Annotated in this window: 91 protein-coding genes, 2 tRNA genes and 1 pseudogene (2 of these 94 only partly in view); 53 read left to right on the top strand and 41 right to left on the bottom strand. The window is 61.3% G+C overall.

Going from position 1 to position 115,343, the window contains the following annotated elements; translation table 11 throughout:
• Positions 1-1,330 carry the 5' portion of an alpha-amylase family glycosyl hydrolase gene (locus AC0L7I_RS10915; RefSeq protein WP_473396455.1) on the bottom strand. The gene continues 305 nt to the left of window position 1, outside the view, so 1,330 of the gene's 1,635 nt are visible here — the first part of the coding sequence; its start codon is at positions 1,328-1,330; the stop codon falls past the left edge of the window.
• A 129-nt stretch (positions 1,331-1,459) separates the two neighbouring features.
• Here AC0L7I_RS10915 and AC0L7I_RS10910 point away from each other — a divergent pair, with 129 nt between their 5' ends.
• Both AC0L7I_RS10910 and AC0L7I_RS10905 read left to right on the top strand, forming a co-directional pair.
• The gene (locus AC0L7I_RS10910; protein ID WP_473396454.1) at positions 1,460-1,951 is read left to right on the top strand and encodes a flavin reductase family protein; all 492 of its coding nucleotides are present in this window, start codon (positions 1,460-1,462) and stop codon (positions 1,949-1,951) included.
• Positions 1,952-2,055: 104 nt separating this feature from the next.
• On the top strand, positions 2,056-2,586 hold the full coding sequence (locus tag AC0L7I_RS10905; protein WP_473396453.1) for a hotdog family protein: 531 nt from the start codon (positions 2,056-2,058) through the stop codon (positions 2,584-2,586).
• A gap of 7 nt (positions 2,587-2,593) precedes the next feature.
• Here the strand turns inward: AC0L7I_RS10905 and AC0L7I_RS10900 are convergent, their stop codons facing one another.
• A complete protein-coding gene (locus tag AC0L7I_RS10900) occupies positions 2,594-4,330 on the bottom strand; it encodes a sensor histidine kinase (protein WP_473399145.1) in 1,737 nt (578 codons plus the stop codon).
• A gap of 51 nt (positions 4,331-4,381) precedes the next feature.
• Between AC0L7I_RS10900 and AC0L7I_RS10895 the strand changes: the two genes are divergently transcribed.
• Together AC0L7I_RS10895 and AC0L7I_RS10890 are read left to right on the top strand one after the other, a co-directional pair.
• Positions 4,382-4,738 (top strand): FAD-dependent oxidoreductase, encoded by a 357-nt coding sequence (locus AC0L7I_RS10895; RefSeq protein ID WP_473396452.1) that lies wholly within the window; start codon positions 4,382-4,384, stop codon positions 4,736-4,738.
• Positions 4,707-5,678, top strand: a complete 972-nt coding sequence (locus AC0L7I_RS10890) for an FAD-dependent oxidoreductase (RefSeq protein ID WP_473399144.1) — start codon at positions 4,707-4,709, stop codon at positions 5,676-5,678. Before AC0L7I_RS10895 ends, AC0L7I_RS10890 begins: the two co-directional genes overlap by 32 nt.
• 51 nt (positions 5,679-5,729) lie before the next feature.
• Here AC0L7I_RS10890 and AC0L7I_RS10885 read toward each other — a convergent pair.
• From AC0L7I_RS10885 to tuf, 3 genes are all read right to left on the bottom strand, one after another.
• Positions 5,730-5,805 (bottom strand) — tRNA-Trp (locus AC0L7I_RS10885).
• 111 nt (positions 5,806-5,916) lie between these two features.
• Positions 5,917-6,462 carry a DUF2059 domain-containing protein gene (locus AC0L7I_RS10880; protein WP_473396451.1) on the bottom strand — a complete coding sequence of 182 codons (546 nt, stop codon included), beginning with the start codon at positions 6,460-6,462 and terminating at the stop codon, positions 5,917-5,919.
• 114 nt (positions 6,463-6,576) lie between these two features.
• The gene (gene tuf, locus AC0L7I_RS10875; RefSeq protein WP_473396042.1) at positions 6,577-7,767 is read right to left on the bottom strand and encodes an elongation factor Tu; all 1,191 of its coding nucleotides are present in this window, start codon (positions 7,765-7,767) and stop codon (positions 6,577-6,579) included.
• Between the two features lie 246 nt (positions 7,768-8,013).
• Between tuf and AC0L7I_RS10870 the strand changes: the two genes are divergently transcribed.
• From AC0L7I_RS10870 to AC0L7I_RS10840, 7 genes are all read left to right on the top strand, one after another.
• Complete coding sequence (locus AC0L7I_RS10870) at positions 8,014-9,531, top strand: glucose-6-phosphate isomerase (RefSeq protein ID WP_473396450.1); 1,518 nt, start codon at positions 8,014-8,016, stop codon at positions 9,529-9,531.
• Positions 9,532-9,534: 3 nt separating this feature from the next.
• The gene (locus AC0L7I_RS10865; RefSeq protein WP_473396449.1) at positions 9,535-10,584 is read left to right on the top strand and encodes a ribonuclease E/G; all 1,050 of its coding nucleotides are present in this window, start codon (positions 9,535-9,537) and stop codon (positions 10,582-10,584) included.
• Positions 10,581-10,802 (top strand): DNA gyrase inhibitor YacG, encoded by a 222-nt coding sequence (locus tag AC0L7I_RS10860; RefSeq protein ID WP_473396448.1) that lies wholly within the window; start codon positions 10,581-10,583, stop codon positions 10,800-10,802. The genes AC0L7I_RS10865 and AC0L7I_RS10860 overlap by 4 nt, the downstream gene beginning before the upstream one ends.
• 56 nt (positions 10,803-10,858) lie before the next feature.
• A tRNA-Phe gene (locus AC0L7I_RS10855) sits at positions 10,859-10,933 on the top strand.
• 168 nt (positions 10,934-11,101) lie between these two features.
• Positions 11,102-12,499, top strand: a complete 1,398-nt coding sequence (locus tag AC0L7I_RS10850) for an alpha,alpha-trehalose-phosphate synthase (UDP-forming) (protein ID WP_473396447.1) — start codon at positions 11,102-11,104, stop codon at positions 12,497-12,499.
• Between the two features lie 38 nt (positions 12,500-12,537).
• The gene (otsB, locus tag AC0L7I_RS10845; protein ID WP_473396446.1) at positions 12,538-13,239 is read left to right on the top strand and encodes a trehalose-phosphatase; all 702 of its coding nucleotides are present in this window, start codon (positions 12,538-12,540) and stop codon (positions 13,237-13,239) included.
• Positions 13,236-15,005, top strand: coding sequence for a glycoside hydrolase family 15 protein (locus AC0L7I_RS10840; RefSeq protein WP_473396445.1), 1,770 nt, complete (start codon positions 13,236-13,238; stop codon positions 15,003-15,005). Before otsB ends, AC0L7I_RS10840 begins: the two co-directional genes overlap by 4 nt.
• A 2-nt stretch (positions 15,006-15,007) precedes the next feature.
• On the opposite strand, the gene AC0L7I_RS10835 is transcribed toward AC0L7I_RS10840, so the two are convergent.
• Positions 15,008-15,637: a GNAT family N-acetyltransferase gene (locus AC0L7I_RS10835; protein WP_473396444.1), complete on the bottom strand. Its 630-nt coding sequence runs from the start codon at positions 15,635-15,637 to the stop codon at positions 15,008-15,010.
• Positions 15,634-16,119: a hypothetical protein gene (locus AC0L7I_RS10830; RefSeq protein WP_473396443.1), complete on the bottom strand. Its 486-nt coding sequence runs from the start codon at positions 16,117-16,119 to the stop codon at positions 15,634-15,636. Before AC0L7I_RS10830 ends, AC0L7I_RS10835 begins: the two co-directional genes overlap by 4 nt.
• Positions 16,120-16,314: 195 nt before the next feature.
• Between AC0L7I_RS10830 and AC0L7I_RS10825 the strand changes: the two genes are divergently transcribed.
• Both AC0L7I_RS10825 and AC0L7I_RS10820 read left to right on the top strand, forming a co-directional pair.
• Positions 16,315-17,256, top strand: a complete 942-nt coding sequence (locus AC0L7I_RS10825) for a LysR family transcriptional regulator (RefSeq protein ID WP_473396442.1) — start codon at positions 16,315-16,317, stop codon at positions 17,254-17,256.
• Between the two features lie 122 nt (positions 17,257-17,378).
• A complete protein-coding gene (locus AC0L7I_RS10820) occupies positions 17,379-19,751 on the top strand; it encodes a transketolase (RefSeq protein ID WP_473396441.1) in 2,373 nt (790 codons plus the stop codon).
• Here the strand turns inward: AC0L7I_RS10820 and AC0L7I_RS10815 are convergent, their stop codons facing one another.
• From AC0L7I_RS10815 to AC0L7I_RS10805, 3 genes are read right to left on the bottom strand one after another with little or no spacing between them, the layout of a single operon-like run.
• Positions 19,752-19,961, bottom strand: a complete 210-nt coding sequence (locus AC0L7I_RS10815; protein WP_473396440.1) for an acyl-CoA dehydrogenase family protein — start codon at positions 19,959-19,961, stop codon at positions 19,752-19,754.
• Positions 19,930-20,802, bottom strand: coding sequence for an acyl-CoA dehydrogenase family protein (locus AC0L7I_RS10810; RefSeq protein WP_473396439.1), 873 nt, complete (start codon positions 20,800-20,802; stop codon positions 19,930-19,932). The genes AC0L7I_RS10815 and AC0L7I_RS10810 overlap by 32 nt, the downstream gene beginning before the upstream one ends.
• A 13-nt stretch (positions 20,803-20,815) precedes the next feature.
• Entirely contained in the window at positions 20,816-22,009 is a 1,194-nt protein-coding gene (locus tag AC0L7I_RS10805; RefSeq protein WP_473396438.1) for an acyl-CoA dehydrogenase family protein, read from the bottom strand.
• 159 nt (positions 22,010-22,168) lie between these two features.
• On the opposite strand from AC0L7I_RS10805, the gene AC0L7I_RS10800 reads away from it, so the two are divergent.
• Positions 22,169-22,933 carry a crotonase/enoyl-CoA hydratase family protein gene (locus tag AC0L7I_RS10800; protein ID WP_473396437.1) on the top strand — a complete coding sequence of 255 codons (765 nt, stop codon included), beginning with the start codon at positions 22,169-22,171 and terminating at the stop codon, positions 22,931-22,933.
• 2 nt (positions 22,934-22,935) lie between these two features.
• On the opposite strand, the gene AC0L7I_RS10795 is transcribed toward AC0L7I_RS10800, so the two are convergent.
• Entirely contained in the window at positions 22,936-23,721 is a 786-nt protein-coding gene (locus AC0L7I_RS10795) for an RNA methyltransferase (RefSeq protein ID WP_473396436.1), read from the bottom strand.
• A 77-nt stretch (positions 23,722-23,798) separates the two neighbouring features.
• Between AC0L7I_RS10795 and AC0L7I_RS10790 the strand changes: the two genes are divergently transcribed.
• Positions 23,799-25,016, top strand: a complete 1,218-nt coding sequence (locus AC0L7I_RS10790; RefSeq protein ID WP_473396435.1) for an NADP-dependent isocitrate dehydrogenase — start codon at positions 23,799-23,801, stop codon at positions 25,014-25,016.
• A 79-nt stretch (positions 25,017-25,095) separates the two neighbouring features.
• On the opposite strand, the gene AC0L7I_RS10785 is transcribed toward AC0L7I_RS10790, so the two are convergent.
• Positions 25,096-25,797 carry a VIT1/CCC1 transporter family protein gene (locus AC0L7I_RS10785; RefSeq protein WP_473396434.1) on the bottom strand — a complete coding sequence of 234 codons (702 nt, stop codon included), beginning with the start codon at positions 25,795-25,797 and terminating at the stop codon, positions 25,096-25,098.
• A gap of 56 nt (positions 25,798-25,853) precedes the next feature.
• Positions 25,854-26,819 carry a peptidoglycan-binding domain-containing protein gene (locus tag AC0L7I_RS10780; protein WP_473396433.1) on the bottom strand — a complete coding sequence of 322 codons (966 nt, stop codon included), beginning with the start codon at positions 26,817-26,819 and terminating at the stop codon, positions 25,854-25,856.
• A 185-nt stretch (positions 26,820-27,004) separates the two neighbouring features.
• On the opposite strand from AC0L7I_RS10780, the gene purB reads away from it, so the two are divergent.
• The gene (purB, locus tag AC0L7I_RS10775) at positions 27,005-28,303 is read left to right on the top strand and encodes an adenylosuccinate lyase (protein ID WP_473396432.1); all 1,299 of its coding nucleotides are present in this window, start codon (positions 27,005-27,007) and stop codon (positions 28,301-28,303) included.
• An 82-nt stretch (positions 28,304-28,385) separates the two neighbouring features.
• Here purB and AC0L7I_RS10770 read toward each other — a convergent pair whose 3' ends face one another.
• Together AC0L7I_RS10770 and AC0L7I_RS10765 are read right to left on the bottom strand one after the other, a co-directional pair.
• Positions 28,386-30,992 (bottom strand): TonB-dependent receptor domain-containing protein, encoded by a 2,607-nt coding sequence (locus tag AC0L7I_RS10770; RefSeq protein WP_473396431.1) that lies wholly within the window; start codon positions 30,990-30,992, stop codon positions 28,386-28,388.
• Between the two features lie 119 nt (positions 30,993-31,111).
• A complete protein-coding gene (locus AC0L7I_RS10765; RefSeq protein WP_473396430.1) occupies positions 31,112-33,595 on the bottom strand; it encodes a hypothetical protein in 2,484 nt (827 codons plus the stop codon).
• Positions 33,596-34,152: 557 nt separating this feature from the next.
• Here AC0L7I_RS10765 and AC0L7I_RS10760 point away from each other — a divergent pair.
• From AC0L7I_RS10760 to AC0L7I_RS10650, 23 genes and pseudogenes are all read left to right on the top strand, one after another.
• Positions 34,153-34,467, top strand: coding sequence for a helix-turn-helix transcriptional regulator (locus AC0L7I_RS10760; protein WP_473399143.1), 315 nt, complete (start codon positions 34,153-34,155; stop codon positions 34,465-34,467).
• Between the two features lie 223 nt (positions 34,468-34,690).
• Positions 34,691-35,578, top strand: a complete 888-nt coding sequence (locus AC0L7I_RS10755; RefSeq protein WP_473396429.1) for a type II secretion system protein N — start codon at positions 34,691-34,693, stop codon at positions 35,576-35,578.
• A gap of 1 nt (position 35,579) precedes the next feature.
• On the top strand, positions 35,580-37,523 hold the full coding sequence (gspD, locus tag AC0L7I_RS10750) for a type II secretion system secretin GspD (protein ID WP_473396428.1): 1,944 nt from the start codon (positions 35,580-35,582) through the stop codon (positions 37,521-37,523).
• A gap of 4 nt (positions 37,524-37,527) precedes the next feature.
• A complete protein-coding gene (locus tag AC0L7I_RS10745; RefSeq protein WP_473396427.1) occupies positions 37,528-39,030 on the top strand; it encodes a GspE/PulE family protein in 1,503 nt (500 codons plus the stop codon).
• On the top strand, positions 39,017-40,225 hold the full coding sequence (gene gspF, locus AC0L7I_RS10740; protein ID WP_473396426.1) for a type II secretion system inner membrane protein GspF: 1,209 nt from the start codon (positions 39,017-39,019) through the stop codon (positions 40,223-40,225). Before AC0L7I_RS10745 ends, gspF begins: the two co-directional genes overlap by 14 nt.
• 26 nt (positions 40,226-40,251) lie before the next feature.
• Positions 40,252-40,701 (top strand): type II secretion system major pseudopilin GspG, encoded by a 450-nt coding sequence (gene gspG, locus AC0L7I_RS10735; protein ID WP_473396425.1) that lies wholly within the window; start codon positions 40,252-40,254, stop codon positions 40,699-40,701.
• A gap of 8 nt (positions 40,702-40,709) precedes the next feature.
• The gene (locus AC0L7I_RS10730) at positions 40,710-41,204 is read left to right on the top strand and encodes a prepilin-type N-terminal cleavage/methylation domain-containing protein (RefSeq protein ID WP_473396424.1); all 495 of its coding nucleotides are present in this window, start codon (positions 40,710-40,712) and stop codon (positions 41,202-41,204) included.
• On the top strand, positions 41,197-41,568 hold the full coding sequence (gspI, locus tag AC0L7I_RS10725; RefSeq protein ID WP_473396423.1) for a type II secretion system minor pseudopilin GspI: 372 nt from the start codon (positions 41,197-41,199) through the stop codon (positions 41,566-41,568). The genes AC0L7I_RS10730 and gspI overlap by 8 nt, the downstream gene beginning before the upstream one ends.
• Entirely contained in the window at positions 41,565-42,170 is a 606-nt protein-coding gene (gene gspJ, locus AC0L7I_RS10720; protein WP_473396422.1) for a type II secretion system minor pseudopilin GspJ, read from the top strand. Before gspI ends, gspJ begins: the two co-directional genes overlap by 4 nt.
• A complete protein-coding gene (gene gspK, locus AC0L7I_RS10715) occupies positions 42,167-43,132 on the top strand; it encodes a type II secretion system minor pseudopilin GspK (protein ID WP_473396421.1) in 966 nt (321 codons plus the stop codon). Before gspJ ends, gspK begins: the two co-directional genes overlap by 4 nt.
• Entirely contained in the window at positions 43,132-44,205 is a 1,074-nt protein-coding gene (gene gspL / locus AC0L7I_RS10710) for a type II secretion system protein GspL (protein ID WP_473396420.1), read from the top strand. The genes gspK and gspL overlap by 1 nt, the downstream gene beginning before the upstream one ends.
• 78 nt (positions 44,206-44,283) lie before the next feature.
• Positions 44,284-44,763 carry a type II secretion system protein GspM gene (gene gspM, locus AC0L7I_RS10705; RefSeq protein WP_473396419.1) on the top strand — a complete coding sequence of 160 codons (480 nt, stop codon included), beginning with the start codon at positions 44,284-44,286 and terminating at the stop codon, positions 44,761-44,763.
• Positions 44,760-45,512: a type II secretion system protein N gene (gspN, locus tag AC0L7I_RS10700; RefSeq protein ID WP_473396418.1), complete on the top strand. Its 753-nt coding sequence runs from the start codon at positions 44,760-44,762 to the stop codon at positions 45,510-45,512. Before gspM ends, gspN begins: the two co-directional genes overlap by 4 nt.
• A gap of 1 nt (position 45,513) precedes the next feature.
• Positions 45,514-46,002 carry a hypothetical protein gene (locus AC0L7I_RS10695; RefSeq protein WP_473396417.1) on the top strand — a complete coding sequence of 163 codons (489 nt, stop codon included), beginning with the start codon at positions 45,514-45,516 and terminating at the stop codon, positions 46,000-46,002.
• A gap of 252 nt (positions 46,003-46,254) precedes the next feature.
• Entirely contained in the window at positions 46,255-47,505 is a 1,251-nt protein-coding gene (locus tag AC0L7I_RS10690) for an efflux RND transporter periplasmic adaptor subunit (RefSeq protein WP_473396416.1), read from the top strand.
• A gap of 14 nt (positions 47,506-47,519) precedes the next feature.
• The gene (locus tag AC0L7I_RS10685; protein WP_473396415.1) at positions 47,520-50,675 is read left to right on the top strand and encodes an efflux RND transporter permease subunit; all 3,156 of its coding nucleotides are present in this window, start codon (positions 47,520-47,522) and stop codon (positions 50,673-50,675) included.
• An 80-nt stretch (positions 50,676-50,755) separates the two neighbouring features.
• On the top strand, positions 50,756-52,663 hold the full coding sequence (locus tag AC0L7I_RS10680; protein ID WP_473396414.1) for an ABC-F family ATP-binding cassette domain-containing protein: 1,908 nt from the start codon (positions 50,756-50,758) through the stop codon (positions 52,661-52,663).
• Between the two features lie 220 nt (positions 52,664-52,883).
• Positions 52,884-53,603, top strand: a complete 720-nt coding sequence (locus AC0L7I_RS10675; RefSeq protein ID WP_473396413.1) for a beta/alpha barrel domain-containing protein — start codon at positions 52,884-52,886, stop codon at positions 53,601-53,603.
• Between the two features lie 34 nt (positions 53,604-53,637).
• Positions 53,638-54,438 (top strand): beta/alpha barrel domain-containing protein, encoded by an 801-nt coding sequence (locus tag AC0L7I_RS10670; RefSeq protein ID WP_473396412.1) that lies wholly within the window; start codon positions 53,638-53,640, stop codon positions 54,436-54,438.
• Positions 54,439-54,446: 8 nt separating this feature from the next.
• Positions 54,447-58,412 (top strand): beta-ketoacyl synthase N-terminal-like domain-containing protein, encoded by a 3,966-nt coding sequence (locus AC0L7I_RS10665; protein ID WP_473396411.1) that lies wholly within the window; start codon positions 54,447-54,449, stop codon positions 58,410-58,412.
• Between the two features lie 41 nt (positions 58,413-58,453).
• Positions 58,454-59,866: an SDR family NAD(P)-dependent oxidoreductase gene (locus AC0L7I_RS10660; protein WP_473396410.1), complete on the top strand. Its 1,413-nt coding sequence runs from the start codon at positions 58,454-58,456 to the stop codon at positions 59,864-59,866.
• Positions 59,863-60,948 (top strand): annotated as a pseudogene (locus AC0L7I_RS10655) (beta-ketoacyl [acyl carrier protein] synthase domain-containing protein); the annotation flags it as partial. The gene AC0L7I_RS10660 and the pseudogene AC0L7I_RS10655, both read left to right, overlap by 4 nt.
• 514 nt (positions 60,949-61,462) lie before the next feature.
• Complete coding sequence (locus AC0L7I_RS10650) at positions 61,463-65,956, top strand: beta-ketoacyl synthase N-terminal-like domain-containing protein (RefSeq protein ID WP_473396409.1); 4,494 nt, start codon at positions 61,463-61,465, stop codon at positions 65,954-65,956.
• On the opposite strand, the gene AC0L7I_RS10645 is transcribed toward AC0L7I_RS10650, so the two are convergent.
• Positions 65,953-66,564: a 4'-phosphopantetheinyl transferase family protein gene (locus AC0L7I_RS10645; RefSeq protein WP_473396408.1), complete on the bottom strand. Its 612-nt coding sequence runs from the start codon at positions 66,562-66,564 to the stop codon at positions 65,953-65,955. The two genes, AC0L7I_RS10650 and AC0L7I_RS10645, sit on opposite strands and share 4 nt — an antisense overlap.
• A gap of 510 nt (positions 66,565-67,074) precedes the next feature.
• Between AC0L7I_RS10645 and AC0L7I_RS10640 the strand changes: the two genes are divergently transcribed.
• Entirely contained in the window at positions 67,075-68,802 is a 1,728-nt protein-coding gene (locus tag AC0L7I_RS10640; protein WP_473396407.1) for a glucan biosynthesis protein G, read from the top strand.
• The gene (gene mdoH / locus AC0L7I_RS10635) at positions 68,799-70,925 is read left to right on the top strand and encodes a glucans biosynthesis glucosyltransferase MdoH (RefSeq protein WP_473396406.1); all 2,127 of its coding nucleotides are present in this window, start codon (positions 68,799-68,801) and stop codon (positions 70,923-70,925) included. The genes AC0L7I_RS10640 and mdoH overlap by 4 nt, the downstream gene beginning before the upstream one ends.
• Positions 70,926-70,937: 12 nt before the next feature.
• Here mdoH and putP read toward each other — a convergent pair whose 3' ends face one another.
• Both putP and proC read right to left on the bottom strand, forming a co-directional pair.
• Positions 70,938-72,446, bottom strand: coding sequence for a sodium/proline symporter PutP (gene putP, locus AC0L7I_RS10630; protein ID WP_473396405.1), 1,509 nt, complete (start codon positions 72,444-72,446; stop codon positions 70,938-70,940).
• Between the two features lie 74 nt (positions 72,447-72,520).
• Positions 72,521-73,300 (bottom strand): pyrroline-5-carboxylate reductase, encoded by a 780-nt coding sequence (gene proC, locus AC0L7I_RS10625; RefSeq protein ID WP_473396404.1) that lies wholly within the window; start codon positions 73,298-73,300, stop codon positions 72,521-72,523.
• A gap of 284 nt (positions 73,301-73,584) precedes the next feature.
• On the opposite strand from proC, the gene proB reads away from it, so the two are divergent.
• Both proB and AC0L7I_RS10615 read left to right on the top strand, forming a co-directional pair.
• Positions 73,585-74,745 carry a glutamate 5-kinase gene (proB, locus tag AC0L7I_RS10620; RefSeq protein ID WP_473396403.1) on the top strand — a complete coding sequence of 387 codons (1,161 nt, stop codon included), beginning with the start codon at positions 73,585-73,587 and terminating at the stop codon, positions 74,743-74,745.
• A 301-nt stretch (positions 74,746-75,046) separates the two neighbouring features.
• Positions 75,047-77,392, top strand: coding sequence for a TonB-dependent receptor (locus tag AC0L7I_RS10615; protein WP_473396402.1), 2,346 nt, complete (start codon positions 75,047-75,049; stop codon positions 77,390-77,392).
• A 65-nt stretch (positions 77,393-77,457) separates the two neighbouring features.
• On the opposite strand, the gene AC0L7I_RS10610 is transcribed toward AC0L7I_RS10615, so the two are convergent.
• Positions 77,458-78,114, bottom strand: coding sequence for a TetR/AcrR family transcriptional regulator (locus AC0L7I_RS10610; RefSeq protein ID WP_473396401.1), 657 nt, complete (start codon positions 78,112-78,114; stop codon positions 77,458-77,460).
• 244 nt (positions 78,115-78,358) lie between these two features.
• On the opposite strand from AC0L7I_RS10610, the gene AC0L7I_RS10605 reads away from it, so the two are divergent.
• The 3 genes from AC0L7I_RS10605 (at position 78,359) to AC0L7I_RS10595 (ending at position 81,271) form a co-directional block, all read left to right on the top strand.
• Positions 78,359-79,651, top strand: coding sequence for a spinster family MFS transporter (locus AC0L7I_RS10605; protein WP_473396400.1), 1,293 nt, complete (start codon positions 78,359-78,361; stop codon positions 79,649-79,651).
• Between the two features lie 84 nt (positions 79,652-79,735).
• The gene (locus tag AC0L7I_RS10600; protein ID WP_473396399.1) at positions 79,736-80,608 is read left to right on the top strand and encodes an alpha/beta fold hydrolase; all 873 of its coding nucleotides are present in this window, start codon (positions 79,736-79,738) and stop codon (positions 80,606-80,608) included.
• A 66-nt stretch (positions 80,609-80,674) separates the two neighbouring features.
• On the top strand, positions 80,675-81,271 hold the full coding sequence (locus tag AC0L7I_RS10595; protein ID WP_473396398.1) for a hypothetical protein: 597 nt from the start codon (positions 80,675-80,677) through the stop codon (positions 81,269-81,271).
• Between the two features lie 114 nt (positions 81,272-81,385).
• Here AC0L7I_RS10595 and AC0L7I_RS10590 read toward each other — a convergent pair whose 3' ends face one another.
• The 17 genes from AC0L7I_RS10590 to AC0L7I_RS10510 form a co-directional block, all read right to left on the bottom strand.
• A complete protein-coding gene (locus AC0L7I_RS10590; RefSeq protein WP_473396397.1) occupies positions 81,386-82,177 on the bottom strand; it encodes an SDR family NAD(P)-dependent oxidoreductase in 792 nt (263 codons plus the stop codon).
• An 18-nt stretch (positions 82,178-82,195) separates the two neighbouring features.
• Entirely contained in the window at positions 82,196-83,008 is an 813-nt protein-coding gene (locus tag AC0L7I_RS10585; protein WP_473396396.1) for a crotonase/enoyl-CoA hydratase family protein, read from the bottom strand.
• Between the two features lie 67 nt (positions 83,009-83,075).
• Positions 83,076-84,239: an acyl-CoA dehydrogenase family protein gene (locus tag AC0L7I_RS10580; RefSeq protein ID WP_473396395.1), complete on the bottom strand. Its 1,164-nt coding sequence runs from the start codon at positions 84,237-84,239 to the stop codon at positions 83,076-83,078.
• Positions 84,240-84,280: 41 nt separating this feature from the next.
• Positions 84,281-86,086, bottom strand: a complete 1,806-nt coding sequence (locus AC0L7I_RS10575) for a flavin-containing monooxygenase (RefSeq protein ID WP_473396394.1) — start codon at positions 86,084-86,086, stop codon at positions 84,281-84,283.
• 171 nt (positions 86,087-86,257) lie between these two features.
• Positions 86,258-87,058: an LOG family protein gene (locus AC0L7I_RS10570; RefSeq protein WP_473396393.1), complete on the bottom strand. Its 801-nt coding sequence runs from the start codon at positions 87,056-87,058 to the stop codon at positions 86,258-86,260.
• 31 nt (positions 87,059-87,089) lie between these two features.
• Entirely contained in the window at positions 87,090-88,877 is a 1,788-nt protein-coding gene (locus AC0L7I_RS10565; protein WP_473396392.1) for a sodium:solute symporter family protein, read from the bottom strand.
• Positions 88,878-88,882: 5 nt separating this feature from the next.
• A complete protein-coding gene (locus AC0L7I_RS10560; protein ID WP_473396391.1) occupies positions 88,883-89,149 on the bottom strand; it encodes a DUF4212 domain-containing protein in 267 nt (88 codons plus the stop codon).
• An 83-nt stretch (positions 89,150-89,232) separates the two neighbouring features.
• Positions 89,233-89,460 (bottom strand): hypothetical protein, encoded by a 228-nt coding sequence (locus AC0L7I_RS10555; protein ID WP_473396390.1) that lies wholly within the window; start codon positions 89,458-89,460, stop codon positions 89,233-89,235.
• An 89-nt stretch (positions 89,461-89,549) separates the two neighbouring features.
• A complete protein-coding gene (locus tag AC0L7I_RS10550) occupies positions 89,550-91,226 on the bottom strand; it encodes an alkaline phosphatase D family protein (protein ID WP_473396389.1) in 1,677 nt (558 codons plus the stop codon).
• Positions 91,227-91,327: 101 nt separating this feature from the next.
• The gene (locus AC0L7I_RS10545; RefSeq protein ID WP_473396388.1) at positions 91,328-93,688 is read right to left on the bottom strand and encodes a TonB-dependent receptor domain-containing protein; all 2,361 of its coding nucleotides are present in this window, start codon (positions 93,686-93,688) and stop codon (positions 91,328-91,330) included.
• 343 nt (positions 93,689-94,031) lie between these two features.
• Positions 94,032-94,745: a TetR/AcrR family transcriptional regulator gene (locus AC0L7I_RS10540; protein ID WP_473396387.1), complete on the bottom strand. Its 714-nt coding sequence runs from the start codon at positions 94,743-94,745 to the stop codon at positions 94,032-94,034.
• Between the two features lie 24 nt (positions 94,746-94,769).
• Positions 94,770-96,278 (bottom strand): NAD(P)/FAD-dependent oxidoreductase, encoded by a 1,509-nt coding sequence (locus tag AC0L7I_RS10535; RefSeq protein ID WP_473396386.1) that lies wholly within the window; start codon positions 96,276-96,278, stop codon positions 94,770-94,772.
• Positions 96,275-97,237 (bottom strand): alpha/beta fold hydrolase, encoded by a 963-nt coding sequence (locus AC0L7I_RS10530; RefSeq protein WP_473396385.1) that lies wholly within the window; start codon positions 97,235-97,237, stop codon positions 96,275-96,277. The genes AC0L7I_RS10535 and AC0L7I_RS10530 overlap by 4 nt, the downstream gene beginning before the upstream one ends.
• The gene (locus AC0L7I_RS10525) at positions 97,234-98,919 is read right to left on the bottom strand and encodes an N-acyl-D-amino-acid deacylase family protein (RefSeq protein ID WP_473396384.1); all 1,686 of its coding nucleotides are present in this window, start codon (positions 98,917-98,919) and stop codon (positions 97,234-97,236) included. Before AC0L7I_RS10525 ends, AC0L7I_RS10530 begins: the two co-directional genes overlap by 4 nt.
• Positions 98,920-98,934: 15 nt before the next feature.
• Entirely contained in the window at positions 98,935-99,189 is a 255-nt protein-coding gene (locus tag AC0L7I_RS10520) for a hypothetical protein (protein ID WP_473396383.1), read from the bottom strand.
• Positions 99,189-99,428: a hypothetical protein gene (locus tag AC0L7I_RS10515; protein WP_473396382.1), complete on the bottom strand. Its 240-nt coding sequence runs from the start codon at positions 99,426-99,428 to the stop codon at positions 99,189-99,191. Before AC0L7I_RS10515 ends, AC0L7I_RS10520 begins: the two co-directional genes overlap by 1 nt.
• Before the next feature lie 145 nt (positions 99,429-99,573).
• Positions 99,574-101,304, bottom strand: coding sequence for an adenosylcobalamin-dependent ribonucleoside-diphosphate reductase (locus AC0L7I_RS10510; protein WP_473396381.1), 1,731 nt, complete (start codon positions 101,302-101,304; stop codon positions 99,574-99,576).
• Between the two features lie 182 nt (positions 101,305-101,486).
• On the opposite strand from AC0L7I_RS10510, the gene AC0L7I_RS10505 reads away from it, so the two are divergent.
• Both AC0L7I_RS10505 and AC0L7I_RS10500 read left to right on the top strand, forming a co-directional pair.
• Positions 101,487-102,800, top strand: a complete 1,314-nt coding sequence (locus AC0L7I_RS10505) for a phosphoribosyltransferase family protein (protein ID WP_473396380.1) — start codon at positions 101,487-101,489, stop codon at positions 102,798-102,800.
• A complete protein-coding gene (locus AC0L7I_RS10500; RefSeq protein ID WP_473396379.1) occupies positions 102,800-104,113 on the top strand; it encodes an erythromycin esterase family protein in 1,314 nt (437 codons plus the stop codon). The genes AC0L7I_RS10505 and AC0L7I_RS10500 overlap by 1 nt, the downstream gene beginning before the upstream one ends.
• 77 nt (positions 104,114-104,190) lie before the next feature.
• Here the strand turns inward: AC0L7I_RS10500 and AC0L7I_RS10495 are convergent, their stop codons facing one another.
• The 3 genes from AC0L7I_RS10495 to AC0L7I_RS10485 are packed head-to-tail and all read right to left on the bottom strand — an operon-like array spanning position 104,191 to position 108,606.
• Positions 104,191-105,525, bottom strand: a complete 1,335-nt coding sequence (locus AC0L7I_RS10495; RefSeq protein ID WP_473396378.1) for an efflux RND transporter periplasmic adaptor subunit — start codon at positions 105,523-105,525, stop codon at positions 104,191-104,193.
• Positions 105,526-105,529: 4 nt separating this feature from the next.
• Positions 105,530-107,902, bottom strand: coding sequence for an ABC transporter permease (locus AC0L7I_RS10490; protein ID WP_473396377.1), 2,373 nt, complete (start codon positions 107,900-107,902; stop codon positions 105,530-105,532).
• Positions 107,899-108,606 carry an ABC transporter ATP-binding protein gene (locus AC0L7I_RS10485; protein ID WP_473396376.1) on the bottom strand — a complete coding sequence of 236 codons (708 nt, stop codon included), beginning with the start codon at positions 108,604-108,606 and terminating at the stop codon, positions 107,899-107,901. The genes AC0L7I_RS10490 and AC0L7I_RS10485 overlap by 4 nt, the downstream gene beginning before the upstream one ends.
• Positions 108,607-108,944: 338 nt before the next feature.
• Between AC0L7I_RS10485 and AC0L7I_RS10480 the strand changes: the two genes are divergently transcribed.
• The 5 genes from AC0L7I_RS10480 to AC0L7I_RS10460 all read left to right on the top strand — a co-directional run bounded on the left by AC0L7I_RS10480 (position 108,945) and on the right by AC0L7I_RS10460 (position 113,857).
• Complete coding sequence (locus tag AC0L7I_RS10480; protein ID WP_473396375.1) at positions 108,945-109,448, top strand: Hsp20/alpha crystallin family protein; 504 nt, start codon at positions 108,945-108,947, stop codon at positions 109,446-109,448.
• A gap of 31 nt (positions 109,449-109,479) precedes the next feature.
• Entirely contained in the window at positions 109,480-109,938 is a 459-nt protein-coding gene (locus AC0L7I_RS10475) for a DUF2267 domain-containing protein (RefSeq protein WP_473396374.1), read from the top strand.
• A 132-nt stretch (positions 109,939-110,070) separates the two neighbouring features.
• The gene (locus AC0L7I_RS10470; RefSeq protein ID WP_473396373.1) at positions 110,071-111,435 is read left to right on the top strand and encodes an MBL fold metallo-hydrolase RNA specificity domain-containing protein; all 1,365 of its coding nucleotides are present in this window, start codon (positions 110,071-110,073) and stop codon (positions 111,433-111,435) included.
• Positions 111,435-112,955, top strand: a complete 1,521-nt coding sequence (locus AC0L7I_RS10465; RefSeq protein ID WP_473396372.1) for a thymidine phosphorylase family protein — start codon at positions 111,435-111,437, stop codon at positions 112,953-112,955. Before AC0L7I_RS10470 ends, AC0L7I_RS10465 begins: the two co-directional genes overlap by 1 nt.
• Positions 112,952-113,857 (top strand): ribose-phosphate diphosphokinase, encoded by a 906-nt coding sequence (locus AC0L7I_RS10460; RefSeq protein ID WP_473396371.1) that lies wholly within the window; start codon positions 112,952-112,954, stop codon positions 113,855-113,857. Before AC0L7I_RS10465 ends, AC0L7I_RS10460 begins: the two co-directional genes overlap by 4 nt.
• Before the next feature lie 39 nt (positions 113,858-113,896).
• Here AC0L7I_RS10460 and AC0L7I_RS10455 read toward each other — a convergent pair whose 3' ends face one another.
• Positions 113,897-114,334 (bottom strand): baeRF12 domain-containing protein, encoded by a 438-nt coding sequence (locus AC0L7I_RS10455; protein WP_473396370.1) that lies wholly within the window; start codon positions 114,332-114,334, stop codon positions 113,897-113,899.
• 528 nt (positions 114,335-114,862) lie between these two features.
• Positions 114,863-115,343, bottom strand: the 3' portion of a protein-coding gene (gene lon / locus AC0L7I_RS10450; RefSeq protein WP_473396369.1) for an endopeptidase La. 1,916 nt of this gene lie beyond the right edge of the window; 481 of the gene's 2,397 nt are visible here — the last part of the coding sequence; its start codon lies off the right edge, out of view; its stop codon occupies positions 114,863-114,865.

The following is a 115,343-nucleotide window of genomic DNA, read 5'->3' as shown; positions in this document are numbered from 1 at the left end:
CCGCCAAAGGCGCGTGCCCCTGCCCCATTGGAAGCCAGGGTGCGCCCGCTGTAAAACCTGCTTCGTGGGCATCACGGATCCACGGCATAGGCGTGCGGGCCCCGTCGCGGCCAAGGGTGCGGGGCCAATTCGCGATTGCCTCAGGATCCTGCAGGCGTTCAAACGGAACCTCCGCCTGCGGCAAGCCCAGCTCTTCTCCCTGATACAGGATCGGATTGCCGCGCAGGCTGAGCAGCAGCGCATTTGTCAGTTTTGCGAACCGGTTCCGGTCCGGTCCATCATACCATCGGCTGACGCAGCGCGGCGCGTCATGGTTGGAAAAGGCCCAGGACGGCCAGCCCTCGTCAACAGGGCCCATCCAGTTCGATTGCGCACGCTGCACGCGCCCGGGCGTCAATGTGGAGGCGTACAGGAAGTCGAAATTGTAGGCTGAGTTCAATCGCCTGTCGCCCGCCGTGAATGCTTTCATCTCAGGCAGGGGGTCTTCCCCTGCGACCTCCGCCACGGTAAACACCGCACCGAATTCATCTGTTAGCGCCCGGACGCGCTCCAGAAACTTGGGGATCCCGGGGTGCGACTGGTTATGCACATGGCGCTGGAAGTCATGCGGGCGCGTTATCGTGCGGTTGCCAGTATCCCAAGCGGGATTGTCGCGAAAAGCCGGATCGAACATCGAAAAGTTGATGGCATCGAGCCTGAACCCGTCAACGTCGCGTTCAAGCCAAAAACGCGCCACGGCGAGCAGTGCGTCCTGGACCTCCCGATTGTGCAGGTTCAATTGCGGCTGGCTCGCCAGGAAATTGTGCATGTAATACTGCTGCCGTCGCGCATCCCAAGTCCAGGCGGCACCGCCGAATACGGCCTGCCAGTTATTGGGCGGCGTTCCGTCCGGCTTTGCGTCCTGCCACACGTACCAGTCGGCTTTCGCATTCGTCCTGTCAGCGCGGCTTTGGCTGAACCAGGCGTGCGCATCCGACGTATGTGACATGACCTGATCAATGATGACCCGTAGTCCTGCCGCATGCGCGGTCTCGACCAGCCGGTCGAAATCATCCAGCGTCCCGAAAATCGGATCGACATCACAATAGTCCGACACGTCGTAACCGAAATCTTTCATCGGTGACGTGAAAAATGGCGATATCCAGATTCCCGCCACGCCAAGTGACGCGATGTAACCGAGCTTCTCGGTGATCCCTGGCAAGTCGCCGATCCCGTCACCATCCGTGTCGAGATAGCTCCTCGGATAGATTTGATAGATAACAGCGCCGCGCCACCAGGGGCACGGCGCGCCATTTGGCAGCTCCATTTCGCCTTGCACGTGGTCAGCCATTTGCTGAATACCTTTTTCCGAAACTCGCTCATTCGCACATTCAAAGGCATTCCCAGCAAGGGTCAACGCGAATTGACAAGCGGGAAAATCGGCTTTGCCATGCCGCGAAACCGACTTAGACGGTGGTATATGGAATTTGACACCCGGACATTTCGCGATGCGCTTGGCCTGTTTGTGACCGGAGTCACCGTCATTACGGCGCGAAACGAAGACGGCATGCCTTTCGGCGTCACAGCCAACAGCTTCAATTCCGTATCCATGAACCCACCGCTGATCCTCTGGTCTTTGAGCCGGGAATCGCGAAACCTCGCCGCCTTTCAGAAAGCCAGGCACTTTTGCGTTCACATACTTCGTGAGGACCAATCGACCCTGTCACGCAGGTTCGCCACGAGCGATGTAGACAAGTTCGAGGGCATAGAATTCGAACCTGGCGAAGGCGGCGTGCCCATCCTGCCCGGAAGCGCCGCACGGCTGGAATGCCGGACTTATGCCCAGCATGATGGCGGCGACCATGTAATTTTTCTGGGTGAAGTCATTCGCATCGCCGCCGATCATGATGCCCGCCCGCTATTATTTCATGGTGGGCGCTACGCGGTATTGTCTGATACTGTCGAAAGCTAGGACATGCTTCCGAATGGTCTGACCTCCGGAAGACACGGGTACAATCCCAGACCCACGGTCCAGCCAATCCAGAGGGCACCCTATTGAATCTGTTCGCGCGATTCATGTTTATCTTGTTCGCCGCTTTGCGAGGCCAGTCGGCCCGTGACCCGCTCGAACCGACCCGTATCGGGCTTCGCGTCTGGGTAACCGATCACGCATTCGCGCAGAGTGTTCCCTTGCATCGCATCCGGTCGTACACGGACCTTGCGACGATCAATTCCGTCATCCGGATTGGCCTCGGACGTCTCATTCGCCGAAACGGCTGGCTTCCCATCATTCAAGCGGAATCCATTCGCCAGACGGGCGCGCTTCGGTTCCCGCAAAAAATCGAAGTCGTCACATCAATCGTCGGGTGGCAGGACAATTATGTCTGCTATGTCCATGAAGTGTTTGCTGGCGAAGAAAGGGTAGCTGTCAGCAGCATGCTGGCGCGCATCATCGGGCGGAAAGGCAGCGCAGTTGCGATTAGCGGCATCGCTGAAGAGCTCGGCGCGCCCGAGCAGAGCCCGGACATCACCCCGCAATTTCAGTCCATGATTGCCGAATCTGAATTCGGGCGTTCGCAGTCCATTGAATCGTATCGCCCCGCCTGATGCTGGATCAGGAGTTCTCGCGAACCACCGGATTGGCCTGACGGTCAGCGGCTGAAACACATCGGCTCGGAGGGATCACCAGGAATGCGCTGGTTCCCCGGCCTTCCTGGCTGTCGAGCAGGACATCGCCGTCGTGCTGACGCGCCAGCTTGCGACTGACTGACAGGCCAAGGCCGACGCCGCGGCCATTCTTCAATTCATTTGTACGTGCGCCCTGGAAGAATGGCTCGAAAGCCTTCTCGAGATCTTCCTTGCCCATGCCTGCGCCACGATCCCTGACCATCATCAATATACCTCGGCCCACAATCCGGGAAACCTTGACGGAGATAGGTGACGCTGCCCCATGCTCAAATGCATTGGTCACCAGGTTCTGGACAATTCGTTCCAGCGCCGTGCGGTCGTAATAGACTTGAGGCAGTCCTGGTTCGATATTCACCTGCAGCGGCACGTCGGAATAGCCCGGTGATGCGAGCCTCACGCGCCCCACGGCACTGTTGATGATCTCCGACAGTTCAACCACTTCCTCATCCGCCGTCACGGTCTCGCGGTTCAGCTTCGAGAAGCTGATGATCTGGTCGATGATTCCCCCGAGATAGGACGCATGCTTGCGGATCTGATCGGCATAGCCTCGGAACTCGCGCTCATCGAATGGAATGTTCGAATCGCTGCCCATCAGGCCCGAACATCCGACAATCACGTCGAGTGGCACTTTGAGCTCCCGGCTCATCGAGTTCAGGAACCGGGTCTTGGCCGCATCTGCGGTCTCTGCCTCTTCCTTGGCCACTTCGATGTCCCGCTTACTCTGCTCCAGATTGGTCACATCGGTATGGAGAATAACATGCCCACCATTCGGCACCTTCTCAACCGACTTTTGCCAGTATCTTTCGCCCGCTTTGGGAAGGCGGCGCGAACCCGTTGTCAGGTCGCTTTCCGTGCCGGAGAAATACGCCTTGTGGAGATCGTTTTGAACCAGAACCTTCCCCTCGGCATCGAGATAGGCAAAGGCCTGACCGCTGGCATTCAGCGCGCCAATAAGGATTTCGTGCGATTCAGTCGCCAGGATTCGCGACTCGACGTTGGAAACGAAGGTCAGATAGGTCCGTTTCATGCCAAAATAGACGGCGAACATGAAAACGAGGACCATAAGGGAAATCGTCATGCCCGAATTTGCGGCCGACAGCCCCGCAAAGAGAAGCAGCGCAATTACCGCTGTCGCTGAATATCGCAGCGCAACCCTGGGTACGGCGGGCAACAGTGCCGACATGCCGGCGATCATCGGTAGAATCAAAAGCGCCCCGTAAAGGACCGCCGAACGGGGGTCGGTACTACTGATAAAAAACGGCAGAGATCCCCATGCCGCACCGAACACATAGGCCAGCCATTCTGACCGTCGCAGGTAGCGGCCGCTCACGGCAGTCGGGCGTGAAAGGCCACGCTTGAGCAGCGAATCGATGACCAGAACGGCGGCCAGCGCCCAGTTCAGGAACAGCCAATAGCGCATTGATGTATTGGCGATACTTTGTGAAATCATCATCGTGGTTGCGGTGGAGTTCACAATCATCACACCTGCCATGGTGGCGGTGTGGCTCGCGAAGGCCAGATGCTGCTCCAGCAGCACGACGCGATCCACCGCGGTCGCGTTTGGGTGCCTGCGCTGTAGCAGATACTTCAGAAAAGAAATTTGTGACCCAGTTGTCGGCATGAAGTCTGAATACCGCGATAAGATGAAAATGTGCCTTGTCACCAAGGACTAACTTTATGAGAGTGCCGATACTTTCGTTAATAATTAGGGTTCATGGAACACAACTTGGCCACCGAGAACGAATACAAAATCGCGATCATCGGTGGCGGGCCTGCCGGCCTCAGCGCAGCGCATTTCCTGCAGGAACGGGGGATTCGCCCGATTGTCTACGAAGCGGACAGCCGGATCGGCGGCAAGTCGTTTTCAATTCTTAACGGCGACAACATGAACGAAATGGGCACGTGTTATACGACTCGGTCCCACACGATGATCAAAGGCTGGATGAAGGCCAATGATATCAGCCTGAAACGACTAGGAGAGGCCAGAATTCGACGGCCAATCGGTCTTCGATTACGTCAAGCAGGGACCAGGCGGCCCGCTGCCTCTGCAAGTCGTCAAATTCATCCGTAAGGCAGGCGCACTGCGCAAGGCGATCCGGGCTCGGCCTGACGACCCGAAAGTCATGCAGGAAGCCTCGCTTTCGACGATCGAATGGGTTCGCGCCCTGAAAATTCCCAAAATCGAGCTTGCGATGCATCGCATCCAGACAACTCAGGGATACGGCTATGTCGACGAAGCCACGATTGGCCAGACTGTGCAATGGTGCGATCTCCAATACCTCCTGTCCGGTGTGCTGAACGACCTGCATATGCCAGAACAGGGCTGGACGACGTTCTGGGAGCGGTTCGCCAGGCCGCTGGATGTACAACTCGCCACGCCAGTGATCGGGATCGACCGGTCAGGTCCGAAACCGGTGGTCCACACGCGCGACTCCGAGGAAGTGTTCGATGCAATCGTATCCACGATCCCGATGCAGTTGTTCACGACAATTGCCAAAGCCAGTTCGCTCGAACAACGCGTTGCCGACAGTATTGACTGGAAGAACTATACCACCACGCTGATTGCCTCGAATGACTGGTTCACCGGGCACCAGGTGATCGGATATTCCCGGGCCTCGAAGACCAGCGCCTTGCGCGGCGCGATCCTCGGCGGGCGCGCGGAAGGCGAAAGTTCGGATCTGGGTGGGCGTCTCTACGTCACGGGCCAGTTCTCCGACGGGCTCAGCTCGGACGAATTGCGCGAAATCCTCTTTGCCGATGCGGCCTTGCACGGATTCACGATCAACAACGTCGTCTTCCAGAAGACTTGGCAATACTTCCCGCAATACAAGGCAGAGGCCGTCGGGTCCGGACTTTTCGGGGATTTGCGGCGCGTCCAGGGCCACAGCAATACCTGGTTCAGCGGCTCGACCTTTTCCCACGAACTTGTGTCCAGCGTGGTCTCGCGTAGCGAAGCGGTCGTTCACGACATGCTGGTCGCCCTCAAGCAGGACTCTCCGACGCGCACCTGACCCTGAAGGGCTAAAGTGCCGGACTACGCGATTTTTCCGATGATTGACGCCTGGCAGGGGCAGTAGGACTCGAACCTACGACACCCGGTTTTGGAGACCGGTACTCTACCAACTGAGCTATACCCCTACAGGCGAAGCGGTGGTTTGCCCCAAATGCACGCAGGCTGCAAGACGTTAGCGTCATACTTTGCCACTTGCAGTTCGTCGCCCGTTTCCCGAACCGCTTCACCAGCGCAAATTATTCGGCGAACAGCCCGGATATCTCGAGCTTGGTTGAACTCAACGTCCCTGCGGGCCAGCGGTCAGCTTCTATATCATCGTTGATGCTCTCAACCGCCAGTATGCCTAATTCTGCGCCAATTTCTTCGCCGATCTTTCCAGCTTCGGCGATAATAACCCCTTGTTTACTGGCTATTTCTCTCCCCGCAGCCGTTTCGAGAAACGCGCGATAAGCTGCAAGAGTTTCGGGCGTGAAATTCATTACATAGGCTTCTGCCATGGCCTCGGTCATGCCTGCTTGCATCCCTTCGAGCAACGCTTCGAGCATCATGTTTGTAAGCACTTCGGTTGCATTCTTTGACAACTCGTCACCCTGCTCACGGAGTTCGTTTTGCATGAAACCGACGAGCAGTCCTGAAATCTGGTCCAGGCTCTCCTCGAAGTATTCACGCGTCATGGTGGATTCGACAATAATCCGGGCGTCGTCAATCGGCTCAGCGGAAGCTGCTGAAAACGTAGAGCTGAAAATCGCCAGCAGCAAAATAACCTTGTTGATACGAAGCATGTCTGTCCCTTCCCCAGTGTCTTTCCAGACTAACCTGCTTTTCAACAACGGGAAGAACGAAAAAGGCCGCTTCCTTGCGGAAGCGGCCTTTGCCGTCAGAACGGGATCCCGTTCTTATTTCTTGATGGCGGAGACGACGCCGGCGCCGACGGTACGGCCGCCTTCACGGATGGCGAAGCGCAGGCCCTGGTCCATGGCGATCGGCTGGATCAGCTCGACATCCATTTTCACATTGTCGCCCGGAAGCACCATTTCCTTGTCGGCCGGCAGCGTCACCACGCCCGTCACGTCGGTCGTGCGGAAGTAGAACTGCGGACGGTAATTGGTGAAGAACGGCGTGTGACGGCCACCCTCTTCCTTCGTCAGGATGTAGGCTTCGGCTTCGAACGTCGTGTGCGGCGTGATCGAACCGGGCTTGCAGAGAACCTGGCCGCGCTCGACGCCTTCACGGTCGACGCCGCGAAGCAGCGCGCCAATGTTGTCGCCGGCCTGGCCCTGGTCGAGCAGCTTGCGGAACATTTCAACGCCGGTACAGGTCGTCTTGACGGTCGGGCGGATGCCGACAATCTCGATTTCCTCGCCAACCTTGATGATGCCCTGCTCAACCCGGCCGGTCACAACCGTACCGCGGCCCGAGATCGAGAACACGTCTTCGACCGGCATCAGGAACGGCTTGTCCAGCGGACGCTCCGGTGTCGGGATATAGTCGTCCACAGCCTGCATCAGCTCGAGAACCTTGTCCCGGCCGATTTCAGGATTGCGGCCTTCGACAGCGGCCAGCGCGGAGCCCGCGATGATCGGAATGTCGTCGCCCGGGAAGTCGTACGAGGAGAGAAGTTCACGCACTTCCATCTCGACCAGTTCCAGAAGCTCGGCATCGTCGACCTGGTCGACCTTGTTCAGGAAGACAACCATGGCCGGCACGCCGACCTGCTTGGCCAGCAGGATGTGCTCGCGCGTCTGCGGCATCGGGCCGTCAGCCGCGTTCACAACCAGGATCGCGCCGTCCATCTGCGCGGCGCCCGTGATCATGTTCTTCACATAGTCAGCGTGGCCGGGGCAGTCGACGTGGGCATAGTGACGGTTGGCCGTCTCATACTCGACGTGCGCCGTGTTGATCGTGATGCCGCGCGCCTTTTCTTCGGGCGCAGAGTCAATGTCGGCATACGACTTGGCTTCGCCGCCGGATGCTTCCGCAAGAACCATCGAAATCGCCGCCGTCAGCGTCGTCTTGCCATGGTCAACGTGTCCAATCGTGCCGATGTTCACGTGCGGCTTGTTGCGTTCAAACTTTGCCTTGCCCATCGGGCCTCTCCTTAGCGTGTCTGTTGTCCGGCCCGCCGGACGAGGTTTCAGGTAAATTTGGCAGGCGGAATGCCCGTTAAACGCGCCTCATACCCATGTGTGGCGCGGGTTTCAAGCAGGCATTTGTATGCGGGCTGTGCATTGGGGCGCGACTTGCCTTCAGGGCCCAATGCCGGATATGCCACGGGGCAACTCCGTCACTGAGGCCATGACATGGATACAGACCTGTCCACACACGCACGGCGAGTGCGTCAAACCCCTCTTGGCGAGGTCGCGTCCGTCCGTGCTGGACAGTCCGTGCTGGCTGCGGCCGGATGGCGTATCGATACGGCCCGGCAGTACCTGGACGCAGAATCCGAAAACGCCCTGCTCGCTTTCGGGCGCGCACGTACGCTTGAAGCCGCATCTGCGGACCTGTTCGGGGCCGCCATCGTGAACCCGTCGGAAGGCCGTCCGGCCCTGCATTGGGCGCTCCGGGCCAGAATGCCGCTGACAGGCGAATCCGAGACCGTGCGGCAAAGCGTGCTGCCTGCCCTCCAGTTCGCCCGGGATGTCCGGTCCGGACACATCACCACCGCTGGCGGAACACAATTCACGTCCATCGTCCATATCGGAATTGGCGGGTCCGATTTCGGGCCGCGGCTGATTGCGGACGCATTCGAAGACCTGGCTCCCGCCGGCATCGACCTCCGTTTCTGCGCCAATGTCGACCCGCTCGACCTTGATCGCTCCCTGGCCAGCCTCGATCCGGCCACGACGCTCGTTATCGGCGTTTCGAAGTCATTCGGGACGGAGGAGACCCTCTACAATCTCGCACGGGCGCGAAAATGGCTCGAGCGTGCCCTCGGTGAGGCCTCGGCCCAACACCTCGCCCTCGTCACCGCCGCGCCCGAAAAGGCCAGGGCCTGGCTTGGCGGCCGCGACGCTCACCTGTTTGACATGCCGCTATCCGTCGGCGGGCGGTTCTCGCTCTGGTCGGCTGCCTCGCTCGCCTGCATGATCTATCTCGGCGCCGACGTCTTCGACCGCATCCTGGCAGGTGCCAGCGACATGGACGCCCATACACGCGACACGCCGCTTGCTGCCAATGTCCCAATGCGTCTCGCCCTGCTCGACTATTGGAACACGTCCATCCTCGGCGACACGATGCGCGTACTGCTCGCCTACGCCAACCGGTTGCGCCTGCTGCCGACCTATCTACAGCAGCTGGAAATGGAATCGAACGGCAAGAGCGTCGGTCCCGACGGTGTTTCAATTTCCGTCGCCACTGCGCCTGCCCTGTGGGGCGGCGAAGGCTCGGTCGGCCAGCATTCCTACCATCAATGGCTGCATCAGGGCTCGCAGGCCGTCCCGTGCGAGTTCATCCTCGCGCCCGACACCGGTCGGGACTCCACCGGCCTCTCGGCGCTTGCAGCGCACGCGCTGGCCCAGGCCGAAGTGCTCGCCAACGGTCGCAGCCTCGACGAAGTGATGACCGAAGAACCCGGACTGGACGAAGCGGTTGCACGGCAAAAGGTCCACGCAGGTGGCCGCGCATCGACCTTCATGACGCACCCGGCTTTCGGCCCCGAAGCCTTCGGCGCGCTCGTCGCGATGTACGAGCATCGCACCTATTTCGCAGGCAAGCTCTGGGGCCTGAATCCGTTCGATCAATGGGGAGTCGAGCGCGGCAAAACCATGGCCGCCCGGTTGAAGCCTGCGCTGGCGGCTGAAGAAGTTGCCGACGATCCGGTAACCGCTTCTCTGATCGCCGCGCTTCGCTGATCCATGTCGGTCGCCCGCATCCTGAAGGAAGTCGCGGTCGGCGAAACACGCTGGGCCGCATTCGATAGCTCAGGCCGTGCGATTGCCGTGCGAACGGACAGGTGGAGCGACGCAGCAACCCGGCCACATATCGGCGATGTGCTCGAAGCCCGTGTCCGCGCTATCCATCCGCGGCAAGGGGGCGGATTTGTCGAACTTCCCGGCGGCGCAGAAGCCTTCGTTCGGCTCGGTGAAGGGCATGGCATCACCGAGGGCCAAGCGGTATCGGTGTGCGTCGTTTCGGAGAGCCGACACGGCAAACTCGCGCGGGTCCAGCCTTCCGCCTCTGAACCTGCCGCCCGGTCTCCTGCCGAGCGATGGCTGGCCGCTTTGCCCGGTGCGGCCGGCCTGACACCGGAAGATGTCCCTCCCGGCCATCCGGACATCGAACTGGCCTTCGATGAAGCAATGTCGGAAACTGTCACTTTGCCCGGCGGTGGCACGCTGCGCATCCAGCCTACGGCCGCGCTCGTTGCGGTCGATCTCGACACAACCGGCCGCAATGACACCGGCCGGGCCGCGGCCCGCGCCCTGCGCATCAACATGGATGCTGCCCGCGAACTCGCCCGCCAGATCAGCCTGCGCAACCTTGGCGGCGCAATCGTGCTCGACTGCGTGTCGCCCATCAACCGCGAGGCCGGACTCAAGCTGCGTGACGGATTGCTCTCGGCGTTTGCCGGCGTGTCCCAAAGAAAGGCAAAGGCCCTGGCGCCGTCCACATTCGGGCTCCTGGAAGCCTCGGTCGCCTGGGGCGAAACACCGATCGCCGACCGACTCCTCTCGCCGAACGGCGAACCGACCGATGAAACCCTGTGTCTCGAAGGCCTGCGCCATCTGCAGCGGGAAGCCCGGGCCCAGCCCATGGCCCGGCTGACGCTCTCGCTGCCCTTGCGCGCCTTCAATTGGCTGTCTGCAAGCAGTCTTGACCTGCAGGAGCGCCTTGACGAGGCTTTCGGTGCCCGATTGACGATTTTGTCCAGCGAAAAAACCAAACCTGAAGTATTCCAGACATGAGCAAGCCCATTTCACCGCAGAACAGCACGCCCAAATGCGCCCAGTGCCGCAAGAAACCGGTATCTCCGGAATACCGGCCATTTTGCTCGAAGCGCTGCGCCGATGTCGATCTCGGTCAATGGCTGAAGGGCGGATATGCGATCCCCGGCGCGCCCGCAGAACTGGACGAAAACGCCGATAGCGGACGCCCGCTCGACGACTTGTCAGAAGATGACTGAAAACGCGATAGACAAGCGTGCCTGCCTTGGTTAGAACCCGCCTTCCCTGCTGGCCTGCCCGGGTAGCTCAGGGGTAGAGCAGCGGATTGAAAATCCGCGTGTCGGTGGTTCGATTCCGCCCCCGGGCACCATTCCATTTCAGATTTGGTCGCCAGCGCCTTATGTGAAGCGCTGCGTCCGTTGACCGAATCTGGTCAGCCACTGCCTCCGATACGTGCACTTGGGGGAAATTTCGCGGTTTGCTGCGTGCGTGTGGGAACCGGGTACATCTGGAATGGGTACCGTCTGAGTCTACCCTTATGACCAATTACAACTCCGAATCGTCTTCGCGCCTCGTCGTCGTTTCCAACCGGACCGCTTATGGCAGTCCCGGCGCAGGCGGACTTGCCGTCGCACTCTCGGACACGCTTGCCGAAACGGGCGGCTTGTGGATCGGATGGAGCGGAAAAATTTTCGACGTGCCTCGCCGCCGCGTTCTCAACACCGATGAGAACGGGGTCGCGTTCGCCCTGATCGACATGTCGAAGGCAGAGTACGAAGGATTCTACCTGGGTTATGCCAACAGCGTTCTCTGGCCGGTCATGCACAATCGGCTCGACCTGGCCGTGTTCGACAGCAATTATTTTGCCGCCTACGCTGCGATAAACCGGCAGTTTGCCGACGTGGTCGCCGCCCAGACTACGCCCGATGACCTCATCTGGGTCCAGGACTACCATTTCTTCCTGTTGGCGAAACTCCTGAAGGACGCTGGCTGTGACCGCCGGACAGGCTTTTTTCTTCACATTCCGTTTCCGGCGCCTGAAGTTTTCAAGTCGATCCCTGACCATCTCACGCTCGCGGCCGGTCTGTGCGCCTATGACGTCGTAGGACTCCAAAGCTCGCACGATTGCGCCAATTTCGCGCGCTATATTCAGGAAGAAATGGGCGCTGAGAAATGCGATGATGAGCACTTCAAGATCGGTGACCATGTCCTCACGCTTCGCCTCTGCCCTATCGGTATCGACGCGGCAGGATTCAGCTTCAGCGCCATCACCCCCGCTGCCAATGACGCATCCCGGAAACTCGCGCGGTTTCTCGGTGACCGCGACCTGGTCATCGGTGTCGACCGGATGGACTATTCCAAGGGCCTGCCGCAGCGTTTTGAGGGCATGGCGGTTCTGTTCGACAAAAATCCCGACCTTCACGGCAAAATATCCTTTACCCAGATTGCACCGCCGTCGCGGTCCGTCGTCGAGGAATACGCCCAGCTGCGCCAGCAACTTGATGAACTGTCGGGCCGAATAAATGGTGACTATGGCGACCTTGACTGGATCCCGATCCGCTATCTGGCTCGCGGCTATGAACGCGACGAACTGGCCGGTCTCTACCGGCTCGCCCGCGTGGGTCTGGTCACGCCACTGCAGGACGGTATGAACCTTGTGGCCAAGGAATATGTCGCAGCCCAGGACCCGGACGATCCCGGTGTACTCGTGCTTTCCCAGTTCGCAGGCGCCGCCGATCAAATGACCGATGCCCTCATTATCAACCCTCATGACCGTGATGCCGTCGCCGATGCCGTGCGAACGGCCCTGAATATGCCTCTCGACGAACGTCAGAAACGCTGGCGTTCGCTCTTTGACGGCATCTGCCGACAGGACATCAACTGGTGGCGCGAGCACTTCTTGGCGGCGTTTGACACAGTTGGGGCGCGACACTAGTGCGAATCATGCCCGTTGCCTCCGACAGACGCTTTTCTTTGTCGCAAGACGATGCAGTCTTTCTCGATTTTGACGGCACGCTCGCAGGCATTCAGGACGACGCCGATACTGTCTTTCTGGCGCCCGGTATGAACAGCGTGCTGCGCGACTGCGCGAACCGGCTGGACGGCGCATTGGCGGTGATGTCCGGCCGCGACCTGGATGACCTCGCAAAACGGGTCCCCGGCAGTCTATGGCGTTTCGGCAATCACGGCCTCCGCGCCGCTGCGCCCGGCATGCCGGCAACAGAGTGTTCGGCGACTGCTCCGACCGGCCTGATCGCCACCTTGTCGGAGATTTCAGGCCGGCATGCCGGTGTTCGCCTCGAACCGAAAGGACCTGTGCTCGCGGTACACTACCGCGCCGCGCCAGACGCGAAAGCCGAACTGGAGTCCGCGCTGGCCCAGGCCATTGCGCCGTTTGCTGACTATATTCTGCAGCATGGAAAGATGGTCTTTGAGGCCAAGCCAGCCGCAGCAAACAAGGGCGCCTGCCTGTTGCGTGCCATGCAGGACAAGCCTTTTCGGGGGCGGCGTCCTGTGATGATCGGTGACGATACAACCGATGAAGACGCCTTCGCCTCGGCGCAATCGGCAGGTGGCATCGCCGTCAAGGTCGGTGACGGCGCAACAGTCGCGCTACATCATTTGGACTCCGTGCAGGACGTGCACGCATTGCTGAAGGAATTTGCATCCACATGAGCGGACTGAACATGGGCATTGTCGGCAACGGCACCATTGCGGGCCTCATCAATTCCGGGGGTGATTACCAGTGGCTTTGCTTGCCGCGTTTCGACGGCGAGCCTGTGCTAAACCAGTTGCTGGGTGGCGGCGGCCAGTTCAGCATCTGGATGGATGGCCTGACATCGCGGTCACAATCCTATGACAGCAATACGTCCATTCTTCGAACACGGCTTGAAGCGGAAGACGGCGCTATCCTGGAAATCGTCGACTTCGCTCCGCGCTTCGAGAACCGAGGCCGCGTTTTCCGCCCGGCATCCATCGTCCGGCGGTTTCACATTGTCTCGGGTACCCCGCGCGTACGCATCACCCTGACTCCGCAAACCGACTGGGGCGCGCGCCAACTCCCATCCGTCCGGGGCGTCAACCATATCCGCTTCACCGATGGCGAGCTGGCCTTCCGAGTGACCACCGACGCGCCCGTCTCCTACATCATGTCAGCCACCAGCTTCCTCCTTGAACAGGACGTGTCCTTTGTCCTCGGAGCTGACGAGTCTCTTACAGACACGGTCGACGTCATCACGCTCGACTGGGAGGAGCGGACCCGCAAATACTGGATGAAATGGTCGCGCAGCCTGGCGGTGCCGTTTGAATGGCAGGAAGCCACCATCCGCGCGGCGATCACATTGAAACTTTGCGTGTTTGAGGAAACCGGCGGTATTGTCGCTGCCCTGACAACCTCCATTCCAGAACATGAAGGGTCTGAGCGAAACTGGGACTACAGGTTCTGCTGGATCCGGGACGCCTATTTCACGGTCTCGGCCCTCAACCGCCTGTCCGCCATGGGCACACTGGAACATTATATGCGCTGGGTCCGTAACATTGTTGCCCAGTCCAAAGGCGGTCACATCCAGCCCGTGTACGGCATCGGTCTAGAATCCGACCTCACCGAGGAACACGAAGCCCATCTGCCAGGCTTCCGCAAGACAGGCCCGGTCCGCCGCGGAAACCAGGCCGCCGAACACATTCAGCACGACGTGTACGGGCAAGTCGTGCTCGGAGTCGTCCAATCCTTTTTCGATTGCCGCCTGATCTCGCGCCCGGGGATCGCGGAGTTCCATCAGCTTGAGCCGGTAGGCGAACGCGCTTTTGCGGTACACGACACGCCGGATGCTGGCATCTGGGAATTTCGCACCATTGCCGAAGTCCACACATCCTCGGCAATCATGTGTTGGGCGGCTTGTGATCGCCTGTCAAAAATCGCGTCGCATCTTGGCCTTCAGGATCGCGCGACCTATTGGGCCGAACGCGCCGGAATCATTCACAAGACCGTCCTGGATAATGCCTGGAGCGCCAAGGTCGGGGCCTTCACGGCGGCTTTTGGTGGAGAGACTCTCGACGCATCGGTCCTGTTGATGGCCGAGATCGGGTTCCTCCCCGCCAGTGACGAACGCTACATTGCGACAGTCGAAGCCGTCGACAACACGTTGCGCGAAGGCAATCACGTCTATCGCTACAAGACCGAAGACGATTTCGGGCGACCGAAAACCGCATTCACCGCATGCACGTTCTGGCACATTGATGCGCTGTTCCGGATAGGCCGCGTCGAAGAAGCCCGCGAGATGTTCGAGTCCGTCCTCGCCAGCCGCAACCATGTCGGGCTGCTGTCGGAGGATGTCGATCCAACGACGGGCGAGTTGTGGGGAAACTTTCCACAGACTTATTGCATGGTCGGCATCATCAATTCTGCCGCGCTGCTCAGCAAGTCATGGACGTCGGTTATCTAAGCCTAGGCAGCGACATCTGATTGTTCGGAACGCGCAACGGATGCGTCCAGAACACCCGGTTTGTCCCATTCCCCCTCGGGGCGAATCATGACCATCGGATCGCTTTCCGGCTTCAGCGCACGCGGATGCTCCGGCAAGGGAATCTCGATTTCGATATACTCAAAATCCGAAAACCAGAAGCGCGGCCGGCCCGCAGCGAGCCTGCACCGGAACGTGCGCGACCAGACGGGCCAAAGGCGCGCCTGTATCTGCGCGATCATCATCCGGTAGCCTTTTCGCGTCGCGTATTCGAAGGCTTCGGCGAGCATCACCTGCAGCGCAGGCCGCCCACGCTGCTCGCGCAACAAGACCACCCGCTCCAGCTTGGCGAACCCGGCAAACCAGCGCATGCGCAGGGTGCCCACGGCATGTGCTCCTTCAAACACGAGGAAATGCGTCGCACACAGGTCGTTGCCGTCGAACTCCTCGTCGTCCGGACAGTCCTGTTCAGCCATGAACACGGCAGCGCGTATGGCCACCATCTTCTGGTAATCGTCCAGCGACCGTACCGGCCGCGCCGTGTACCGCTCGAACGCTCCGGCAGGAACAGGCCGGCAGAGCACCTGCTCGCCTGTATGTGGTCGCCTGTTCATGCCACCTTCCTGTGAGGCTGGGTCAGCGCTTCCTGCACATAGAGATCAGGCAGCCCGCCTGGATAGGGCGTGAACCCCAAGCTTTCCATGGACCGTTTTCCGTCATCCGTCGCGCCGCGGGCAAAGCAGGGATAGGCGCTGAACAGTTCAACACGCATCACGGCCGCCGCCGTCATCACGCGCTTGCGCGCGTCCCGTGTGGCGCCTGCATACACGCCGATATAGAAAGCCGCACAGCCTCTACCGTCAACGCAGAGGTGCACCGGATCGGGGCTTGCAGGATTGTAGGATCCGTCCCGAACAGCCGATTCGCCAGCCGCCGACAATGGCAATGTCAGGAAGATTCCATCCACAGGATCGCCTGTTACCCACGCCGTCATTCCCGTGATACGATCCATTTCAGCAACCGAATCAGGGGTAGCGATCTTGGACGACATGAGCAGCTCTGCCATCGCGATACCCTGCTCAAGTTCAGAATACATTGCGCGCCTAAACCCCAACTCTGCGCCTCTCGACGCAACCTTGGCGAGATTTATGAATCCATCCACCGGTACACCATTTATGATTGTTTTTGTCATTCACCACAACTGAGGCTTATAGAATTGGTGCCACAGGCATTGCTGCGTGGCTTTACCGAAAACTGAAACGGGGACTTACACTCGTGAAAGGGGAGGCAAATGCTCGTAGATTCGTTCGATTGGGACCGTATACGGATCTTCCGGGCCGTAGCCGAACTCGGGAGCATGTCCGCCGCAGCCGAGAAACTGGGTGGATCGGTGCCCACGATCAGCCGGCGCATCAGCGAACTCGAAACCGCCCTGAGGACTGAACTGGTCACACGCTCGTCACGCGGAATCGACCTCACGGATGCAGGCCGCATGCTGTTGCGTCACGCCAACCTGATGGCCGACATCGTCTCGGCGGCCCATGATGATGTGTCTGACGTGAATACGGCTGAGGAAGGCCCGGTCCATCTCGTCACCGGCGACGGCCTGGGGCCCTACTGGCTGGCGCCGCGAATACCGCAATTCCTCTCGAACTATCCCGGGATCGAGCTGACACTTTCAATATCCGATCACCCGCCCGACCTCCTGAACAATGAAGCAGATATCGCCATTCAGTTCGAACCGCCGAGCCGAAGCGAATTGATCGGCCGCCGAATGGGCGTCGTCCACTATCTGTGCTTCGCCTCCAAAGACTATCTCGACCTTTATGGCAGCCCGGAAAGCCTGACAGATTTTCACCATCACCGGTGCCTGTTGCATGAAGGCTATGTGAATCAGTCCGAGCGCTGGGCTGACGGCGCCTTCCTTGCGCGGCAATTGATCCCCTTCTCGCTGATAACCAATTCCTCTGCGGCCCTGATAGCCTGCTGCCTGTCAGGCGGCGGCATCGCGATCCTGCCATCCTATATCGGCGCGGCTTACCCGGAGCTCGTGCCACTCGCTCTGCCGGAACTGGCATCCATCCAGTTCTGGATGACCTATACGGAACGTGTGCGCCGCATTCCGCGCGGACAAGCTGTTATCGAGTGGCTGCGCAAAGCATTCGATCCTGCCGAGTCCGACTGGTTCCGGGCCAGGCTCGTTCGACCGAAGCCCACATCTCCGGGCGACTAGGGCGGCAGGAATTACCTACAATTTCGAAGTATGGAGCACTAATTTGCTCAGCATCGGCTATTCCCGCGCACGGTCATTCCCGCTAGGGCTATGTCCACGGTCCCACGAACAGGAATCTGCCCATGCCGAGCCACCTCGATCATCTCAAGACTCTTGAGCAACGCCTGCTCTGGCTCTCGGCCTGGACCGTTCACAACGCAAACCACTTGCGTGACAAGCGCGACGATGACGTGAAGGTCGGCGGGCATCAGGCGTCCTGCGCCTCAATGGTCTCGATCATGACGGCGCTCTACTTCCATACGCTTCGCCCGGAGGACCGCATCGCCGTCAAACCGCATGCCGCCCCGGTCTATCACGCCATGCACTACCTGATGGGCAACCAGACACTGGAAAAGCTGCAAAACTTCCGTGGTTATGGCGGTGCGCAATCCTATCCCAGCCGCACCAAGGATATCGACGATGTCGACTTCTCGACCGGTTCGGTCGGCCTCGGCGTCGCCGAAACCGCCTTTGCCTCAATCATCCAGGACTATCTCGAAGCCAAGTCATGGGCCGCTGATCGCCCGCTCGGCCGCATGGTCGCTCTCGTCGGAGATGCCGAGCTCGACGAGGGCAATGTCTATGAATGCCTGCAGGAAGGCTGGAAGCACGACCTGCGCAATACTTGGTGGGTGATTGACTACAACCGCCAGAGCCTCGACGGTGTTGTCCATGAGGGGCTCTGGGAAAAGGTCGAAGCCATCTTCAAGGCGTTCGGCTGGCGCACCGTCGTTCTCCGCCATGGCGCCCTGCAGCGCGACGCCTTCAGCGAGCCTGGCGGCGAAACGCTGAAAGCCTGGATCCAGTCCTGCCCCAATGCCGACTATTCCGCCCTCACCTATATGGGCGGCGCCGCATGGCGTGCGCGCCTGATGAACGACATCGGTGACCAGGGCGATGTGACAGCCCTGCTCGAACGCCGCAGTGATGACGACCTCGCCGCCCTGATGAACAATCTCGGCGGCCAGTGCGTCCAGTCCCTCTGCGACGCGTTTGATTCCATCACCGACGACACGCCCACGGTTTTCCTCGCCTACACGATCAAGGGCTGGGGTACGCCGCTCGCCGGGCACAAGGACAATCATGCCGGCCTGATGAACAAGGCCCAGATGGCAGACTTTCAGGCCAGGATGGGCATCGCCGAAAATGAGGAATGGGCACCCATGGCGGGAGTCGCAGACCCAGACGCCCTGAATACCTTCCTGCGGGACGTCCCTTTCTTCGCCAGCGGTCCCCGCCGCTTCGCCGCCCCGCCTGTCGCAAGTGCCGGGCCGATCTTTCTCGACGACGACGTCCAGTCCACGCAGGCCGGTTTCGGCAAGATCCTCGATGCGCTCGCCAAGTCGAAATCCGAGCTTGCAGACCGCATTGTCACAACCTCGCCGGACGTCACGGTCTCGACCAATCTCGGTCCATGGGTCAACCGGCGCAGCCTGTTTGCCCGTGAATCCAAAGGTGACACGTTCCGCGACCAGCAGATCCCGTCGACCCAAAAGTGGCAGTTTTCACCGGAAGGCCAACACATCGAACTCGGCATTGCCGAGATGAACCTCTTCCTCCTGCTCGGCGCAGCCGGCCTGTCGCACTCCCTGTTCGGCGAGCGACTGATCCCGATTGGTACAGTGTACGATCCCTTCATCGCGCGTGGCCTCGATGCCTTGAATTATGCCTGCTACCAGGACGCCCGCTTCATCATTGTCGGTACGCCGTCCGGGGTGACGCTCGCGCCGGAAGGCGGCGCCCACCAGTCCATCGGCGCCCAGTTGATCGGCATGAGCCAGGACGGCCTCGTTTCGTTCGAACCTGCGTTCCTCGACGAATTGTCCATCATCATGGACTGGTCCTTCGACTATCTCCAGCGCGACGGCGACGGCGACCCGGACGAACGCACATGGCTGCGCGACGAGACCGGCGGCTCGGTCTACCTCCGCCTCACCACTCGCCAGCTCGAACAGGTCCGCTGGTCCGCTCGCGACGACGAAACGTTCCGGCAGGGTGTCATCGACGGCGGCTACTGGCTGCGAAAGCCCGGCCCGAATTGCGAGATCGTCATCGCATACCAGGGCTGCGTCGCGCCGGAGGCGATCAAGGCGGCGGGTCGCATCGGCAATAACCGCCGCGACATCGGCGTTCTCGCAGTGACGTCCGCCGACCGCCTTAATTCAGGTTGGACGGCTGCCCGCCGCGCCCGGGCCCGCGGCAACAAGACAGCCAAGAGCCAAATCGAGCGCCTCATGGAGCAAGTCCCGCGCGACTGCACGCTTATTACGGTAACCGATGGCCACCCGGCCACGCTCGCCTGGATAGGCGGAGTCAAAGGCCATGCCACCACGCCGCTGGGCGTCGAGCATTTCGGCCAGACCGGCACGATCCGCGACCTCTACCGCCACTTCCAGATCGATGCCGAAGCCATCGTCTCGGCGGCGAGTCACCTGTCGCCGGGCAAGGTCATCTGATCAGGCAGGTTCCAGCCAGCCCTGCAGGCGCGCCGCATCCATCCGGGCCTGTTCCGGGCTGCCGAACAGCTGGCGGTTCACACCGATCCGTTTGAACCAGTAATGCAGGCCGACAAGGTCGGTAAAGCCCATGCCGCCGTGCACTTCGGTCGCCGTACGCGCGATGAACGTGCCGGCCTCAGCCAGGTGCGACTTTGCCAGCATCGCCATGGCAAGGGCTTCCGGCTCGCCTGAAATCCAGCGCGTGCGCCGCATGCCAGATCAAAGCCCGCGACGGTTCCAGCCGCGCCGCCATTTCTGCGCACATGTGCTTCACGGCCTGGAACGACCCGATCACGCGGCCAAACTGCTTGCGCTCGGCCGCATAGGCGACCGCCTTGTCCAGCATGGCCTGCGCCGCGCCAAGCGTGTCCGCCGCCACCAGCAGTCGCGCCGCCGCCAGCACTTGCTCGTCCGGCTTCAGCGACATCGCGCACGCCTCACCCGCGAAGACGACTTCGGAGAATATCCGTGTCCGGTCGATTGTCTGCATTGGAGTCGCGGAAGGCGTCTCGACGAGGTTCAGCGCGCCGTTTGTGTCGGCTGCCAGCAAGTGCGTTGACCCCTCTGCCGATACAGCCAGCAATGAAACGCCTGACAGTTTGTCTTTTGTCGCCGTCACCCCGGCGCCGTCGCGCCGTGACGAAAGTTCCGTCAGCGCAAGCCCCATCTTGATGTCGCCGGTCGCTATGTCAGACAGGTATTCCTCGCCCGCATGCCGCATCGCGTGCGCAGACACGGTCGTCGCAAGGAAGCGACTCGGCGCAATCGCATAGCCGAGCGATTCCTGCACGAGACAGGCATCCAGCAGGCCAAGCCCAAGACCGCCGTGGGCCTCCGGCACATGAAGCCCCGCCAGGCCAAGTTCATCGAGGCCTGCGGCCAGGGCCGCGCCTACCGCTTCATCGCCGGTCGCAATCTTGCGGATCGTGTCCAGCGGTGCAGAATCCTTCAGGAAGCCGTTCAGGCTGTCCTGCAGCAAGCGCTGGTCTTCTGAGAGTGCAAATTCCATCGGTCTTCTCCTCTCAGGCCTTGGCCGGTTTAGGTTCGCGCGGCAGGCCGAGGCCCCGCTCCGCAATGATGTTCTTCTGGATCTGCGCCGTACCGCCGCCGATGATCAGGCCGAGGTCGTACATATAGCGCGCCTGCCATGTGCCTTCAGCACGCAAATGCTCGCCCTGTTCGTACATCACGCCCAATTCACCCAGCGCATCAATGGCGAGCCGCGCGATTTCATGGTTCAGCTCACAGCCCATCAGCTTCACGACCAGCCCGGCCAATCCCGCGCTCTCTTTCTTCAGGTTATGCGTCGTGATGCGCAGGCCGTTTGCCTGCATCGCATAGACTTCGCCCTGAAGTTTCAGCAGCCGGTCGCGCAGCAGCGGATTGTCGATCAGCCGCTCGCCATTCACCGTCTCCCGCTTCATCATTTCGACCAGCTCGACGAGCCGCGCCTTGGTTGCGTTGGGGTCGCCCAGCATGCCGCGCTCATGGGTCAGCGTGGCATTCGCCACCTGCCAGCCCTTGTTCTCGGCAAACACGATGCCGCTCTTGGGCACCCGCACGTCGGTGAAGAACACTTCGTTGAAATTGGCCGAACCGGTCATGTCGACCAGCGGTCGCACTTCGATGCCCGGCGTCTCCATTGAGAACAGTAGATACGAAATGCCGTGATGCTTCTTCGCTTCGGGGTCGGTCCGCACGAGACAGAAGATCATGTCGGCCTGCTTCGCCGTCGACGTCCATATCTTGCTGCCATTGATGACATAGTCGTCGCCGTCGGACACAGCCGCCGTCCTCAACGCGGCAAGGTCGGAGCCCGCGCCCGGCTCCGAATAACCCTGGCACCAGACCATTTCGCCATACAGGGTCGGGCGGATATAAGCCGCCTTTTGCTCGGGCGTACCGAGTTCCAGCAGCGTCGGCACAAGCATCGAGATGCCCTGGTTCGACATCGCACGTGGCAGGCCCGAGCGCGCAAACTCCTCGGCTATGATGCGGGATTTCAGGATATCCGGCTCGGCGCCATAGCCGCCATATTCCGTGGGAATGGTCCGCGCAGCGAGGCCATTCTCTATAAGCAGTTTCTGCCACGCCTGCCGCTTGGGGTTTTTCATACCCCGGTCTTCAGAGGTTGGCGCCAGATGGGCGTTGGCAGAAAGGATATCGGCCACTTCCTTGCGGAAGGCCTCATATTCCGGGCTGAATGACAGATCCATTGTGGACGGGCTCCCTGATTTTCCCAGACACTGGCAGGCCTTCCCTTGGGTCTGCCAAGAGGGCCTTACGCGTTTCCGGCCCATTCGCGTCTTTCTGCTTGCTGGACGTGGGGTAAAGGTCCCTAATCTGGAAAAAATCACGTTTGGAGGAATGCCCCTATGTCAGTCGAATATGAAGTCCGCGGCCATATGGCCATCATCACGCTCAACCGGCCCGAAGCCCGCAATGCCATCAATGGCGTGATGGCGGCTGGCATCGAACATGCGCTCGACCGGTTCGAAGAAGACCCTGAACTCTGGGTCGCCATCCTTACGGCCAATGGCAAGGCGTTCTGCGCCGGGGCCGACCTGAAAGAGATCAGCGCAGGCAATGGCGGCGCACTCGGAACAGAAAAAGGTGGCTTTGCGGGCATCGTGAAACGCGAGCGCACCAAGCCGCTGATCGCCGCGATAACGGGTAGCGCCCTGGCTGGCGGCACCGAGATCGCGCTGTCCTGCGACATGATCATTTGCGCCGACACGACCAATTTCGGCCTGCCGGAAGTCAAGCGCTCGCTCGTCGCCGGTGCCGGCGGCCTGTTCCGCCTGCCCCGTGTCATCGGCATGCCCACCGCGCTTGAAGCGATCTTGACGGGCGATCCGCTGCCGTCGCAGCGCGCCTACGAACTCGGCATGGTCAACAAGGTCGTGCCCGAATCCGAAGTGATGGCCGAAGCCACGAAACTCGCCGAACGGATCATGGCCAATGCGCCCATCGCCGTGCAGGCCAGCCGTCAGGTGGCCCATGCCGCGCTGACCAGCTCCGACAACGACCTCTGGAATGCCAGCGGCAAGGCCTTCGGCAAGGTCATGAAGACAGAGGACTTCAAGGAAGGCCCCCGCGCCTTTATCGAAAAGCGGGCGCCTGTCTGGAAAGGCAAGTAAGCCTAGTCCTCCCGCACCACACGTGCCTTTCCGCGGCCGAGGGCTAGCGCCTTGATCGCGCCGCGGAAAGTCTGCACCTCCTGTTCGGTCCAGTCCGCACGGATCAGGGCCGAGCGGAGATTGTCCTTCATCAGCGGTGTCTTCTCCGGCGGGAAGAAATAGCCGGCCCGCTCCAGCTCGTCCTCGAAATGCTCGAACATCCGGAACACATCATCCCGCGTTGACGGCACTCCGTCCCCTGAAACCGCAGTGACATGGTTCCGGGTTGGGATGTCCGACGAAGCCCCTGCTACGGTCAGCTTGCCCCATTCGTGCGCGAACACGCAGACGGCCTGCGCCAGGTTCAGGCTCTTGAAGTCCCGGTCGACCGGATAAGTCATCAGTAGGTCGGACAGGGCCACCGCCTCGTTCGGCAGGCCGGACTTCTCACCCCCGAACATCACCCCTGCCACACCCGCGCCGCCCACGGCCCGCCCATGCGCCACTTCCGCAGCGCCCGCTGCATCCACCACGCGTTTTTCGATTCCCCTCATCCGCGCTGTCGCCGCCACGAGATAAGTCACACCCTCCAGCGCATCCTGCAGTGTTTCATACACCTTCACGTTCACGCCCGCATCGAACGCGCCCGCCGACATCGTGTCCGCCGCCGGATTCGGCCAGCCATCGCGCGGCGAAACGAGACGAAGGTCGGTCAATCCGAAATTCCGCATCACCCGCGCCGCAGCGCCAATGTTTTCACCTAATTGCGGGGAATGGAGGATGACGCAGGGGCTGCGTTGTTCTGACATGAAGGAACCTGTTTTGACGCGGCCTGCCGCTCTGCTATAGCGCAGTCCAATAGCTTCAACCGCAAGGATTACAAAATATGGCGAAGATCAAGGTCAAGAACCCGATTGTCGAAATGGACGGGGACGAAATGACCCGCATCATCTGGCAGCTCATCAAGGACAAGCTGATCCATCCCTATCTGGATGTCGATCTGAAGTATTACGACCTGTCGATCCAGAAGCGCGACGAGACCGACGACCAGATCACCGTCGACGCGGCTGAAGCCACCAAGAAATACGGCGTCGCCGTCAAGTGCGCGACCATCACGCCAGACGAGCAGCGCGTCGAGGAATTCGGCCTGAAAAAGATGTGGCGCAGCCCGAACGGCACGATCCGCAACATCCTCGGCGGCGTTGTCTTCCGCGAGCCGATCGTGATCTCGAACGTGCCACGCCTCGTCCCCGGCTGGACGAAACCTGTCGTCATCGGCCGTCACGCGTTCGGCGACCAGTACAAGGCCACCGACTTCCTCGTTCCCGGCAAGGGCAAGCTGACCATGACCTGGGTCGGCGAGAATGGCGAAAAGATAGAAAAGGAAGTGTTCGACTTCCCCGAAGCCGGCATTGCCATGGGCATGTATAACCTCGACCAGTCGATCCGCGATTTTGCCCGCGCCAGCTTCAACTATGGCTTGCAACGCAAATGGCCTGTCTACCTGTCAACCAAGAACACGATCCTGAAAGCCTATGACGGCCGCTTCAAGGACCTGTTTCAGGAAATCTTCGACGCCGAGTTTGCCGACAAGTTCAAGGCCTTCGGTGGCACCTACGAGCACCGCCTGATCGACGACATGGTCGCAGCAGCGATGAAATGGTCCGGCGGCTATGTCTGGGCCTGTAAGAACTATGACGGCGACGTCCAGTCCGACACCGTGGCCCAGGGCTACGGTTCGCTCGGCCTGATGACATCCGTGCTGATGACACCCGATGGCAACACGGTCGAAGCTGAAGCCGCCCACGGCACCGTGACGCGCCACTATCGCAACTGGCAGAAGGGCGAAGCGACGTCGACCAACTCGATCGCATCTATCTACGCATGGACTCAGGGCCTCAGCCATCGCGGTCGCATGGACGGCACACCGGACGTGCAAGCCTTTGCGAAGACGCTCGAGGAAACCATCGTGAAAACCGTCGAAGCCGGCTTCATGACCAAGGATCTCGCCCTCCTCGTCGGCCCCGACCAGGAATGGCTGACCACCGAAGGCTTCATCGAAAAAGTCTCGGACAACCTGAAGGCCGAGATGGCCAAGGCCTGAGGCGCGCGCTTCTGACAGGTAAATGCAAAACCCCGGCGCCTTGCGGTGCCGGGGTTTTTTCTTGCTCGAGCAGGCCGGTTCAGATCACGGCCCCGACCATGTGGCCGATCCCTGCGGTGATTGCCATGGCCAGAGCCCCCCAGAACGTCACACGAAGCATCGGTCGCCAGATTCTAGCTCCGCCGGCCCACGCACCGACGGCCCCCAGCAAAGCCAGGAAAACGAGCGACGCGGCGGCTTCGGCAGCTACCAGAGAGGGCAAGGGCACCAGCCAGACCAGCGCGAGTGGCAGGGCTGCCCCCACTGCAAAAGACAGGGCCGACGAAATTGCGGCCTGAATCGGCTTTGCCGCGGTCAGGTCGGTAATGCCAAGCTCGTCGCGTGCGTGGGCGCGGAGGGCGTCGTCAGCTGTCAGCTGGGTCGCGACCTCGTGGGCCGTCTCCGGCTTCAGGCCGCGTTCCTCGTAAATGCCTGCCAGTTCCGCATGTTCGGCTTCGGGCATGTCAATCAGCTCCTGCCGCTCCTTGGCCAGTTCGGCCTGTTCGGCATCTGACTGGGAACTCACAGACACGTACTCGCCAGCCGCCATCGACATCGCCCCTGCGACCAGCGCAGCAACACCCGCGACGAGAATTTCGCCTTTCGCGGCTTCCGCCGCCGCCACACCAATAATCAGGCTGGCTGTCGAGACGATACCGTCATTCGCGCCCAGCACAGCTGCCCGCATCCACCCTATCCGGGATAATTGGTGACGCTCTGTGTGAAAATGCGACCGGGCCATGGCTATCCTTCTATTGGAGCTGAAAAGTCAGGCCCACGCAGGCCACTTGAACGGGGCTAGTCGGTTGAAACGCCAAGAGACTCCACCGTCGCCACCGTCAGGTACCCGACCGGCATCCCGTTGGCACGCTGGTAGGCTTCCATGGCCCTGTAGGTCGCCGGGCCAAAATCACCGTCGGCCGGCACCTTGTACCCCTTGGCTGTCAGCGCCTTCTGGACTTCGACTATCTTGGCGGGCGAAGCATTCGTATCGCAAAGAACTTCGCGCCATTCGACGCTGCCGCCCCCTGTCACCACGCGTTTTTCGACGGTCCGATACGTCGCCGGTATGACACGTGTCTCCTCTTGGGCCGGCGAGACCATCTTCTGCAGGGTAATCGTCTCGAATACGGCCGGAACCGTTTCCTCGACAACGCGCGCCGGTGTCTTCACGACCTCTTTCTTCAATGTCCTGTATTTTGCCGGAATCACTTTGGTTTCCGTCCGCTCCGGATGGATGAGCTGCGTTCGCGTTACCTCATCGTATTGGGCGGGCACTTCTACCCGGCACAGCAATTCGCCGGTCGACAACGCGGAATCGGTATCGGCCTTTGCGGCAATGACATTCACTCCATACAGCCCGGCGCCCGGCTTCCATGTGGTGTAGGCCGGACGGATCATGACCTTTTCTGTATAGGTCTCGAATTCCGCCGGAATGACCACGGTTTCCATGCGTTCCGGCGTTTCCAGCATTTGATCGGTCTGCGTGACATACTCGGTGGGAACGACGGTGAAAGACGTAGTTGCCTCCCTGACCATGACTTCCTGAGTATAAGTCTCATAAACGGCCGGAATCACCTTGATTTCGACGCGCTCGGGCGTCGCGAGCACTTGTTCCGTCACCACTTCCGTCGTTTCCGGAATCAGTACGCGCGCGAAACAGGATCCTGCGTCGGAACTCGGTGGATAGTCCGTGCCACTCTGGGCCGCAGCCAGTCCTGCCACTGCCAATGCAGCTGCGGACATGAAAATCAGTTTCGTCATCGTCTTTCCCCTTCGCTGCATTCGGCAGCCTGCCGCTCCTGTCGGCGTTCGGGCTTGTTTTACCCCACCACGCCGGGAGCGGCCAGCCTGTTCGGCCCTGACGCGACTCCGTTCGTGCGGCGCGGTGGCCACTGGCATTCGCCCGATTCCGGGCTATACGGGCGGTTCAAGCAGCGAGGCACGACATGATTCCCAGATACACACGACCGGAAATGGCTGAAATCTGGTCACCGGAAACGCGCTTTGGCATCTGGCTCGAGATTGAAACACTCGCCGCCGAAGCAATGGAAAACCTCGGCCTCATCCCGGCAGGCGTCACCAAGGCCGTCCGCGAACGCGGCGCTTTTGAAGTCGACCGTATCGACGCCATCGAACGCGAAGTGAAGCATGACGTCATCGCATTCCTGACGAATGTCGCAGAGCATGTCGGCGAGGAAGCCCGCTTCCTGCACAAGGGCATGACCTCGTCCGACGTGCTGGACACGTGCCTCAGCGTCCAGCTCGTGCGCGCCGCCGACCTGCTCCTGACCGGCCTCGACCGTGTCCTCCAGGCATTGGAGACGCGTGCCCGCGAACACAAATTAACCCCAACCATTGGCCGAAGCCACGGCATCCACGCCGAGCCTACCACGTTCGGCATCAAGCTTGCGACCTTCCATGCTGAATTCCAGCGTGCGCGTACGCGCCTCATATTGGCGCGTGAGGAAGTCGCGACCTGCGCAATCTCGGGCGCCGTCGGCACGTTTGCCAATATCGATCCGGCGATCGAAGCGCACGTCGCATCGAAGCTTGGTCTCGCAATCGAACCCGTCTCTACACAGGTGATCCCGCGTGACCGACATGCCATGTTTTTCGCTATACTCGGCGTGATCGCTTCATCAGTCGAGCGCCTTGCCACTGAAGTGCGGCACTTGCAGCGCACCGAAGTGCTGGAAGCCGAAGAATTCTTCTCGGCAGGCCAGAAAGGTTCGTCGGCGATGCCGCACAAGCGCAACCCTGTCCTGACGGAAAACCTGACAGGTCTTGCGCGGCTTGTCCGCTCTGCAGTCACCCCGGCGCTTGAAAATGTCGCCCTGTGGCACGAGCGCGACATCTCGCATTCCTCCGTTGAACGCGGCATCGGACCGGATGCAACCATTCACCTGGATTTTGCTCTCCATCGCCTGGCAGGCGTGGTTGAGAACCTGGTCGTCTATCCTGAAAACATGCTCCGGACGATCGAGAGCATGGGCGGATTGCACAACTCCCAGCGTATCCTGCTTGCCCTTGTCGAGCACGGTGTCAGCCGTGAGGATTCCTACAGCCTGGTCCAGCGCAACGCGATGCGCACATGGCGCGGCGAAGGCAACCTCCTGGACCTGCTCAAGGCCGATCCCGACGTGTCCGCGAAACTGACGGACGCCGAACTGGAAGCGCTGTTTGACCTCGAATACCATTTCAAGCACGTCGACACGATTTTCGAACGCGTATTCGGTAACGCCTGAAACAATGAAGCAACAAAAAGCCAGCCCGCGAAGCGTTGAATGACGCGTCGCGGGCTGGTCCTTTTTTGCCGCCAGCGCCGCGTTAGAAGGTCGTCGACAAGCTGGCCGAGAAAATCGTACCGCGTTCGTAGGTATTGAACTCGGTGCGTCCGAGGCCGCCTTCGGACATCTGGTACTCGGTGTGTTTTTCACCCAGCAGGTTGCGACCTTTCAGGCCGAGTGAAACATCGTGTCCGCCAATCGTGAAGTCGCGATTGTATACAAGGTCCAGCTGCACACCGGGCTCCTCGACCACATCTGGCAGCGCCGCTGCGCCGACTCCGAATCCCCGTTGCAGGACACGATCGTCAACCCAGCCGACCAGCAGCGTCAACTGATCAATATCGCTTTCCCAGCCGAACTGGGCATTCAGGATATTCTTTGGCGTTCCCTGCAGGTCGGATCCATCCAGCCCGAACAGCGCCGCATCTCGGAGCGAACGCGAAATCGGATCGAACACCTGGTCGCTCGCGGCAGCCTTCACCTCCGACGACGTGTAGGTGTAGTTCGCCGAGAACAGCCATTCACGCGCGTCCATCCACGGGTTGGAAATCGGCATGCTGAAATTGGTCCGGTATTCAACCTCTGCACCGTACAGTTCCGCTTTCGGACTGTTGATGAACGTCGTCTCGAACACGAAGGAGGCGGTCGAATACTGCACTTCCTCAATAGGGTTCTCGATATCCTTGTAGAATGCTCCAAGCGTCACGAACTGGTTGCGACCGAGATAGTATTCAAGGCGCGCGTCGTAGTTTTTCAGCTCGCTGTCCACGAGGCCGCTATTGCCGCGATAGACTCGGTCTGTTTCAGGATCGATGAAGGAGGACAGGGCAAGTTCACGAAATTGCGGGCGGGCAATTGTTTGCGAATAACCGGCTCGCAACTGGAGATCGTCCGCAAAGTTCCATGTGAGCGTCAGCGCCGGCAGAATATAATCATTGCCCAGGTTGACGTCCCCTGCTCCCGGGTTGCCGAACCTGTCAAACGTCTTGACGGTTTGCTCGGCGTCCTCATACCGGAACCCGACCGTGCCGCGAACATAGTCCAGCAGATCAACTTCGCTCTGCACATAGAAAGCATTTACATCGAGGCCCGCAGAATAGGAGTCGTTGGGCGTAACGACTTCCTGGAGGACAAACCGGGCTGGATCGATATTGTCCGGCGAAAACAGGTAATCGGGACGCGCAGCCTGCACATCGGCTGGCAAAGCATTGCCGCCGACAAACCGCAAGGACAGGTAGTCATAGGTGCGGTCGGTCGAGGCAACATCAAACCCACCCGACACGACCAGCTCCCGCGTGTTGCCGATGTCTACAGTATACGTTGCATCCGCGCCGACACTGCCAATCGTGTCCTCGAGGTTCGAGAAGACAATGCCATAATTGTTGGCGGTGGAATACAGCGGCACACCATTCGCATCCGGGCTGCGGCGCAGCGAGCGATCATATGGCGCATCGCGCGTGGACACGGCATATGCGCCGCGCCAGTTAAGTTCGAGGTCACCGAGCCTGTGCTCACCGCGAAGCTGGGCAAAGCTCAGCTCGCGCTCGAACCAACCGGTTGACTCATCATAGATTTCACCAGTGGCACCAGGGGCGTTGAAGTCGGTACCCGTCGTAATTTCCGCCTGTTTCGAAGTCGTGTGAACGTAAAAGAGCGTCGCCTGGATTTCGTTGTCTCCCCAACCGATCGAGCCGGACCCAAGCGCGCTCAATGTGGCATCATACGTCGTCGAAAACTGGTTCTGATCGCTTCCGATAACACCCGCTTCGACGAACTGTCGCGTGGCGTCTTTTGTTGTCCATCCAGAGTCGAAGCCGACGACACCGATCAGGCCGATGTCGTACTGGCCTTTATCCAGGATCAGGCCACCTTCCAGCGAGCCACTCGAATCCGGACCCAGTTCTCCCTGCTGGATGACGGACAAGGGCGAGTTCACCAGGCTCTCGCCAATAAGCTCAAGCTGCGCCGGTGTTTGATCGCTCAGCCGTTCGCCCGATGAGAGCACCGCCGACAACGGACCCGGGATGTCCCGGAGGCCATCATCATAGCCCGACCAGTCAAGGTCTCCGCCATTGACGTACAAGCCATCGGAGCCGGTCGTTTCTGTGTTTGCCGAAATGCCGGCCTTGACCGTCAGGAAATTCTCCGCCGGCTGGCGAAGCGTCTGGAGATCGATCACGCCGCCGCCGAATTCGCCCGGATAGTTCGCCGAGAACGTCTTCTGGACGGCTGCGCCTGCCAGGACGCTGGACGGGAACAGGTCAAGCGGCACAGTGCGGCGCAACGGTTCCGGGCTGGGAAGCGGAGATCCATTGAGCAGGGCTGACGAGTACCTGTCGCCCAAGCCGCGCACGAAGGCGAAGCGGCCAGACACAATGCTCAGGCCGCTCAAACGAGTCAGGGCCAACGCAGCATTGGAATCGCCTTGGCGAGCGAGGTCTTCGGTGGAGAGAAACGTTGCCACCTGTGACGTCTCACGCTGGGGCTCAGGAATGAATTGCCCGCGCACGACCACGGTCTGGAGTGTGCGGCTGTCTTCGGGTGTCTCTGCGGGAACGGTCGCCTCCTGAGCGGCGACCATTGGTGCCAAAGCGAGAAGGATCGCTGTCGACAGCAACCATTTATATCTGACGGAATTATTGTGCATTTTTCTAAACCTAGCTTGGCAGGATCTGGAAGCCTTCAACCGGCTGCGTCCGTGTCTGGCCTGAAATGAAAGTGCCGGGATGGCGCACGGCTCTCGTGGCCATCCCGGCGGTTCTCAACTTAACAAGGGTCGCTGGCTTCAAGACCGCACGACCAGCCCTGCCACCAGGTGTCTGTGGCATTCTCGACCGCACCGATATAATCGACCGGCTCAAGATCGCCTGACAGGCTCGTGACGTCGTAGGCCGGGACGGCGGACTCAGCTGCACCATTGATGAACGTATTGATCAAAGTGCTCGCTGTAGCCGTCGAGTTGTTGGTCCCAGCCGCGAGGGCTGCTGCTGCCGCGCCTGCATCGGAGCTGGCCGTTTCAAGGCCGGCGGCACAGTCAAACAGGACAGAGTCGAAGGCCGGGTCGGCACCCTCCTGGTAACCGGCAACGCCATTGCCTGCCGATGTTTCCCAGCGGAAGCATTCAGTGACTTCCTTCACCACGCCGTTGACATAGGTCCCGATCGTGCCGGTGTTCAGGCGGAAGGCATTGCCGCCCGCATCACCGATAAAGGTAAAGTTGGAGACCTTGGCATTGGAAGCGGGTGTGATGCCTGCGACGCTGCTGGCCTCGACCATGTTGTCGCCGCCAGCCGCACGCTGCTTCACGATAATGTATTGCAGGCTACCATTGTAACCATTGTCGGTGTCGAGCGAGTTGTCGTCTTCGCCTGTCAGGACAAGGTGCTTGGCGTTGACCGTACCACCGAAGAACTCGATGCCGTCATCCGAGCTGTTATGGACCTGGACATAGTCGATCACCGTGCCCGAACCGACGCCGCCTAGCGATATCCCGTTCAGTTCATTACCTGTCGTGATTGCGAAGCCGGAATGCTTGACCAACGTATAGCGGAGCGAACCACTATTGTCGGTCGGCTCGGCACCGCCATAAACTGCATCGGGATTGGTCACGCCCTCGACCACGTTATCACAGGCGATTGTCGCCGGTGCCGCCGCATTGCGGCAACGGTTGATTGGTGCACGGCCGAGGATCACCAAGCCGCCCCATTCGCCGATGGCGTTCTCAGGGTTCGCCTGGGTGTCCGTAACATCTGCTTCAGATGTCAGTACAACCGGGTTTTCCTTTGTGCCGTTGGCAAATATCTGCGATCCGCGGTTCACGACGATATAGTCGGCGCCGCTTCCGCCAAAGACAGTCACGCCCGATTCAATCGTCAGGGTGGCCGGGTCACCCGCCACCGCCGCACCATCGGCGCCGATATCGACGCCTACATCCAGACGTCCGACAACTTCGTAGATATTGCCGCGCGTCAGCCGAACATCATCCGTGATCACGCCCGAAATCCGGCAAACCGTCTGGTTGTTCGTTACAAGCCCTGAATCGGTGGTTCCGGCAGGGCATGTCGGATCGGGGAAAAGGCCGAAAGTCCAGCCGCTCGCCCAGTTCTGGGTTTCTGTTTCGGTTGGTCCGAAAGCGCCGATATAGGTGGTCGGCGAGAAAAATCCGCCCAGCGACGCCACATCGAATGGCGTTACAGCCGCTTCGTTTGGCCCAGGGAAGAAAGATGCCGCGAGGGAGTTCGCCGTTGCTGTGGAGTTATTGGTCCCAGCCGCGAGCGCTGCAGCGGCAGTGCCTGCATCCGAGTTGGCCGTCTCCAACCCGCCAGCACAATCAAACAGCACCGAGACGAAGGCCGGGTCGGCACCGTCCTGGTAACCGGCAACGCCATTGCCTGCTGAAGATTCCCAACGGAAGCATTCGGTGACTTCCTTCACCACGCCGTTGACATAGGTCCCGATCGTGCCGGTGTTCAGGCGGAAGGCATTGCCGCCCGCATCACCGATAAAGGTAAAGTTCGAGATCTTGGCATCGGAAGCGGGTGTGATGCCTGCGACGCTGCTAGCCTCGACCATGTTGTCGCCGCCGGCCGCACGCTGCTTCACGACGACATATTGAAGGCTGCCATTGTAGCCGTTGTCTGTGTCGAGCGAGTTGTCGTCCTCGCCTGTCAGGACAAGGTGCTTGGCGTTGACCGTACCACCGAAGAACTCGATGCCGTCATCCGAGCTGTTATGGACCTGGACATAGTCGATCACCGTGCCCGAACCGACGCCGCCTAGCGATATCCCGTTCAGTTCATTACCTGTCGTGATTGCGAAGCCGGAGAACCGCAGCGATACATAGCGAAGCGTGCCGCTGCTGTCCGTAACGTCGTCGCCGCCATATACGGCGTCGGGATTGCTAACGCCTTCGATCACGTTGTCACAGTCGATTGTCGCAGGGGTGGCCGCGTTGCGGCAGCGGTTGATCGGCGCCTGGCCGAGGATCACCAAGCCGCCCCATTCCCCGATATTATCGCCGCCAAAGTCGTTTGACGGGTCGCTGTCTGCGCGGCGGATGAGATCATTTGCGCTAGTCATAATGATCGGGTTCGCAGCATTTCCGTCTGCATCAATCTGTGACCCCCGGTTGACAACGATATAGTCTGCACCCGAACGACCGAACACAGTGACACCGGGTTCGATTGTCAGAACTGCAGCCGTGCCGCCCGAAGTCGTCCCATCGGCACCCACATCCACACCGATATCCACGCGTCCGTCTACTGCATATGCAACGCCGTCGACAAAAGGAAGCGTCAGATCCGCCAGGTACGTACCCGAAAGGTTACATGTCGTGAGTCCGCCGACAGCCGCGCCTTCAGTGAAGCCCGTCGGGCACGTTGCGGCGCTACCGCCGCCGCCGCCACCACCGCCGCCGCCTGTAGGAGGCGTTCCCGGAGCGCTTGCTCCCGGTGAAGCAATGTTACTTCCTTGCGAACACGCTGCTGCTAAGCAAAGCGCAACCGCGCTAACCGACCTGCGAAATATCATTGGAACCCCTTGTTTGGACCATCAGACAGGCCGACTCCATTGCGACCTCGTCAGCGGCTCAATAGCGGCGCGCCATGACAAACAATTAACGGAAATATTTCGGTTTTGAGACAGCAGGCCGGGACGCCATACCGCCCACCGAAATGATCGGGATTCACGCAGGGCGACGTCACAAAACTTTCGCGAAAGCGACATCTGAGCGCGTTAAATTTCGCATATTCGTGCGCCTGTTGAGAACCAGAGGATCAACGCAACAGGGGGCTGCCTCGGTGGAAAATATGGATTTGATTTACAGACTCGAGGGTCGTCTGATCGATCTTGAATCAAAGGTCGCACAGCTTGAAAAGACGATATCTGACTTGCCCAAGACAGAACCTGCAATACCGGAAGAAGCGCAAAGACGAATTGATGCTGGCGAACATCCCGTTCGCGTCATGCGCGAACTCAGGTTGCTCACACAAAGCCAGTTAAGCGAACTATGCGGCATTCGCCCCAATCACATTTCCGCAATCGAACGTGGTCAGACTTTCGGTCTCAAGACCGCGCGACGACTGTCAGAAGCGCTGGATGTCCCTGCGAGCGTGCTGTTCTGACATGCCCTCGCAACCGGATCGTATCGAAGAAGGCTACAGTGTGCATTTTTGGGACAAAGCGCATGCTTTCAAGTATTAACAAGATGTACTGTAATTCAGCTTGCTACTATCGAACAGTTTGCTTCATCAACATTCCAGACGCCATGGCTCGCCCATGGCCTGCCTGTTTGACAGGTCGCCCAGCCCCGCGATCCGGGCAGGGAAATTGCAGTTAGAGTAGATTATGAGCCAGCTAGACACTCTTGCAACGAAGGCGATGCACCTTCTGCCGCGCGTGCGGTTCGGCCTTTCAGTCGTGTTTGTCGGGCTGTTGGGATTGCTTGTTGCGCGGTTCATCTGGTTGTTGATCGAGCCTGGCGGCGCCGTAAGCCATACGCACCGGTTACCCGCGATCCAGACCGGCGCTTCGGCAGGCTCCTCTCTGACAAGTGCAGACCTTATGGTCCTGACCCGCTCCAACCGGTTTGGCGCAGCAGCGCCGGCCGGAGACATCATTCCCGATGCGCCGGCCACCAGCCTCAACCTCACCCTCAAGGGCGTGCGGTCTGTTGCCGGGGGGACCCGCGATTCTGGTCCGGAACAGGTCTCGATTGCCATCATCCAGACACCCGACGGACGGGCCCTGACCTATCATCCTGACGATACCATTATCGAGGGAGTCACGCTTGACCGCATCTTGCCTGACCGGGTGCTCATTCGAAAGAGCGGATCTCTGGAAACCCTGATGATGGAAAGCGGTATTGACGCGCTCTCGGTCCTGACCCTGCCCGGCCAGGAAGGCATGATCGAAGGCGCGCCGCGTCCAACAACGATTTCGCAGGAACAGGCAGCCGTCGATCGCGCCCTCCTGGCATCGCTCGACGTGGCACCCGTGTTCACGGACGGCATCCTTGTCGGTTACCGCCTGTCCACGCCTGGCTCGACTGCGGCCCTGTCCGGTTCCGGTCTCGAATCCGGGGACATTATCACCGTGTTCGACGGAACGCCTATCCGCGACATCAAGATCGAAAATATCGCCGAACGGCTGTCGAACGCAGCCGAGCTATCCATGACGGTTCAGCGCAATGGCGCCAACATTCCCGTCACGCTCCGCTTCCCCGAGGGAGAATAGAATGAACTTCCGTTTCGGCCTTTCAGCCATCCTGCTGGCAACAACAGCTCTGCCTGCCTTCGGGCTCGCAGGCGAATCCGGTCCGAAAGCCTCTCTCCACGTGTTGAATTTCGACGATGTCGAGTTGAGTTCGTTGATCGCCGACGTGTCGATCGTCACAGGTTACACGTTCATCGTCCATCCGGACGTGCGCGGCAAACGCGTCACTGTCACCTCGTCGTCCCCACTGTCTCGCGAGGGCGTTTTTGACGTCTTTCTCTCAACCCTGCGCGTTCACGGTTTCACGGCTGTCCCGGCTGGCAAGAACACCTATCGCATTATCCCTGAACAATCTGCGGTCAGCGAAGCCGGGACGCGGGCCGCCGGCTCGAACAGTTTCGTGACCGAAATCGTCCGTCTCAACAATTTCAATGCCCTCGAAGCGGCCCAGATGGTCAAACCCCTGGTCGACGCCCAGGGCCAGGTCATCGCCAATCCACGCTCGAACACACTGGTGATCGTCGACTACCAGTCCAACATGCCGCGAATCCGCGAACTGGTGGCTGGCATCGATGAGGATCGCACCCGGACGGAGACCATCTCTCTCAAGAACATTCCGTCAGGCGAACTTGAATCCATCCTGATGGCGCTACAAAAGACCGGCGGCGAAGACACCTATGCGTCGAACTTTCAGGCCATCGCTTCCCAGACCGGCAACTCGATCGTCATCCGTGGTGACGACCTGAAGGTTGAGCGCGCGCTGAAAGTCGTCGAACAACTCGATGCGACCAGCCGGGTTGAAGACACGCTGCGCGTCATCTCGCTCAAAAACGCCGATGCCTCGGACATCGTACCAATCCTTGAAAAAGTCGCTGGAGCGATGGCATTCAGGCGCAGTGAGTCAGGCGGTGAAATAGCCCCCAGCACCATCGCCTTTCACGCGCAAACGAATTCGCTCGTGATCAATGCGCCCAGCGAAACCCTGCTTACACTTGAGCGTGTGATCCAGGACCTCGACAAGCGCCGGGCGCAGGTTCTGGTCGAAGCCATCATCGTTGAAATGTCCGACGACACAGCGCGCGAACTCGGCCTGCAATTCCTGCTTAGCGGCACCGGCAACTCCACCGTTCCATTCGCCTCCACCAACTATTCCCGCTCTGCTCCCAACCTGCTCGCCCTTGCCGGCGCCATTAGCGGCAATACACCGTTCAACAACGGCGAGAACAATCCGTTTGCCGCAAGCGCCGTCACGTCCTTGCTCGGGCTCACAGGCCTCAGCGTTGGCGTCGGCGGTCAGGACGGCGACACACTTTTTGGTGCCATCCTGACAGCAGTCGAGAATGACACGAATTCCCGGGTCCTCTCGAAACCATTCAACATGACGCTCGACAATGGCAAATCCTCCCTTCTTGTTGGTCAGGAAGTCCCGATCGTCACGGGAGAAGTTCTCGGCGACGGCAATGCCAACCCGTTCCGAACCGTCGACCGCAAGGAGATCGGCATCCGGCTTGATGTCACGCCGCGCATCTCCTCCGACGATGCCGTGCGTCTCGAAATCAATCAGGAAGTATCCAGCATCTCCGGGGCGATCAATGTCGCGACCTCCGATCTCATCTTCAACAAGCGCCAGATCACGACCGATGTTCTGGCCGATAGCGGAGAAATCATAGTCATCGGCGGCTTGATCGAGCAATCCGATACGATAGCGGAGGAGAAAGTCCCGCTGCTCGGAGATGTGCCGGTGGCCGGTCGCCTGTTCCGTACCGAAGGCAAGGCAACCAAGCGCAGCAACCTGATGGTGTTTATCCGCCCGACCGTGATCCGTGATCGCCAGAGCGCTAGGGAGGTCACCGCCCGCAGCTATCGGTTCGTCCGCGCCGAGGAGGCCTGGAATGGCAAGGACGACCAGGTCAATTCGCTCGACGCCTTTGTCAGCGAAGTACTCGGGGCGCCCCCGCCGCAATAGTTCAATGAGCACACACGCCGAATCCTCCCGCCAGTTCACCTACGCCTTTGCCAAGGATAAGGGACTCATCGTGCTGCCTGATCGCGACACGTTGACTGTCGGCGTGCGAACGGGCGCTGATGTGATGGCCCTGATCGAAGCGCGCCGGGCGCTAGGCTGCTCCCACGCAATTGAATCTCTTGACCCTGCCAGCTTCGACCGGGCACTAACGCTCGCGTTCAGCCAGGGCCCACTCGGCGCGACAGACATCGAAGCCGCCGTCGCCAGCCGGGGCGGTCTCGAAAGCCTGATCGACGACATCCCGGAAGCAGCGGACCTGCTCGGCGGAAGCGATGATGCGCCGGTCATCCGCCTGATTAACGGCCTCATCTATGAAGCCGTGAAGCGCCGCGCCTCCGATATTCACATTGACCCCTTCGAAGACAAGCTATCGATCCGTTACCGGATCGATGGCGATCTGGTTGAAGTCCTGACGCCGCCACGCAAACTCGCCGCGCCGCTGGTCTCGCGGATAAAGGTCATGGCTCGTCTCGATATCGCCGAGAAGCGCCTGCCCCAGGATGGCCGAATCTCGCTGCAGGCCGGAGGGCGGTCCATTGATGTACGCGTCGCCATCCTGCCGACCCGCTTCGGCGAACGTGTCGCCCTGCGCCTCCTCGACACACAGAACGCCCTGCTCACGCTCGAACAGCTCGGCATGGATTCCGATACCTACCAGCGGTTCGACCAGGTATTGCAGCAACCGAACGGCGTGATCCTCGTCACCGGCCCCGTCGGCTCGGGCAAGACGACGACCCTCTATTCCTCGATCTCGCGCCTTAACACCGGCAGCGTCAACATCATGACGCTGGAAGACCCGGTCGAATACGGCCTGCCGGGCATCAGCCAGACCCAGATGGATGCCAAGGTCGGCCTGACCTTCGCGCGCGCCCTTCGCAATATCCTGCGCCAGGATTTCAACATCGTCATGGTGGGTGAAATCCGCGACCTCGAAACCGCTGAAGCCGCGTTCGAATTCGCCTCCACCGGGCGCCTCGCCTTCTCCACCCTGCACACCAACAGCGCAGCCGGCGCCATCACGCGCCTGCGCGACATGGGGGTCGAGACCTATCTCATGGCCTCCACACTTCGCGCCGTCATGGCCCAGCGTCTCGTGCGCAAGCTCTGCGACGTCTGCAAACAGCCAGCGACCGCCGGAGCCGCTGAATACGAAGCGCTGGACCTGCCGCCTGCCGAATCCTTCACCCACTATACGCCCAAAGGCTGCATGGCCTGCGGCAATACCGGTTTTCACGGCCGTATCGCGATCTACGAACTCCTCGTTGTCGACAATGCCGTTCGCAACCTGCTCCACGCAGATGCGACAGAAGACGCCATCGAGGCGGCCGCCTTCGCGGACCATCACCGCCTGATCGAAAATGCCCGGCGTTATGTTTTCTCCGGCGAGACCAGCGTAACCGAAGTCCTGCGCGTCTGCCGCAAGGAGGCCCGCGATGGCAGCGTTTGAATATGTCGCTGTCGATAATGTCGGCAAGCGTCTGCGCGGTGTCATCTCCGCAGACAGTCCCCGAGCCGCCCGCAAGGAATTGCGGATGCGTGAACTCATGCCGGTCGATGTTCAACCGCTCAATGCCAAGACAACATGTGGTGGCAAGGGCGCTGGCGGCCGCATTTCGGAGAAAGACCGCGCCTTGCTTGCGCGCCAGCTCGCCGTCCTGCTCCAGTCCGGCCTCACTGTCGAACAGGCGCTCACCGCTGCAGCCAGTGATGCCAAGCCGGAAACCGTCGCCATCCTCCACCGCGTCCGCAATGAAGTGACAGAAGGCTCCCGCTTTGCCGATGCGCTCGGAACAGCGCCGCGCGCCTTCCCGCCCCTGTTCAAGTCGGTCGTGGCGGCGGGTGAAATGTCGGGCCGCCAGGGCGAAGTCATGGAACGCCTCGCAGTCTACCTCGAGAACACTTGGCGCCTGCGCCAGAAGGTGCAGTCCGCGCTGATCTATCCTGCGTTGCTCGCGACGCTCGCCATCGGCATGGTCGTTGCCTTGATGATCCTCGTTGTCCCGCGCCTCGTCGAACAGTTCGACATGTTCGATGCTGACCTGCCCTGGCTGACGCAGCAGGTCATTGCCGTATCGAACCTGCTGCGCAACTGGGGCTGGCTGATCGCCATCACACTCTTTGGTACCGTCATCTTCCTCACACGCCTCCTGCGCACACCCGGTATTCGCGAGACACTGGACCGCCTTGTCCTGCGACTGCCCATCATCGGCAACCTGGCCCGCACCGTGTCGGCTGCCCGCTTTGCGCGCATCTTTTCGACGCTCTCCTCATCTGGCGCCACGGTTCTGGAATCCCTTCAGGCGGCACGCGGCGCCATGTCCAACAGCGTCTTCCGCAAGGCCACGGACGACATCGCCGTCCGAGTCAGTGAAGGCGGCTCATTCGCCGCAGCGCTCAAAGCCACCGGCGCTTTCCCGCCGATGATGGTTCACATGGTGGCCAGCGGCGAAGCGGGGCGTGATGTGCCCGGCATGATGACGCGCGCGGCCGAATTCCTCGAAGAAGAGTTCGAGAACGCCACATCAACTGCCCTGAGCCTGATGGAACCGATCATCATTGTTGTGCTCGGCGGCCTTGTCGGCATGATCGTTTTGTCGATCATGCTTCCCATCATCCAGCTCAACACGCTGGCGCTGCAATAGCGCTGCTGACCCAACAGGAGACTTCAATGCCCCACGCCGAAGACGACCAGAAAAAAGCGCTCGCCACGAAGGATGCCGGCTTCTCGCTCGTCGAACTGCTTGTCACTGTGTCGATCATGGCCCTGCTCGCCACGGCGGTCGTGATCTCAGTCGGCCCCGTGCTCGGCAAGTCCCGGATCGACCGCGCCCGTTCGGACATCGCCGCGCTCGAAAGCGGTCTCGAACAATACAGCTTCGACATGTTCAATTATCCCGGCGCCGATACCGGCCTGGCCGCACTCAAGACACCCCCGTCCGGCGCCAAGGCCGACCAGTACCGCCCCGGCGGCTACATCAAGCGCGTCCAGCAGGACCCCTGGGGAAATGACTATCATTACTCCGTACCCGGACCGCGTTCCGGTGGTGCCTATGACGTGTTTTCCGCCGGCCCGGACGGCGAGCCCGGAAATGAAGACGATATCGGCAACTGGAACTGACACCTGAGATGACAGCACCTCGCGACCATCACCCATCCACCGAAGCAGGCATGACCCTGACCGAAGTGCTGGTCGCTGTGTTCATCATGGCGCTCGCGGCCGGCATGGTCAGCATGACCATGCGCCCGAAAACGGATCCGCTGACCGAGGCCGCAATGCGTCTTGAGCACGACGTCGCCTCGGCGCTCGACCTGTCGCTCGTCACCGGCGTGCCCCAGGGCCTGTTGATGCGCGAAAACGGCTACCAACGCGTGAGCTGGCAGAACCAGGTCTGGTCGCCAGCCCCGGGCAAGCCCGTCACATTCGCGCGAAATATTGCTTTTGACACGGTACGCACGCCTTCACAGCCCACGTCCGGCACCGATGCCATTGTTCCGGATATCATCCTCGACGCGACAGGCACCGCCCAGGGCGCGCCCCTCACACTCATGCGCGACCGCCAGACGATCACGCTGACGATAGCCCCCAACGGGCAAGTCATCTGGGAGGCACCCGATGCCTGAGCGCACATCGCAATCCGGGTTCACGCTTGTCGAAGTCCTCGCCGCGCTGGGCGTCTTTTCGATTGCGGCCGTCGGCCTGATTCACCTCAGCAGCGAAACAACGGTCGGCGCCAAGCAGGTCGACCTGCGTGCCCTTGCCGAAATCGAAGCCGGCAACCGAATGGCCGACGTCATGACACTGCCCCCGCCGCTCCCAACCGGCCTGATCGCCGGCGCGTCCACGCAGCGCGGTCGTACGTTTGATTGGACACGCACTGTATCGCCCACACAGGAAGAGGGCCTGTACCTCGTCGATGTAACTGTAACCATGCCGGAAACCGGTCAGGTGCTCTCCCACATTCAGGCCCTGAGGGCGGGCGAATGAAACACCAGGATTCCGGATTCACACTCGTCGAAACCCTCGTCGCGCTCGGCGTCACAGCCATGCTCGCCACGGCGGGAACGTTGATGATGCTTCAGACGCTGCAGGCCAGCCGCGCCATCGATGCCCGCATGACCGATATCCGCGCATTGGAGGCGGCCAATGGCCTGTTGCGCGCCGATTTCAGCGAGATGACCCAGCGCCCCTCAACGGCACCCGACGACTTCAATCCCGCCGTCGGATTTTCTGGTCGCAGGGGTATCGAAACAGGCGATTTGATCAGCTTCGTCCGGTCAGGCTGGTCCGACCCGCGAGTGGGGGGCGACCGCAGCGACCTCCAACGTGTGGCCTATCGTCTGGAAGACGGCCAGCTGATCCGCAAAGCCTGGCTTCGGCCCGACCCGGTCCGTAATACGCCCGTTGTGGAGCGCGCGCTTCTCGACGGCGTGTCCGATCTGACAATCCGCTACCGCCAGCAGGGCGTATGGTTCGACGAATGGCCTGCCGATGCTAACGGGCGGCACCCGGACCTGGTGCAACTCGTCTTGAAATTCGCCGACACGGACCAACTGACACTGCAGTACATGGTGGGGTCAACGCCATGACCCAGTCACCGCCACCCGGAGACCGCGGCGCCGCGCTTCTGTCGATCCTGATGATCGTGGCCGTCATGTCCGTTGCCGCTCTGGCAGCCGTCGATGCGCTCGGCCGGTCAATCAGCCTCGCGCATGTCTCTGCCCAGCGGTCCCAGACCCTATGGGCGGCGCGCTCGACAGAAGCGATTGGCGCTGTCGCCATTTCGCGTCTCAAGGACCTTGACGACGACACGATCCGACAGGCCCTGGAAACCGGTCAGGCGATCACCCTGCCATTCGAAGGCGGTGTCATTCAGGCGACACTCTCCGACGATTCCAATTGCTTCAATCTCAACACCATTACCGGAGAACCGGGCGACACAAACCATATTCGGTTCCAGGCCTTGCTCGAAGCACAAGGCCTGTTCCGGTCAGACGCACGTGCACTGGCCGAAAGCCTGGCCGACTGGATCGACACGAATGCCAACCCGCGTCCGACAGGCGCCGAGGACGCGTATTATGCAACGCTCGAAACACCGTACCGCGCTGCCAATGCCCGGTTGGCCAATCTGTCGGAACTCCACGCCATAAGAGGCTTCACACCCGAAATCATCCAGTCGATCCGGCCACTGGTATGCGTTAGGCCATCGACGCACCAGTCTGCGCTGAACATCGAAACCCTTCGTGAGGCCGGTGCGCCATTGCTGATCGCGCTCTACTCCGGCGAACTCAGCATGGAACAGGCACAATCCGTCATCCGGGCGCGCCCGCTGGCAGGCTGGTTGACGCGCGACACCTTTCTTGCCCAAAGCGAGATTCAGTCCATTGCCGTTGCCGCCCGCAACGATTCTATGATCGCTCTCAGACCGACCAGCCTGCGTTTGACAGCGCGCATCGTCTCTGGCTCAACGCAGGAAACCCTCAAGCTGACCTATGCTGTGGACGAGGGCGGCAAGGCCAGCCTCATCCAGCGCACAACGGGAGACCTCTGATGTCTCGGCGCCTCTATGCAATGCTTCCGACAGAAGGAGAGCCGATCGAGTTTGCCTCGGCGACTGACAGGGGCATGAGCCTGATGTCGGCTGACATGGCCAACATCGATGCCAGCGACGAGATCGTGGTCTTCGTGCCGGCAACGGGGGTCGGCTGTTTCGATGCCCGCCTCCCCAGTCAGGGCGCAGCAGAATTGCGGCGATCAGCTGCTTTCGCGCTGGAAGACGACCTCGCCGTTGCAGTCGAAGACGTCCACGTCGCCATCGGCCAGCCGCTGCCCGGCGGTTCGCGCCCGGTTCACATCGTCGATCCGGCACTGATGGAACACTGGGTGTCTGTCCTGAATGCTGCTGGCCTCATGACGGCTCGCCTCGTCGCTGACGCCTCGGTCCTGCCCGCCACGCCTGTCGCCATTGAGGCCGGGAGCCACGTCCTGTTCTCGCTCGGCGGTCGCCGTTTCGCAGCCGATGCCCATCTCCCCGATGACGCCCTCAGGGCAATCGCCAACAAATCCGAAGCGCCTGTCACCGTATTCGGAAGCGCGCTCGCGCGTCGCCTCGGCGTCGCCTCGGCCCAGCCGTCCTCCCTGCCACTTGTCGCACAACTTGCACAATGGGCTGAAGACGGCCCACCACTGACAGACCTGCGCCAGGGTGCCTTCGTCAGCCAACGGAAAGCCGATATCCGGATCGGCGCCTGGCGTCCGGCGCTAGTCCTGGCCGCTGCTGCGGCTGTGGCGTTCCTGTCCGTTACCGCACTCGAAACTCACGCCCTGTCGCGCCTGGCTGCCGCGCTCGATCGCCAGGCGCACACCACGTATGCAGCCGCCTTCCCGGACGCGCCCATTCCGGCGAACCTCGCATCGGCCGTCCGGAGCCAGGACACAGCGCCTGCCGCGAACAGGCTTCCCTTCCTTGAGGCGACTGCCTTGCTTTACGAAGCCGTTCCGGACGACAGCGGAATCTCGATCCAGGGCCTGCGATATGATCGTGCCACCGGACGCCTTCTGGCCAACATGGCCTATCCGGACTTCGGCAGCGACGCCGACCTGAAGAGCGCACTCGAATCCTGACGGTATCGCCGTTTCGCTTGGCGATACCCGCCAGCAGGACGGACAGGTCCTCGGCGACCTCACACTGGAGGCCGCGCGATGACAGAATGGTGGGACAAACTCAGCCTGCGCGAACGGACTCTCGTCGGCGCGGCGGCAGCATTGCTGTCGCTCATCGTGCTGCTTCAATTCATCCTGTTTCCGATGCTGGCGCAACGATCTGCTGCCGGCCTCCGGGCTGAACAGGCCTCGCGTACGCTGGACCTGATGACGTCTCGCGGACTCTCTTCAGCTGCCGGCTCGAACGCAAACTCCGGCGCCACTCTCGACGCCGACGCCCGGCGGCGGGCCATCCTCGATGCAGCCACGCGCCGCGGCCTCTCAATTGCCCGCGTACAGGTCAGCGCCGACGGCGTGGTCACGGTTCAGGTCGACGATACCAATGCCGAGAATGTCTTTGCCTGGTTGTTCGAACTGCGCAGCAGCGCTGGGCTCGAGGCCAGCAAGGCAACAATCAGCCAGGCAGGATCAGGTCTTGTCCGCTCCAGCTTTGAATTCGGAGGCCTGTCGGCCGGATGAAGCGCCTCCCTCTCATACTTGTATTCGTCGTCGCCCTCATGTTCGGCATCATGTCGGGCGTGCCGCTGTCGTTCGTCATGCGCAATACGGGCCTCGTCGATCAAGGCGTCAGCTGGCAACAGGCACGCGGTACGGTCTGGCACGGTCAGGTCACCGGCTTGGGTTATCGGGGTCAGCCGGTTGGCGCGCTCGAAGTCGAGTCCGCACCGCTCTCGTTGCTCTCGGGCGCTATCGCCTCCGACGTGAAGTGGGTCGGTCAGGTAGGCCGGGCGCGCGGCAAACTCAAACTGTCGGGATCATCCATGAACCTTTCCGGCTTTTCGGCTGAACTCGATATCAGCCAAATGAACGGCGTGCACCCCGAACTGCGCCGTGTCGGAGGTATACTGAAGCTTTCCAATGCTGCAGGCAACATCGACAGGACCGGCAATTGCAGGACCGCCAGCGGCGTAGCCCAGCTAGATCTCGTCCGGCGACTTGGCGTCCAGTATGGACGCGACTGGCCCTTGCTGGCGGGCGCGCCTACTTGCAGCGACGGTAACCTTGAACTGCCCCTCACCGGCGATGGCCCCAATGGCGAACGCTTTGAAATCACCTTGCGCGCGCGCCCCGACGGGCGCACCGGAATGGAAGTGCATGTCGAACGACTAGATCCTCAGGCCACCGCCGCCCTCGCGGCAATGGGCTTCACAAATTCAGGGAACGGCTACACGCTGCATCAGGAAGCAGCATTGGTCGAAGGAAACTAGTATGCGCCATTCTCATTCCATCTGTTTCGCAGCCCTGCTGGCGTCGATGGCCATGCTTCCGGCCTGCGCGAGTAATCCCGCACCCGCTCAGACCGCCACGTCGGCAACGAAGCTGATCGCCGGAGCCGGCGAATTGCCGTCCCAGACACTTGCCCCAGGTGCCTGCGGCCTGTTCCTGTGGACGCAATCAGAACCTGTCCGTTTCGTCTTCTTCACCGAAGCCGGATCGGACAAGGCGGTCATGAACATGGGTGGCACCGAATCCCAACTCGAACTCACGTCGTCCAGCGGCGACCTGTTCGGTCAGTTCATGACCCAGACGATCTACCGTTCGCCTGATGGTAATGTTGGCCTCACCTTCAAGCCCGGCGAGATGCTCGATGGCGGCCAACGGATCGAGGATGGGCGCTTGTCGCTCGTCGGCAAGGACGGCTGGGAAACCATGATGCCGGTTCTCGGCCTCAGCGCCTGCCAGCCAGAGCTTCGCTGAACAGTCAAACGCAACACATCGCCAACCAGGATTAACGCCCCCGCCCTCGGCGCTGGCGCCGTGTTTGGGATTCTGCAAGCAATCCTGGCGCTCAATCTCGCAAAAAACTGATAAACAACAAAACTTTGTCGTTTATCGCGTATCACTTATTGTTTTTCAATAATTTCGATGTTATCCAGACTCACCACGGCAAGGTGAGGTTTGTCCCTATCCGCGCCGACGCATTCAAAGACCGGAACGGGTACCTGAACCATGACCTATGCTGAAACCGACCAGAAGCCGCCGTTCAGGCTTGGCCTTCTTATCAAGCGGATCCTGTTTCTGGCCTTGCCCGTCTTCGTGCTCATCGGCTCTGTCGGCGGCTTCGTTGCCATGGGCGCGCTGAAACCTGCTCCCGAAGAAAAGGCCGAGATCATCGAAGCCCTCCCCGTGCTCACCACTTTGGCGCAATCCGAACCTGTTTCGATGACCATTCGCGGTCAGGGCGAGGTCAAAGCCCGTTCCGAAGTCATGCTCGCATCCGAGATCAGCGGCCGGGTTGCCTATGTCTCTCCCAAATTCCTGGCAGGCGGGCAGTTCGAGCGTGGCGAAACGCTGGTCCGACTCGAATCGCGCGAATACGAACTGGGTATCGTGCAGGCAGAAGCCGCCGTTGCCCAAGCCCATACGGCCCTCCTCCAGGAAATCTCCGAAGGCCAGATCGCCAGCCAGGGCGCCGAACAGCTTGGTCTCGACCAGGTTTCCGATTTGACGCTTCGCCGCCCGCAGCGCGCACAGGCGGAAGCCCAACTCGCCTCTGCGCAAGCGCGTCTTGACGACACCCGGCTCCAGCTCGCCCGCACACGTATCGTCGCGCCGTTCACGGGCCGTGTGCGAGAGAAAACAGTCAATATCGGCGCCTACGTTTCTCCCGGCGCGCGCCTCGGCGAAATCTATGCCAGTGACGTGGTCGACATCGCCATCGCGCTGACGGATTCGGACCTCGCCAATCTCGGGCTCGGCATTGGCTTTTCCGAAGCGCCGGGCCGCACAGGCCCCCACGTTACATTGTCAGCCACCGTCGCCGGCGAGCCGCACACATGGTCCGGTCGCATCACGCGTACTGACAGCGGCTTTGATCCCGATACCCGCGTGCTCTTCGCGTATGTCGAGGTCCAGGACCCATACGGCAAAGGGGCCGATAACGGCACACCCCTCGCCACCGGCCTATTTGTCGACGCCGAGATCGACGGCCGCGTGCTGGATGACAGTGTCGTCCTTCCCCGAACAGCGCTTCGCGGCAAGGACACTGTCTACGTCGCCCGCGACGATGAAACACTCGAGATCCGCCCGGTCAAAGTCGCCTTCTCCGAGCGGGAACGTCTCGTGCTCACCTCGGGAATTGAAGTTGGCGAACGCGTGGTGACATCGCCCGTGCGTGCGGCATCCGACGGAATGAAAATCAAACCTGTCGACCGGCTCGAAACCGCTTTTGCGGCCGACGCCAGTATGGCTGAAAAATAGGAAGGGCCGGGGGCATGTCGGCAATTATTCAATGGTGGGCAAGCAACAAGGTCGCCGCAAACCTGCTGATGGTCGCCATCATCCTGGGGGGCATCGTCGCCTTCTTCCGGATGGAGCGCGAGCTTGAACCCTATGTCGAATTCCCGGGCGCCCAGATATCCATCGTCTGGCGCGGCGCCTCCCCGCAGGACATAGAGGAGCAGATCACCGTCCGGATGGAAGAAGCTGTCAGTTCGGTGGAAGGCATCAAGGAACTGCGTTCGGTCTCCAGTGAAGGGGTCGGCAGCCTCATTATCATTGGCAACCAGGATCTCGACGAAGGCAAATTCCTTCAGGACCTGAAGCGCCAGATCGACGCCATCAGCACGTTCCCGGCCGCCGCCGAACCGCCACAACTGGACGTTTTCCGCAGCCGGTACGAGATCATCCGCGTCGCCGTGGCCGGTGACGAAACGGTCAGCGAGCAGGAGCTGAAGCATTTCGCTGAAGCGACCCGCCGCGAGATAGGCCTGCTTGGCCATGTCCCGTCCGTCGAACTCTTCGGCGTGCGCAACGAGGAAATATCCATAGAGGTCTCCGAAGAGGCGCTCCGCCGCTATGGCGTCAGCCTGTCCGAAGTCGCTGCCGCTGTCGGCAGCACATCGGTCAACATCTCGGCCGGCAATGTCCGCAGCGATGGCGGCAATGTCCAGCTCCGCACCCGGTCTCAGGCGGACACGCAGGCCGAGTTCGAAAACATCATCGTCAAGCAGATGCCGAATGGCGCTGTCGTGCGCGTCTCCGACATGGCGGAAGTCATCGACGGGTTCGAAGAGGTCAACCTCCTCGCCACGGTCAACGGCCAGCGCACGATTCTCATTCAGGTCATGAGCGGCCCGCAGATGAACATCGTGAAGATGTCGAAGAACGTAAACGCGTATTTCGATGAAGCGGTGAAAAACTTGCCGCCTGGTATCTCAATGACGATCTGGCAGGATTCCGCCGTCGACTATATGAGCCGTATCCGCCTTATAGGTACCAATTTCCTGTCGGGCCTGTTCCTTGTCCTGATCACGCTGTTGCTCTTCCTGCGTCCCGCCATCGCCATCTGGGTCGCGATCGGCATCGGCACGGCGTTCGCGGGCGGCCTTGCCCTCCTGCCGATGTCGGACGTCTCATTCAACATGATCTCGACCTTCGCCTTCCTGCTCGTGATTGGCGTGATCGTGGACGATGCGATTATCGTTGGCGAAGCCATCCACTCGCGCACCGAAGATGGCGAGGAAGGCCTGGTCGCGGCGGTAAACGGCACCACAATGGTCATCAAGCCCGTCATTTTCGCGGTCTTCACGACCATGATCTTTTTCGCGCCATGGATGTACCTCTCAGGCGGCACCAGCGAGTTCACACGCTCCATCTCGCTCGTCGTGATCTTCGCCCTGTTGTTCTCGCTGATTGAATCCCTGCTTATCCTGCCAGCCCACCTGTCCCATCTGAAAGCGGTCAACCCGGAAAGCCGCGTTGCCCGTTTCCAGGCGTCCATAGCCAACAGCATCGTGTGGATTTCGCGCCGCGCCTACCGGCCCCTGTTGCTCCGCGCACTGCGCCACCGCTACCTCACGGCGTCCATTTTCGTTGGCGGCATGATCCTGTCAGTCGGCTTGCTCACCAACGGGCTGGTAAAGACCGTCTTCTTTCCGGAGACAGAGTCCGACCAGATCGAAGTCACCGTGGAAATGCCGGAAGGCACACCCTATTCCCGGTCGCTCGAAGTGTTGGCCCAGATACAGGCAGGTGAAAAGGCGCTCGAGGAAGAGATCAACGCGTCGACCAATGGCGAAGGCGAGCTGATCGAGAACTGGTACACGCGTTCGCGCGACAACAACATTCTGGCTCTGGTCAAACTCGTTCCTCCGGAAACACGCACCCTGACGGCCAAGGAAACCGCCGAGCGCCTGCGCACCCTAATCGGCGAAGTCCCGGACGCCGAAACGATCACGGTGAATTACAGGAACACCGATAACGATCCGCCGATCCAGTACATGCTGAACTCGACCGATCTCGACGCGCTCAACGCGGCAGCCGAAGATCTCATGGCCAAACTGCGAACCTATGACGGTGTCTACAATGTCGTGAATGATGTGCAGAGCGCGACCGACGAGATCCAGTTCGACCTGAAACCCGGCGCCGAATCCCTCGGCATCACGACAGCCGATGTCGCCCGCCAGGTGCGCCAGGGTTTCTATGGCGAGGAAGTCCAGCGCCTGCCCCGTGACGGCGAGGATGTCCGCGTCTTCGTGCGCTATCCCCGCGCCGACCGGGAATCCCTCGACTTCCTGAACAATATCCGCGTCCGAACGGCCGATGGCCGTGAACTGCCCCTCTACGCAGTCGCCGACATTCGCTTCGAAAAAGGCATTTCCCAGATCAAGCGCCGCGAACGCCGCCGCGCCATCGTGGTCAGTGCCGAAGTCGTTGCAGAGCGCATCACGGAAATCCGTGGCGACCTCAACGAGGATTTCTTTGACGAATTCGACAAGGCCCACCCACAGGTCCGGCGTGGCAGCATCGGCCGGGCCCAGGGCGAGGCCGAATTCCTCGCCGAAATCCTGACCTTCCTGTTGATTGCCATCGGCGTCGCCTACTTCCTCGTCGCCGTAGCGTTCAAATCCTATGCGGAACCGATCCTCATCCTCCTGGCCGCCATCCCGTTCTGCTTCACGGGCGCCATGGTCGGGCACCTCGTCATGGGCTTCCCGCTCAGCATCCTCTCTTACATGGGCATCATGGCTGCGGCCGGCGTGGCCGTGAACGACAATCTCGTCCTGCTGGATTACGTCCACCAGCTCCGGGACAAGGGCATGGACGGCGCCCGCGCGCTGATCGAGGCGGGCACCCGCCGCTTCCGGCCGATCCTGCTCACCTCGCTCACCACGTTTGTCGGCCTCCTCCCGCTGATGATGGAACGTTCGATCCAGGCCCAGTTCCTGATCCCGATTGCCGTCGGCCTCGCCTTCGGTGTCCTGTTCGCGCTTCTCGTAACCCTGTTCTTCGTGCCTGCTCTTTACGGCATCGGCGCGGACATCAAACGCTTCTTCGGCTACCTCATTTCGGGCAATCCGCGTCCCGGCTTCGACGCCTTGCTCAACGAGGACGCGCTGGAAACGCTCGCGCCCGTTCCGGCCGAGTAGGCAGGCGCCACGTGCCAATGGTTGGAGGCAACAGAGCTTAGGCTCTTGCCTTCAATCACTTGGCCGCTAAACCCCCCGATATGCTCACCATATCGAACCTCGACTACCGCATCGAAGCGCGCCTTTTGTTTGAAGGCGCGGGCGCCCAGATCGCTTCTGGCTGGAAGGTTGGCCTCGTTGGACGCAATGGTACGGGCAAGTCCACGCTGCTCAAACTTATCCGCGAAGAAATCACCAACCCGACCAATGACGGCTCGATCCGCCTCAACCAGGGCGCCCGCCTCGGCTGGGTTGCGCAGGAAGTTGCACCCACGGACGAAACCATTCTGGAAGTCGTACTCGCCGCCGATACTGAACGTCACGCCCTCATGCAGGAAGCCGAAACAGCCGAAGATCCGATGCGGATTGCCGACATCCACACGCGCTTGGTTGATATCGACGCGTGGTCGGCAGACTTGCGCGCGGCCGAAGTCCTGATGGGCCTCGGCTTCGTCCAGGACGATCTTGACCGACCAACACGGGAATTCTCCGGCGGCTGGCGCATGCGCGCCGCCATTGCGGGCGTCCTGTTCTCCCAGCCGGATCTTCTCCTTTTGGACGAACCGACCAACTATCTCGACCTTGAAGGCGCCGCCTGGCTCGAAGGCTATATCAAGAAATACCCGCACACCGTCCTCATCGTCTCGCACGACCGGGAAATGCTGAACCGGTGCGTCACCCACACGATGGCGCTTGAGCATAAGAAGCTCACAATCGTCCCGGGTGGCTACGACGCCTGGCTGAGGCTTCGCGCTGCCAAGACCGCCCAGCTTGAAAGCCAGCGTGCCAAGCAGGAAGTCGACAAGGCCCACCTTCAGGCGTTTGTCGATCGCTTCCGGGCCAAGGCCTCCAAGGCTCGCCAGGCCCAGTCGCGCGTAAAAATGCTCGAAAAGATGCAGGATATCACCATCCCGATGGCCGAGCGTACGACCCCGTTCAACTTTCCAGAGCCCGGCGACAAGATGGCTCCGCCCCTGCTCGAACTCCGCGGCGCCGAACTCGGCTATGGTGCGGACGCCCGTATCCTGCGCAATGTCACCCTGCGCCTCGATCCGGATGACCGGATCGCCATTGTCGGCACCAACGGTCAGGGCAAGACCACGCTGGTGAAATCAATTGCCGAGCGCCTGCCGCTCATGATGGGTGAGCGCGTCACTCACAGCAAGGTCCGGATCGGCTACTTCTCACAGGACCAGCTCGACGAGCTGACACCCGGCGAAACCGTGCTTGATCACGTCCGCCATGCGCTGCCAAAGGAAACGCCCGTCTCGAAACAGCGTTCAGTCGCCTCCCTGATGGGTTTCAGCCATGAAAAGGTGGATACCAAGGTTGAAAAGCTCTCCGGTGGCGAAAAGGTGCGCCTGCTCCTCGGACTTATGGCCATGGACAAGCCCCATATCCTGATCCTTGATGAGCCGACCTCCCACCTCGATATCGACAGCCGCGAGGCGCTCATCTACGCCCTGAACGACTTCAAGGGCGCTGTCCTGCTGATCACGCACGACATCTTCCTCGCCGAAGGCACCGCCGACCAGCTCTGGCTGGTCAAGGACGGCAAGGCCGGAGTCTATGACGGCGACCTGCAGGACTACCGGGCTCTCGTGCTCCAGGCCGACCGCAACAAGTCGGACGGCAAATCAAAGTCCGGAAAACCCGAATCCGTAGAAACGGCGCCCAAGGTTAACAAGGCCGACCAGCGACAGCGTTCATCCGAAAGCCGAAAGGCCGCCTCGGGCCTGAAGCGCAAGGCCGACGACGCTGAAAAGCGCCTGGACAAGATCAACGCCCGGATCACTGCGATAGATGCCGATCTGGCAAAACCGGGGCTGCCGTCGGAACAGTTGCAGGATCTCCTGCGCAAACGGGCCGATCTCGTGTCGGAAGGCCAAGCCACGGAGCAGTCCTGGATCGACGCCGTTGAAGAATACGAAACGGCCCTGGACGCCTGAACACTGCGTGTCGCGTCCTTCTCCGCAACAAAATTGTGCTATTAACCACGATCGGTCAGTTTTTCCTTCGCAGAGCCCAAGTTTGAAGGGGCTGTCGCAATAGTAGCACTATACAAGCCGGGCTAAATTGCGCAGTTAGAAATTGAAAAAGCTCGCACAGAATTTGCGGGCAGGCAGCGCAGTTTGTCCGGGCATCAGTATATGCTCGCAGAGGAATATAATGGGTGTTTCAGAGAATCTGAAAAGGGCCATAGCCTTCCCCCGGGAAAAGGTGACGCTCACGCAATCGCCTTCGGCGGGGCTCGACATTCTCGACATTGACGGACAGGCCGGTGCGCCTGCAGACCGGGTTGACCTGCCTCCGATTTTTCCAGAATGGCTCGGCGACCGGCTCTTCGCTCACACTCACGGCTGTCGCTTTAACTACGTGGTCGGAGAAATGGCCCGCGGCATTGCCACCACACGCATGGTGGTCGAGGCTGTGCGTGCCGGCTGCGTTGGTTTCTACGGCAGTGCGGGGCTCTCACCTGACGTCATCGAGGCTGGCCTGCAGGAAATCAAGTCGCAGCTGACTCCCGACCAGACGGCTTGGGGCGCCAATCTCATTCACTCCCCGCAACAACCCGGATACGAAGCGCGCGTTGTCGACCTGTTTCTGGCTGAGGGCGTGAAGCGGGTATCTGCGTCCGCCTTTATGAAACTTTCGGTTGAGCTTGTGCGCTATTCTGCCGTCGGCCTTTCTCGCGCCCCGGACGGCAGCATCCGCCGCGACAATCATGTCTTCGCCAAGGTCTCCCGCGCCGAAGTCGCCGAGCCCTTCATGTCTCCGGCGCCGGCCAAACTGCTGGGAGAACTCGTCGCACGCGGCGCCATCTCCGCCGAACAGGCCGAACTGGCGTCGAAAGTTCCCGTCGCCGCTGAAATCACGGCTGAATTCTGATTCTGGCGGCCACACCGACAATCGCCCCGCCAGCGTGCTCTTCCCGTCGCTTGTCCTCGCCCGCGACCGCGTGGCAGCTCGCACGGGCGTCGATGCCAATGCGATCCGTATCGGGCTCGCGGGCGGCATCTCGACCCCCATGGCCGTGGCGGCTGCCTTCCAGATGGGGGCCGCGTTCGTCCTGACAGGGTCCGTTAACCAGTCCGCCGTAGAATCCGGCCTGTCGGAAGCAGGACGCCGCCTGCTCGCCAAGGCCGGGCCCGCTGATGTGACGATGGCCCCCGCCGCAGACATGTTCGAGCAGGGCGTCGAAGTTCAGGTGTTGAAGCGCGGCACCCTGTTCGCCATGCGGGGCAAGCGCCTTCACGCCATGTACAGGTCGGGAGAGAGTTATGAGACCCTGCCCCAGAAAGATCGCGACTGGCTCGACGACGTGCTCGGCGAGCCCTTCGATGCAGTGTGGCAGAAGACCTATGCCTTCATTTCACAGGCCAACCCGGCAGAGGCCAAGCGCGCCGAATCCGACGGCAACAAGCGCCTCGCCCTCGTGGCCCGGCGTTACCTCTTCATGGGCGCCCAGTGGGCCCGCGAAGGCACGCCCGGTCGAGAGATGGATTACCAGGTCTGGTGCGGCCCCGCGATGGGCGTGTTCAATGAATGGGTCGCTGGCAGTTTTCTCGAACCGACAGAGAACCGTACCGTCAAGCAGATCGCATGGAACCTGCTCGAAGGCGCCGCGCAAATCACCCGCGCCGGACAGCTCCGGGCGCTTGGCCTGCCAGTTGCACCTACAGATTTCGCTTACATGCCCCGTCAGTTCTCTGACGCCGAATGAGACAAAAAATGGTAAATGAGACCCGCACACAGGCTGAGCCTATCGCCGTCATCGGAGTCGGATCGATCTTTCCGGGTCGGGGCGGCAATACCGGCTATTGGCGCGACATCTTTCAGGGCCGCGACACGCTGACCGAGACACCCGCCTCTCATTGGCTGCTCGACGACTATTACGATGCCAATCCGCTGACGCCAGACCGCACGTACGGTCGCCGGGGCGGCTTCATTGCGCCTGTTGCATTCGACCCGCTCGCCTTCGGCATTCCGCCCAACGCCCTGCAGCAGACCGACAGCGCCCAGCTCCTGGCGCTTGTCGCCGCCAAGCACGCGCTCGACGATATCGAAAGCGCGAGTGGCTGCGAAATCGACCGCACCCGCACCAGTGTCATGCTCGGCGTGGCATCCGCCACAGAGCTCACAGCCCATATGGCCGGGCGCCTCCAGCGCCCTGTCTGGGTCAATGCGCTGCGCCAGTCCGGTCTCGGCGAAGCCGATATCGCCGACATCACGAAAAGGATGGAAGACCACTACATCGAGTGGAAGGAAAGCACCTTCCCCGGCCTTCTCGGCAATGTCGTCGCCGGACGCATCGCCAACCGGCTCGATCTGGGTGGCAGCAATTTTGTCACCGATGCCGCCTGCGCCTCCAGCCTCTCGGCCCTCCAGATTGCGCTGCACGAATTGCGTTCGGGCGATTCCGACACGGTCCTCGCCGGCGGTGTCGATGCGCTCAACGACATCCTCATGTACATGTGCTTCTCGAAGACGCCCGCCCTGTCGCCCACAGGCGACTGCCGGCCGTTCTCGATGGACGCCGACGGCACCATGCTCGGCGAAGGCGTCGGCATCCTTGCCCTGCGCCGCCTGTCGGACGCCGAACGCGACGGCAATCGTATCCACGCAATCATTCGTGGCCTCGGCGGTGGCTCGGACGGCAAGGGCACCGCCATCTACACTCCGCTCCCCTCCGGCCAGGCCCGCGCCATCGAGCGCGCCTATGTCCAGGCTGGCTACGGCCCCGAAGCGGTCGACCTTGTCGAGGCGCACGGCACGGGCACCAAGGCGGGCGACAAGGCCGAACTCGCCGGTCTCCATCTCGTGTTCGACGGAAAGGGCGACGGCGAACCATGGTGCGCCGTCGGTTCGGTCAAATCCCAGATTGGTCACGCCAAGGCCGCCGCAGGCGCTGCCAGCCTGATCAAGACGGTCCACGCCCTCAGCCGCAAAACCCTTCCGCCTACGATCAAGATCGGCGAGCCAGCCGACGTGCTCAAGGACAGCAAGAGCTTCTACCTGAACAGCGAAGCCCGTCCCTGGATTTCGGCAAACACGCGGCCCCGCCGCGCGTCGGTCAGCTCCTTCGGATTCGGCGGCAGCAACTTCCATGTCGCGCTCGAGGAATATACCGGTCCCACCGCCATCCTGCCGCCGCGCGTGCTGCCATCCGAACTCTTCCTCATCTCCGCCGGCACCACGGATGGCCTCGTCGAGGAACTTGAAGGCCTGATCCACACGGAAACAGCAGAAGACGGTTTTGCCGCCCTCGCCGCATCCACGCACACAGCGTTCGAAGCGGACGCCGGCGTCCGCTCCGCCATCGTCGCAGACGACCAGAAAGATCTCGCCGCCAAGGCCTCCCGCCTGATCGGGCAAATCGAAACCGGCACGTTCGGCACGGCGCCGCTCGGCGCAGGCATTCATGCATCCACCACGCCACCGGAAAGCGGCAAGGTCGCCTTCCTGTTCTCGGGCCAGGGCAGCCAATATGTCGGCATGGGCGCCGACCTCGCCATGGCCTTCCCAGCGGCCCGTGCCGTATGGGACATGGCCGCCAGTCACAAGACGACCGGGCCGATGAAGCTTCATCGCCTGGCCTTTCCGCCTGCTGCCTTCGACCAGGTCGAATTCGGCGAGCAGACCCAGCGCCTCACCGAGATGCAGAACGCCCAGCCGGCCATCGCCGCTGTCGCGCTCGCCCAACTCGCCCTGCTGGACCGTCTCGGCATCGACGCCGACATGGCGGGCGGCCACAGCTTCGGCGAGATGATGGCCCTGCATCTGGCCCGCAGTTTTGACATGGCCGGCGTCCTCAGCGTGGCGGCCGCGCGCGGTCGCCTCATGGCAGAAGCCGCAAAGTCCACGCCCGGCGCCATGATGGCGGTCCAGACGGACTCCGAAACGATTGCCGCCATCGTCGCCAAAGTGCCGGATGTCGTGCTCGCCAATGACAATGGTCCCAGCCAGGTCGTTCTCTCCGGCCCGGTCGGTGCCATCAAGGCCGCTGAAGCGCTGTGCATCGAAAAAGGCTTGAAAGCCCGGCGCCTGTCGGTCGCGACCGCATTCCATTCCTCCATCGTCCACGCTGCCGTCGAGCCTTTTGCGGCCGAGCTCACCTCCCTGCGTCCGCGCAAGCCGAAGCTGCCGGTCTACGCCAACGCCACTGCGTCGCCCTACTCGGTCAAGGTCGCCGATCTGCCTGCCGTTATCGCCGGCCAGATCGCCACATCCGTCCGGTTCCGCGAACAGGTCGAGGCCATGTATGCCGCTGGCGCCCGCCTCTTCGTCGAAGTCGGCCCCGGGTCCATCGTTACCGGACTTGTGAAAGACGTGCTCGGTGACCGTCCCTTCCGCGCCGTGTCACTCGACAACAAGCGCGCCAATGGGCTCACGCAATTCCTGTCGGCCGTTGGCGAACTCAGTGTTGCCGGCCAATCGCTGGACCTCGCCGCCCTCTTCGCCGATACGCCGCCGCCGGTTCCTGCTGCGCCGCCATCGAAGCACGCGGTCTACATTTCTGGCGCCAATTACGACAAACCCTACCCGCCAAAGAACGGCGCTGCAGGACGCGCCGCAGCGAACGTCATTCCAACGATGGGCGTGCAAGCCGCCGCAAAGGCACCCGCCACGCCGCCGCCCGTAGCGGCACCCACGCCCTCCCCTTCACCAGCATCCACCGCTCCGACTCCCAGCAGGACTCCCCCCATGCCCGACACGCCCCAAACCTACTCCCCGCCCATGGCGGCCAGCTCGTCCGCAGAGCGTATCTGGAGCGAAGTGTCCCAGCTTCATGCTCAATACCTCGCCACGACGGCCGCCAGCCATACAGCCTTCCTAAATGCCGCTGCGTCCCTGCTCGGTGGCCAGCCGCTCGCTCCGTCGCCAGCGCCTGCACCGATCCAGCGTATCGCGGCACCTGCGCCTGCCCCACAGCCTCAACCGGCTCCGCAGACCGCTGCGCCTGCTCCGGCCCCGGTCCCCGCGCCTGCGCCCGCACCGGCACCTTACACGAACGGATCGGCCGCGCCTGCGCCCCGGCCCGCGCCCCAACCTGCTCCCGCACCGGTCGCGGCGGCGGCCACGCCCCCGGCGCCAATTGCCACGCCTGCTCCGGCAGCATCCGGCAGCCAGGACCCGGTCGAACTGGTCCAGGCAATCGTGTCGGACAAGACAGGCTATCCTGTCGACATGCTCGACCCGAATATGGACCTTGAAGGCGAGCTCGGCGTCGACTCGATCAAGCAGGTGGAAATCCTCTCTACCTTGCGCGAACGCCTGCCGCACCTGCCGGAAATCGATCCCGAACAGCTCGTCGAGCTGCGCACAATCAATGCCATAGCCGCCATGATCGGTGGCTCAGCTCCCGCGCCAGCCGCGCCTCCCCCCGTCGCCGCCGCTCCGGCCCCGGTTGCTGCGCCAGCCGCCGTGTCAGCCCCCGCGCCCGCACCGGCTGCAAACGGCAACGGAAATGGCATCACGGCGGACGTCATCCGCGCGCTTGTCGCTGACAAGACTGGTTACCCGTCCTCGATGCTCGAAGACGACATGGACCTTGAAGGCGAACTTGGCGTCGACTCGATCAAGCAGGTGGAAATCCTCTCCGCCCTTCGCGACCAGCATCCATCCCTGCCGGAAGTCGATCCTGAAGCCATCGCCGAATTGCGCACGATACGGAAGATCGCAGATTTTTTCAGCTAGGGGCCGGTGAGGACACGTCCTCAGCTCACCGTCCCCCGTCCATGGTTCAGCCCGTCGCCGCCTATGGCAGCGACGTCCGCCCGGTCAGCTTCGGCGCGCCCGTCGCGCTGCCGCCATGGACCGGGCAGGCGAGCCTGGGTCGCGTTGAAATTACCCAGGCCGAACCTGCCACAGCGCAAGCCGTCGCCGCGGCGCTGATCGCCGACGGTGTTGACGCCACCACCGTCACAACACCTTCCGGCGCCGCCCAAACTGTCATCCTTACCGAAGGCTTGTCGGTCGCCGATCCCGCGACACGTCACTGGGCAGCCCTCGCACATGCGCGAGCCGCCCGCACGCCCGGCGCGCGCATCATCCTGCTCCAGTCGGCATCGCCGCAAAACCACGCGGCTGTCTCCGGCCTGCCCGGCCTCTCCCGAACGCTGCAAAAGGAATGGCCGGAAACGTCGATATCATCATGGTCGCTCGCTGCAGCCGATACGGTCACGCGTACCAGCCACATCTTGTCGGCGCTCTCTGCCAACCTCTCCGACAGCGTCATCACGGCAGACGGCTTCGCGCGCCACACCCACGTCGCACCCTCGCTGACACCGCCGACGACCCATGCCTCTACAACGCCCGCCCTCTGGCTCGTCACTGGCGGCGCGCGCGGCGTGACAGCCACTTGCGCCGTGGAGCTCGCCCGCCGCACCGGCGGCACCTTCCTCCTTGCCGGGCGCTCCGCCCTCGCGCCGTGGCCGCAAGGCATCGCCCGCACCGCTGATCTCAAATCACTCCGCGCATCGCTCGCCCAGCAAGCTGTTGCCAGCGGCCAGAAGGTCAAGCCCGCCGACATCGACCGTGCCGCACGCGCCGCCCTTGCCGGGCAGGAAATCGAAACGACGCTCGCCGCCTTCGCTGCTGCGGGCGCCACTGCCCACTATGTCCAGCTCGACCTGTCGGACACGGGCACGCTTGCCCAAGCCATCAGCGCGATCCAAAGCCAGCACGGTGCCATCACCGGCCTCGTCCACGGTGCAGGCGTCCTCGCCGACAAGCTTGCCATGGACAAGACCGAAGCCGAAGTCCGCAAGGTGTTCGGCCCAAAAATAGACGGCCTGCTCGCCTTGCTCGGCGCGATCGATGTCAGCCAGCTCACCCATATTGGCCTCTTCTCCTCGGCCTCCGCCCTGTTCGGCAATACCGGTCAGGCCGACTATGCGATGGCGAATGAAAGCCTGAACCAGCTCGCACGGCAGCTCGCATCCGAACTCCCCCACGCGCAGGTGAAATCCTACAATTGGGGCCCATGGGATGGCGGCATGGTCGATGCCGGCCTGGCCGCCCACTTTGCCCAGCAGGGCATCGCCCTGATCGGTCAGGCGGATGGCGCACGCATCTTTGCCGACCAGCTCCTCGATGGCGACCGCAACATGATCGAGCTCCTCGTTGGAGATGAGTGGAGCGGGGCATGACCTTTTTCGAGCCGATCGCCATTGTCGGTCAGGGCTGCGTCCTGCCCGGTGCCCACTCACCGGATGCGCTCTGGCGCGCTGTCGCCGGAAACGAATGCCTGATCACCCGCCCCGGCAAGGGCGCATTCGGACTGACTGACGCCGAGCAGGTCGCCCTGCCCTACGTGTCCGGATTCGTATCCGGCTTCGAAAAGGTCTTCGATCCCGCGCGCGCCAATCTTTCGGGCATCGACGCCGCCAGCCTCGATCCGGTCTGCCAGTGGCCGCTCCATGCCGCGCTCCAGGCTTGGGACGAAGCCGGCAATGCCAGCGCGCCATCTGACCGGCGCGGCGTATTCCTCGCCAACCTGTCCTACCCCAGCCGCGCCAAGTCCGCCTATGCTGTCGATATCTGGACGTCCGGCCAATCAGCCCGCCCCGCCACCGATGCCTTCAATTCGGGTTTCCCGGCGCACGTTCTCGCCCGGGCCATCGGCGCGACAGGCCCCGTCCTCGCCCTCGACGCCGCTTGCGCATCGTCGCTCTACGCCATCGAGATCGCCTGCCGCAAACTGCAATCGCGCCAGATAGACATTGGCCTCGTCAGCGCGGTCAATGCCGCCGACAACCTGATCCTCCATATCGGCTTCGAAGCGCTTCAGGCGCTCAGCCCCACCGGCCGTTCACGTCCCTTCATCAAGGGGGCCGATGGTCTCGTTCCCGCTGAAGGCGCCGTCGCAATTGTCCTGAAACGCCTGAGTGATGTGACTCCCCAGGACACAGTCCACGGCGTGATCCGCGCGGTCGGCCTGTCCAATGACGGTCGCCGCAAGGGCCTTCTAGCGCCTGACAGCGAAGGCCAGGCAGAGGCCATGCGACGCGCCTATGCCGAAGCTGTCCTCAATCCTGACAGCGTCGATTTCCTTGAGTGTCACGCCACCGGCACGGCCGTCGGCGACAGCGTCGAAATCGCCGCCGCCGCCAGCGTCTTCGGCAGGAACCGCCACCTCCCCATTGGCTCGCTCAAGGCCAATACCGGCCACCTGATCACTGCAGCAGGTCTCGCCAGTCTCCTGAAACTGACACAGGCGATGGCGAACGAGACGCTACCATCCATGCCGCTTGACGGCGACCTGATCGACGCGGTGACATCCCCCGCCCTCCAACCGCTTGCGAAAACAGCGGCGTGGAAAACCGGCAAAGCCCCCCGCCGTGCCGCGATCAGCAATTTCGGCTTTGGCGGCAACAATGCCCACCTTGTCATCGACCAATACCAGCCTGCCAACGGCGCGGTCCAGGTCGCCCTCCCCGAGCAAACGAACGATGACATCGTCATCTGCAGCGCCAGCCTTTTGGGCGGCAGCGATCTGGGCGAACGCGATGTCCTCCGCCGCCTGATGAACCATCCTGTCAGTGCAGTCAAACCCACCGAAACCGTTGGCGCCGATCCGCGTTACGCTCGCACCCCGCCCAACGACTTGTTGCAGGCCGAGGCCCAGCAACTCGCGGTCCTCTCACTCACCCGCTCCGCCCTGGCCGGCATACAGCGCCCGGACGCAGAGCGCTGCGGCGTGTTTGTCGGCATGGGCTGCGCCGCTGACTTCAGCTCGCTGGCTCATGCGCGAGCGCGTCGCGAAAGCATTCGGACTGACGCCCGGCACGCCCGAACATGCGAAAGCACAGGATGGCATCGCCCCGCCGCTCCAGGCCGCGACTGTCCTCGGCGCCATGGCCAACATGACCGCCAACCGGATCACGGCCGCCGAAGACCTGCGCGGCCAAGGCTACGCCATTTCTTCCGAAGGCGCCTCCAGCCTTGCCGCCCTTGATGTCGCTTGCGATGCCCTCCGCGCCGGACGCCTCGACATGGCCATTGTCGCCGCTGCCGATTTCGCAACCGAGCCGGTCGCAGCAGCCGCGCTCAGGGAACTCGGCGTGAACGTGCCCGGCGACAGTGCCGCTGCGCTCGTCCTGAAGCGCCGCTCGGATGCCGAAGCGGCTGGCGATCCAATCCTTGCCACGCTGGATCGGGTCATGTGGTCCGGCGACGGTGCAGCCTCACCCCTCTTCACCTCGGCCTACGGCACCGCGCCTGCCGCCTCGCCCCTGTTCGAGATCGCGGCGTCCGCCCAGCTCATGTCACGCGACCAGGCCATCACCGATGACTGCGCCATCCCGAACCTGACAGGCGAACAGCCGGAGCACACGATCAACGCGCCTGCCAATGCACTCTCGCATGGCGCCTCCGTTCACCTTACGGGCAATCCGGCACAACCGAGCCCCGATCCGCTGCGCCCGCCGCCACATCTCTACTGGGCCGCAGGCGCGACCCGCGCCTCGCTCGCCAAGAAGCTGCGCAGCGGCAAGACAGGCGGCAAGGGCAAGTGCCGTATCGCGCTTATTGCTCCCGACGAGACGGCCATCGCAGACCTCATCGACACCTCCGCCATGGCTCTCGAACAAAACTCGGCGCCATCCGGCACTCACGTCTATTACGGCGAAGGCGGGCCAGAAGGCGAACTCGCCTTCGCCTTCACCGGCTCCGCCGCTGTCTATGCCCGCATGTCGCGCGGCCTGTTCATGGCCTTCCCTGAACTCGGCAAAACGCTTGCCTCCATGTCCCGCGCCACCGAAATGGCAGGGCTGCTCACCCACGCGGACCTGTCCGAATACGAACAGCTTTGCGCCGGCACCCTCGTCAGCCAGGCCCACGCGATCCTGATGCGGGATGTGCTGGAAGTGACGCCCACCGCCGCCATCGGCCTGTCACTCGGCGAAAGCAACGCCCTGTTCGCCTTCGGTTTCTGGAAAGACCCCGGCAAGCTGCTCGACGAGATCGACGATGCCGCCATGTACGAGCGCCATCTCGGCGGCGATTTCGAAACAGCCCACGCGGCCTGGGGCCCGAACGTGCCGACAGACTGGGCCAACTGGCATATCAAGGCGCCGCTGCCAAAGCTCCGCGCCGCCATGACTGGCCATCCGAATGTCGAAATCACAATCATCTATTCCGAAGAAGATTGCCTGATCGGCGGCCCCGCAGCTGCCTGCCGCGCCGTGGCCGAAGCGCTCGGTCCCGGCTCCGGCGCAGCGATGAACCAGCACCTCATCGTCCACGCCAAGGCGATGAAGCCGTTCGAAGACCAGTGGCGCAAGCTGCACACGCGCCCTGTTTCGAAAGTTCCCGGCATTCGCCTATACGCCAACGCCATCAATGCCAGCTACACGCCCACAAAGGCGCGCGTCGCCGACATGCTGACCCGACAGGCCGTCGATACAGTCGATTTTCCCGCCACGGTCAGACAGGCCTATGAAGACGGCGTTCGTACATTCGTCGAAATCGGCCCGCGCGCCACGCTGTCGCGCGCCATTTCCAGCGTGCTCGGTGACAAGCCGCATGTCGCCGTCGCCACCGACCGGATCGTGTCATCGGACCTCGGCCAGATCGCCCATCTCACCGCCACGCTCTTTGCCGATGGCCGCGACATCAATATCGCCCGCGTGGCGACACGCCTTGACGCTGCCCGCAACAATCCCTGGACAGGAACCGACCCCATGCCTCTCACCAAGCCGGTTCACTATCCGACACCAGAAATCCCCGCCACGCGCCCCACCGGCGGCCTGCCACCTGCCCCACACCTGCCACCCCCGCGCTACGCCCATAGCAACGCCACGCCAGCGCCGGTTGCACCGCCTGCACCCTGCACCGAACAAAACTCCCGAGCATCCGTCCCGCCCCGCAAGGTGGTGAATGGCAATGAGCCCCTCATGTCCCGTATGCCCAGCGGCCCGAACTGGGCCCGCGCTGCAATTGAGGATTCAACGCGTGGCCTCATGTCGAATTTCTTCGGTCCGGCTTTCGTTGCTCAGGATGCGTTTGCCCGTCAGGTCCGCCTGCCAGCACCCCCACTCCTCCTCGTCGATCGCATCACCGGCATCGATGCCGAACCTTGCGTCGAAAGCACGGGCATCATCTGGACCGAGACCGACCTCAAAGCCGTCGACTGGCATGTCCGCAATGGCCGCGTCCGCCCTGGCCCGCTGATCGAATGCGGACAGGCCGACCTCACCCTGATCGGCTGGATGGGCGCCGACCTGAAAAACAGGGACGAGCGCGTCTACCGCCTGCTCGGCTGCGAAATCACGTTCCACGATGGCGGCCTGCCGGGCCCCGGCGACACGCTGGCTTTCCAGATCGAGATTACCGGACACGCCACGCTGGCGGGCGTGCGCATGTTCTTCTTCCAGTATGACTGCATGGTCGGTGACCGGAAGGTCTTTTCGGTCCGCAACGGTCAGGCGGGATTCTTCACCGACGACGAACTCGCCACCGGCAAGGGCGTGATCTGGGATGCCGCAAACGACGCCCCTCCCACACCCTCACCCCACCCTTTCGACACCTCCCGCGCCAGCTTCAAACGGGCCTTTTCCGCCCCCGAACTCGCCGCTTTCCGCGCCGGGGATGCGCTCGCCTGCTTCGGCAAGGGCTTTGAATTCTGCGCCGCCCATTCCCGCCCGGCCCACCTGCCGGACGACAAGCTCGCCTTCTTCGACGAAGTCACAGACTTCGACCCGGCTGGGGGCCCCTGGGGACGCGGCTATCTCAAGGCCCGCGCCCACGTGCCCACCGACGCCTGGTTCTATCAGGGCCACTTCCACGAAGACCCCTGCATGCCCGGTACGCTGATGGCCGAGGCCGCCGTGCAGGCGCTTGAATTCTATGCGGCCGCCGCAGGCCTCACCATCGAACGTGACGGATACCTCTTCGAGCCCATGCCGGGTGAAACCGCGAAATTCGTGTGCCGGGGCCAGGTCATCCCTGACCGCGACCATGAAGTCACTTATGAAGTCTTTATCGACGACATCGTCGATGGCGAAAGCCCGGTCCTTTACGCCTCGCTGCTTGCCCGCTCCGACGGCAAGAAAGTCTTCCACTGCCCGCGCTTCGCCATTCGCCTGCGCAAGGACTGGCCCGCCCCGCACACGACGGACAAACCGCTCCGCGTCGGTCCGATGGGCGAGAGCCGGGGCGACCATGCCGCCATGCTCAACTGCGCCGCCAACGCCCCATCGGCTGCTTTCGGCGACCTCTACGTCCCCTTCGACACGGCAGGCCGCGCCCCACGCCTGCCCCAGCCGCCTTACCACATGATGACCCGCGTCATCGAAGTCTCCACCCGGCCCGGCGTGAAAGAAATCGGTGCCCGCATTGTCGCCGAATACGATATTCCCGCCGATGCCTGGTACTTCCGCGACAATGCCAATGGCCACATGCCTTTTGCGGTGCTCTCCGAAATCGTCCTTCAACCTTGCGGCTGGCTCGCCAGTCATTGCGGCTTCGCACTGGAAAGTGGCGAACGATTCAGAAATCTCGACGGCGACGGTCAGGTCTTCATGGAGGTCGGTCCGCATGACGGCATGATCACCGTCGATACGACACTGTCATCCTTCTCCAAGGTCGGTCCGATGACGATCGTCGCCTTCGAACTCAAGGCCACGCTCGCCGACGGGCGTCCGGTGATGAATCTCAAGACCCAGTTCGGCTTCTTCCCGGCCGCTGCGCTGGTGCGGCAGGCTGGCCTGCCCACGAAGGATGAGCACCGTACCCTCCTGAACCTCGCTCCCAATCAAGCCGACATCACTTTGCCGGATGCACCCACGGCCACAGGCGACCTGGTCATGCTCGACCGGATCGATTATTTCGATGCCCATGGCGGCGCAGCAGGCCTCGGCCTCGCGCGCGGCCGCCAGAAGGTCGATCCGCATGCCTGGTACTTCAAGGCCCACTTCTTCCAGGATCCGGTCCAGCCCGGTTCGCTCGGTCTCGACGCGCTGGTCCAGCTCTTGTCCCATGCCGCCTGCCTCAGGGGTTGCACAAACGGCATGTCCAACCCGCAATTCGAAACCGTGGCAGCAGGTGCACCCGTCAAATGGGCCTATCGCGGCCAGGTCACGCCGGACAAGCAGGAAGTCACGACAGTGATGGAGATCATGGAGATCACCCAATCCGGCAACCGCCAGCTGATAACCGGCAAGGGAAGCCTCTGGTGCGACGGACTACGTATATATGAAGCGAGCCCGCTGACCATTGCACTGGCGGACCGGGCCTAGCGCGCCTCTCCAACAGCCAAGCTGAGAAGAACGTCCTCAACCCGCTCTGACCAGACGGTGTAGCGGGCGCCACCTGCTGTCATCTCCTGCAATGCAGGAACAGGCAGGCCCAATGAGGCAACCGGCACTGGCACGGTCTTCGCCCCGCCGCCAAGGCCTTTGCCAGACGCCTTCAGAACGGCCTCTTTCACCGTCCATAGTTCAAAGAACGCGGAATCTGCACCTGCAAGTGTCTCATCTGCCAGCGCGAGCATCTGGTCGCGCTCGGTGTCACTGCAGATCATCGACAGCATGGGCTGCCACGCGATCGGCCGCAGGCGTTCCACATCCACACCGATCGCCCGCGTGCCGCCCACCGCGACGGCCGTCCAGCCGTGGCTCCGGGATATCGAGATCGCGCAAGCAGGGTCACTGGCAAGGAACGGCGCACCTTCGTCTGTGCGCGCCAGGTGCACCTCGCGTGCCGGAATGCCGAGCACCAGCCCCAGCATCGTCCTCGCATTTGCGAGAGACACCAGCAGCATCCGCCGCGCCGCCGGATCACGCAGCCGCTCCCCGCGCGCCCGCTCTTCCTCGCTGACCACGAGACGACCCGGATCCTGCGCCATCCCCCGGTCCGCATCATTGCACGCCAGAACTGAAACCCCAGGAACCTTTGACGCCACCGTGAAGACACCTGGAGGCATGCTCCCGCCGTTTGATTTGCCATTCGGTTGCATCAGGACATTCCCGGACCTTGCGGCGCTTTGCCATGCCATATCTCGGAAAACCGCCCGACACACGCCAGCCTAGACGATCCCGGGTGCAAAATACACCGTATCGCGCGAATCCGGCACGACCGCAGGCGCCAGATGCAGCCTCACAGCTACTGAGCACTTGCAACAAATCATAATGTGCAGCACTGGTTCGCCGTGTGGGTCCGGGAAGGGTTATTGCAGCACTGTAATGCTGCGCCGCAAAATAACCAAAATTTTCAGTGAAACGAATGCCGAGGCAAGACGAACTGCTCGGTTGGCAGGCGCTTTTTGAAGCGTCAGCGATCCGGGCGGTAATTCTGTTGCCACGGGTAATCGACGGCGCTTTCTGAATTGAGCGGCTTCGTCGGCAAAGAGGTTGTCTTGAAACTGACTGATCGTCCCTTGTTCATTCCCGCCGTCGCGCTCAGCGCGGCGATCGTTGTCCTGTTGGGCGGCGTGATCATCGCGTCCATCTCGGCACAGTCTGCACCGTCCCCGGCCGCGATCAGCACGGGCGCTCCAGATGACGCGGTTTCCGACCTCGCAGATGCCGCCATCGCTTTGCCGGATGCCCCGGTCATCCAGCCGATCGATTCGGTCGCGAATGTCAGCCAAGAGGCGGACGCATCGGTCGAAGCCGGAAACCCGGTCGCCACAGCGGTCGGCGGTTCCCCCGCCGCGCCGCCTTTTGCCTTCGAACAGGTGATAAACAAGGCGCAGGCTCTGTCCGAGCACGCCTACCAAAAGTCGCCATCCGTTCCCGCAGCCGCCGCCTCTTTTGACTACGACCAGTACCGTCGCATCGAGTTCAAGCGCGCGGCAGCCGAGTGGACGCCCGACAAGGCCGTGCCGTTCCGGGTTCATTACGACCCGCGCGGTTATCTCTTCAATGATGATGTGAAGCTCAACATCATCGAGAATGGCGTCGCCCGGCCCCGGCCCTATGCTGACGAGGATTTCGCCTTTTTCGACCTGCCCCTGTCGGATTCAGACAAGAAGTCGCTCGGATTTGCGGGATTTCACGTCACGACGCCCCTGAATTCTGCAGGCAAGTTTGATGACCTGATCAGTTTCAAGGGCGCCAGCTTCTTTCGGGTGCTGAGCGCAGGCACCGTCTATGGCGCGTCGGCCCGGGGCATGGCGATCTCGACGGCGTCGCCGGCCGGAGAAGAGTTTCCATCCTTCCGTGAATTCTGGCTGGTCAAGCCGGCGCCTGGCGCCAAGACGCTCACTGTGTACGCCCTGCTCAATAGCGTCAGCACAACGGGCGCCTTCCGCTTCGACATCACACCCGGCACGTCGACCATGATCGACGTCGAAGCCGTCTTCTTTCCCCGTCGCAAGCTCACCGAAGTCGGCATCGCGCCGATCACGTCGATGTATTATTTTTCGCCACACAGCCTGAATCGCGGCAACCGCGACTATCGTGTGGCCGTGCACGATTCCGAGGGCCTGATGATCGAGCTCCAGAACGGCGAATGGGTCTGGCGACCTCTCGCCAATCCGGGACAGCTCGAAATCTCCAGTTTCGCCACGCAGCCTCCGCTCGGTTTCGGCCTGATGCAGCGCAATCGCGACTTCGAGAGATATGACGACCTTGAAGCGGCCTATGAGCGCCGTCCCAATGTCTGGATTGCACCGAAAGATGGCTGGGGGTCTGGAAACCTGACACTGGTCGAGATCCCGACGGCAAACGAATACAATGACAATATCGTCGTTTCATGGCGTCCGGCAGAGGCTTGGGATGCAGGAAAGCCGGTCCGGCTGTCCTACCAGATGATTTGGAGCCTGCCACAACCGGTCGTTCCGCCGGTCGCCAGTATCACCGCAACGAAAGTTGGCATCTCACCGGCCACCAAACGGCCGATGTTCGTCATCGACTTCAATTCAGACAATGACGAACTGCTGCGCGATGCAGTTCCCCAGGTGTCCACGTCCTCGGGCATCATTATATCGCCCATCGTCAGGCCAAACCCGAAAACCGGCGGCGTCCGCCTCAGCTTCGAACTCGACGCCAAAGACGCAAGCCTGAGCGAACTGCGCGCCTTGCTAACCAAGGCCGACCACCCTGTCTCTGAAACCTGGCTCTATCGCTGGAGATCGCAATGATCACTTTTCGCGCCCGCCCTTCAGAATACCCGATCGCGATGCCGGACCAGGCATTCAAGACCGGCCCGACCGTCAACCATCGCGCGCCGAAATCGCTGATGTGGCGAAAGGTCGTCGTATTCTCACTGGCGCTCATCCTTGCTGCATGGGCCACCATCGAGATGTATTTCGTGCTGAACGTGTCTGGCGTCACGGTGCTCGAAAAAGTGCTGCTCGCCGTATTCAGCCTGAACATCAGTTGGATTGCCTATGCCTTTGTCAGCAGCACGATCGGCTTCCTCGCCGCTTTGGCTGGCCTGTTGCCTGCTCCCAGGTCGGCCGCAGCGCATACCACCCAGATGATCGCCGGTCGCACGGTCGTCGTTTTCCCGATCTATAACGAGGACGTCGAGCGCGTCTTCGCCACCGTCGAGTCAACTGCCGAGTCGCTTGCAAACGCGCCCGGCCGGTTCGAATGCTTCATTCTCAGCGATACGAACGATCCCGAAATCGCGCTCCAGGAAGAAGCCGCGTTCGAACGCCTGCGGTCGCGCGTTGCCAACGGCTCCATGGTTCACTACCGCCGCCGCACCATGAACCTTCACCGCAAGTCGGGGAACATACGCGACTTCATCACCCGCTGGGGCGGGCGCTACGACTACATGATCGTATTCGACGCCGACAGTTTCATGGACCGGGACACGCTTGTCGAACTTGCGCGCCGGATGGACGCCTCTCCGGCGACCGGCCTGATCCAGACCATTCCCCAGCTCGTCGGCGGCCGCACCCTGTTCGCCCGCACCCAACAGTTTGCAGCTGCGCTCTATGGCCCTGTCCTCGGCAGCGGACTGGCCTGGTGGGCGCAGAACGAAGGCAATTTCTGGGGCCACAACGCCATCCTGCGCATCTCGGCCCTCGCCAATGCAGCGGGACTCCCGGAAATCCCGGGCAGGGCCCCGTTTGGCGGCTCCATCCTCAGCCATGATTTCGTCGAAGCCGCACTCCTGCGCCGCGCTGGCTGGAACGTGCAGATCGCGCCCGAACTGGGCGGTTCCTACGAACAGGGCCCGCCCTCGATCATCGATCTCTCCATCCGCGACCGCCGCTGGTGCCAGGGCAACATGCAGCACATGGCGGTCCTGCTGAAGACACGCGGCCTCACGTTCACCAGCCGCATGCACCTGATCATCGGCATCTTTTCCTATCTCGCTTCGCCGCTCTGGCTGCTCTTCATCACGGTAGGTATGTTGCTGTCGCTGCAGAACATGTTCCTGACACCGGAATATTTCGGCGAGACAGCGGCCCTCTTCCCGTCATGGCCGGTGATCGACTCCGAGCGCTCGCTGCAGCTATTCACGGCAACCATGGCGATCCTGTTTGCCCCCAAGCTCTACGGGCTCATCTATGGCCTCGCATCGCCGCGCTGGCGCCGCACAGTCGGTCCCGTGAAGACAGTCATGGGGGTCATCGCTGAAACGCTGATCTCTGTCCTGCTGGCACCGGTGATGATGGTCGAGCAGACGACCGCCGTGTACCGCGTGTTCACCGGCCGCGATGGCGGCTGGAACCCCCAGGCCCGCGAGTCGAACGAATACAGCCTGTCCGACACGTTCCGCCACCACGCCCCTGCCATTGTTCTCGGTGTCGTGCTCACAGTGTCGGCCTTCGCCATCTCGCCCGTCTTCGCTGCCTGGCTCGCGCCGGCGACGATCGGCATGCTGCTGGCCTCCACCCTCTCCTATTGGACGGGACGCACCAGGAGCGGCGACTTCGCGCTGCGGATGAACCAGCTCGAAAGCCCGGAAGAACGGGATCCGCCCCAGTCCTATCTCGACTCCGTGGCGAGCCGGCCTGCCTATCGGGACCTGTCGGCACCGAGCCTGGTAAGCCTCTTTTCAGACCGGACTCTCCGGCACCGCCGGACGCATGTTGTCGATACGCACTGGCCCCTTGCCGACCACGAGGTGCATACGCCCTTGGCCATAGCCCGGGCGCGCGCGAACCGTGTGTCGACGATTGGCGAATACATCAAGGCGCTTGAACCGAAGGAAAAGCTCGCGCTGCTGAATTCGCCGGGCGACCTCGATGCCGTGATCGACCAGTATGATGCCCGTGCGCTGGAATACGCGACGGGCACCACCTGACACCGGCAGCCGCTACAGGAGCGGCTGTTTTTCGGCAGACATGGTCTCCATCACGTCATCGAACTGCGCCTGCATTTGCGGCTTTGCCGGACGCCCGATCTTGCTGACCACCAGCGTGGTCACGAAGCTGAGAGCGAAACCGGGCACGATCTCGTAGATCACCGATGAAAGGGACTGCCCGTCAATCGTGATCGGCGCATACAGCCAGAACAATACCGTACCGGCACCGGCCACCATGCCGGCCAGCGCGCCGTCGCGGGTCACGCCGCGCCAGAACAGGCTGAGGATGATGATCGGCCCGAACGCCGCTCCAAACCCGGCCCAGGCATTGGACACCAGCGACAGGACATTGCTCGACCTGTCAAAGGCGAGCGCGATCGCCACCAGCGACACGGCCAGCACCGACAGCCGCCCGACCAGGACCAGTTCCTTCTGGCTCGCATTCTTGCGTAGGAACGGTTGATAGAAGTCCTCGGTCAACGAACTCGACGATACCAACAATTGCGAGGATATCGTGCTCATGATGGCCGCCAGGATCGCGGCCAGCAGGAAGCCCGAGATAAGCGGGTGGAAGAGGACCTGCGACAGCAGGATGAACACCGTTTCCGGATCCGCCAGAACGGCTTCGGTATTGGTCACGAAAGCCAGACCGACAATGCCCGTCGCCACGGCCCCGATCACGGTGATGATCATCCAGGCCATGCCGATATAGCGCGCCACAGCAATGTCTTTCAGCGACCTGATCGCCATGAAGCGCACGATGATGTGCGGCTGGCCAAAATAGCCTAGACCCCATGACAGGCTGGATATGATGCCAAACGCGGTTGCGCCGCGCATCCAGTCGAGCAGGCTCGGATCCACGCTCCGCACCGCGACCGCCGTGTCGCCGATGCCGCCCAGTTCGCTCAGCGTCACGATGGGCACCAGGATCAGCGCGATGAACATGATGCAGCCCTGCACAAAGTCAGTGAGGCTGACGGCGAGGAATCCGCCAAACATTGTATAGGCCACGACAACACCGGCCGTCAGGAACAGGCCGAATGAATAGTCGAGGCCAAACGAGGCTTCGAACAGCTTGCCGCCCGCGACGACGCCGGCAGACGTGTAGAGCGTGAAGAAGATGATGATAACGACCGACGACAGCACACGCAGGGCATGTGACGTGTCCATGAAACGGTTTTCGAAGAATTCCGGGATCGTGATCGAGTCGTTCGCCATCTCGGTATAGACGCGCAGCCTTGGCGCCACGAGACGATAGTTGAGATACGCTCCGACGATCAGGCCGACGGCGATCCACGCTGAACTGAAGCCAGACACATAAATCGCGCCCGGCAGGCCCATCAGCATCCAGCCGCTCATGTCGGACGCGCCGGCAGACAGCGCTCCGACGGCCGGGTGCAATTGCCGCCCTCCCAGCATGTATTCTGAAACGTCACTCGTGGACGTGCGATAAGCGTACAAGCCGATCAGCATCATCAGGACAAAATAGGCGCCAAGCGAAATCAGGGCTGCAGTGTTCATGAAAACCTTCTTCTCTGTCGTCTTTGTTCTTGTTTGGGGGTGTCGGCACTGATGCCAGAAGCCGCCGGAAACGCCTAACGCAGTTCCACGGCCCGGTCATAGGCGGCCTGGGTTGTCCGCACCATCAACTCGGAAAGCGTGCCATCCCCATTGAGGACTTCGAGGCCCGCTTGTGTGGTGCCGTTCTTGCTGGTCACCGAATTGCGCAGCGTCTCGACAGATTCGTCAGACTGCCGCGCCATCTCGACCGCCCCCGCCATCGTGCCTAGCACAAGCGCGCGGGCCTGGCTGTTGCTGAAGCCCAGCGCTTCAGCCGCTTCGATATAGGTCCGCGCGATTTCGAATACATAGCCGGGCCCACTGCCGGCAACGGCTGTGACGCGATCAAGCGCGTCTTCATCCTCGACCCAGACAGTCGTGCCGGCCCGCTGCATCAGGGCTTCCACGGCGGTTTTTTGCTCGTCGGTACATTCCGCGCTCGCATACAGGCCGCTCACGCCTTGGGCGATCAGGGCCGGCAGGTTCGGCATGATCCGGATCACTGCGCCAGCACCTGTCGCCTTTTTCAGGCGGTCAACCGAACACCCTGCCGCGATCGAGGCAACGACGCCCGATGGCGCAAGGCAGGCCTGGTAGGCCGGCATGACCTCGTCAATCATCTGCGGCTTCACCGCAACGATCAGCAGGTCGAACAAGGTATCTGGCACGTCCTCTCGGGCTTTCAGCAAGGTGACGCTTTCGGGCACGGTTTCGGTGAACGGATCCACAACTGTGAAGTCCCAGTCCGCAGACCGGGACCATTGTTGCAGCAAGGCGCCGCCCATTTTTCCACATCCAACCAAAAGTGCCTTCATTGTGACTTTCTGTTCCTGTAACGCCTGAGTGAGTGGAATCGCAGCGATCCCCTTTGCGGCCTTCCTAGTCGTTTTTGCCTGGAGTTCCAATTTTTATCACATGCGGTTCATGCAGCAGTTTTTGCATATTTTTCAAGGCAAGCGTCCAGCACTTTGCTTTCATTGCCAATATTCAGGCTGACACGACTTGCCAGAGTAAAAACCACAGTCGTTTTGGCCGCCAGCGAGTTGTTTCCTCTTCAAAACACACCTAGTTCGTGCGTTCAGACCTACGGAGTTGAAAATTGCCTCAGACAAAACGGATCGTCGTGAAAGTCGGATCAAGCCTTTTGGCCAATCCTGACCTGCTCACCCCGCGCTGGGCGTTTATTCAGCGGTTGCTCGAAGATATCGCCCTGCTGCGCGCCGACGGCTATGAAGTCGTACTCACCTCTTCAGGCGCCGTTGCGCTCGGCCTGAACACGCTCAACGTGCAGCCGGAAAATGCCGGTCTCCGCGACAAGCAGGCTGCTGCAGCCTGCGGCATGCCTATCCTTCTCAATGCCTACAAACAGGTCGCACACGAGTTCAATTTTGATATCGCCCAGGTGCTGGTCACCCGAGGCGAGCTTGAAGAGCGGCGCCGGTTCCTGAACACCAAGAACACGGTGCACCGTCTCCTCAACGGCAATGTCATGCCGATCGTCAACGAGAACGACACGATCACGACCGAGGAAATCCGCGTCGGCGACAATGACCGTCTTGCCGCCCGGATCGCCCAGATGATCCAGGCCCAGCACCTGATCATCCTGACCAGTGTTGACGGCCTTTATGACAAGGACCCGTCGGAACCGGACGCCAAACTGGTCGAGGAACTGGAAGACGTTTCGGAATACCTGTCTGTCACCGAGGGCACGAGCGCGCTCGGCAGCGGCGGCATGCTGACCAAGATGCAGGCCGCCAACATGGCCCAGCATGCCGGCTGCATCACCCTGATCGCCAATGGCGAGGCCGACAATCCGGTCTCCTCGGTGCTCAAGGGCGAACGCCCCCACACCAAATGCCTGGCCAATACAGAGCCGGCGTCTGCATGGGCAGCCTGGCTGACGGACCGCCTCCAGATGGCCGGAAGCATCGTGATCAGCCAGGAGGCCGCCGATGCGCTCGAGGCCGGAAAACGCGGCGTGGAACGCGCCGATGTCCAGTCGATCAACGGCCCCTATGTCCGCAGCGACGTCATCCATGTCTATGATGAGGAAGGCGTCGAACGCGCCCGCGGCCTGTCGAACTTCTCGTCCGAAGAAACCATGCTGCTCGCCCGCAACCTGGAAGAACCGACGACCAAGCTGCTTGGCTACCACACGCGCGCAACCATCATTTCGCGCGACAACCTGGTCGTGCTCGACGAGCGCCACCTGCCTTGGGACAGCCCCGCCGAAGACGAGATGGAACAGGTCGAACGCTGATCGGGCTCCGGCCTGCATCACGCTGGTAATCGGTTGTGCCGGCAGAACCGTCGCCGAAAATTCCCAGTCCTCCAACGCATCAAATGCCGCCAGGATATCCTGCGGCAGCAGCCCCGGCGCGCCTCCCAGCCGGGCGCGCACGGCATCCAAGGCCTGCGTGGCGATAAAGTCACGGCCCCCCGGATAAAATGAGGCACAGCCTTCAAGGCGATTGACAAAGTGACCGCTTTAAGGCGTTTTTCAACAATTGTTGAATTTGAGAGTCGAAGCATTCCCGCATTCGGCTCCGTGGAGGAACGCCATGAACAAGCTTACATCCCGCGTCGCGTTGATCGCCCTCGCAGCCAGCGCGCTGACACCGCTCGCGCCCGCCTTTGCCCAGGCCGACGATGAAGGCGCACAATCCGAGCGTCGCTTCGGCCCGGTTGTCGTCACCGCCCAGCGCCGCGAACAGAACCTCATCGATGTGCCGCTTTCGGTTTCCGCCTTTGACGGCGACCTGCTTGCTGAACTCGGCGTCGCCGACATCACCGAAGTCGCGAAAATCTCCCCCAACGTCACGCTCGAAGTCTCGCGCGGCACCAATTCCACGCTCACCGCCTTCATCCGCGGTGTCGGCCAGCAGGATCCGGTTGCCGGCTTCGAAGCCGGTGTCGGCATCTATGTCGACGACGTCTATCTCAACCGCCCGCAAAGTGCGGTCCTTGACGTGTTCGACGTCGAGCGCATCGAAGTCCTGCGCGGCCCGCAAGGCACGCTCTATGGCCGCAACACGATCGGTGGCGCCGTCAAATACGTCACCCGCTCGCTCGCCAATGAGCCGGCCCTCAACGTTCGCGCGGCCCTCGGCACCTACGGCCAGAAAGAAGTCGTCGTCTCGGCCAGCACACCCCTGTCGGACACGTTCCGCGTCGGCGGCGCCGTCGCAGCGCTCTATCGTGACGGCTATGGCGAGAACATCATCACCGGCCAGGACAATTATAATAAGGACGTCGCGTCCACCCGCCTGTCGGCCGAATGGGACGTCAATCCTGACTTCCAGATCCGCATTTCCGGCGACTATACCAAGGACGATTCCAACGCCCGCCAGGGCCACCGCCTGATCCCGGACCAGTTCCCGCCCTTCACCTACCCGGTCCTCGGCAGCGAGTATGACACACGGGCCGGCCTGAACGTCGTCAAGCAGGAATCGGAAGCCTATGGCGGTTCCATCGTCGGCGAATACACCGTTTCCGACACGATCACGCTCAAGAACATCCTCGCCTACCGCGAAGACAAGAGCACGACACCGATCGACTTCGACAGCCTTCCCGAAGCCGACCTCGACGTGCCAGCGATTTATTCGAACGACCAGTTCTCGGAAGAATTCCAGGTCCTTTATTCCGGCGACCGCCTCAACGGCATTGTCGGCCTCTACTATCTCGATGCCAACGCCTCGACCGTCTTCGACGTCCTCCTCGGCACGACCGGAGACCTGCTGTCCCTGCCGGGCCTCAATGCCCAGACCTTCGGCGATGTAGGCACCAAGACCTGGTCCATCTTCGGCGACTTCACGTTTGATGTGACAGACCGCTTCAGTGTTGCGCTCGGTGCACGGTACACGGAAGATGAGCGCTCGTCGAAAGTTCTGCGGCGCACCTATATCGGTGGCTTCTCCGAATTCTTCGGCGGCTCCCCGATCCTCATCGCCACGACATCCGACTTTACCGGCGATGCCACCTTCGACGATTTCAGCCCGCGCGTGTCCGCGAGCTACAAAGTCACCGACGACAGCAACCTCTACGCAACCTACTCACAAGGTTTCAAAGGCGGCTCCTTCGACCCGCGCGGCCAGACGTCTGCGGCACCTGATCTCGACCTCAGCGGCACGGTCACGCCCGATGAAGTCTATGAATTCATGCAATTCGATCCGGAAGAAGTCGACAGCTACGAGATCGGCTACAAGGGCAGCCAGTTTGGCGGCGACCTCAACTACAGCGTCGCGGCCTTCTACTCCGACTATAAGGACGTCCAGGTGCCCGGCTCGGTCGGGGTCGACACGGACAATGACGGCGTCAACGACACGTTCACAGGCGTCACGACGAATGCCGGTGCCGCCACGATCTGGGGCGTTGAATTCGAAGGCAATGCCACGCTCGCCGAGCAGGTGTTCAACGAATCCGACCTGTTCAATCTCGGCTGGTCCGTCGGTTATGTCGACGCCCAGTATGACGAGTACATCGACGCCTTCGGCAATGACGTAGCCAACCAGCGCGTCATCCAGAACACGCCGGACTGGACCGCCAGCGCGCGTCTTGCCTATGACACGCCGCTCACGATCCTGGACAATGATGGCCGCCTTCTGGCCAGCACGCTGATCTCCTATCGCGGAGATTCCAGCCAGTTCGAAGCGCCGAACCCGTTCCTCGACCAGCCGGCCTTCACGCTCGTGGACGCCAGCCTGCGCTGGGAAACCGAAGGCGGTCGCTGGGGCTTCAGCCTCAACGGCAAGAACCTCACTGACGAGCGCTATGTTGTTGCGGGATACAATTTCGTGACGATCAACGCGAACGGCACGTTCACGCCAACGCTCGGCCTTGAAGGCACGCTGACCGGCTTCTACGGCGATCCGCGCACCGTCACGTTCGGTGTCGACTTCAAATACTAGGATAAAACCTTTCCTCCCGGAAACGACGGCGGCATGGCAACATGTCGCCGTTTTCGTTTCGGGTCTCAGGCCGGCCGGATCGACTCGAATCCGGCCGTGATGAAGCGCACGACATGCTCGTAGGCGCCGGCAAGGTCGTCAGACCGGCACAGACCTTTCGACAGCAGGTCGATACGGCCCGTCTCGGCAAAGGTCAGGGTCAGGGCGCCGGAAAAACAATGGTATGACCAGAACAGCGCCTTTTCGTCCACGTCCCCGAGGCTCAACCGCAGCGCGTCGATGAACTGGAGAATCAAGGGGTCGAAGAACTGGGTCATCAGCTTGCCGCCCCAGTCGGGCGAGTTGTTCACATAGGCGATCAGCGCATAATAATGCTTCCAGCCGGGCTCGGTCACATGCGATCCGGTCAGCAGCGGCCGCAGATAGGCCCTGACAATCGCCTCGACGCTCGGCGGGTTCGGCCTGGCCTCCGACAATGCGTCCTCCAGCGCCTTGAGGCGCCATGCGTTCAGCACTTCAGCCCGCCGCATCAGCACCGCGTCGAACAGGTCACGTTTCTTCCCGAAATGGTAGTTCGCCAGCGCAACATCCACGCCAGCATCGCGCGCAATCGCCCGCAGGTTCACGCCGTCATACCCGTGCTGGGCGAATTGCGCCTCGGCAGCGTCAAGGATCGCCGTCCGGCGAACGGGTTTGCCGTCATCAGGCATTGCTAGGGACATTGGACATTTCTCTTCGGGTTCAGTCGCAGGATTTGACTGATACTAACCGGCAGGACGCATTTGTCTTGCCCCTCATGTGAAAGCAGGCCATATTTCAACACTTGTTGAAGTGAGGGCCAGCCTCGCTCGAAATGTGCCACGGGGAGTGGAATGCTGCTTTTGCCGACATCTTCCGTGCACCCCGCGACATGATATTGCGCCCCGCCATCCGGAGCGCAGCTTGCCAGAAAATGGGTCCCTGCCGATGAACACTGATCTGTCCCCGCCCGTACGGCACGCCAATACCGGTCGCCTCTGGGTCCTCATGGTGCTGACGCTCGTCTACACGTTCAACCATGTCGACCGGCAGATTCTTGTCATCCTGCTCGAACCGATCAAGGACGAGCTCCACCTGAAGGACAGCCAGCTCGGCATGCTCACCGGCATCGCCTTCGCGGCCTTCTACGCGACATTGGGCATTCCGGTCGCCATGTGGGCCGACCGCGGCAACCGCCGCAACATCATCGCCCTCGCCCTCGCCATCTGGTCCGGCATGACCGCCCTGTCCGGCCTGTCGCAATCCTATTGGCAGCTCCTCCTCGCCCGCATGGGCGTTGGCGTCGGTGAGGCCGGCGGCACGCCGCCAGCCACCAGCATGATCGCAGACCTGTATCCTCCGCAGGAACGCGCCACGGCCCTCGGCGTCTACACGACCGGAATCGGCCTCGGCGTCATGCTCGGCTTCGCCCTCGGCGGGCTTGTCTACGAAGCCTATGGCTGGCGCATGGCTTTCTTTGCCGCCGGAATTCCCGGCCTGTTGCTGGCCTTGCTCGTCCGCTTCACCGTACGCGAACCTGTACGCGGCCATTCCGAAGCACGTCAGGACGACCGTTCCGCCCCGTCGCTGACAGAGACACTTCGCTTCATCATGGGCCAGACCTCATATCTGTGGCTCCTCGCTGGCTGCCTGCTGATCTGCATCTCGGCCAACGCCTTCCTCGTCTTCACGTCCAGCCACCTCCAGCGCACCTACGGCCTCACACCCGGACAGGTCTCGTGGCCGCTTGGCCTCCTCATCGGCGGCGTCGGCAGCATCGGCGCGGTTGTCATCGGCCTCGTCTGTGACCGCCTGTCGAAGAAAGACCTGCGCTGGCGCCCGCTGATCATCGCCCTGTGCGCGGCCATCGCCCTGCCCTTCGCCTGGATGTTCCTGCGCGCGCCCAATGTCGGCCTCGCCTATGCGTGGAACGTGGTGCCCAGCTTTGTCGGCCTGATCTATGCCAGCATCGCCTACACGGCCTCACAGGAACTGGTCCAGCTGCGCATGCGCGCCTTCGCCTCGGCCTTCATGCTGTTCTGCCTGACGCTGATCGGCATCGGCTGCGGCCCTTGGATCGCCGGCGTGCTGAGCGACTATTTCACCAGCCAGGGCGAAGCCCATCCGCTGGCACGGGCGCTCGAGCTCATCCTCATCTTCAATGCGCTCAGCATTTTCTGCCTGTTGATGTCCAGCCGGAATTACCGGGCCGACGCCGAACGCGCCGCCCGCCTCGACTAGGCCTCACCCCCACCTCACCCCACCCTTGCGTAAACCCATCCGCCGCTCTGGACAGGACAGGGCAAAGCCGGGCAAATCAGCGACATGACAAAATTTTCCGGACCGACCTCGAACAGCTTCATCTCCCAGCGCCTGCGCCTGCACTATGTCGACTGGGGCAACCAGGACGCGCCGCCGCTCGTCCTCGTCCATGGCGGCCGCGACCATTGCCGCTCGTGGGACTGGGTCGCCGAGGAGCTCAGCAAGGACTGGCACGTCGTCGCGCCCGACCTGCGCGGGCATGGCGACAGCGCCTGGTCGGAAGACGGCGAGTATTCGGTCCGCGCCTGCGTCTACGACCTCGCCCAGCTGATCCACCAGCAGAAGTTCAATCCCGTCACCATCGTCTCCCATTCCTATGGCGGCGCAATTTCCCTGCGCTATGCTGGCATCTATCCGGAAAATGTCCGCAAGATCGTCGCCATCGAGGGCCTTGGCCCATCGCCGAAAATGATGAAGGAGCGCTTCAGCACCTCACCGGGCGAACGCATGCGCGAATGGATCGATTCCAAGCGCGCCGCCGCCGGTCGGACTTCGAAGAAATACCCGACCCTCGAAGACGCCTATACGCGCATGAAAACCGAGAACAGCTACCTCACCGATGAACAGGCGCGCCACCTGACGATACATGGCATCAGCCAGAATGAGGACGGCACCTATTCCTGGAAGTTCGACAATTATTTCCGCGTGATGACGCCTTACGACATCCCCTATGCCGACATCGAGACCCTGTGGCAGGCCATCACCTGCCCCACGCTCCTGCTTTACGGCGAAAATAGCTGGGCCTCGAACCCGGCCGAGGATGGCCGCCTCAAGCATTTCCAGAATGCCGAAGTGAAGCTCTATGAGAATGCAGGTCACTGGCTCCACCATGACCAGTTCGACCGCTTCATGGCCGACCTGAAAGCCTTCCTCTAGCTGCGCGACCTGTCTGACAGTTAAAACTTGTCCACACCCCTCCGGCCCAGCCCCATAATGGCCGGCATGACAGACATGTGCCCGCCTCCCGTCTTCAATCGGGTCATCGACATGGTCGCCGAGTTCATCAAGTGGATCGGCGGGCGCGAGCCGCTGACGATTCCACGCGCCTTCTACAGGAAGGCCCAGCGCCATCTCTGCGTCATCGAGGACATGCTGCGCGGCGCGCTCTATATCCTCGCGCTGGGCATCACGGTCGGGCCCACGGCCCCGAAACCCGCCGCATCCGCACACCTCACACCCGCGGCGTCTCCACCTATTCCCCGGAAAGCCGCGCCACGGATCGGCCTGTTCAATATCCGCCCCGTCGCCGATCGCGTGCCGCCACCGCCACCGACAGGCCCGCGCGGCGTGTCCACGCGCGCATGTGTCACCAGGCCGGATCTCACAACCGACGCATTCCTGCGCCGCATCGCCCGCATCGAGGCGGCCATGGCAAATCCCGATGCGAATGCGATCCGGCTCGCCCGTTTTCTCGCAACACCTGAACCCAGGCCAAGACCCGCGCCCCGGCCCAAGGCCGCGCCGCGCCCGCCATCCATTCTGGCGTCGGTCTCGCCGCGCAGCATCCTGTCGCTGCAGCCGCACTGGCCACCGGGCTAGGTGTCTCGAAAATTTGAACAGAACAGCCGCCATGCGCGGCCGCTGGTGCTGGTTGCGCCAAAACTGAGCGCTAATCCTGGGCGAAGTCGATGGATAGAGCCTCTCAGACTCCGTTTAGTTCAGGCCCAGCGCCTTCAGCGCATCCGCCACGCCTTGCATGCGCGGCTTCATGTCATCGGCCAGGTGCGCATGCGTCGGAATATAGAACAGGCCGAGGTCCAAGCCCTTCAGGGCAATCTCCGCACAACGATCCGGCATGATCAGGCTCAGTTCCGGCGGCGCTTTCGACGGATCCGGCAAATGCTTCTCGATCAACGCCGTATAAACCGCGCCCGGCATCAGCACATGCACGTCCATCGGCACATCGCCGGCTTCGAATTCGTCCCGCATCCATTCGGCCATCACCAGCACGCCATGCTTGGTCGCGCCATACAGGCCCAGCCCGTTGCCTTTCACGGCCGCCGGCACACTCAGCGAATTCTCCGACCCCGTAATCATCAGCCGCCCACGGCCGCCACTGGCCTCCAGCCAGCGCGCATAGGCTTGCGCCACGCGCAGGTTCGCAAACAGGTTCACCTCGAACAATCGCTCGGCGCGCGCGTCCAGTTCCTGCTTGATCAGCCGCCGGTTCAGGCCGATGCCTGCATTCGAACAGACGAGGTCCAGATGCCCCTGCCAGGTTCCCGCATCATGGGTCAGCGTCGCCGCCACTTCATGGTCGGCCATGTCGCACACGATCGGCAGCGCATTCGCGCCAAGGCCTTCCGCCGTCGCGCGCACGCCGTCTTCATCGATGTCCGCGCAGACGACCTTTGCCCCGCGCGCCACCAGTGCCTGCGCCAGCGCCCGGCCAATGCCGGAGCCGGCCCCGGTCACCAGCGCCACCTTGCCTTTATAGTCGATCATACGTGCCCTCCCCGGGCCCTATTCGTCGACAAAGTGGCCGACACGTTTCTGCAATCCGGCCATCACCGCTTCGATCTGGTTCTTGCTGCCCATTAGTCCGTCCTGCAGGACGGATTCTGTCATCAGCGCATCGGCGTCCGGCTTGTCGGCAATCGTGTTGTACAGCTTCTTGGCCGCCTGCACTGCGCTCGGGCTCTTCTCGGCAATCAGGCGCGCCAGGTTCATGGCATCTTCGTGAGGCGTCTCGGAAAGTTGCGTCGCAAACCCGTATTCCATCGCCTGCGTCCCAGAGAAGATGCGCCCCGTATATGTCAGCTCACGGATAATATCCTCGCGCGCCAGCCGCCGCATGATCGCGGTCGAGCTCATGTCCGGCACGAGGCCCCATTTTACTTCGAGAATGGATAGCTTCGTCTCCGGGTGAACGATCCGGATATCCGCACCCAGCGCCACCTGGAAGCCGCCGCCCAGCGCAACACCATGCACGGCTGCAATCACGGGGACACGCAGGCTGCGCCAGCCCCATACGGCCTGCTGCGCCCGGTTGGCGATTCCATGCGTCCTGGGTGCAAGCCCGCCGCCTGCCACACTGTTCCCGCTCCGCTTGCCCTCGGCCATGTTGGCAAAATTGCCCATGTCCAGCCCGGCACAGAACGCCCGGCCCTGCCCCGACAGCACAACAACCCGCACTGACTTGTCGGCATTGATCTCTTCAGCTGCCGAAATCAGCCGCGCGAACATCGCGTCATCCAGCGCGTTCATCTTGTCTTCGCGCACAAGGCGCACATCGGCGACGCCATTGTCGACGAAGATTTTTATGCGATCGGTCATCCTGGAATTCCTGTCTTGTTGTGATTCATCCTATGCCCGCTGCCAGGCATACTCAACGTGTCTGCCTTCAGCGCGTATCCATCAGGTTGCGCGCCACGACCATGCGATGCACTTCCGAGGGGCCGTCATAAATCCGCATGTTGCGGATACGCCCCGCAAACAGGTGCAGCGGCATCTCCTTGGTCATGCCCATCGCCCCGAAACACTGCATCGCATTGTCGATCATCTCCTGCGCCATCTCGGTCGCATAATATTTCAGCATCGATATTTCGGTCCGCACATCCTTGCCGGTATCCAGCTTCCACGCGCAGTCATAGGCCATCAGGCGCGCTGCATGAATCTTCGCAGCGCCGTCGGCCACCCACCATTGCACGGCCTGCCTCTGCGACAGTTTCTGGCCAAACGTGACCCGTTGCGGGGCATATTCGGTGATCATGTCCAGTGCCCGCTGCGCGGCGCCAATACACCAGGCCGCCATCTCCATCCGGCGCGTACCAAGGCGCACCTGCATGGGCCCGAACCCGTCGCCCTCCTTGCCGAGCAATTTCCAGCCCGGCACCCGGCAATCCTCCAGCACGACTTCATACGTGTATTCGCCGCCCAGCATCGGAATGCGCCGCAGGACGTTAAATCCCGGCGTATCCCGGTCGACGAGGAAGGCCGACATGCCGCCCCGCGCACGCTTTTCCGGATCGGTAATCGCCATCAGGATCGTGAAGTCGGCCTCCGCGGCCCGCGTGATCCATATCTTGCGGCCATTGATCACCCAGTCGTCGCCATCCTTCACCGCCTTGGTCAGCATGCCCGCCGGGTCCGCGCCTGCGCCGGGCTCTGAAATGCCGATCGCCGAAATCGTCTCCCCCCGCGCATAGGGCGCCAGGTAGGCTTCGCTCTGCTGGTCGTTGACCGTTGTCATCAGCATTCGCAGGTTCGGCGAATCCGGCGGCAGCGTGTACTGCGCCACAGTCGATCCCAGTGCCTCGTTCACCCCCACCAGCGCCACATGCGGCAGGCCCATGCCGCCAGACTCCTCCGGCGCATCAAGGCTCCACAGGCCCATCTCTTTGGAAACCTTGTCCAGCCGCTCACGCTCGCTTTCGATCAGGTGCGAGCCTTGCCCTTCGGCATCGCGCGCCAGAACCCCGGCTTCCAGCGGCATCAGTTCGTCCCGAACGAAACGCTGCACCAGGTCGCGCAGCATCCGGTATTCTTCGGCCAGTTCAAAATCCATGACGCGTTCCTTGTCTGCTGCCAGCCTGCTTGCTCATGGGTTCAGGCCGGGAATTCAAGGCCTTCCATCGTCCCATTGTTGCGCCAGCCATCGAGGATGGCAAAATAGGCATCAGATCCTGCGCCATAGGACGTGTTCTGCCGCGCCCTTTTGCTCAGCTTGCCCTCATTGTTGTAATAACCCGGTGTGCATTCCTCGAGGAACTTCTCGCGCATCATGGCCTTGTTGACGATTTCATCGACCCAGGCCGCTTCAGCCGATTCTGTCACTTCAAATACTTTAGCCTGACGCTTTTCCGCTTCGGAGATGAGATAGCCGATCTGCTTGGCCTGCTCGTCCAGAAGGTGCGGGTAATTGGCCGTGAAGCCCGCTTGCGTGGTGCCCATGACGATCAGGTTCGGGAACCCGTTCACCAGCATGCCATGCAGGCTGCGATACCCGTCAGCCCAGTGCTCGGACAGTTTGCGCCCATCGCGTCCACCGACATCATAGCCGGCACGGCGCGTATATTCGGTGCCTACTTCAAAGCCGGTTGCATAGATCAGGCAGTCAATCTCATACGTCTCGCCATTGGCAATGATCGCGTTCTCCGTGATCTGCTCGACGCCCCGGCCTTGCGTATCAACCAGCGTGACATTGTCCCTGTTGAATGTCGGCAAATAGCCGTCATGGAAACAGGGCCGCTTGCAGAACTGTCGATACCACGGCTTCAGTGCCTCGGCGGTCGCCTTGTCCTTTACGATCTCGTCCACGCGGGACCGCACCTGTTCCATCTTCTGGAAGTCGGCGAGCTCGGCCAACTCACTCAGCTTCTCCGGGCTGAGGTCCTTGTTGCCTTCCTGCGACGCAATAAACAACAGATTACGGATGATATGCGTCCAGCCATCCATCACCAGGTCCTGCGGCGCAAAGCCACCCGAAACCAGGGTGTTGAAATTCTCCATCCGGTCCTTGTGCCAACCAGCTTCCAGGCTTTTCGCCCAGTCCGGATCGGTCGGCTTGTTGTCGCGCACGTCAATGGAAGACGGCGTCCGCTGGAACACGTAGAGATGCTCGGCGCCCTCGGCGATATGCGGTACGCACTGTACTGCTGTTGCGCCCGTCCCGATAATCCCGACGCGCTTGCCCTTCAGGCCCGTCAGGCCGCCCGAGGAATCGCCGCCTGTATAGTCGTAGTCCCAGCGGCTGGTATGGAAGCTGTGGCCCTTGAAACTTTCAACGCCGGGGATGCCCGGCAGTTTCGGCCGGTTCAGCGGCCCGTTCGACATCACGACATGGTCGGCGGTCATCCGGTCGCCGCGGTCGGTTTCGATCGCCCAGACGTTCGCTTTGTCATCCCAGTTCAGGCCCGTGATCTCGGTCTGCAGGCAGGCCTTGTCATACAGCTTGTAATGCTCGCCAATGCGCCGGCTGTGCGCCAGGATTTCCGGCGCCCTCGAATATTTTTCGACCGGGAGGTATCCGGTCTCTTCCAGAAGCGGCAGGTAGATATAGCTCTCGATATCACACGCTGCGCCGGGATACCGGTTCCAGTACCAGGTGCCGCCGAAGTCGCCGCCCTTTTCGATGATCCGGATATCCTTGACGCCCGCGTCGCGCAGACGCGCCCCGGCCAGAAGGCCGCCAAATCCGCCACCGATGATCACGACATGCGTGTGATCGGTCAGCGGTGCCCGCTCGACCCGTTTGACATAGGGGTCCTCGATATAATGCGCGAATTCAGCCGCCATGTTGACGTATTGTTCGTTGCCATCCTCGCGCAGGCGCTTGTCGCGTTCTTCGCGATACTTCGCCCGCAACGCATCCGGATCGAGTCCTGGCTCTTCACTCACATTGCCCGAGGCCATTTCGCGTCACTCCCATTGACTGCAGTTCCGGGCATCTTCGGCCCGTTAACCCACAGAGACTCTCGCACATCGCGAAGCCTCACTTCGCAACGAGTTTACCCCAGTATTCCCCCCTGCAAATCTATTCCCTTGCGGAACCTGTGGCGCTGGAAGCTCCTACGCCGGCGAGCGTCACATCATGCCCGTGGGTTCCCAGCCGGACCTGACGGCTATCTCTGCGCCGCTCTCGGTTTCTTCATAGGTCGAGAGTCCCTGCGACAAGAGGCTTTCCCATGCCTCCTCGGCATTGTCGGCATAGTTGAAACGTTCAAGATCCGACTCGGCGATCACCCCGGCTTCGACAAGCGCTTCGAAATTCACGATCTTGTTCCAGAACGCCCGGTCATAGAGCACGACCGGCATTTTCGGGGCCTTGCCGGTCTGGTTGAGCGTCAGCAATTCGAACAATTCGTCCAGCGTGCCGAACCCGCCCGGGAACACGACCAGGGCACGCGCCCGCATGGCCAGGTGCATCTTGCGCATGGCAAAATAGTGAAACTGCAGGCAAAGGTCCGGCGTGATATAGGGGTTCGGTTCCTGCTCGAACGGCAGGGCGATATTGAACCCGATGGTCACAGCGCCGGCGTCCTGCGCGCCCCTGTTGGCCGCTTCCATCACGCCCGGCCCGCCGCCCGTCGCGATCACATTGGTCCGCCAGCCGTCTTCCTCGGCAAGCGCGCCGCCCCGCGCCGAGGCGATCCGCCCGAATTCACGCGCCGCCGCATACACACGCGCCTGCCACTCATTGCCATCCTCACGCACGCGAGCGCTGCCGAACACCACGATTGTCGACAGGATCTTCTGCGCCCGCAAATGTTCCTCGGCCTTGGTATATTCCATCATGAAGCGCGCGCCGCGCATGGAATTGCCCAGGATGAATTCCTGGTCCAGCGCCGCCAGGCGATAGGCGGCTTCCTGATCGTGCTTGTTCATCCAGCCTTCTCCTTTTCCATTCGGCGCCTTGTCACGTGTGGTCGGCAACAGGCGCCATGCCGCTGTCCGCGATACCATGGGACCGCCGCGTCCCCGGCACCCTGATATCCTCGACAAGGTCCTGGATATCCTGCGGTGGGGCCTTGGTGACCAGCGACACGACAATACCAACGGCGAGGGACAGGAACATGAAGACAAAGCCGATCCCTTCCGGAGAGACTCCCAGGAACCAGTCAGCAGCGCCTGCCGCCTTCCCCGCTCCGATCTTGAAATGCCAGATATAAAGGAAGGTCGGGACAAGGCCCGTCAGCATGGATGCAATCGCGCCTTCCCGGTTCATCCGTTTCCAGAAGATGCCGAGAAAGATCACAGGGAACAGCGAGGCTGCCGCCAGCCCGAAGGCAAACGCCACCACCTGCGCCACGAAGGCCAGCTGGGCCGAATAGATTCCCATGAAGCCCGCGGCGATCACAGCGCCTGCTGCCGCCAGGCGCGCCACCCGCAATTCGGTCTTGTCGTCCATGCCCTTGAACAGGGTTCGCCGGCACAGGTCGTGCGAGATCGATGACGAGATCACCATCAGCAGCCCAGCCGCTGTCGACAGGGCCGCCGCGAGGCCGCCTGCCACGACGAGACCGATCACCCAGCCTGGCAGGTTGGCGATCGATGGATTGGCGAGCACGAAAATGTCCCGGTCAAGCCGCGTGACTTCATTGTCCGCGCCGGCCCGGTACTGGACCTTGCCGTCGCCATTCTTGTCCTCGACGGCGAGCAGGCCGGTCTTCTCCCAGTCCTTGAACCATTTCGGCGTCGGCTTCCCACCAGCCGCAACAATCGCCGCCGCCTCGGCATCATAATTGTCGAGGCTTTCGACATAGGTCGACTCGTTGACCGTATCGATGAAGTTGAGCCGCGCGAAGCCGGCCACCGCTGGCGCCGTCGTATACAGGAGCGCGATGAAAACCAGTGCCCACCCAGCCGAGACGCGCGCCGCACTGGCGCTCGACACGGTGAAGAAGCGAATAATCACGTGCGGCAGGCCCGCCGTGCCGAACATCAGCGCGCCGGTAATCGCGAACATGTCGAACATGGATTTGTCGGTGCTTGTATATTCCTTGAAGCCGAGATCGGTCACGACCTGGTTCAACTTGGCCAGCATCGACACGTCCTCACCCTTCACGTCGGAAATGAAACCAAGCTGCGGGATCGGATTGCCGGTGATGATCAGCGAGATGAAGATTGCCGGCACCGTATAGGCGAAGATCAGCACGCAATACTGGGCAACCTGCGTGTAGGTGATACCCTTCATGCCGCCAAGCACGGCGTAGACGAACACGATTCCCATGCCGACATAGATGCCGGTATTGAACTCGACTCCCAGGAATCCTGAAAAGGCGACGCCCACGCCTTTCATCTGTCCCGCAATATAGGTGAACGAAACGAACAGGGCGCAGATGACCGCGATCATCCGCGCAGTCGTCGAATAGTACCGGTCGCCGACAAAGTCAGGCACGGTGAACTTGCCGAATTCCCGCAGGAACGGCGCCAACAGCAGCGCCAGCAGCACGTAGCCGCCTGTCCACCCCATCAGGTAGACCGAGCCGCCATACCCCATGAAGGCGATCAGTCCTGCCATCGACAGGAAGGAGGCGGCCGACATCCAGTCGGCGGCCGTCGCCATCCCGTTGACAGTGGGGTGAACATCATGACCGGCGACGTAAAAGTCGTCTGTCGATGCGGCCCGCGCCCAGATCGCAATACCGATATAGATTGCGAACGTGCCGGCGACGAAAATATAGGTCCACATTTCCTGTGACATCGCGCTCACCCCTCTACGCCGAATTTGCGTTCAAGCCGGCGCATCGCGACGCAATAATAGAATATCAGCGCGACAAAGACGTAGATCGATCCGTTCTGGGCAAACCAGAACCCAAGCGGGGCGCCGCCGATCGACACCTGGTCCAGCACGTCGCGAAACAGGATGCCCGCGCCGAACGAAACCATGAACCAGATCGCGAGCAGGGACAAAGTCAGGCGGATCACCGCGCGCCAATAGCCCTTCCCGTCTATTTCAGCCGGATCATTCGACATGTTCTTCCTCCCATAACCCTGATCTTGTCGCGCGATGAAACCCGCACGCTACAGGCTGCACTGCCACGAAGCAGATGAACAGATCAACTTTCGGCTTCGTCCTGGCCAGATTCATCTCTACCGGCGCGTTTGGCGCGAACGTGTCGCCACTCGGCAAGGCCGCCGACAATCAGCCAGACCGACAGTACCATCCCGCCGGCAAGGTAGGCCTCGGCAATTCCCAGCCCGGGAGACAGGATGGCCCGCGCCAGCCGCACTGCGAAAGCAACACCCAAAACGAGGCCGAGGGATATCATGGCATGGTGTTTCATGGTCCACCGCTTTCATGCCCGGCCTGCACTAGGCATGCCGCTGGAAGACAAGCGTTCACCCTAGTCCGCGTTGCCTGCCATGGAAACGGTCAGCTATCGGCAAACACAATCGTTTTCCCATCCCTGACGACTGTCTCTTCGCGAATAGTGGCCGTCCTGTAGGTGGGCAGGAGGACCGTGTCGACGGCCACAAAGGCGACGTCCGCCTTCTCCCGTGTCAGCACGACTCGGACATAGCCCTGATGGAAATTGTCGGTCCAGCGCACTTCATCGAGCGATTGCTCAAAGATGCGGTCGAGCTTTCCGGCAGTTTCAATGTCCCATCCGGTATCAACGAAGTCCCCCGGAGAAGACACACCCGCCGTGCCGAGTTCCAGCCCCATTGGCCGTCCCTCGCCGTCGCTCACCCTATTCGCCCAGAAACTGTGGCTGTCGCCGGTCAGGAACAACAGGTCTTCGGCCCCGGCCTCGCGACTGAGGTCATAGAAGGCCTCCCGTGCGGCGGGATAGCCGTCCCATGTATCGGTATAGAAAGGCAGGTTCCATTGGCCTTTCCAGAACAAGTTCGGACCGTCACCCGGCGCTTCGCCCTTCGGCGCCCTGGCCGGGTCAATGCCAAGCGCGGCGACGTCGGGCACAAGCATGCGGGCGATCGGGCTGGCATTGCCGATCAGCCGCCAGGGCTGGCCCGCTGCCACGGACCGCGCCAATCCCTCGCCAAGCGCCGCCTCCATGCGCGGTGAAATCATCCTGCGCGCCGGATCGTTCATCACGTCCTGCATGAAGGCATCGCGGACCTCTGGCGACGTGATGGTCTCGTACCAGGCGCTGTAGTCGACTTGCTGCCCGCGTCCCGTATGACGCGATTCCAGTGTTACCAGTGTCGCCAGGTCGCCGAACACATAGGTACGCCAGAATTCGGCCCGGCTGAACCCCGGCTCAGGCTCGCGGATCGGCATCCATTCATAATAAGCTCGGATCGCGGCAGCGCGGCGCGCCTCCCACGCACCCTCCGTGTCCGGCTGGTGGTTCTGTGCGCCGCCCGTCCAGGGATTATTCGCGCTCTCATGGTCGTCCCAGCAGGCGATAAAGGGATGCGCCGCATGCATCGCGCGCGACCCGGCATCCGCCTTGTACTGGGCGTGGCGTCGGCGATAATCGTCCAGCGTGACGATCTCGTGCGCTGGTTCATGCAGGCGGCCGATAAGGGTGCCGGTTTCGCTGCCCCAGCTTTCAGCTCCGTATTCGTAGATATAGTCGCCCGTATGCAGCACCACATCGATTGCCGGGTCGCGGGCAATCGCGTCATAGGCGTTGAAATGACCGAACGGATAGTTCGAGCAGGAGACGAGCGCGATGCCCAGCCTGTCCAGCGCGCCTTCAGGCAGGGTCCGCGTCCGGCCAACCGGCGACACGCCTCCGTCGAACAGGAAGCGGTAATAATATGTCGCCCCCGGCATCAGCCCTTCCGGGACAACTTTCACCGTATGGTCGACATCGGCGAGGGCGGCGACGCTCATTTCGACAACGATTTCGGTGAAGGCCTTGTCGCTTGCTACCTGGCACAGCCCGGCAATGTCACCCGCATCAGTGCTCACCCGCGTCCACAGGACCACACTCGTGGTCTGTGGGTCGCCACTGGCCACGCCGTGTTCGAAGAGCGCTGACGTACCGGGCACCGTCTCAGCGCCCTGAGGTGTGGCGCAGGCGCCAAGCGTGCCCCCGGCAATCAGGGCGAGTGTCTGTCGGCGATCCAGTTCGGGCATGTCAGCCTCCTCGGCTTAGCCGCACCGTGCGGCATGATATGGGGAATGGGAAATGAAAAAGGCGGGCCCGGCAGGACCCGCCTTCTCAACATACAAATCGACTAGAAGTCCGCTGTCATGGTGAACACGACCGTGCGCGGAGCCGATATCCAGGCGCCGCCGCCCGATATGCCGGCCAGCCAGTCTCCGTCGAAAAGGTTGTTCACGGTCAGGCGGAACTCGACGTTCGACAGGTCGTCCGACAGGGCCGAGCCTGAAATACCGGCATAGAGGTCGGCATCGTAATAGCTGTCCGCCGTCCAGGTATTGGACAGGTTTACGAAGCGGTCATCGACCCATTTCGTCGAAAGGCCAGCGAAGAAGTTGCCCTCTGAATAGTCCGCGCTGAGGACGGCCATGTTCTCGGCAATACCCGGAACCTGGTTCCCGGCGTATATACCGACCGCCGCGTCGAGCACCGCGTCGCCGGTGCCAAGAATGGTCGAGTCATTGTAGGTGTACGATCCGAAGAACGACCAGTTGTCACTGGCGTTGAACTCCCCAGCCACTTCAAAACCGCTGGAGTCGATACCGCCCCCGTTGATGTAGCCTCCATTGGACGATTCAAGGTAATCGATGCCGCTGACCGATTCCGTGGGCGCCGGGAACAGGCGGTTCTCGAAGGTCGAGTCGTAGTAGACCGCCGAGCCACGCAGGCGGTCACCGACATAGCGGATACCGATTTCCGTGTTCTCGGCTGTTTCCGGATCGGGTGCACCACCCGGTGCGAGCACTTCCAGCACGCCGTCAGGGATGGCCTTGAAATTCTCGGCATATCCGGCGAACACTTCAACGCCCGGCAGGGCGCTCGGCGTCCAGGCGGCGCCGCCCGAGAACAGGACATCGGAATCGCTCGACACCTTGAAGTTCAGGTCGGCATCGTCCGGCGAGAATTTGTCGGCCCGCTCGATCTCGTTGCTGAACTGTTTCATGCCCAGGCGGAACGAGAAGTCAGACACTTTGACGACGTCTTCGAGATACCATTTGAAGGTCGATTGCGGGAATTCGCGGCTATACTGCACCCAATAGGCGGTGTGATCGAATTCGTATCCAACGCGCGTATCGTTGACCTTGTGCCAGTCCCGGTATTCGTAACGCGTCGCGTCCTCATACCAGATCCCGCCGCGTACCGTGTTGTCAAAGCCTTCGCCGAACGGTGTCTGCCATTCGAAGTCACCATAGAGCCCGGTGCGCTCCTTCTGGTAGTGCGTGTGACGATAGGATTGCACGCCAATCGAACCAGCCGGATAGCAGGCCGGGTCGTATTCCGGGCCCGCGCCACCATACGGGAAGGTGATCGACGATACACAGCCGGCTTCCGGCGACAGGGCGTTGCCCGCCGCATCGGTGAAGTAGAACCGCACATCCGGTTCGCCGCCCACGATCGAGAACTGCCCGGCATAGTCGCCGGCACCGACCAGGTAAGGCGGCACCCAGTCGCCGCGGCCATCATTGTCATGGCGATAGATACCGCCTTCAACGCGGAAGCCGTCAAACAGCTCTTTTTCGCCCTTGAGGTAAATCAGGCTGTTCTCGCGCAGCGTCGACCAGCCTTTGCGGTAGAGCTGGTCGATATAGGGAATGCCCGTCCATTCGGCCGTCAGCCGGTCCGAATTCGGGTCCGCCGCAAACTCGTCCGGCGAAAACAGGCGCTGGTAATTGTCTTCCTGCGTATCGTCGTAGGAAACATAGCCGGTCCAATCGATTCCGAACTGCTCGGTCTGGAACTTCGCGGCAAAATGGTCGCGCTCGTTTTCGGCAGAGCGATTGACATGGTCGGTAGCCGACTGGGTCGACAGGGAGACCCAGAACTTTGTCTTGTTGTCGGCCAGCAGGCCGCTGTCATAGCGGCCATAGAAGCGCTGGGAGTCGAAATCGCCCAGCGAGGCCGAGACGCGGATGCGGCGTTCATCGAGCGGGTTCTGAGTCGTGAAGTTCAGCGTGCCGCCAAGGGCGTCGTTCGAACGTGTGGCAATATCGGCTGTGCCTTGTGACACTTCAATGGCGCCGGCATTCTGCGTGTCGATATAGCGGTTGGCCTTGGCGCCGCCGCCATAATTCGATCCGCCGTTCGGCAGTCCGTCGATCGTGATGCCGACCTGCTGCTCACCGAGATTGTTCTGGAAGCCGCGAACGGCCACGCCTGTCGACCAGTCGTCGAAACCGAAAGCGTCACCTTCCTGAACCTGCACGCCCGGCAGGTTGTCGATCTGCGCCAGGATGCTGGTGACGGGCGCCTGCTGCAATGCCATGGCGTCTGTCGACTCGGCCGACGAATAGGTCTGCTGCGCGCCAAGCACGATGACCGTGTCCAGCTGCCGGGCCGTGTCAGGCGATTCTGCGGCGTCATCTGCATATGCGGCACCAAGCACGACGCTCAGGCTAACTCCGGCCAGCAGGCCGGTCTTCCAATATGTATTCATGATTTTCCCCTCGTGGAATACGTTTGACCCAGGCACGCACAAGCCCGTTCACGTTGGTCCCGGACCAACGCGTCTACCTCCCGGACTCCCTTGCCCGGGCCGGTTTGTGCGGCTGTTGGAGCCAGCTACGACCTATTGGTGACGCACAGATGACAGTCGCGCGCACGGCGCGAGGGGATCTAGGAATTTGATGAATAGTTCACACAAGGTCCAGACAAAGGGGCGTTGCGGAGTGAATACACGACGAACGTGATTCCGGTCCGCAAGCGTCCCCGCCCTCGTTGATTCTCGAATGAAATCTCGGTCGATGACCGGCCGGTTCCGCATCAAGGCCCGGGCAGGATCACGTATTCAGCGTTACCCGGCGCCGTGTCGTCGAGGTCTCATTCGATCGGCGCAGCATGGTCTGGTATTTCTGGATATGGGCGTCCAGTATCTGCCTGCCCTTGTCGGTCGCCGATCCGCGCAGGACCAGGGCATATCCGAGCGCCGACGATGGCCGAAGGTCGCGCGTCGGCAGCACACCCATGGCCCAGGACAGCATCACCCCATTGGCGAAGAGGGACAGCGTCCTTTCTAGCAAGTCCGACGGCACGGCCGGGTCCAGCAAGCCTTCCTTCTGGGCCGCGTCCAGAAGCGCTTGCCACGCCTCGCGGTTCTGCTCCAGCCGCTCCGGAGTGGCCAGTCCCGTTTCGTTCGCTCCCTGAGCATCCAGGAGCGCCTTCCAGAGCGGCCTGTAGAAATCCGGATCATCGGTGAAGTAGCTCGTCGCCAGCGCATGGGCATCAAACAGGCGCTCTATCGCATTGGCCGCCTTCAAACGGCTGAACCGTTCTGCGAAATCGCGCTCGTCCTCAAACACTGCCAGAACAACGGCGTGCTTTGAACCGAAGAGATTATAGGGCGTGGCCAGGCTGACGTCTGCCCGCTTGGCAATCATGCGCATCGAAAGGTTCGTATCGCCGGTCTCACGAATGAGATCGCGCGCGGCATGGACGATGCGTGACCGACGCTCTGCCTTCGCCTGCTCTCGCTTTCCCGTTTCGTCAGCCTGCATGTGTCGATTCCCGTCTTTCCTGCGTCAGGCACCCTGCGCGATACGGTCGATATCGGCCTGAAAGTCCAAAGACAATGCCTTCATCATCTCGAGCCGCTCGGGGCCTGGCTTGGGTGGGTAGGCGACCGCATTGCGCTTTTTCCCCCGCATCCAGTAGTAAAGCACTTTGGCGAGGTTCCGAGGCTTGCCGAGCCATTTGTTCGGGTGCTCCAGCATATGGAACCCGCGCATCGCCTCCCGCATCAGGCCGATATCGTAGCGAACGGCAATGCCGACGCCGTCTTCGAAGAAGCTTTGCATCAGCTTTGCGCGGCGGCTCTTGCGATAGCCTGGCGTCAGCGCCTGACGCGCGCGTTTGATGGCGGCGCGGTCCTGTGTGCGCTGGTTGATATAATATGGCTTCAGCTCGGCATGAAGGCGCTTGTGAAACGCAAGGGCACGCGCCTGCGGGTCAGTACTCTCATCGAGTGTTTGCCGCAATAATTGCGCGCTCGCGGCAGCGAACGAACAGCCCCGGCCATATAGCGGATTGGTCCGGACAAGCGTATCACCCAGCGCAAAATAGCGCCGTGTGGCCGGCTTGCCGTCGACCACAAGCTCACGCCACCGGCTGATCAGGTCGCCCATCCCGTGCACCCGCCCTACCGGATCGGAGCGCTCCGCGTTCGTCCAGGGCTTCAAGCCCGGCAGGAGAAGCGTCATGGCGTGGAAAAGGTCAGGATTCAGGATGGCCTTGCGCAGTTCCATTTCGACTTCCGGGATCGCAAGCGTGATCGAGAAGCAGCCATTGTCGCCCGGGAAGACGCCGAATTTCACGAAGCCGAGATCACCGGTGGCCGGGGGATTTTCTGTCCGCGACGGCTCGTCCATGCCGGGCTTCAGCCGGTAGTGACGCGTGAAGTACAGTATTCCGGCCGATTCCTTTTCTTCGAACGTATTGGCGCTTTCTTCCATGACCTGGTCGATCAGGAAGCCGCCCTTGCCGGACGCGTCGACGATGACGTCCGCATTCACCGTCACCTCTTCGCTGCCATTATCTCCCGTTACGCCAAGCACATCGACCGCGCCGTCCTGCCCTTTGCGGGTTACCAGGCGGCGGACATTGAAGCCTGACCGGATCTTGACGTTTTCCAGTTTTTCCACATAGCGCCGCATCGCCAGTTCAAGCGTCGTCCGGCGGCTTGTGATGATGGTCAGCTCTGCGTCGTCGGGTACGGGCTCATAGGTTTCGCGCTGCATTTCACTCAGCATGGCTTCGAACGGCAGTTCCCGCACGCCAAGTGCCAGCAATTCCTCCAGCAGGACCGGATGCTCGGTCTTGATGATGGTACGCAGCCGGGCGAGGAAGGCATGGCTCTGGCGCAACTGCCCGACACCGGTATGGCGCCATTCGTTGAATACAATGTCTGGATCGTCGCTGGGCGGCGACGCATCGCGTTCCAGAATCACGACCTTCCGGCCGGTCGGCGCCAGTGTGAGTGCAGTACAGAGTCCGCCGATCCCTGCACCGATAACGGCAACTGTTTCCGTCATCCGTCGAGGTCACTCAAAAAGGCCAGGATCGACTCGTTGACGGCCTCGGGCGCCTCCTGCTGCGTCCAGTGCCCGATCCCGTCGATCAACTTGTTGATGCGCAGGTCGGTTACGAATTGCGGCATGATCTTGAGAAGTTCCTCAGCCATCATGATCACGCCATCATTTTTGCCGGCGACAAAAAATGCCGGTTGCGAAATCGTTGTCGGCCCGTCCTTCGTCAGTTCCCAGGTCAGGTCATGGTTGCGGTAATAGTTGAGCGGTCCGCGCATGCCCGAACGCTCGAACTCTCCGGTATAGAAATCCAGGTCGGCCTCGCTCAGCCATGCCGGAAGCGTTTCAGGATCGGGAAGGCTGGAGAACATGTCGTCACCTTCCTGCTTCGGCGGAAGGGCCAACAGATCTGTTTCACCGCCCGCCATAACGAGGAATTTCTTCAAGGCCATGCGGATGTCAGATTCGAATTCAGCTTCAGCCACACCCGGCTCGAAGAAGTAGAGCTGGTAGAAAAACTGGCCTTTGTAGACTTCACGCATCATCGCCATCGGCGGAACGGGAGACCGCGGCATGAACGGCACCGACAGCGCCCCCACGGCACGGACGACGCCGGGATGATGCAACGCCGTGGCCCATGCCGTCGGCGCGCCCCAGTCATGCCCGATGACAACGGCTGTTTCATATCCAAGCGCAGGCACGAGCCCGATGATGTCATTGACGACTTCAACCTGGTTGTAGGCCTCTATCTCTGACGGCTTGTCGCTCTTGCCATAGCCCCGCATGTCGGGGGCGACCACATGATAGCCAGCCTCTGCGAGCGGCTTGAACTGATGCCGCCAGGAATACCAGGACTCCGGAAACCCATGCAGAAGCAGGACAAGCGGCCCCTCGCCGGCTTCGGCGATATTGAGCTCTATTCCATTGGTGGCGATCTTGCGCTCGGTAATGCCCGGCCAGCTCATGCGGCAACCTTCTTCGTTTCAACGCCGGGAAGGATTTCACCACAGGTATCCTTGTAGCCATCCTTGGCCGACCAGGCGATACCGCCGCCAACGATGACCGTTTCCACGCCGTGGGAATCCCGCACATAGCGATATCCGTCACCCGGAACGTCATTCACGAACTTCTCTTCACCACGTTTGATGGTTGATGCATCGAACACCGCAATATCGGCGACATAGCCTTCCTTCAGGAGACCCCGCTGCGGAATACCCCAGATGCCCGCAGTATCGGACGTGATCTTCTTCACGGCAGACTCAAGGCTCATGGTCTCCAGGTCCCGGACGAAGTGCGAGAAGAGGTATCCTGTGTCGCCATAGGTCGAGAATGACAGGATATGGGCCCCGCCATCGCTGGCGCCGATATGGACGCGAGGGTGATTGAGCAGATCGCCGACAGCCTTGTCGTCATTGTGTCCCATGCCGGATGACAGGAAATGTGCATCAAGTTCCTCTTCCAGCGACAGGTCAATCATCGCTTCGACTGGCGTCGTTCCACGCGCTTTGGCTATCTCCGCAAGCGTTTGGCCGATATATTTCTGGTTCGCCTCTGTATTTGCATGCCGGAAAATCAGCGTTGGCCAGAGCGGCCCGAGCGCTGATGCTTCCTGTACCAGTTTCGGGCGGTTCTCCAGGTCACTGAACGCGGCCATGATTTCCGCCGGCGTGCCGAAGCGTATGATCCGGTACCAGGTCGGCATCCGCATGAACAACAGGCTCGGAACCGCGAAGCTGAAGCTGATATCGATCGGACGCGTCTGGACCTGCGGCCAGACACGGGCACCACGATCAAACTGTTCGTCCACACGCTTCATGACGCGCTCGACGGCATCGACATTGTCTGCATTGACGAACAGGGGCGAGAAAGTTGTCGGGATATTGTACTTCAACGACAGGTCAGCCAGCTGGTCGAGACGTGCGATCGTCAGGTCCGCGTCGTAGAATTCCGGCACGATCTGCAACACCCGGCCATACTCACCGAGCACGCTGGCCAGCGCATCGACTTCGCGCGCGTCGGCGTACCGGCTCGGCACTGGCTGCAGCCGTTCGTCCATGTCGACATAGCTGGTCGACAGGCCGACGGCGCCTGCGTCGAGACACTCACGCAGGACGCCCTGCATCTCAGCGATTTCAGCGTCCGTCGCGGTCCGCTCCGTTGCGGCCTCGTTCATCACCCAGAGCCGGATGACGCTGTGGCCGACCAGCGGCGCGACATTGATCGCCAGGCCCTTGCGGATGCGCGTGATATAGTCCGTGAAGGTTTCCCAATCCCAGACCACGCCTTCCTTGAAGGCCTTCAATGGCATCTCTTCGATCTGGTTGAACATGCCGACCAGTCTCATCCGGTGCTTGGCCTTGAGCGGCGCAAGCGACAGGGAACAGTTCCCGGACACAATGGTGGTCACACCATGGGACAGTGCAGGCTTGGCACACCCGTCCCACAAGAGCTGGGCATCAAAATGCGTATGGGGATCAATAAAGCCGGGCGACACGACCTTGCCGGCAGCGTCGACTTCAGATCGAGCCGGCTCGGTGATTTTCCCGATCTTGACGATCTGGTTCCCGTTGACCGCGACATCTGCTTCATATGCAGGTGCGCCTGAACCATCGACGACTTTTCCGTTTCTGATGACAAGATCATACATTGCCAGACCCTTCTCTCATTGAGCGTTTGAATTCGAATTCATAAATCTGTTCGAGGCCACTTCCAGCGCGTCGCGCACGTGTCCCCACCCTTTCCCGACCAGATCGTCAGGACCAGTTGCGCCACACGATTCCATCAGGGCCCGCACGGCATGTTCATCCAGCGGCACCAGCGACTCGCCACCATTTTCATAGCGGAGCGTCACCACAAGTTCGGCATCGCCATCATGGGCGGCGGCGAGTTGCACCCGGCTGATGACAGCGCCGCTCATCAGGTCGCCAGCGGCGGCTCGATGAAAACGACATCGCTTGGCAGGATCGGATTGCCTCCACCCGGCGCAGCCATCGCCCCTGCGGCCCGCATGAAGACGTGCAGGTTCCAGCTCTGCAGCTTGGCCAGAGCCTCTTCCAGGGGGATATTCGGAAGTTCGCGTTCGGCGACGATGCTCCACGTATCTCCCTCTGTAGGGAGAATGGATTTTCGCACTCGAGAGAGGTTATCGACCGGCATGAAGAAAGCTCCGTTGTTTTTCTAATTAGAACGCGTTCTAATTTTATGACAAGGGATGCCGTAGAGGAATGCCGGGAATATCGTCGAGGATCAAAAGCAAGATGGGCCCGGCCCACACATCCGAATTTCCGTGGTTCAACAGCGCTCAATCCGCGCGTTGCTGGGTCCAGCAGGCCCCGGAAACACACTCGTCCCCTGTTGCAGCAGTTAGAATGTCAGCGCCTCGGCTACCCTGCCGATAGACCGTGCAACCCTTCAGTCCAAGTTCGTACGCCTTGCGATACACGTTCCGGAATTCGTCAAACGGAATGCTCGACGGCACATTGATCGTTTTCGAGATTGCATTGTCCACAAAGCCTTGCGCCTCTGCCTGCATGGCAAGATGGTCGTTCGGGGAGAGTTCGTTCGCAGTGACAAAAGCCGGGGGAAACGGGCCACCGCCATCCCGGTCGTGCCAGAGGCCCAGGGCGTAGTCGTCAAGCGCGACTGAATTGTACTTGCCACTCGGGCGCCTGATCCGGCGCTGCACCGACCCGGCAAAACATGGTTCTATCCCTGTCGACACATTTCCGGCGAGCAGGCTGATCGACCCCGTCGGTGCGAGTGCAAGGAGGTGGCTGTTGCGTATTCCGTTCGTTCGGATGCCTTCACGCAGCGTCTCGGGAAGACCACGAATGAAGGGGCGCGCCAGGAAATCGGCAGCCTTCAGCGAGGGGAAGCTGCCTTTCTCCTGCGCAAGCGCTATCGAGGCCCGATAGGCCTCGTTCCGCATGATCTCCAGAATACGGCCTGCGAGTTGGCGCCCTTGCGCGCTGCCATAAGGAATCCCGAGTATGATAAGAGCGTCAGCCAGCCCTGTCACACCGAGGCCGATCCGCCGACTGTTAGCGGCTTGGGCCGCCTGCGCCTCAAGTGGGTATTGAGACGCATCAAGAACATTGTCGAGGAACCGGACGGCTGTGCGTACAGTCTCCGTCAGTTGCTCAAAATCGATTTCCGCATCATGTGTGAAAGGGCGGCTTACAAACCGTGTCAGGTTGATCGAGCCGAGATCGCAGGCGCCATAGGGCGGCAAGGGCACCTCGCCGCAGGGATTTGTCGCACATATTTGCTCGGCATCGCCAAGATTGTTCTCCCTGTTGATTCGGTCAATGAACAGGACACCCGGCTCACCGGACTCGTAGCTGGATCTGAGCATTCTCTCCCAAAGCGCGGCGGCTTTCACAACCCGGACCGTCTCGCCACGGAATTTCAGAGACCAGTCTTCGCCTGAATCGACAGCGCGTACGAAATCGTCCGTCACCAGAACCGAAAGGTTGAAGTGGGAAAGGCCACCGCCTTCCCGCTTGGCATCGATAAACATTTCTATGTCCGGATGATCGCAACGTAGCGTCGCCATCATCGCGCCGCTGCGCCCGCGGTGAGCCGTTACGGTCTCGCACATCGCATCCCACAATCGCATGAACGATACCGGGCCGCTGGCAATATTTCCCGTGCGCTGCGCGGCTGACCCCGCCGGACGAATGGGGGAAAAATCCAGCCCGATGCCACCGCCCTGCTGCAAAGTCACAGCGCTTTCGCGCAGCGCTGTGAACAGGCCCTCGATGGAATCGTCGAGCACGCCCATCACGAAGCAATTCAATAAGGTCGCCGCTCTGTCCGTTCCGGCATTGGCCAAAATGCGTCCACCGGGCAGGAAGCGATAGCCCGACAGGATGTCGAGAAAGCGCGCTTGCCATTCACCCGGGTCATGCGGCTCTACCGATGCGACGGCGCCTGCAACGCGCCGCCACGTATCCTCAATGTCCGCTTCGGCTCCGAAGCGATATTTCTGATTCCAGATGTCTTCCGAAATCGGGGCAGGATAGCGGTTCATGTGCGTTGGCATCCCTGAACAGTTACGTATTCGATACTCCAGACACCCTTACCATAAGTGTCCACATACAACCGCACGGTCACCCATGCCCTTCAGCAAGCGCGCCTCATTGATCAGCATCAACACGCGTCACGGAAATCCATGAATTGAATAAGCATGCCCCTGCAGATGAGGACGATGCTATGTCCAAGACAGAAGATATCCGGATCGGCGACCTTGGCCTGGCGGGCCTGCTGACTGTACCGGACGATGCTCACGGATTGATTGTCTTTGCGCATGGCAGTGGATCGAGCCGCCATTCCCCGCGAAATGCACATGCCGCGCGCAGTTTCGAGCAGCTCGGGTTCGCCACACTCCTGTTCGACCTTCTGACAGATGACGAAGCACGCGACCGTCGCAATGTTTTCGACATTCCCCTTCTGGCTGGCCGGGTCGGCCTCGCCATCGACTGGGCCCAAACGCAGCCGCGACTCAGCTCTCTGCCCCTTGGCCTGTTCGGTGCCAGCACGGGCGGGGGCGCTGCGCTTGTAGCTGCGGCCGCCTCTCCACATGTGAAGGCCGTCGTATCGCGGGGCGGTCGTCCTGATCTCGCAGGTGACGCCCTGCCCCATGTGAAGGCCCCGACCCTGCTTGTGATCGGCGGAAACGATCACGACGTGCTCAAGTTGAACGAGAAAGCGTCCGGTCGCATGTCTTGCGAACGACGTTTGATCGTCATCCCCAACGCAGGCCACTTGTTCGAGGAACCTGGCACCTTGGACCATGTCCTGGCTGTGACCGGCGCCTGGTTTCTGAAACATCTCTCGCCCGACGAGTCGGTCTCGCTCCCGTTCACCGACCGGGAACAGGCAGGTTCCCTTCTGGCGCGGGTACTGGCCCGGCGGAAATTGACCAATCCGGTTGTCTACGCCCTGCCACGCGGCGGCGTGCCGGTCGCAAGACCGATTGCCGATGCGCTGGGCGCCCCGCTCGACCTCCTTATGGTGCGCAAGATCGGCGTGCCTACCCAGCCGGAACTCGCTGCCGCGTCTGTCGTCGACGGGGAACGCCCCGACATCGTGACCAATGAAGGCGTCATGCGTGCGACAGGCATGAACGAGCGCCAGGTTGAACAACTCGCCAAAGCTGAACTGAAGGAGATTGAACGCCGGCGCCTTATCTATCTTCCGGGCAGCAAACCAGTCCACGCCGAAGGACGGTCTGCCATCTTGGTCGATGATGGCATCGCGACCGGCGCCAGCATGCGCGCGGCCATCCTCGCTGTTCGAAAACGAAAGCCCGCTGAAGTCATCATCGCGGTGCCGGTCGCAGGCCCCGATACAGTCAGGGCTCTGGGCGCACTCGTGGATGAGGCTATCGTGCTCGCCGCACCCGATCGCTTCGACTCGGTTGGGCGATTCTATCGGGATTTTCATCAACTGGCCGACGATGAAGTCATCGAAATACTCGCCGCATCAAAATCTCGCCAACCAGGCGCCGCGTCTGGAAAAAGCTGATGAACGTCTCGAGACAAATCTCTGGCGATGGCCTGTCGGAATTGATCCGTGCCAAATCGCTTCGTCTGCCTGCAGAGAACCCCTATGGTGCACTGGCCGAAGCAGCCGACAGCTTCGCCGATGCGCGGGTTGTGCTCTTGGGCGAGTCCACTCACGGCACCTCGGAATTCTATCGCGCCCGGGCCGCCATCACCCAACGACTGGTCGCCCGCCACGGGTTCCGGATTGTGGCCATCGAGGGCGACTGGCCCGACGCCGCTGAACTGGACCGGTACGTACGGGCGCGCGAACCATGGGGCGAGCGAGACGCCTTCGTGAACTTTCCCCGCTGGATGTGGCGCAACCGGGAGTTCGCAGATTGTCTCCACGCGCTTCGCGACTGGAACAATGGCCGCCCCACAGGCGACCAGGTCGCCATAAGGGGCCTGGACGTCTACAGCCTCGACAAGTCAATCGCGGCCGTTCTGGAATACCTCGACCGCGTTGACCCTGTCGCCGCCGAGACAGCCCGCGAACGCTATGCCTGCCTGTCCCCCTTTGTCGGCCAACCCCAGACTTACGGCGCACAGGCGGTCAAGACCGGCGACACCTGTGAAGAGAAAGTTGTCCGGCAATTGGTGAACCTGCTTGAAGAACGACTGGAATATTCAAGAAAAGATGGCGACGCGTTTTTCGACGCGGAACAGAATGCCCGCGTCGTTTGGGCCGCCGAACGATATTATCGCGCCATGTACCAGGGGTCCGTGAATAGCTGGAACCTGAGAGATACACACATGTTTTCGACGCTGACACGGCTGCTGGACCGAGCCGGCCCTAACTCAAAAGCTATCGTCTGGGCGCACAATTCACACATCGGCAATGCCGGTGCCACGGCCATGGGCGAACGCGGTGAATACAATATTGGTCAACTGTGCCGCGACCGGTTTGGCAAAGACGTCGTGTCCATAGGATTCTCGACAAGCACAGGTACTGTTTTGGCCGCTGATGACTGGGGCGGCCCGTCACGCGTTAAGCGCGTGACCCCTGCGCGACCGGATTCATGGGAGCGCGTGTTCCAGGAGGCAGGCTGCCGCGCCAGCTTTACCAATTGGCGCAATGATCCCGCCCTGCAGAAGGTTCTGGACCAAGTCCGCCTTGAGCGCGCAATCGGTGTTATCTACAGGCCTGAGACCGAGCGCTGGAGCCATTATTTCGAAGCGAACCTCGGTCGGCAGTTCGACGCCATCGCATGGTTCGAACAGACAGAGGCGGTCATGCCTCTGCTCGGCGCCGCACCCGAAGGCGCACCGGACACCTATCCCTACGGCCTGTGACGCATTCAATCAAATTTCTGCGGAATGCCGGTCGGTCCAACCGCAACGGTTGTGGCAGTTGGACCAGAGCGACCAAATTACTCGTTGGTCGCCACCTGGCCGTCCGACCTCGTTTCCAGGCCGGGCCGCTCTGCCATACCGCGTCCGGAGCCTTCACAAGCCGTTATACCGTCGGACACAGGCGTGCCGCCATTGTCCCCATTTACCGGACCCTCAACCACGTCACCTGTCCGGAGCGACCGGTGTTTCACCCTGACGCCGTCAGCGACGTTCCTTGAAGGATGCTCGATGACCAGGTCACCCTGGTCAAGCCCGGACAATATCTCGGCGGCATGTCCGTTTATATGGTCGACATCAACCCTGGTCAGGCGCGCCCGGCCACGCTCAATCCGGAAGACAGACCAGTCGGCTCCTGACTTGAACAGCGCTGTCATCGGTACACGCACAACATCAGGCGCTGACCAGACAACGATATCCGTGCGCACACGAAACCCATGAGCAAGACGCCGCTTCGAACCGTCCATTTCAATGAGCACATTGACGCGTTGCTCTTCGATGCCGAGCGCCGATATTTTTGTAAATGCATAGGGTTCTACCAGGCGCACCTGCCCCGACAGCGTGCCTCCACCCCACCCGCGGATACGGACGACATCACCCGGCTTGACGCTGACGGCGTCCTCGGAAAGCAGGTCGACCATAATCTCTATGTCATCAGGATCGCCGATTTCGACCAAAGGTGTGCCCACTGACACGGGGCCTTCGCTGTCGCGAATAACTCGCAAGACAACTCCGGTAATCGGCGCCCTGACCGGCACACCTTCACCGCTTGCGCTTGCACCGGCCGGCATCAGAGCCGCTTCAGCCCGGCTGACTTCGTAGCGGGCGAGGTCCAATGCCGCATGGGCCTGCTGCGCTGCAGCGGACAGGGTGCGATATTCGTTTTCGGCACGTTCCAATGCCTGTTGCGATACGGTTCCTGTTTCGGCGAGCGTACGGACTCGGCTCAGGTCATCCCCGGCCCGTTGCTGGTCCGCACGCCGGCGGCGCAAGTCGGCTTCGGCTGCTGTCACGGCTGCCCGCGCGGACCCAGCCGCTGCCCGGAGCTGGGCTGCGCTTCTGGCATCGATTGTCGGCGCGGCGATCGGATAGACGGACGCGATCACAGTCGTCCCGGCCCGAACACAGTCGCCCGCTTTCATGTCGATACGGGAAAGCTGGCCGCCCGCTGGCGCGGAGACAACAAACAAGTCACGGACCCGGGCTTCACCCTCATCCGAAATCGATACATCCATCGGTCCGCTCGACACTTCAAACACGTCGACCGGAACGGCTCTTGGCCAGAACGCCCATAGCGCGAGCACCGCCAGCAACGCAGCGAGCGCCCCCCAAAAGGTCATTCGCGATTTGGACATGGCTTCACTCACGGGTTTTCAACACCTCAATCAGATCCAGGTCGCGCACCCGGCGGGCCACTAGGATTGCCGATCCGATGGACGCGACAAGCACGATCACCCCCGCCAAGCCATAGGTAGAGGGCTGCAGCGCAAACGGTATGCGGTACAGCTCCGTCGACATGCCACTGACGATGACATTGGCAAACCCCAGGCCAAGGACAGCTCCAACCGGCAGGGCGATCATGATCAGGATGGCGAGTTCGCCAAGCAGAATATGTGTCACTTCTCCCTCCGTGAACCCGAGCACCCTCAGGCTTGCAAGTTCCCGACCACGTTCCATCATCGCAATGCGGGCCGCATTGTATACCACGCCCGCAGCGATTGAGCCGCCGATCACCGCATAGATCGCCATCATGATGTAAATGGTCTCCTCGAGCGTCGTCTCGAAGGAATCGATAGCCGGTCCCTGCATTGACACACTGGCAATCCGCGGACGCGCAAGGACCTCTTCGCTGAAGGCAGCATTCTGATCCGGATCGATTGCCAGGAAGGCACCCGTGACTGTAGGTCGCTCGCCCAGCAGCCAATTCACCTGGCCAATGTCCATGTAGGCGAATGCACCGATATCCTCGGCGATGATCGCGGTCACCGATACATCGACGACAGGCCTTCGCCCTTCAAGCACTTCGACTGTGACCGGGTCGCCGAGACCGGCGGAGATCATGCTTGCCATCTGGTTCGACAATGCCAGCCCATGTTCTGGTACGGGCACGATATGCCCGTCTTCATCAAGCAACTGTTTCTGGTGTCCATCCGGTTGCAGTCCGATGATCACGGCGCGCTCATCCCGTGCCCCGTGGCGCAGCCGAACGTAGATGTCCCTGTTGCCTTCCACTTCGAGCACACCCGGCAGACGCTCCAGTTCCATCAGGGCATCGGTTCCCTGAGGCTCAACGAAATTCACGGCTGCATCATAGGCGTCGGTCCGGTTGAACCTTGTATCGAGCATCGAGTCGACGGAATCGAAAGCGAACAGGGTGCCGACGAGGAGCGCCACAGAGGCGGCAACCCCGAACATCGTCATCCCGGCACGAAGCGGCCATCGGGTAAGGTGCCGGGCGATCATGCGGGTGGGCGCATCCAGGCTTCTTGACCCGCTCAGTTTTTCAATAAGGCCGCGACGATAAATTGTCGGTGGCGCTGGCGACATCGCCTCTGCTGGGGCTAGACTGGCAGCCTTGAGGGCCGAATTCAGAGCGCCCGCAATGGCTGCCGAACACGCCGCCAGTGCGCCAATCAGGAAAGAGGCCGGAGCAAGGGTCAGGACGATATCGGGAAACCGGAACGTATCGGAGTAGAGATGGGTCAACAGGCCAGCCAGCGCCCACCCCATGGCAAAGCCGGCGAGCACACCGCCGCCCGACAGAACAAGTGCGAATTTCACATAGTGCCAGCCAATTTCCACGCGCGTGTATCCAAACGCCTTGAGCAAGCCGACCTGCTGGCGCTCGGTCGCGATCAAACGCGTCAGTATCGCATGGATCAGGATCGCAGACACGACGAGAAAGACCGGCGGGATAATCCGCGCCATGCTTCTCAGCTGCTGCATTTCGGATTCGATAAAGGCGTGGGATATCTGGTCTTCCCTCGCATACGCTCCGACCCCGGCATAGGGCGCGAGCAGGATGTCCAGCGCTGCAATCACATTGTCCGGCTGCGCGTCTCCGGCGAGAGTCACGCTGACACTGCTGAACGCGCCATCGAGGTCAAAGGCCGCTTCCAGCGCGCGGCGACGCATCCAGAAGACACCGAAGCGTTCATCGTCGGGCAGCAGGACACCCGGCCCGAGCGTATAGATATATTCCGGTGAATCCCCGATGCCGACAAGTGTCAGATCGCGCGCCCGGCCGTTGATGATCGCCGAGACGCTTTCCCCGAGTTCAAACCCGTTCGCTTCCGCAAAAGACTTGCTGACGAGCGCCTCATCCGGCCGCGTCAGGTCTGGCCAACGCCCTTCATAGAGAAGCACACCGTTGAGGATCGGTTCTCCCTCGTCCGGGATCGACACGAGCTGGCCATTGGCCGGTTCTTCCAGGCGCGCGATGTCGAGGGTCACGATCCGCGAAATGCGTGTCTCGACCTGCTGGACGCCGTCGATCTGCCGAATTTCAGATACCAGCCGCTCAGGCGCGCGTTTGACGTCAGCAAAAACATCCGCGAACCGATAGTGCTCGTAATAGATATCACGGCTCTGCTGCAGTGACTGGAGCGCCCCCAGCGCCATGATCAGGATTCCAACGCCGCAGGCAATGATGATACCGACCGCAAGTCCCTGTCCCCGCATGTGCGCAAGGTCGCGAAGCAGCTTTCTGTCGAGTGCCGAAAACAGGTTCACCAGGAAATCTCCGACGGCTTCCTGCGGCGCCCCATGTTTTCGGTGCTCGCGATCTTACCGTCTGAAAAGCGGACCACCCGGTCCGCCATGTCGGCGATACCGACATTGTGCGTAATGATGAGCGTTGTCGCACCGAGCGCGCGATTGACGTGTTCAAGCGCTTCCAGCACCCGCACACCCGTCGCACTGTCAAGCGCACCGGTCGGCTCGTCACACAAAAGGAGGTGAGGTCGCTTGGCGATCGCGCGGGCCACCGCAACGCGTTGCTGTTCTCCGCCGGAGAGTTCTGCCGGAAAATGATCGATCCGGTCGGACATGCCCACCAGTGCCAGGGCCTCTTCCGCTGGAATCGGGTCTTCGGCTATCTCGGTCACGAGCGAGACGTTCTCGCGGGCCGTCAGGCTCGGAACCAGATTGTAGAACTGGAAGATGAAGCCGACATGCTGGCGGCGGTAACGGGTCAGCGCCGCGGAACTGGACCCCGTCAGCGGCGTCCCCTGGAAAAGGACTTCTCCGGATGTCGGGCTGTCGAGGCCTCCGAGAATGTTGAGCAGGGTCGACTTACCACTACCTGAGGGGCCCAACAGGACGATCAGTTCTCCTTGCGCGATATCGAGATCGACCCCCCGTAGCGCGTGGACCTTCACTTCACCGGTATCGTAGACCTTTGTCAGGTTCCTGGCCGACATGAGATTAGTTGGCATGGTTTCCGAATACCTTGATGTGACGACCGGGAACCAGCCTGATTTAACGCAAGGGTAGCACATAGTGCGAACCCCGACATGCGGTGCGTCCCCACACCCAGCGTGACTCTACGCATCCCTGCAAAGGCACAACGCGCCATGGCAAGAGACATCCAGTTCCCGGACATCACAGCATCAATTTACCAAATCAGGCGATCATAGCCTTGATTCCGATCAATCTCGACGCCGGACCGGGAGCGTAGGTTGATCAAACATCGGACATGGGACGATGGGACGATGGGACGATGGGACGATGGGACGATGGGACGATGGGACGAGTTTTATTGAGGAGTTGAACAATGACCAGTCTGCAAAAGAAAAAAGATGCAAGCACACCGGGCCAGCCGTTCGGATGGTTGCGCGGCAATGACCCCTTTTCCCAATTGAAGGAGGAGATGGACGACCTTTTCAGCAGCTATATTCCCGCGCTGCCGGCGCTTGGTCGCAGCAATGGCGGTCGAATGCTCGCCATGCCAACGAAGCTCGATGTCAGCGAGACCGACGAAGCGATCGAACTTGTCCTTGATGTCCCGGGAATCGACCGCAAGGATATTGATATCAGCCTGACAGACAGCAGTGTCAAAATCTCAGGGAAGCGGGAAGAGAAGAAAGAAGAAAAAGGCAAGAACTTCCACCGTATGGAGCGCGCCTACGGTGCCTTCGAACGGCAAGTTCCCCTGCCCTGCGAAGTTGATGCGGAGAAAGTCAGCGCATCGCTCAAGAAGGGCGTTCTGTCGATTACCTTGCCGAAATCTGAAACAGCCCGCCAGACGGCGAAGAAGATCACAATTAAGGCCGACTAGAGGAAGGCCGCCTTCCGGGCGGAGCAGCAAAATGAGCCAGACAGGATTGCACGAGTTCGACGAAGCCCACCACACAGCTAATGCATGGCTGAAGGAATTGATGGACGTTCTCGGCTGGACCGAGTCGGCTCAGGCCTATCGCGCGCTCAAAGTTGTATTGCATCAAGTTCGCGACCGGCTCCCCGTGCCGCTGGTCGCGAATTTCTCCGCCCAGATGCCCTTGATTGTGCGCGGCATATATTTCGAAAGCTGGTCGCCCGGCTCAGAGCGCGAGACGGACAGGTCGCTAGACGCCTTTCTTGCACCAATCAGGAAGGTTTTCGAGAATTTTCCGGGCGTAAAGGCGGATGACGTCACGGCCGGTGTTTTTGAAGTGCTCAGCGCGCACATCTCACCAGGTGAAATAGAGAATGTGCTCCAGGCCATGCCCAAACCAATCAGGGAACTGGGAAAGACCTCCATTCGCAAAGTTCCGTTCGCCGGTCTCTAGCGCCGTTTCCAGCACGCCAGGTCGAGCTCGCTTGAGCTTGCCAGACAGGTTCACATATTACCGATCGACTTCACTCAGCCGCGTTGCGGCGGAGCCCACCATTGCCTATGCAGGCTCATGGGGAACCAGAACATGACACTTCAAATTCAGTTTCTTGGCGGCGTCGGCACCGTCACCGGATCGAAATACCTGATCGACACGGGCGAGGCACGGATCCTTGTCGATTGCGGCCTGTTCCAGGGCTACAAGCAACTGCGCCTGCGAAACTGGAAAGCCCTGCCGGTGGACCCGGCATCCATTGATGCCGTGGTGCTGACCCACGCGCATATCGACCATTCGGGCTATCTGCCTGTCCTGGTCCGGGACGGTTTCAGGGGAAAGATCCATTGCACCGATGCTACGCATGATCTGTGCGGGATCCTTTTGCCGGACAGCGCCTACCTCCAGGAACGCGAAGCCGAACGCGCCAACCGGTATGGCTATTCAAAGCATAAGCCTGCCTTGCCCCTCTATGAGCAAAAGGACGTGAAGAAGACGCTCGAACTGTTTGAAACATCGCCGTTCGACACGCCGGTCAGCGTGGCAAAAGGGGTTTCCGCGACATTCCGTCTGGCTGGCCATATACTTGGCGCCGCCATTGTTGAACTCCAGACCCCAACGAAAAAGATTGTCTTTTCAGGCGATCTCGGTCGCCCGAACGACCCGATCATGTACGATCCAGCGCCGATCCAGCAGGCTGACTATCTGCTCGTCGAATCAACCTACGGCAATCGCCAGCATGGCGGGCGCGATGCACAGGATGCCCTGGCCGACATCATCAATCGCACCGCCAAGCGCGGAGGCACAATCCTCATCCCGTCCTTCGCCGTCGGACGGGCCCAGACGCTGCTGTACCACTTGCACGAACTCAAGGCAGCCAGCCGCATCCCCGACCTGCCTGTTTATCTCGATAGTCCGATGGCCATCAATGCGACCGAACTTTTCTGCAAGCACGCCTACTGTCACAGGCTCAACAGGGCACAGAGCCAGGCCGCGTGCCATGTCGCAAAATATGTCCCTGACAGTGAAGGTTCCAAGGCGCTCGACTATGACCAGATGCCCAAGATCATTATCGCTGCGAGCGGCATGGCGACCGGCGGCCGGGTCCTTCACCACTTGAAATTCTATGCGCCGGATGCCCGAAATACCGTCTTGTTTGCCGGATTCCAGGCGGGCGGAACACGGGGCGCGGCTATGGTCGCTGGCATTGACCGGATCAAGATCTATGGCGAGTATCATGACGTACGCGCCGAAATCGCCACCCTTCACATGCTTTCGGCCCATGCGGACGCAGATGAAATCATGCAATGGCTGGGCGGTTTTGAATCGCCACCGAAGCAGACGTTCATTGTCCATGGCGAGCCTGATGCCGCCGATGTCCTTCGCCACCGGATCGAGGAAGAACTGGGTTGGTCGGTTATCGTGCCCGAACACCATGAAACGCGGAATCTCGATTAATGGACGCGCCACTTCCCGGGCCTCCGAACGTGCTGACCGCACGCCGGCTTGGGCTTGATACCCAACATGAAGCCATGGTGCTCGTTCAGGCGGACAGTCCGGTCTGCCGGTCCGAGGGATTTTCCGCCCATTCCAGGGTTCAGCTAACCAATGGGACCCGGTCCATCATTGCAACGCTGTACCAGACATCGACTGATCTCGTTTCCGATCACGAGATCGGACTTTCAGAAGCGGCCTGGCACCTCCTCGAACTTGCGGACGGCGACCCGCTGTCAATCAGCCATCCAGCACCGCTCGAGTCGCTCAAGAAAGTCCGGAGCAAAGTATTCGGTCAACGGCTCGACGAAGCAGGCACGCAGGCGATCATCACCGACATTGTTGCGGGGCGCTATTCGGATATCCATCTGTCATCTTTCGTCACGGCATGCTCGGCCCTGCCGCTGGATCTGGCAGAAACCATCGCGCTCACCCGGGCCATGGTCGAAACCGGCAGCAAGATGACATGGGACCGCTCGCCCATTGCAGACAAGCATTGCGTCGGCGGCCTGCCAGGGAACCGGACGACACCCATCGTCGTGGCCATCTGCGCCTGCCTGGGCCTGACCGTACCGAAAACATCGTCCCGTGCCATCACATCGCCCGCAGGCACCGCCGACACAATGGAAGTCCTGACAGATGTCGACCTTGACCTTGCAAACATGCGGCGGGTCGTCGATCAGGAAGGCGGCTGTTTCGTTTGGGGCGGCGGCGTTCAGTTTAGCCCGGCCGACGATGCCCTGATCCGGATCGAGCGCGCGCTGGACCTCGACAGCGAAGGAGCCCTGGTCGCTTCCGTCCTGTCAAAGAAGATTGCCGCCGGAGCGACCCATGTCGTGATCGACATTCCGGTGGGCCCGACCGCCAAGGTCCGCAGCCAGGCGGCCGCGCAATCCCTGCAATCCCTTCTGGAAAGAGTTGCCGCGGAGTTCGGCCTGAAGGTCCTGTCGCTCGTTACCGACGGTGCCCAGCCCGTAGGACGCGGCATCGGTCCCGCACTCGAAGCACGCGATATTTTGGGTGTCCTGCGGAACGATCCGGACGCTCCTGAGGATCTGGCAGACCGCGCCTGCCTGATCGCCGGAGCTCTGCTTGAGATTGTCGGCAAGGCGGACGCAGGCGCGGGCAAGGCCATGGCACTGAACGTGCTGCGCAGCGGTGCGGCCTACAAGAAATTCGAAGCCATCTGCCGTGCCCAGGGAGGATTTCGAGAGCCGACCCTCGCTGAACATAGCCGCCCCATCCTGGCACCCGCTCCCGGGCGGGTCACCTGCATCGACAATCGACGCCTTGCCCGGGCGGCGAAACTCGCGGGTGCACCGGGCGACAAGACTGCCGGTCTTGATCTCCATGTCAGGTTGGGCGACCGGGTCAGGGGCGGACAGCCGCTTTACACGCTCTACACCGAAACCCCCGGCGAACTTGCCTATGCCATCGACTATGTCGTGGCCAATCCGGACATAATCGAGCTGACGAAACCATGAAACCGCTCCTGGTTCCCCTACAGGATACGGCGCAGATATCCGGGCCACTGGCCCGCGCCCTTGATGCCGAAACTGCCGAAATTGACCTGCGCCGGTTTCCGGACGGCGAAACCTATCTGCGCTTCGACACACCGCCGGAAGGCCGCGACGTCATGCTTCTGGCAGGCCTCGCCCGCCCCGATGCGAAATTGCCCGCCCTTCTGTTTGCCGCACAGACCGCACGTGACCTCGGCGCCGCATCCGTCGGGCTGATCGCGCCGTACCTGCCCTATATGCGTCAGGACACTGTGTTCCAGCCGGGCGAGTCGGTCACATCCGTGCATTTTGCCAAATGGATTTCGACCTGCGTCGACTGGCTTGTGACAATCGACCCCCACCTGCATCGCTGGCATGCCCTGTCAGACATCTATGACATCCCCGCCAAAGCCGCGCACGCCGCCCCGGCGATGGCGAATTGGATATCACGGGAAGTGGACCAGCCCTTCCTGATCGGCCCGGATGCGGAAAGCGAGCAATGGGTCTCGAAAATCGCCGCACTGGCTGGCGTGGAGTATGTTGTCCTGGCCAAGACCCGGCATGGCGACCGGAACGTGGACATCTCAATCCCCGACCTGGAAAAATGGCGCCACCGCACGCCGGTCATAGTCGATGATACGATATCGACAGCCTCGACCATGGCGGCCGTGGTTAGCCAGATGGTGCAGCAACAGTTTTCGGCCCCGGTCTGCTGCGCTGTCCACGGCATCTTTGCCGAGGGTGCCGAAGACGCACTGCGTCAGGCAGGAGCGGCCCGCATCGTGACGAGCAACACGATAGCCCATGAGAGCAACGGTATCGACGTGAGCCGCGTACTGGCAGCCGCTACTACGAGCCTGCTAAAGAACGCTCCACCTTCTAGGTAACGGGCTGCCTATACTGCGATGTGATGATCGTTGCCGGACCTATTCTTTCGCAAGCGCAGTCTCGATGAAGTCGATCGTGCGATGCGCATAATCTTTTTGCACTTCGCCACGAACCCGTTTTTTCACTTGGTCCGAAAGTGCGCCGCGCAACACACCAAGTGTCCTGCTGTCGGAAACGATCACAAGGTCGTCAAAACGACTGTCGTTTTCCCATCGGCCTAGTTTGTCTGCCAGGTCCTGAGCGAAACGAGTCTCTTCGAGTTGGTGCCAGTCGGTCTCCTGGGTCGTTCCGCGCCGGTCCGGTGAAATGGCGAATCGTCCCGGCCGGTCCGTGCCTTGGTCACTGGTCGCCGGATTTACAAGTTCATCGTGTGCGACCACGCGCAGGTCCATGATATCCTCGTCGCCATTGTTTTCGAGCAGCAAGAATTTGCCACTGTCGCACACCAGCACCCACGTTCCATTTTTCAGCTTCATGGCAACCGCCTCCTGTTCCAGTTTTCCTGATTGGATATCCCATAAGAAACGGTCTGGCGACAGGACGATTGATTTTCATCAAGCCGGCTGCGCCCTAATTCCAGCGCCCCGGGCGCCGATACCAGCCACGGTCGGTATGCACCCAGCGATCCGGCACCCACACGCGACTGCGCGGATGCGAATCCCAAAACCCATCGACCCAAACAAACGTCACTCCGGTCCAGTTCCAATAACCATCGATCCAGACAGCTGCGGGCGAAGGCCGCGGAGGAATGCGAACCCGCCGGGGTGGTGGAGGTGCCGAGCGAATATAAACCACACTGACATCGGAGATGACGGGGCCGTGTCCGTAATAGGGATGATAATGCGTCGCGCAGCCCGCAACTCCAAGAGCGCACACACCCAGCAGGCAGGAAACTGCTTTTGACTTGAACAACATTGCCTGCTCTCCAGTACTCGTTTTGAAAATGCAGCATCATCTATAAATTGCGCCATTCATGGCGAAGTTGATCCTGCGCAAATCTGATTTCAGCAGGTCTTGAGCGCCGCGCTGATCGCGTCGTCTACCGTCTGCATCCAGACGAACTCCAACCGCTTGCGAACGCTTTCGGGAATCTCCTCGAAGTCGCGGCGGTTTTCGGCAGGGAGCAGGACGCGCTTGACGCCTGCACGCTCGGCAGCGATCACCTTTTCCTTGATGCCGCCAACAGGCAGGACCAGTCCGCGCAAGCTGATCTCCCCGGTCATCGCCGTATCGCTCCTGACACATTCATCCTTGAACAAGGATACGAGCGCGATGAACAAGGCAACGCCGGCACTCGGCCCATCCTTTGGAATCGCTCCCGCCGGCAAATGGATGTGCAAGTCCTGCGACCCGAAAGTAACCGGATCGATTTTCAGCTTGGCGGCTCGCGCCTTGACCAGACTGAGCGCAGCCTGGGCGCTTTCACGCATCACATCCCCGAGTTGCCCCGTAAGGATGAGTTTTCCCGTTCCTGCAAACTTGGTC

It is taken from the genome of Hyphomonas sp. J20-32 (genome assembly GCF_055808555.1).
This window is presented reverse-complemented; position numbering and strand designations above follow the sequence as displayed.

Bases quoted from the DNA above. Each gene is read 5' to 3' on its own strand.
- AC0L7I_RS10790 (WP_473396435.1), top strand. From the start codon at position 23,799: ATGGCGAAGATCAAGGTCAAGAACCCGATTGTCGAAATGGACGGGGAC.
- AC0L7I_RS10830 (WP_473396443.1), bottom strand. From the start codon at position 16,119: ATGTATTCTGAACTTGAGCAGGGTATCGCGATGGCAGAGCTGCTCATG.
- AC0L7I_RS10545 (WP_473396388.1), bottom strand. From the start codon at position 93,688: ATGAATACATATTGGAAGACCGGCCTGCTGGCCGGAGTTAGCCTGAGC.
- AC0L7I_RS10480 (WP_473396375.1), top strand. From the start codon at position 108,945: ATGACCAGTCTGCAAAAGAAAAAAGATGCAAGCACACCGGGCCAGCCG.
- AC0L7I_RS10590 (WP_473396397.1), bottom strand. From the start codon at position 82,177: ATGATCGACTATAAAGGCAAGGTGGCGCTGGTGACCGGGGCCGGCTCC.
- AC0L7I_RS10465 (WP_473396372.1), top strand. From the start codon at position 111,435: ATGGACGCGCCACTTCCCGGGCCTCCGAACGTGCTGACCGCACGCCGG.
- AC0L7I_RS10550 (WP_473396389.1), bottom strand. From the start codon at position 91,226: ATGCCCGAACTGGATCGCCGACAGACACTCGCCCTGATTGCCGGGGGC.
- AC0L7I_RS10475 (WP_473396374.1), top strand. From the start codon at position 109,480: ATGAGCCAGACAGGATTGCACGAGTTCGACGAAGCCCACCACACAGCT.
- AC0L7I_RS10520 (WP_473396383.1), bottom strand. From the start codon at position 99,189: ATGAGCGGCGCTGTCATCAGCCGGGTGCAACTCGCCGCCGCCCATGAT.
- AC0L7I_RS10510 (WP_473396381.1), bottom strand. From the start codon at position 101,304: ATGAACCGCTATCCTGCCCCGATTTCGGAAGACATCTGGAATCAGAAA.
- putP (WP_473396405.1), bottom strand. From the start codon at position 72,446: ATGAACACTGCAGCCCTGATTTCGCTTGGCGCCTATTTTGTCCTGATG.
- AC0L7I_RS10530 (WP_473396385.1), bottom strand. From the start codon at position 97,237: ATGAGCTGGCCGGGCATTACCGAGCGCAAGATCGCCACCAATGGAATA.
- gspI (WP_473396423.1), top strand. From the start codon at position 41,197: ATGCCTGAGCGCACATCGCAATCCGGGTTCACGCTTGTCGAAGTCCTC.
- AC0L7I_RS10690 (WP_473396416.1), top strand. From the start codon at position 46,255: ATGACCTATGCTGAAACCGACCAGAAGCCGCCGTTCAGGCTTGGCCTT.
- AC0L7I_RS10515 (WP_473396382.1), bottom strand. From the start codon at position 99,428: ATGCCGGTCGATAACCTCTCTCGAGTGCGAAAATCCATTCTCCCTACA.
- AC0L7I_RS10895 (WP_473396452.1), top strand. From the start codon at position 4,382: ATGGAACACAACTTGGCCACCGAGAACGAATACAAAATCGCGATCATC.
- gspJ (WP_473396422.1), top strand. From the start codon at position 41,565: ATGAAACACCAGGATTCCGGATTCACACTCGTCGAAACCCTCGTCGCG.
- AC0L7I_RS10860 (WP_473396448.1), top strand. From the start codon at position 10,581: ATGAGCAAGCCCATTTCACCGCAGAACAGCACGCCCAAATGCGCCCAG.
- mdoH (WP_473396406.1), top strand. From the start codon at position 68,799: ATGATCACTTTTCGCGCCCGCCCTTCAGAATACCCGATCGCGATGCCG.
- AC0L7I_RS10825 (WP_473396442.1), top strand. From the start codon at position 16,315: ATGCTCGTAGATTCGTTCGATTGGGACCGTATACGGATCTTCCGGGCC.
- AC0L7I_RS10840 (WP_473396445.1), top strand. From the start codon at position 13,236: ATGAGCGGACTGAACATGGGCATTGTCGGCAACGGCACCATTGCGGGC.
- AC0L7I_RS10645 (WP_473396408.1), bottom strand. From the start codon at position 66,564: ATGGCGCAGGATCCGGGTCGTCTCGTGGTCAGCGAGGAAGAGCGGGCG.
- AC0L7I_RS10780 (WP_473396433.1), bottom strand. From the start codon at position 26,819: ATGACGAAACTGATTTTCATGTCCGCAGCTGCATTGGCAGTGGCAGGA.
- AC0L7I_RS10460 (WP_473396371.1), top strand. From the start codon at position 112,952: ATGAAACCGCTCCTGGTTCCCCTACAGGATACGGCGCAGATATCCGGG.
- AC0L7I_RS10660 (WP_473396410.1), top strand. From the start codon at position 58,454: ATGGTTCAGCCCGTCGCCGCCTATGGCAGCGACGTCCGCCCGGTCAGC.
- AC0L7I_RS10665 (WP_473396411.1), top strand. From the start codon at position 54,447: ATGGTAAATGAGACCCGCACACAGGCTGAGCCTATCGCCGTCATCGGA.
- AC0L7I_RS10850 (WP_473396447.1), top strand. From the start codon at position 11,102: ATGACCAATTACAACTCCGAATCGTCTTCGCGCCTCGTCGTCGTTTCC.
- AC0L7I_RS10815 (WP_473396440.1), bottom strand. From the start codon at position 19,961: ATGGCGATGCTGGCAAAGTCGCACCTGGCTGAGGCCGGCACGTTCATC.
- AC0L7I_RS10905 (WP_473396453.1), top strand. From the start codon at position 2,056: ATGTTTATCTTGTTCGCCGCTTTGCGAGGCCAGTCGGCCCGTGACCCG.
- AC0L7I_RS10650 (WP_473396409.1), top strand. From the start codon at position 61,463: ATGCGCGAGCGCGTCGCGAAAGCATTCGGACTGACGCCCGGCACGCCC.
- AC0L7I_RS10605 (WP_473396400.1), top strand. From the start codon at position 78,359: ATGAACACTGATCTGTCCCCGCCCGTACGGCACGCCAATACCGGTCGC.
- purB (WP_473396432.1), top strand. From the start codon at position 27,005: ATGATTCCCAGATACACACGACCGGAAATGGCTGAAATCTGGTCACCG.
- AC0L7I_RS10555 (WP_473396390.1), bottom strand. From the start codon at position 89,460: ATGAAACACCATGCCATGATATCCCTCGGCCTCGTTTTGGGTGTTGCT.
- AC0L7I_RS10675 (WP_473396413.1), top strand. From the start codon at position 52,884: ATGGGTGTTTCAGAGAATCTGAAAAGGGCCATAGCCTTCCCCCGGGAA.
- gspL (WP_473396420.1), top strand. From the start codon at position 43,132: ATGTCTCGGCGCCTCTATGCAATGCTTCCGACAGAAGGAGAGCCGATC.
- AC0L7I_RS10525 (WP_473396384.1), bottom strand. From the start codon at position 98,919: ATGTATGATCTTGTCATCAGAAACGGAAAAGTCGTCGATGGTTCAGGC.
- AC0L7I_RS10795 (WP_473396436.1), bottom strand. From the start codon at position 23,721: ATGTCAGAACAACGCAGCCCCTGCGTCATCCTCCATTCCCCGCAATTA.
- AC0L7I_RS10455 (WP_473396370.1), bottom strand. From the start codon at position 114,334: ATGAAGCTGAAAAATGGAACGTGGGTGCTGGTGTGCGACAGTGGCAAA.
- AC0L7I_RS10565 (WP_473396392.1), bottom strand. From the start codon at position 88,877: ATGTCACAGGAAATGTGGACCTATATTTTCGTCGCCGGCACGTTCGCA.
- AC0L7I_RS10685 (WP_473396415.1), top strand. From the start codon at position 47,520: ATGTCGGCAATTATTCAATGGTGGGCAAGCAACAAGGTCGCCGCAAAC.
- AC0L7I_RS10600 (WP_473396399.1), top strand. From the start codon at position 79,736: ATGACAAAATTTTCCGGACCGACCTCGAACAGCTTCATCTCCCAGCGC.
- AC0L7I_RS10595 (WP_473396398.1), top strand. From the start codon at position 80,675: ATGACAGACATGTGCCCGCCTCCCGTCTTCAATCGGGTCATCGACATG.
- AC0L7I_RS10785 (WP_473396434.1), bottom strand. From the start codon at position 25,797: ATGGCCCGGTCGCATTTTCACACAGAGCGTCACCAATTATCCCGGATA.
- gspG (WP_473396425.1), top strand. From the start codon at position 40,252: ATGCCCCACGCCGAAGACGACCAGAAAAAAGCGCTCGCCACGAAGGAT.
- AC0L7I_RS10540 (WP_473396387.1), bottom strand. From the start codon at position 94,745: ATGCAGGCTGACGAAACGGGAAAGCGAGAGCAGGCGAAGGCAGAGCGT.
- tuf (WP_473396042.1), bottom strand. From the start codon at position 7,767: ATGGGCAAGGCAAAGTTTGAACGCAACAAGCCGCACGTGAACATCGGC.
- AC0L7I_RS10500 (WP_473396379.1), top strand. From the start codon at position 102,800: ATGAACGTCTCGAGACAAATCTCTGGCGATGGCCTGTCGGAATTGATC.
- AC0L7I_RS10695 (WP_473396417.1), top strand. From the start codon at position 45,514: ATGCGCCATTCTCATTCCATCTGTTTCGCAGCCCTGCTGGCGTCGATG.
- gspF (WP_473396426.1), top strand. From the start codon at position 39,017: ATGGCAGCGTTTGAATATGTCGCTGTCGATAATGTCGGCAAGCGTCTG.
- AC0L7I_RS10770 (WP_473396431.1), bottom strand. From the start codon at position 30,992: ATGCACAATAATTCCGTCAGATATAAATGGTTGCTGTCGACAGCGATC.
- AC0L7I_RS10760 (WP_473399143.1), top strand. From the start codon at position 34,153: ATGGATTTGATTTACAGACTCGAGGGTCGTCTGATCGATCTTGAATCA.
- AC0L7I_RS10865 (WP_473396449.1), top strand. From the start codon at position 9,535: ATGTCGGTCGCCCGCATCCTGAAGGAAGTCGCGGTCGGCGAAACACGC.
- AC0L7I_RS10880 (WP_473396451.1), bottom strand. From the start codon at position 6,462: ATGCTTCGTATCAACAAGGTTATTTTGCTGCTGGCGATTTTCAGCTCT.
- AC0L7I_RS10755 (WP_473396429.1), top strand. From the start codon at position 34,691: ATGAGCCAGCTAGACACTCTTGCAACGAAGGCGATGCACCTTCTGCCG.
- AC0L7I_RS10470 (WP_473396373.1), top strand. From the start codon at position 110,071: ATGACACTTCAAATTCAGTTTCTTGGCGGCGTCGGCACCGTCACCGGA.
- AC0L7I_RS10730 (WP_473396424.1), top strand. From the start codon at position 40,710: ATGACAGCACCTCGCGACCATCACCCATCCACCGAAGCAGGCATGACC.
- AC0L7I_RS10810 (WP_473396439.1), bottom strand. From the start codon at position 20,802: ATGGAATTTGCACTCTCAGAAGACCAGCGCTTGCTGCAGGACAGCCTG.
- AC0L7I_RS10580 (WP_473396395.1), bottom strand. From the start codon at position 84,239: ATGGATTTTGAACTGGCCGAAGAATACCGGATGCTGCGCGACCTGGTG.
- AC0L7I_RS10495 (WP_473396378.1), bottom strand. From the start codon at position 105,525: ATGTCCAAATCGCGAATGACCTTTTGGGGGGCGCTCGCTGCGTTGCTG.
- gspD (WP_473396428.1), top strand. From the start codon at position 35,580: ATGAACTTCCGTTTCGGCCTTTCAGCCATCCTGCTGGCAACAACAGCT.
- AC0L7I_RS10910 (WP_473396454.1), top strand. From the start codon at position 1,460: ATGGAATTTGACACCCGGACATTTCGCGATGCGCTTGGCCTGTTTGTG.
- AC0L7I_RS10505 (WP_473396380.1), top strand. From the start codon at position 101,487: ATGTCCAAGACAGAAGATATCCGGATCGGCGACCTTGGCCTGGCGGGC.
- AC0L7I_RS10805 (WP_473396438.1), bottom strand. From the start codon at position 22,009: ATGGATCTGTCATTCAGCCCGGAATATGAGGCCTTCCGCAAGGAAGTG.
- AC0L7I_RS10820 (WP_473396441.1), top strand. From the start codon at position 17,379: ATGCCGAGCCACCTCGATCATCTCAAGACTCTTGAGCAACGCCTGCTC.
- gspM (WP_473396419.1), top strand. From the start codon at position 44,284: ATGACAGAATGGTGGGACAAACTCAGCCTGCGCGAACGGACTCTCGTC.
- AC0L7I_RS10610 (WP_473396401.1), bottom strand. From the start codon at position 78,114: ATGTCCCTAGCAATGCCTGATGACGGCAAACCCGTTCGCCGGACGGCG.
- AC0L7I_RS10745 (WP_473396427.1), top strand. From the start codon at position 37,528: ATGAGCACACACGCCGAATCCTCCCGCCAGTTCACCTACGCCTTTGCC.
- AC0L7I_RS10560 (WP_473396391.1), bottom strand. From the start codon at position 89,149: ATGTCGAATGATCCGGCTGAAATAGACGGGAAGGGCTATTGGCGCGCG.
- AC0L7I_RS10535 (WP_473396386.1), bottom strand. From the start codon at position 96,278: ATGACGGAAACAGTTGCCGTTATCGGTGCAGGGATCGGCGGACTCTGT.
- proC (WP_473396404.1), bottom strand. From the start codon at position 73,300: ATGAAGGCACTTTTGGTTGGATGTGGAAAAATGGGCGGCGCCTTGCTG.
- AC0L7I_RS10570 (WP_473396393.1), bottom strand. From the start codon at position 87,058: ATGAACAAGCACGATCAGGAAGCCGCCTATCGCCTGGCGGCGCTGGAC.
- AC0L7I_RS10800 (WP_473396437.1), top strand. From the start codon at position 22,169: ATGTCAGTCGAATATGAAGTCCGCGGCCATATGGCCATCATCACGCTC.
- gspK (WP_473396421.1), top strand. From the start codon at position 42,167: ATGACCCAGTCACCGCCACCCGGAGACCGCGGCGCCGCGCTTCTGTCG.
- AC0L7I_RS10680 (WP_473396414.1), top strand. From the start codon at position 50,756: ATGCTCACCATATCGAACCTCGACTACCGCATCGAAGCGCGCCTTTTG.
- AC0L7I_RS10585 (WP_473396396.1), bottom strand. From the start codon at position 83,008: ATGACCGATCGCATAAAAATCTTCGTCGACAATGGCGTCGCCGATGTG.
- AC0L7I_RS10485 (WP_473396376.1), bottom strand. From the start codon at position 108,606: ATGCCAACTAATCTCATGTCGGCCAGGAACCTGACAAAGGTCTACGAT.
- AC0L7I_RS10575 (WP_473396394.1), bottom strand. From the start codon at position 86,086: ATGGCCTCGGGCAATGTGAGTGAAGAGCCAGGACTCGATCCGGATGCG.
- AC0L7I_RS10615 (WP_473396402.1), top strand. From the start codon at position 75,047: ATGAACAAGCTTACATCCCGCGTCGCGTTGATCGCCCTCGCAGCCAGC.
- AC0L7I_RS10835 (WP_473396444.1), bottom strand. From the start codon at position 15,637: ATGAACAGGCGACCACATACAGGCGAGCAGGTGCTCTGCCGGCCTGTT.
- gspN (WP_473396418.1), top strand. From the start codon at position 44,760: ATGAAGCGCCTCCCTCTCATACTTGTATTCGTCGTCGCCCTCATGTTC.